Raw genomic sequence first — 112,359 nt, 5'->3', positions numbered from 1 at the left:
GCGCGTGAAGACCTGTTCACCGTGGTGCTGGAGCACTTCCGCACCGATACCGCCGACTACGCCGACATCCTGCTGCCGGCCACCACGCAGCTGGAGCACACCGACGTGCACAAGGCCTACGGCCACACCTATTTCCTGGCCAACAACGCGGCGATCGCGCCGATGGGCGAGGCGCTGCCGAACACCGAGATCTTCCGCCGCCTGGCGCTGCGCATGGGCTTTGCCGAGGCGTGCTTTGCCGACAGCGATGACGACATCGCCGCGCAGGCGATCCTTCCGGGCGACGCGCGTGCCGCCGGCATCAGCTGGGCATCGCTCAAGGAGCAGGGCTGGCAGAAGCTGGCGCTGGCGCCGGCACCGTTCGCCGAAGGCGGCTTTCCGACCGACTCGGGCAAGTGCCAGTTCTATTCCGAGCCGATGGCGCGCGACGGCTTCGACCCGCTGCCTGACTACGTGCCGCAGTACGAGTCCCCGGCGACCGCGCCGGAACTTGCGGCGCGCTACCCGCTGGCGATGATCTCGCCGCCGGCGCGCAACTTCCTGAACAGCTCCTTCGTCAATGTCGACAGCCTGCGCGCCACCGAGGGCGAGCCGCACCTGGACATCCACCCGGCCGACGCCGCCGAGCGCGGCATCGTGGACGGCGCCATGGTGCGCGCCTTCAACGACCGCGGCAGCATGCTGGCGCGCGCCCGCGTGACCGACCGCGCCCGGCGCGGGCTGGTGGTAGGCCTGTCGATCTGGTGGAAGAAGCTGGCTTCGGACGGCAAGAACGCCAACGAGCTGACCAGCCAGCGCCTGACCGACCTGGGGCGGGCGCCGGTATTCTATGACTGCCTGGTGCAGGTCGAGGCCTGCACGGAAGGGGCGGTCCAGCCGGCATGAACGCGCGGCACGGTCCGCGGCCCGGCCGCCGGCGCGGGGCGGCAATCCTGGCGGCGGCGGTCATGACGGCCCTGGCCCTGCTCACGGCCGGGTGCGAAACCGTCAGCTACTACGCGCAGTCGATCGGCGGCCACCTCGGCGTGATGGCGCAGGCGCAGCCGCTCGACGACGCCATTGCCGGCGCGCGCGACGCCAACGACGCGCGCCTGGCGCAACGGCTGGCGCTGGCCGGCCGCATCCGCGACTACGCGTCGCGCGAGCTGAAGTTGCCCGACAACGGCAGCTACCGCCGCTACGCCAACCTGCACCGGCCCTACGTGGTGTGGAGCGTGTTCGCCACGCCCGAGCTGTCGATGGAGCTGCGCAAGTGGTGCTTCCCGATCGTCGGCTGCATCAGCTACCGCGGCTACTACGCGCAGGCCGATGCCGAGCAGTACGCGCAGGGCCTGCGCCGCGACGGCCTGGAAGCGTACGTGGCAGGCATTCCCGCCTATTCGACGCTGGGCTATTTCGACGACCCGCTGCTCAACACCTTCGTCTACCTGCCGGAAGGCGAGCTGGCGCGGCTGATCTTCCACGAACTGGCGCACCAGGTGGTCTACGTGCGCAACGACACCGCCTTCAACGAGTCCTTTGCCACCGCCGTGGAAGCCGCCGGCGTGGAGCGCTGGCTGGCCGAGGATGCGTCGGAGGACGCGCGCGCCAGCTATCGCCAGTACGACGCGCGCCGCCAGCAGTTCCGCGCGCTGCTGCTCGGCACGCGCGACCGGCTGGCGGCGCTGTACGAGACGCCGCTGGACGACGAAGCCAAGCGCGAGGGCAAGGCCAGGATCTTCGCCGACATGCGCGAACAATACGCGCGGCTCAAGGTGGAGTGGGGCAACTACAGCGGCTATGACCGCTGGTTCGACCAGCCCCTGACCAATGCCCACCTGGCGGCGGTGGCGACCTACCAGCAGTGGGTGCCGGCCTTTACCGCGCTGCTGGCGCAGTGCGATGGCGATTGGCGCCGCTTCTATGCCGAAGCCGGCCGCATCGGCGCGCTGCCGTCCGCCGAGCGCGAGGCGGCGCTGCGCCGGCTGGCGCCGCCCGCTACCCGCGTCGATACGCTGACCGCGAGCGGCAAGGCGGCCGCGACCAACTGACGATCGGCGCATTCTGGTCCGTTCCCGCCCATGGCGCCATGCGAGAATTGCGATCATGTCGACCGTACCGAGCCCCAACCCACAAGACGTCGCGCCCGAGCCCGTGCCGGCGCGCGCGCAGATCGCCGAGCGCCAGGAAGCGCGCCGCCGCCAGATCCTGGATACCGCCGCGCAGCTCTTCTACACCAAGGGCTATCCCGGCATGACCATGAACGACCTGTGCCGCGCGCTGGGCGTGACCAAGCCGGCGGTCTACTACTACTTCACCGACAAGTACGAGATCTTCGACATCCTGTGCCGCGAGTCGGCGCAGACCTGCCTGCCCGTGATCCGCGAAACCGCCGACCCGGCGCTGCCGGTGCGCGAGCGCCTGCATGCCTGCCTGCTCGAAATGGCGCGCCGCTGCGTCGCCTGCCACGTGCCCGCGACGCTCAGCTTCCGCGACAACCAGTACCTGCGCCCCGAGACCGTGGCGTGGCTCGACAGCATGGCGCGCGGCTTCTACCGCGACCTGTATGCGTTGCTGGAAGAGGGCAAGCGCGAGGGCGTGTTTGCCTTTGGCGATGCGCGCGTGACGGCGCATGCGATCGGCAGCGTGGTCGGCTTCATGTACACGTGGCACCAGCCGGGCCGCATGGATGACGAGGCGCTTGCGCACGAACTCGCTACCAACATGATGAAGCTGGTGCTGCCCAGCGGCGGTTGAGCGCACCGTCCTAGGGGTTATCCCGCTGCCACCGCGGCACCGGTGGCGCATAATGCCCGTCAGGGGCGCGTTGCATCGTGCAATGTCCCCGAGGACTTCGTCTAAGTTGTTGCTAAGTTGTTGTTCTAACCGGGGCGCCCGTTTAGCATCTCGGAAAAATCGAACGACCATTCAGAAATTCAGGAGACGGTGCTATGGACAGGATTTGGCTGAAACACTACCCGGCCGGCGTACCCGCCGAGATTGATGCCAGCCAGTTTCGTACGCTTGCCCAGCTGCTCGAAGCGTCTTTTCGCACCTATGCCGACCGCAAGGCCTTCGTCTGCATGGACAAGGCCATCACCTACGGCGAACTCGACCAGATGTCCGCGCGCTTCGCCGCGTGGCTGCAGTCGCGCGGGCTGCGTCCCGGCGCGCGCGTGGCGATCATGATGCCGAACGTGCTGCAGTATCCGGTGGTGCTGGCCGCGGTGCTGCGCGCCGGCTTCGTCGTGGTCAACGTCAATCCGCTTTACACCCCGCGCGAGCTGGAGCACCAGCTCAAGGACAGCGGCGCCGAGGCCATTGTCATCCTGGAGAACTTTGCCGCCACGCTGCAGCAGGTGCTGGCCCGCACCCCGGTCAAGCATGTGGTGGTCGCCACCATGGGCGACATGCTCGGCGGACTGAAGGGCGCGATCGTCAATTTCGTGGTGCGCAATGTCAAGAAGATGGTGCCGGAGTGGGAGCTGCCCAACTGCGTGCGCTTCAACAGCGTGCTGGCCGAAGGCAGCAAGCTCACGCTGCAGCCGGCGACCACCGGACCTGACGACATCGCCTTCCTGCAATACACCGGCGGCACTACCGGCGTGAGCAAGGGCGCCGTGCTGCTGCACCGTAACGTGGTCGCCAACGTGCTGCAGTCCGAGGCCTGGATGCAGCCGGCGCTGGCCAAGGGCGGCCATATCGACCAGATCGTCACCATTACCGCGCTGCCGCTGTACCACATCTTTGCGCTGACGGTCTGCTGCCTGCTGGGGATGCGCAGCGGCGGCATGAGCGTGCTGATCCCGAACCCGCGCGATATCCCGGGCTTTATCAAGGAACTGCGGAAGTACAAGTTCCACATGTTCCCGGCGGTCAACACGCTGTACAACGCGCTGATCAACAACCCGGAGATCGCCAAGGTCGATTTCTCCGGCCTGCGCGTGGCCAACGGCGGTGGCATGGCGGTGCAGGAAGCGGTAGCCAAGAAGTGGCTGGACAAGACCGGCTGCCCGATCATCGAAGGCTACGGCCTGTCCGAGACCTCGCCGTCGGCCACCTGCAACCCGACCGACAGCAATGCGTTCTCCGGCACCATCGGCATGCCGCTGCCTTCGACCGAAGTGGTGATCCGCGACGACGACGGCAAGGACGTGCCGCTGGGCCAGCCGGGCGAGATCTGCATCCGCGGCCCGCAGGTGATGGCGGGCTACTGGAACCGCCCGGACGAGACCGCCAAGGTCATGACCCCTGACGGCTTCTTCAAGACCGGCGATATCGGCGTGATGGACGAGCGCGGCTACACCAAGATCGTTGACCGCAAAAAGGACATGATCCTGGTGTCGGGCTTCAACGTGTACCCGAACGAAGTCGAAGGCGTGGTGGCCGAGTGCCCGGGCGTGCTGGAAGTGGCCGCTGTGGGCGTGCCCGACACGCACTCGGGCGAGGTGGTCAAGCTGTTCGTGGTCAAGCAAGACCCGGCGCTGACCGAGGCGGACGTGATCGAGTTCTGCAAGGAGCGGCTGACCGGCTACAAGCGGCCGAAGTACGTGGAGTTCCGCACCGAGTTGCCCAAGACCAACGTCGGCAAGATCCTGCGCCGCGAACTGCGCGACAGCCGCAAGGCGGCCTGAGCGCCAGTTCCTGCGCAAACGAAAACGGCCTCCGCAACGGGGGCCGTTTGTCTTGCAGCCTTCAGCGGCTCAGCATTCGTTCGACGGCGCCAGCCTTGGGTCCGGGCTTCCGTCGAGGTAGATCACCCGCACGCACGCGCCAGGCTCCAGCCCCGCTATCGCCGGCGCATTGGCCGATACGAGCGCTCCTTCCGTGGTCCGCACCTTGTACTGGAACAGGTCGATCTGCTGCACCGGCCCCGGACGGCTGAACAGTCGGCTCAGGTCGAAGGCAAAGCCAACGCCCACCCCGCCGCCGCCGCCACCACCCGCCGCGCCCACGCCGACGCTGGTGCCGCTGCCGTAGTAGGGCACCTGCGCGACGTCCATCCGCGTCAGGAATGTCTTCTCGGTCACGCGGCCGAGCTTGATGGTGGCGTTCACCGGGGTCACCTGCGGCGGTTGCGGCGTGCTGCTGCACGCCGCCATGAGCGGCAGCAGGCCGCACAGCGTGAGGTAGGGTAGCGTCTTCATGGCGAGATCAGGCCATTCTTGAGCCTGCCGAGTAGTCGGAACAGCGCGCGCCGGTCGGTTTCGGCCAGACCCGAAAACAGTTGCCCGATCCAGTCCTCATGCGCGCGCGCCATGCGCGAGAATGCCGCGCGTCCGGCCGGCGTCAGGCGGATCAGGTAGGCGCGGCGGTCGGTGGGCAGCGCCTCGCGCGAGACAAGGCCTTCCTGCTGCAACTGGTCAGTGATGCCGGTGACGTTGCCGCCGGTGACCATCATGCGGCGCGACAGCTCGCCCATCTTCAGCCCTTCGGGGTGGCGGTCGAGCTGGGCCATCAGGTCGAAGCGCGGCAGCGTGCAGGCAAATTCCTGCCGCAGCCGCGAGCGGATGTCGCCTTCGATCAGGTTGGTGCAGGTCAGCAGCCGCAGCCACAGCCGCAGGTCTTCGTGCTCGGTCTGGTCGGCACGGGTTTCAAGGTCGACCGGCGCGTTCTCGGCGCCGGCGGCAGGAGACAGGTTTGGCATCTTCAGTGCAACGGTGCGCGGGTGTGCGGCGAACGCCGCCAGCGGCTGCCGGAGCGGGACCGGCAGCCAACATTTGATGCCTCAAGTATATGCGCGATGCGGACGGTCGCCCTGCCGGCGGTCAAACCGCCATCAATCCACCTTGGCGCCTGAATCCTTGACCACCTTGGCCCATTTGGCGGTTTCGGCGCGGATCAGCGCGGCGAACTGCTCCGGCGTGTTGCCGACCGGTTCGGCGCCCTGTGCCTGCAGGCGTTCGCGCACCGCGGGCGCGCCGAGCGCCTTGGCCACTTCCTGCTGGATGCGGTGGATGATGTCCGGCGGTGTCCCGGCGGGTGCCAGCATGCCGAACCAGGAACTGGCCTCGTACTGCGGCAGGCCGGCCGCCTGCGCGATGGTCGGCACGCCCGGCAGCGCCGGCGAGGGTTTGGCGCTGGTCACGGCCAGCGCCTTGAGCTTGCCGGCCTTGATCAGCGCCATCGACGAGGGCAGGTTGTCGAACATCACCTGCATGGTGCCGCCGGTCAGGTCGGTCAGCGCCGGCCCGCTGCCCTTGTACGGGAAATGGACCATGAAGGTCTTGGTCTGCGTCTTGAACAGCTCGCCTGCCAGGTGGATCGAGGTGCCGTTGCCGCTGGACGCCATGTTCAGCTTGCCCGGGTTGGCGCGCGCGTAGGCGATCAGGTCCTTGACGCTGTCGATCTTGTTCTGCTGCGCAAACGCCGGGTTGACCACCAGGACGTTCGGCACCGCCGCGACTTCGGCGATGGGGGCAAAGTCCTTGATGGGGTCGAACGGCAGCTTGCCGTACAGCGACTGGTTGATGCCGTGGGTGCCGACCGTGCCCATCAGCAGCGTATAGCCGTCCGGCGCCGCCTTGGCGACGATATCGGCGCCGATATTGCCGCCCGCGCCGGGTTTGTTGTCCACGACCACGTTCCAGCCGGGCAGCTTGGCCAGCTCCGCGGCGACAGCTCGGGCCAGGATATCGGTGGTGCCGCCGGCGGCGAATGGCACGACCAGGCGGATCGGCTTGGTCGGATACGGATCGGCGGCCAGTGCCGCGGGACTGGCGAGCGCGGCAAGGCTGGCGGACAGCAACAGCGCGACGGCGCGCCGGCGAAGGGGTTGCATGCGTGGTCTCCTGTTGTAGCCGCCTTGTGTTGCCGGGCGGTGGCATGGTCAGTGCATTCTAGTTGGCGGGAATCGGCGCGCCGATGGGGTGATGCCCTATGCGGCAGGCGCCACTCGCCCCCAATGAAAAAAAGGCACCCGTAGGTGCCTTTGATCGATCGGCCGGTGAGGCTGGCGATCAGAACTTGTGGCGGATGCCGATGGCGGCGCCAATCATCTTGTCTTCGCCGGTACCCAGGAAGTAACCATTGGCGAAGCTGATCGCCGAGGTGTCGAAGTTCAGGCCGGCGTTCTTCGAGAAGGCCGTGGTCAGGTACACGTCGGTGCGCTTGGACAGGTTGTAGTCGGCGATGAACGAGATCTGCCAGGGGTTCTTGATGTTGTTGGTGGCGCCGGTGGCGGCCGGGTTGAAGTTCTTGACGTCGTCGTAGTAGTACGCGAGCGTCAGGCCCAGTGCCGGGGTGACCTGGTAGTTGCCGCCGACCCAGTAGTAGTTGTCCTTCAGGATCGTATTGTCGTTCGGCGCCTTGCTCATGCCCCAGCGATAGCCGGCCATCAGCTTGGCCGGGCCAAAGGCATAGCTGGCAGCGACCGCGGCCTTCTTGAATTCCCCGGTGCCGCCGGCGGCGTTCAGGGTCGGGTTGTACTGGTCATACGCGCCGCTGATGCCGAACGGGCCGGCTGCCCACGACACGCCTGCACCGTAGCCGGTGTCGCGGCGGAACTGGCCCGGGACTTCGCCGCCGCCGGCGACGCCGTTGCCGAACGACCAGTGGGCGACCGCGGTCACCGGACCGAACTTGCCCGTGTACTTGGCGGTGTTGTCCGAGCGGAAGTTCAGGCCCAGCTGCGCCACCACCGGCTCATACTGGGTGGCATAGCCGGTCGGCGAGAAGTTGGCCATCATGTCGAACAGCGAGGTGTACTGGCGACCGAAGGTCACGCGGCCCGCCTGGGCGCTTTCCAGGCCGACATAAGCCTGACGGCCGAAGAGGCGGCCGCCTTGCTGCGAGCGGCCATCATCGAGGCCGAAACCGCTTTCGAGCACGAACAAGGCTTTCAGGCCGCTGCCCAGGTCTTCCACGCCGCGCAGGCCCCAACGCGAACCGGACAGGCCGCCGGACGACATGCGGAAGAGGTTCTCCGACGGGCCCGTTGCGAATCCGTTGGCCGCTGACGGCGTGACGCTCGACATATTGCTCACGTACTCGATGTTGGCATCCACCACACCGTAGAGCGTGACGCTCGATTGGGCCTGCGCCGCCCCGGTAAATGCGCCAAGCGCTGCCAGCGCCAGAAGCGATTTCTTCATGCTCGTTGATCTCCACTGTAAGAATTATTGGTGACGGCCCGGGGGAACCTCCTGTTGGTCTCCATCCCCCATGCGTCAAACTTCCTTAGAAGTTGCGAAGTACTGTAACAAACAACTTTTCGTTCACCATTCGGGCGCAACCCCCTTGTCTGGTTTTAACAACTCAGGGTTTCTGAGTAGCGGGCCGCATCAATGCAAGGCGTGGCGCGGGATGGCGCGAATTAGAGGCAAGCTACAATGCGGGTAATCCCGATGGCGGTCGTAGCGGGCCGCGCCGGCAGCGCGTACCCCACCATGGCGGGGCCTTGGGAGCCAGAAGATCAATCCGCATCCGCGACATGGACACCCTGATCAAAGAATTCGACGTGGCACTGCGCGCCGTTGCCGGGGCAACCCGCTCCGCGCGCGCCAACCCGGCCGACCGGCTGGCACCGGACACCGAACAGATGAGCGCCGAAGAGCGGCGCCACGTGGCCGGGCTGATGCGCATCAACCATGTCGGCGAGGTTTGCGCCCAGGCCCTGTACCAGGCGCAGAAGCTGACCGCGCGCAACGCGACGGTGCGCGCGCAGATGGATGCCGCCGCGCGCGAAGAAGAGGACCACCTGGCCTGGTGCGCCGAGCGGCTGCGCGAACTGGGTTCGCGGCCGAGCCTGCTCAACCCGCTGTGGTACGCCGGCGCGTTTGCGATCGGCTTTGTCGCCGGCCGCGCCGGCGACAAGGTCAGTCTCGGCTTCGTGGCCGAGACCGAGCGCCAGGTCGAGCACCATCTCGGCGGCCACCTGGACCGCCTGCCTGGAGCTGACGGCCGCTCGCGCGCCATCCTCGAGCAGATGCGCGACGACGAGATCCGCCATGGCGATGCCGCGCGCGAAGCCGGTGGCATCCCGTTGCCCGCGCCGGTGCGTGCGCTGATGCGTGGTGCCTCGCGCGTGATGACCACGGCGGCCTACCGCATCTGACGCGCTGGGTCCGTGCGCCCGGCCTTATGGCCGCGCGCTCGCGGTTGCCCGCCCGCCCTTGATTTTCAGGCGCTGGCGGGCGATTGTTGTATCCTTCCCTCGGGTTGCGGGACAGTCGTTCCCGCCGCCGCCGGCAGTCCTCCTCCCGCAGTTCTCAGGTGGTTTCTCTGCTTTCCTCCCTAAGATGTTCATTTCATTAAGGATTCACTTTCACGGTGCGTGAGGTGTGCGCGCTAAGTCATTGTTCTGATTCGAAAAATCTCGTTTGCTGCCCTGCAAGCAGCCTTGACCGCCCAAATTGCTTCCTCTAAAGTGGGAAATAGTGTGAGGAAGTGTATTTTTGTGTGAAATTGCGAACCGACCGTGGGATCATTTCGTCACAGTCGGAAACAGCCGAATTCACGCGATTGCCAGCCGCCAGGGGTCACCGGCAGCGGGCAGTAACCGGGGGCGAGCTTGTTTCAGGGAGCATCGGCGCTGTCGCTGGATGCCAAGGGGCGGATGTCCATTCCGTCCAGGCACCGCGAGGCGCTGCAACAGCAGGCCGAGGGCCGGGTGACGCTTACCAAGCACCCGGATGGCTGCCTGCTGCTGTTTCCCCGGCCCGAGTGGGAAACCTTCCGCACGCGCATTGCAGCGCTGCCGATGGATGCGCACTGGTGGAAGCGCATCTTCCTGGGCAACGCCGCCGACGTGGAAATGGACGGCGCAGGCCGGGTGCTGATCGCGCCGGAGCTGCGCAGTGCAGCCATGCTCGACAAGGAAGTCATGCTGCTCGGCATGGGCAGCCATTTCGAAGTGTGGGATGCCGCGACTTACGCCGCCAAGGAACAGCAGGCGATGGCGCAAGGCATGCCCGAAGCATTGAAAAATTTCTCTTTCTGAAGAGGTCATGAGTCCTACCGGAACGCCGGCAACCCCCGCCCTGCGCCATCGCACCGTGCTGCTGGACGAGGCCGTCGACGCCCTGGTCTGGCGCCCGGGCGGCGTCTACGTGGACGGCACCTTCGGCAGGGGAGGGCACAGCCGGGCGGTACTGGCCCGGCTGGGCCCAGACGGGGCCCTGGTCGCGTTCGACAAGGACCCAGCAGCAATCGCAGAAGCGGGCACCATCGGGGATGCCCGCTTCTCCATTGAGCACGCCAGCTTTGCGGACATGGCAGAGCGCCTGGCCGGGCGCGGCCACGTGGCCGGCGTGCTGCTCGACCTGGGGATCAGCTCGCCCCAGATCGATGAGGCGGCGAGGGGGTTTTCCTTTCGTTTCGAGGGCCCGCTGGACATGCGCATGGACACCACGCGCGGCATCACCGCCGCGCAGTGGCTGGCGCAGGCGGATGAGCAGGACATTGCCAGGGTGATACGAGACTATGGGGAAGAACGGTTTGCTGTACAGATTGCAAAGGCGATTGTTGCTCGCCGGCGCGAACCCGGCGATGGCGGACCCATCGCCACTACTGCCGACCTTGCCGCGCTCGTGGCGAAAGCCGTCAAAACACGCGAGAAGGGCCAGGACCCTGCGACCCGCACCTTTCAGGCTCTACGGATTCACGTCAATCAAGAGCTTGAGGACCTCGAAAGAGGGCTGAAGGCGGCTTATGACCTGCTGCAGGTAGGGGGACGCCTGGTGGTGATCAGCTTCCATTCGCTGGAGGACCGCATCGTCAAGCGGTTCATGGCGGCGCACGCCCGTCCCCAGCAGGATGCCGACCCGGCCCTGCGCCGCGCGCCGCTGCGCGCGGCCGACCTGCCGCAACCCACGCTGCGCCTGCTGGGCCGCTCCAAGCCCGGCGCCGAGGAAATCGCAGCCAACCCGCGCGCGCGCTCGGCCGTGATGCGTGTGGCCGAGAAACTGGCTCCGGCCGGCGGAGGTGCGCGCGCATGAACCGCCTGACCTTCTTCCTGCTGGCCGCGCTGATCCTGTGTGCGCTTTCGCTGGTGAGCGCGCAGCACCAGGCGCGCACGCTGTTCGTGGCGCTGGAGCGGGCGCAGGGGGAAGAACGCCAGCTCGACATCGACTGGGCGCGCCTGCAGTACCAGCAGAGCTCGCTTGGCAAGAGCGCGCGCATCGCCGACGCGGCGCGCGCGCAGCTGAAGATGGCGCCGGCCAACCCCGGCAAGACCCAATACCTGTCGGGCATCGTGCTGCCGCCGGCGCAGCCAGCGCCGGCCAGCGAGGCGGAGGCGCGCCAATGAGCATGGCCCGACCCAACCCGCCCGGCCGCAACGGCAGCGGCACCCCGTCGCGCCCGCGCAGCGGCCAGTTCTCGGCCAGCCCGGTGCTGGGGCTGCGCCTGCCGATGTGGCGCTCCAAGCTGGTGGTGTTCCTGATGTTCGCGGCCTTTGTCGCGCTGGCGCTGCGCGCCGCATGGATCCAGGGTCCGGGCAACCAGTTCTATGAGGCCGAGGGCAAGAAGCGCTTCCAGCGCACGCTGGAGCTGCCGGCCACGCGCGGCAAGATCCTCGACCGCAACGGCCTGGTGCTGGCCACCAGCCTGCCGGTCAAGGCGATCTGGGCGGTGCCCGAGGACGTGCCCAACCAGGTCGAGCTGGCCAAGATCCGCCAGCTGGCCAAGCTGCTCGGCATGTCCGAGAAAGACCTCGGCAAGAAGCTGTCCGAAGACAAGGGCTTTGTCTACCTGAAGCGCCAGGTGCTGCCCGACGTCGCCGACAAGATCGCCGCGCTCAAGATCGACGGCATCCACCAGACCCGCGAGTACAAGCGCTTCTACCCGGAAGGCGAGGCGATGGCGCATATCGTGGGCTTCACCAACGTCGAGGACCGCGGCCAGGAAGGCGTGGAGCTGGCGCGCGAGACCGGGCTGGCCGGCCGCGCCGGCGCGCGCCAGGTGATCAAGGACCGCCTCGGCCGCGTGGTCGAGGATATCGGCATCCTGAAGACTCCGCGCGACGGCGAGGACATCCAGCTGTCGATCGACGCCAAGATCCAGTACCTGGCCTACAACGAACTGAAGGCCGTGGTCGAGAAGCACAAGGCCAAGGCCGCCAGCGCGGTGGTGCTCGACGCCCAGACCGGCGAGGTGCTGGCGCTGGCCAACTGGCCCACCTACAACCCCAACGACCGCACCCGGCTGTCCGGCGAGCAGCTGCGCAACCGCGTGCTGACCGACACCTTCGAGCCCGGCTCGATGATGAAGCCGATCACCGTGGGGCTGGCGCTGCAGCTCAAGCGCGTGACGCCATCGACGGTGATCACTACCACCGGCAAGTACCAGTTCGAAGGCGCCACCATCACCGATACCCACAACTACGGCGCGCTCACCGTCACCGGCGTGATACAGAAGTCGTCCAATATCGGCACGACCAAGATCGCGATGCTGATGAAGCCGCAGGAGATGTGGGACATGTACACCAGCATCGGCCTGGGCCAGGCGCCCAAGATCGGCTTCCCCGGCGCGGTGGCGGGGCGCGTGCGCCCGTTCAAGAGCTGGCGTCCGATCGAGCAGGCCACCATGTCGTACGGCTACGGCCTGTCGGTGTCGCTGTTCCAGATGGCGCATGCCTACACCATCTTTGCGCACGACGGGGAGCTGATCCCGGTCACCATGTTCCGCACCAACGGCCCGGCCACCGGCGAGCGCATCCTGTCGCCGCAGGTGGCGCGCGACGTGCGCGCCATGATGGAAACCGTGACCGCGCCCGGCGGCACCGCGCCCGAGGCGCAGGTGATGGGCTACCGCGTCGGCGGCAAGACCGGCACCGCCTACAAGCACGAAGGCCGCGGCTACAACCGCAGCAAGTACCGCGCCTCGTTCATCGGCCTGGCGCCGATGTCCAACCCGCGCATCATCGTCGCCGTCAGCGTCGACGAGCCCACCGCCGGCAGCCACTATGGCGGCCTGGTAGCCGGCCCGGCGTTCGCCGCCATCACCGGCGGCACGCTGCGCGCACTGAATGTCCAGCCCGATTCGCCGATCCGCCAGCTGGTGGTCAGCGACAAGGTGCCGGAAAGCGAACCGTGGACTGCGACCCAATGACGGCCAAGCCCCTGCTCCCGCTCGAGGTGACCACCCAGGCCAGCAACGCGCTGGCCTGGCTGCGTACCAACGTGGCCGCTTCGGCGCAGCTGACCGGCGATAGCCGCCGGCTGGCGCACGGCGACGTGTTCTTCGCCTACGTGCTCGGCAACGAGCGCCTGACCACCGATGGGCGGCCGTATATCCAGCAGGCCATCGCGGCCGGCGCCGGCGCCATCGTCTATGAGGCCGACGGCTTCGACTGGCCGTTTGGCGATGTCGTGCCCCACCTGGCGCTCAGCAACCTGCATCAGCTTGCCGGCCCGATCGCCGCCGGCTGGCACGGCAATCCGGTGCGCGGCCTGGCCGTGACCGGCATCACCGGCACCAACGGCAAGACCTCGTGCAGCCAGTGGCTGGCGCGCGTGCTGCAGGCCGCGGGCACGCCATGCGCGACCGTCGGCACGCTCGGCACCGGTTTCCCCGGCGCCCTGCAGGCGACCGGCTTCACCACGCCCGACGCGGTGCAGCTGCAGGCCAGCCTGGCGGCGCTGCACGATGCCGGCGCGCGTGCCGTGGCGATGGAAGTGTCCTCGCACGGCCTCGAGCAGGAGCGCGTCGCCGGCACGCATTTCTCGGTGGCGGTGCTGACCAACCTGACGCAGGACCACCTCGACTACCACGGCTCGATGGCCGAGTACGAGGCTGCCAAGGAGCGCCTGTTCCGCTGGGACGGCCTGCGCACCGCGGTGGTCAACCGCGACGACGCCATGGGCCAGCGGCTGCTGGCCGCGGACGCGGCCGCGATCGCCGCGCCGCACGTGATCGAATACGGCATCGACGGGCCCGGCGCCGCCACGGTGCGCCGCCCGCGCGGCGAATGGCTGCGCGCCACCAACGTGCGCGCCACGCCCAACGGCACCGCTTTCCATATCGACGGCAACTTCGGCAGCGCCGAGATGTCCACGCCCATGATCGGCGCCTTCAACGTCAGCAACCTGCTGGCGGTGCTGGGCGCGGCGCTGGCCAACGGCGTGGCGTGGGATGCGGCCCTGGCCGCGCTGCGCGCGCTGACGCCGGTCGAGGGCCGCATGGAACTGTTCGGCGCCAACGGTGGCGATGCCGCGCTGGGCCCGCTCGCCGTGGTCGACTATGCCCACACCCCCGACGCGCTGGAACAGACGCTGGCCGCGCTGCGCCCGGTGGCGCAGGCGCGCCATGGCCGCCTGTGGTGCGTGTTCGGCTGCGGCGGCGACCGCGACCCGATCAAGCGCCCGCTGATGGGCGCAGTGGCCGAACGACTGGCCGACGACGTCATCCTGACCAGCGACAACCCGCGCAGCGAGGACCCGCAGGACATCCTTGACGCGATCTCCGACGGCATGGCGGACCGCGCGCGCGGCCGCCAGATCGAGGACCGCGCCGCGGCCATTCTCTACGCCATCAAGCATGCGGCCCCGGCCGACGTGGTGCTGGTGGCAGGCAAGGGCCACGAGGCCACCCAGGAGATCCAGGGGCGCAAGCGCCCGTTCTCCGACCGCGAGCATGTCCGCCTGGCGCTTGCCACCCGTGGAGTATCGGCATGAGCCAGACCACCATGACTACCTTGCAGGACGCCGCCGGCTGGATCGCCGGCGCGCGCGTTTGTGGCGACGGCGCCGTTGCGTTCTCGCGCGTGCAGACCGACAGCCGTACCGTCGAGCCCGGCGACCTGTTCGTCGCGCTGAAGGGCGAGCGCTTCGATGCGCATGATTTCATCGCCGACGTGGTGGCCAAGGGCGCCGCTGCGGTGCTGGTGAGCCGCGACGCGGCTACCAGCAACTATGCCGGCGTGCCGGCCATCGTCGCCCCCGACACCCGCATCGCGCTGGGCGAGCTGGGCGCCGGCTGGCGCCGCCGGTTCACGCTGCCCGCGGTGGCGGTGACCGGCAGCAACGGCAAGACCACGGTCAAGGAAATGATCGCGGCGATCTTCTCCGCGGCGGTGGGCGAGGACCAGCGCCTGGCCACCGGCGGCAACCTGAACAACGACATCGGCCTGCCGTTGACGGTGCTGCGCCTGCGCGCCACGCACAAGCTGGCGGTGCTGGAGCTCGGCATGAACCATCCGGGCGAGACCGTCTACCTGGCCGGCATCGCCCAGCCCACCGTGGCGGTCATCACCAACGCGCAGCGCGAGCACCAGGAATTCATGGTCAGCGTGGAAGCCGTGGCGCACGAACACGCGGCCGCGCTGGCGGCGCTGCCGGCGGACGGCGTGGCGGTGTTCCCGCTCGACGAGGAAAGCGGCGGTGCCTTTGCGCCGGTCTGGCGCGAGGCCGCCGGTGCGCGCCGCGCGCTGTCGTTCGGCACCTCGCAGCGCGCGGATGTGCACGCCACCATGGCACTGGTCGACGGCGCGCAGGTGATGCAGGTGCGCGCGCCGGGCCATGCGTTTGAAGTCAGGCTCGCGCTGCTGGGCGAGCACAACGTGCGCAACGCGCTGGCGGCTATCGCCTGCGCGCTGGCCGCGGGCGTGCACGTGCCGGCGATCCAGGCGGGGCTGGCCGGCTTCCAGGCGGTCAAGGGCCGTCTGCAGGTGAAGTACACACCGGGCGGCACGGTGGTCATCGACGACACCTACAACGCCAACCCCGATTCCATGCGCGCCGCCATCGACGTGCTGGCCGGCTTCGCCGCGCCGCGCGTGCTGGTGCTGGGCGACATGGGCGAGGTCGGCGACCAGGGGCCGGCGTTCCACGAAGAAATCGGCGCCTACGCGCAGGCGCGCGGCGTCGACACGCTGTGGGGCACCGGCGAGCTGGCCGTGCACGCGGTGCGTGCGTTCGGCGCCAATGGCCGCCATTTCGGCAGCGCGGAGGACCTGGCAAAGGCCCTGGAGGAAGACAGCGGGGGCATGGTGGCGCAAGCCGGCGCCGTGCTGGTGAAGGGATCGCGCTTCATGCGCATGGAACGGATGGTCGCTGCGCTGGTCGCAGACACTTCCGCACATTAACGAAGACAACACGATGTTATTGGCTCTGGCCCAGTGGCTGCAAAACGACTACAGCTTCCTCCGGGTCGTCAACTACCTGACTTTCCGCGCGGTGATGGCCAACCTCACCGCGCTGCTGATCGGCCTGACGTTCGGGCCGTGGGTGATCCGCAAGCTGACCGAGCTGAAGGTCGGCCAGGCGGTGCGCACCATCGGCCCGCAGACGCACCTGGTCAAGTCCGGCACGCCGACCATGGGCGGCGTGCTGGTGCTGGTGTCGATTGCCGTCTCGACGCTGCTTTGGTGCGACTGGGGCAACCGCTTTATCTGGGTGGTGATGCTGGTCACCTTCGGCTACGGCGCCATCGGCTGGGTCGACGACTACCGCAAGGTGGTCTATCGCGATCCGCGCGGCATGTCGAGCCGCGAAAAGTTTTTCTGGCAGACGCTGATCGGCCTGGTGGCCGCGGTCTACCTGGCGTTCTCGGTGTCCGAAAGCAGCAACGTGCGGGTCTGGGAGCTGTTCCTGAACTGGGTCGAGGGCGGGCTGTCGCTCGACATGCCGTACAAGTCCAACCTGATCGTGCCCTTCTTCAAGGAGATCAGCTACCCGCTGGGCGTGGCCGGCTTCATCGTGCTGACCTACCTGGTGATCGTGGGCTCGAGCAACGCCGTGAACCTGACCGACGGCCTGGACGGCCTGGTGATCATGCCGGTGGTGCTGGTGGGCGGCGGGCTGGGCGTGTTTGCCTACGTGATGGGCAACGCGGTCTACAGCAAGTACCTGCTGTTCCCGCATATCCCGGGCGCGGGGGAGCTGCTGATCTTCTGTTCCGCGCTGGGCGGGGCAGGGCTGGCTTTCCTCTGGTTCAACGCGCATCCGGCGCAGGTGTTCATGGGCGACGTGGGCGCGCTGGCGCTGGGCGGCGCGCTGGGCACGGTGGCGGTGATCGTGCGCCAGGAGATCGTGCTGTTCGTGATGGGCGGCATCTTCGTGGTCGAAACGCTGTCGGTGATGGCGCAGGTCACGTGGTTCAAGATCACCAAGCGCCGTTTTGGCGAGGGCAGGCGGCTGTTCCGGATGGCGCCGCTGCACCACCATTTCGAGCTGGGCGGCTGGAAGGAAACGCAGGTCACGGTGCGCTTCTGGATCATCACCATGCTGCTGGTGCTGATCGGATTGTCGACGCTGAAGCTGCGCTAGGGGTGTTGGTGGTTGCGCCGATGGTCAGAACCGCGGCGCTCTCTATATAGAAACAGGAAACCAAAGGCAGGAAATCGAAGTGTTTGGCGAGCTGCAGAAACCTCATGTGCTGGTACTAGGCCTCGGCGAATCGGGGCTGGCCATGGCGCGCTGGTGTGGCCTGAACGGCTGCGCGGTGCGCGTGGCCGACACGCGCGAGGCGCCCGCCAACCTTGTCTTCCTGCAGGCCGAGCTGACTTCGGCCGGGTTCGTGGGCGGGCCGTTCTCGGAAAGCTTGCTCGACGGTATCGGCCTGGTGGCGATCAGCCCCGGGCTGTCGCCGCTGGACGCCGGCACCGGAGCGCTTCTGGCCGCCGCGCAGGCGCGCGGCATCCCGGTGTGGGGCGAGATCGAGCTGTTCGTGCGCGCGCTCAGGCACCTGGAGGCCGAATCCGGCTACGCGCCGAAGCTGCTCGCGATCACCGGCACCAATGGCAAGACCACCACCACGGCACTGACCGGCCGGCTGGTCGAGCGCGCCGGCAAGACCGTGGCAGTGGCGGGCAATATCAGCCCGTCGGCGCTGGACAAGCTGTCGGCGTGCATCGCCTCGGCCACGCTGCCGGAGGTGTGGGTGCTGGAACTCTCCAGCTTCCAGCTGGAAACCACGCATACGCTGGCGCCGGATGCGGCCACCGTGCTCAACGTGAGCCAGGACCATCTTGACTGGCACGGCTCGATGGAAGCCTACGCTGCCTCCAAGGCGCGCATCTTCGGGCCCGCCGGCAGCGAGTGCGTGCAGGTGCTGAACCGCAATGACCGGCTCACGCTGGACATGGCGCGGGCGGGCCGCAAGCCGGTGACTTTCGGCATCGATCTGCCGGAAGTGCCGGGCAGCTTCGGCATCCTGCGCGAGGGCGGCATGCCCTGGCTGGTGCTGGCCGAACCCGATTCGGAAGCGCAAGGGGAGGGCAAGCCGCGCCGCCGCAAGGCCGCCGAAGCTACCGAGGAAGCCGTGCCGGTGCGCCACAAGCGCCTGATGCCGGCCGATGCGCTGCATATCCGTGGCATGCACAACGCCACCAACGCCATGGCGGCGCTGGCGCTGTGCCGTGCCATCGACCTGCCGATGAACGCGTTGCTGCATGGCCTGCGCGAGTATCGCGGCGAGCCGCACCGCGTGGAGTGGGTCGCCACCATCGATGACGTCGAGTATTTCGACGACAGCAAGGGCACCAATGTCGGCGCCACCGTGGCCGCGCTGTCCGGGCTGGACAAGCGCGTGGTGCTGATCGCGGGCGGCGAAGGCAAGGGCCAGGATTTCTCGCCGCTGGCCGCGCCGGTGGCGCAATACGCACGCGCCGTGGTGCTGATCGGCCGGGCCGCGGGAGAGTTGCGCGATGCCCTGCAGGGCAGCGGCTCGACCCTGGCCGATGCCGCCACGCTGGAAGAAGCCGTGACCAAGGCAACCGAACTGGCCGAGCGCGGCGACGTCGTGCTGCTTTCGCCGGCCTGCGCCAGCCTCGACATGTTCCGCAACTACGTGCACCGCGCCGAGGTATTCCGCGCCGCGGTGGAAGAACTGGCCCTGTCCCGGGGGATCCTGCCATGAGTGAGGCACAGGTCAAGCGCAGCGGTTTCATCGGCGCCACCATCGGCAACGCCTGGGGTGGCCTGCGTGACGCGGTTTCGGGCGTCAAGCCCACGCGTTCGCGCATGATGGAGTACGACCAGCCCCTGCTGTGGGTCGCGATCGTGCTGCTCGCGCTCGGCCTGGTGATGGTCTTTTCGGCCTCGATCGCGCTGCCGGATTCGCCGCGCTACGCCAACTACCGCGAAAGCCATTTCCTGGTGCGGCATGCGTTCGCGCTGTTTATCGGACTGTCGGTCGGGCTGGTGGCGTTCCAGGTGCCGGTGAAGGTGTGGGACCGGTATGCGCCCAAGCTCTTTATCGTCGCGCTGATCCTGCTGGTGATCGTGCTGGTGCCGTTCGTCGGCAAGGGCGTGAACGGCGCGCGCCGGTGGATCCCGCTGGGCGTGATGAATTTCCAGCCGTCGGAACTGATGAAGCTGGCAGTGGTGCTGTACGCCGCCAACTACACCGTGCGCAAGCAGGAGTGGATGCAGACCGTGTCCAAGGGCTTCCTGCCGATGGGCGTGGCGGTAGTGGTGGTCGGCATGCTGCTGCTGCTCGAGCCCGACATGGGCGCGTTCCTGGTGATCGCGGCGGTGGCGATGGGCATCCTGTTCCTGGGCGGCATCAACGGCAAGCTGTTCGCCGGGCTGGTCGGCGTGGCGGTGGGCGCGTTCGCGCTGCTGATCACGGCGTCCCCATGGCGGCGCGAGCGGATCTTTGCCTACCTGAGCCCGTGGGAAGAGAGCAACGCGCTGGGCAAGGCCTACCAGCTCACGCATTCGCTGATTGCCTTCGGCCGCGGCGAGTGGACCGGGGTCGGACTGGGCGGCAGCATCGAGAAGCTGCACTACCTGCCCGAGGCGCATACCGACTTCATCCTTGCGGTAATCGGCGAGGAGTTTGGCTTTGTCGGCGTGCTGGTGGTGATCGTGCTGTTCTACTGGCTGGTGCGCCGCGCCTTCAATATCGGCCGCACCGCGCTGCAGCTCGACCGCACCTTTGCCGGACTGGTGGCCAAGGGCATCGGCGTGTGGATCGGCTGGCAGACCTTTATCAACATGGGCGTGAACCTGGGGCTGCTGCCGACCAAGGGGCTGACGCTGCCGCTGGTGAGCTATGGCGGGTCGGGGATTCTGATGAACTGCGTGGCGTTGGCGATCCTGCTGCGCATTGACTATGAAAACCGTGTGTTGATGCGCGGAGGCAAGGTATGACCGCACCGCGCACCCTGCTCGTGATGGCCGGCGGCACCGGGGGGCATGTGTTCCCGGGGCTGGCGGTCGCGCATGCGTTGCGCGAGCAGGGCTGGAACATCGTCTGGCTGGGCAACCGCACCGGCATGGAAGCCACGCTGGTGCCCAAGCACGGCATCCCGATGGAATACATCCAGTTCGGCGGCCTGCGTGGCAAGGGGCTGGTGACCAAGTTCCTGCTGCCGCTGAACCTGCTGCGCGCGTTCTGGCAGAGCATCGGCGCGCTGCGCCGGGTAAAGCCGAACGTGGTGCTGGGCATGGGCGGGTACATCACCTTCCCGGCCGGCATGATGGCCTCGCTGCTGGGCCGCCCGCTGGTGCTGCACGAGCAGAACTCGATCGCCGGCCTGGCCAACAAGGTGCTGGCCAAGGTGGCCGACCGCGTGCTGTGCGCGTTCCCGGACACGCTGCCCGGCGGCGAATGGACCGGCAACCCGGTGCGCGAGGAACTGGCGCACCTGGATGCGCCCCAGGCGCGCTACGACCAGCGCACCGGTCCGCTGCGCATCCTGGTAGTGGGCGGCAGCCTGGGCGCCGCGGCGCTGAACGAGGTGGTGCCGAAGGCGATCGCGCTGCTGCCGGAAAGCGAGCGCCCGGTGGTGACGCACCAGGCGGGCGCGAAGCAGATCGACACGCTGCGCGCCAACTATGCGGCGGCACAGGTGCCGGCGCAGACCCTGCCGTTCATCGACGACATGGCGCGCGCCTATGCCGATGCGGATCTCGTGATCTGCCGCGCCGGCGCGATGACGGTGTCGGAAGTGGCCGCGGCGGGCGTGGCGGCGCTGTTCGTGCCGTTCCCGCACGCAGTGGACGATCACCAGACCACCAACGCAAAGTTTTTATCCAGCCAGGGCGCGGCCCTGCTGGTGCAGCAACAAGACCTGACGGCCGGGGGCCTGGCGCAGACCATCGCCAGCCTGACCCGGCCGCAGCTGAAAGACATGGCGCGCCTGGCGCGCGGACTAGCCAAGCCTGAGGCAACCCGGCGCGTCGCCGAGGTGTGCAGCCAGCTGGCCAGGGACTGAAGTGAGCGAAGCAGCAATCCAATGAAGCATATCGTCAAAAACATCCACTTCGTGGGGATCGGCGGGGCCGGCATGAGCGGCATCGCCGAGGTCCTGCTGAACCTGGGCTACAAGGTCTCGGGTTCCGACGTGGGCAGCAATGCCGCCACGCGGCGCCTGGCCTCGCTCGGCGCCACGGTCATGCACGGGCATGACGCGGCCAACGTGACCGGCGCCAACGCCGTGGTGGTGTCGACCGCGGTCAGCGGCGACAACCCCGAGGTGCTGGCCGCCCGCAGCAAGCGCATCCCGGTGGTGCCGCGCGCGGTGATGCTGGCCGAGCTGATGCGCCTGAAGCAGGGCGTGGCCATCGCCGGCACGCACGGCAAGACCACCACCACCAGCCTGGTGGCATCGGTGCTGGCCGAAGGCGGGCTGGATCCCACCTTCGTCATCGGCGGCCGGCTCAACTCCGCCGGCGCCAACGCGCGCCTGGGCACCGGCGACTTCATCGTGGCCGAGGCGGATGAATCCGACGCATCGTTCCTGAACCTGTTCCCGGTCATCGAGGTCATCACCAATATCGATGCCGACCACATGGACACCTACGGGCACGACTTTGCCCGGCTCAAGCAGGCGTTCATCGAATTCACGCAGCGCCTGCCGTTCTACGGCATTGCCGTGCTGTGCGTCGACGACCCCAACGTGCGCGAGATCCTGCCGTTCGTGTCCAAGCCGGTGGTGCGCTACGGGTTTGCCGAAGACGCGCAGATCCGCGCCGTGGACGCGCGCGCGGTCGACGGCCAGATGCACTTCACCGTGCTGCGCCAGCTCAACGGCCATACCGAGCCGCCGCTGGAAATCGTGCTGAACCTGCCCGGCATGCACAACGTGCAGAACGCGCTGGCGGCGATCGCCATCGCGACCGAGCTGGAAGTGCCCGACGCCGCCATCGTCAAGGCGCTGCGCGAGTTCCACGGCGTGGGCCGCCGCTTCCAGCGCTACGGCGAAGTGGCCACCACCGACGGTGCCGGCACCTTCACGCTGGTGGACGACTACGGCCACCACCCGGTGGAAATGGCCGCCACGCTTGCCGCGGCGCGCGGCGCGTTCCCGGGCCGCCGCCTGGTGCTGGCGTTCCAGCCGCACCGATTCACCCGTACGCGGGATTGCTTTGAAGACTTCGTCAAAGTGCTGGGCACTGTCGATGCCCTGCTGCTGTCCGAGGTCTATGCCGCCGGCGAGACCCCGATCGTGGCCGCCGACGGCCGTGCGCTGACCCGCGCGTTGCGCGTGGCCGGCAAGGTAGAACCTGTTTTCGTGGAGCAGATGGAAGAGATGCCGCAGGCCATCCTGAATGCTGTCCGGCCCGGCGATGTGGTCGTGACGATGGGCGCCGGCTCGATCGGCGGCGTGCCGGGGCAACTGGTGTCGCACCAGCAGACGCAACAGCCGGGAGGCCAGCAATGAGCTTCGTCGCCCATCCCAATATCGATCCCAAGTCGCTGGGCAAGGTCGGCGTGCTGTTCGGCGGCCGCTCGGCCGAGCGCGAGATCTCGCTGATGTCGGGCAGCGGCGTGCTGGCCGCGCTGCAGTCGCGCGGCGTCGACGCGCATGGCTTCGATCCCGGCCTGCAAGGCGTGGCCGAGCTGGCCGCGGCCAAGTTCGACCGCGTCTTTATCGCGCTGCACGGCCGCTATGGCGAAGACGGCACCATCCAGGGCCTGCTGGAACAACTGGGCGTGCCCTACACCGGCAGCGGCGTGCTGGCCTCGGCGCTGGCGATGGACAAGCAGGCCACCAAGCGCCTGTGGACCACGCATGACCTGCCCACGCCGCGTTTCGCGATGCTGCATGCCGATACGGATTTCGACGCGGTGGTCGCCGACCTGGGCCTGCCGCTGATCGTCAAGCCGGCGCGCGAAGGCTCGTCGATCGGCCTGACCAAGGTGACGGCGGCCGGGCAGATGCGCGAGGCGTTCGAGAAGGCCGAGGCGCTGGACAACGACGTCATCGCCGAGACTTTCATCGACGGCGCCGAGCTGACCTGCCCGATCGTGGGCGAGGGCGATACCGCCGAAGCGCTGCCGGTGATCCGCATCGTCGCGCCCGAAGCGAACTACGACTATCAAAATAAGTACTTTACTGACGATACCCAATACTTGTGTCCGTCAGGACTGGACCCCGAAGTCGAGAAGGAAGTCCAGGCGCTGGCGGTGCAGTCCTATCGCGTGCTGGGCTGCCGCGGCTGGGCGCGCGCCGACGTGATGCTGCGCGCCGACGGCAAGCCTTTCCTGCTCGAGATGAATACCTCGCCCGGCATGACCGGCCACTCGCTGGTGCCGATGGCGGCGCGCGCGGCCGGCATCAGCTACGAGGACTTCGTGCTGCAGGTGGTGGCCGCCGCGACGCTGGACCTGCACCCGAACGAGCACTGGAAGCCCGAATAACAGAGAACCCGCCTGGACCATGTGGCATAACACACGCCTGCTCAACCTGATCGCCACCACGCTCTATGCCGTGGTGGCGCTGATGGCGCTCGCGGCCGGCCTGCTGTGGCTGGCGCAGCGGCCGGTGTTTGCCATCACCCACGTGGAGATCGCGCCGATGGACGGCGGCGCGCTGCGCCACGTGAACGCCCCCAGCGTGCGTGCCAGCGCGCTGGGCAAGCTGTCGGGCAACTTCTTCACGCTTGACCTGAACGCGGCACGGCAGGCGTTCGAGTCGGTGCCCTGGGTGCGGCGCGCCAGCGTGCGGCGCGAGTGGCCAAACGGCCTGGCTGTGGAGGTCGAGGAACACGAGGCGCTGGGTACCTGGGGCTCGCCGGAGAGCGGGCGCCTGCTCAATACCTACGGCGAGATCTTCGTGGCCAACACCGCCGAGGCGGAAGAAGACGCACAGTTGCTGGCGCTGGACGGTCCTCCGGACAGCGAGGGCGACGTGATCGAGAAGCTCGAGGTCATGCGCCAGTGGTTCAAGCCGTTGCATACCGAGCCGCTGGCGGTGACGCTGTCGGGCCGCTATGCCTGGCGCGCCAGGCTGTCCAACGGCATGGTGGTCGAGCTTGGCCGCGAGCAGAACGATGAAGACCGCACTGCGATGGACCAGCGGGTCAGGCGTTTCGTCGCTGCATGGCCGCAGGTCACCGAGCAGTGGGGCAAGCAGATCGACTACGCCGACCTGCGTTATCCCAATGGTTTTGCCATCCGCGCCGCCAATGCCCGCTTCCTGACCGAGGCGCAGATCGCTGCGGCGGTGCGGGCCGAGAAGGCGGAGCGGGCGGCGAAGGCGGCCCGGGCTACGCAGGCAGCGGCAGCGGTTTCCGGTACTTCCAACAACAATCCGACGCGACTGAAGAGCAAGAACGCGGAGAAAACCCGATGAGCAAGGAATACAAGGACCTGTTGGTCGGTCTCGATATCGGCACCTCGAAGGTGGCGGCGGTGGTCGCAGAACTGCGCCCCGACGGCAGCTACGAGGTGATCGGGATGGGCCAGTCGGAGTCCAAGGGTCTGAAGAAAGGGGTCGTGGTCAATATCGAGGCCACCGTGCAGTCGATCCAGAAAGCACTGGAAGAGGCTGAGCTGATGGCCGACTGCAAGATCTCGGAGGTCTTTACCGGCATTGCCGGCAGCCATATCCGCAGCTTCAACTCCAGCGGCATGGTGGCAATCAAGGACAAGGAGGTCACGCAGACCGACGTGGCGCGCGTGATCGAGACCGCCAAGGCGGTCAATATCCCGACCGACCAGCAGATCCTGCACATCCTGACGCAGGAATTCATCATCGACGGGCAGGAAGACGTGCGCGAGCCCATCGGCATGAGCGGCATCCGCCTGGAAGTGAAGGTGCATATCGTCACCGGCGCCGTCAGCGCCGCGCAGAACATCGTCAAGTGCGTGCGCCGCTGCGGCCTGGAAGTGCATGACCTGATCCTGCAGCCGCTGGCCTCGAGCCTGGCGGTGCTGACCGAGGACGAGAAGGAACTGGGCGTGGTGCTGGTCGACATCGGCGGCGGCACCACCGACATCGCCATCTTCAGCGAAGGCGCGATCCGCCATACGGCCGTGATCCCCATCGCCGGCGACCAGATCACCAACGACATCGCCATGGCGCTGCGCACGCCCACGCCGGACGCCGAGGACATCAAGATCCAGTACGGCATCGCCAAGCAGGCGATCGCCGATCCGGAAGACATGATCGAGGTGCCGGGCGTGGGCGACCGCGGCACGCGCACGCTCAGCCGCCAGGCGCTGGCCGCGGTGATCGAGCCGCGCATCGAAGAGCTGTACTCGCTGGTGCACCAGGTGGTGCGCGAGTCGGGCTATGAAGAACTGTTGTCGTCCGGCGTGGTCATCACCGGTGGTACCGCGATGATGCCGGGCATGGTCGAGCTGGGCGAGGACATCTTCCTCAAGCCCGTGCGCGTGGGCGTGCCGGAGTACCGCGGCAACCTGCACGAGGTGGTGAAGAGCCCGCGCTATGCGACGGTGATGGGCCTGCTGCTGGAAGGCCGCGTGCAACGGATGCGCGGGCGCAAAGTGGCGGTGCAGAGCGGGTCGGTCAAGCAGGTCTGGACCCGCATGAAGGAATGGTTCGTCGGCAATTTCTGATCGATGCGGAAATTGCCGGGCTGAAGATGCGACGGCGCGCGCAAGGTCTTGTCTACCGGACAGCCGATGGCGCGTTGAGCAAAGGTTTCGTGGTTCTTTCTTTTAATGGTTTTTTTGTTCAGAAACCAGGGGTTGCGGCGGGGAGGCTGCATCGTCTGGGGACTGATTCTTCTCGGAGGCAGTGATGGACTTTGACATGATCGAAACGGAAGTGATGGACGGCACCATCATCAAGGTGGTCGGCGTGGGCGGCGCGGGCGGCAATGCCGTGCAGCACATGATCAGCCGCGGCGTGCAGGGCGTCGAATTCATCTGCATGAATACCGACGCCCAGGCGCTCAAGCGTTCCAGCGCTTCGCGCGTGCTGCAATTGGGCAGTACGGGACTGGGTGCCGGCGCCAAGCCGGAAGTCGGCCGCGGTTGCGCCGATCAGGCCCGCGAGCAGATCGCCGACGCGCTGCGCGGCGCGCACATGGTCTTCATCACTGCCGGCATGGGCGGCGGTACCGGTACCGGTGCCGCGCCGATCGTGGCGCAGGTTGCCAAGGAAATGGGCATCCTGACCGTGGGCGTGGTCAGCAAGCCGTTCGACTTCGAAGGCGCGCGCCGCGCCAAGGTGGCCGAGCATGGCTCCAGCGAGCTGGAATCGAGCGTCGACTCGCTGATCGTGGTGCTGAACGAAAAGCTGTTCGAAGTGATGGGCGACGACGCCGAGATGGACGCATGCTTCCAGTGCGCCGACGACGTGCTGCACAACGCGGTGGCCGGCATTGCCGAGATCATCAACGTTGACGGCCTGGTGAACGTCGACTTCGAAGACGTGAAGACGGTGATGGGCGAGCAGGGCAAGGCCATGATGGGGACGGCCACCGTGTCGGGCGTGGACCGCGCCCGCCTGGCGGCCGAGCAGGCCGTTGCCAGCCCGCTGCTGGAAGGCGTGGACCTGTCCGGCGCGCGCGGCGTGCTGGTCAACATCACCGCCAGCCGTTCGCTGAAGCTGTCGGAAACCAAGGAAGTCATGAACACCATCCGCAGCTACGCCGCGGAAGACGCGACCGTGATCTTCGGTACGGTGTACGACGATTCGATGAGCGATGCGCTGCGCGTGACCGTGGTCGCGACCGGCCTGGGCCGCTCGGCCAAGAAGCAGCAGCCGATGACGCTGCTGAAGACCGGCACGGACAACATGCCGGTGCAGATGATGGCCAACATGGCCGCCACCGCTGCGCAGCACAGCTCGCCGGACTACAGCAACCTGGACACGCCGGCGGTATGGCGCAGCTCGCGCGAATCGGCGTCGGCCCACGTGGCGGCGCTGCAGGAAAAGGGTGTGGACACGTACGATATTCCGGCCTTCCTGCGCAAGCAGGCAGACTGAGCGCCGGACGGCTCGGCATCGGTGCCTCCACCGGCCGCCTGACGGATCGCGTCGCCTTGTCGCGATGCACGCGCGCTCCCTATCCGCGCGTGCCTTGCATGGACTGACGTGACCCGGCAGGCAGCCGGCGGCGCCGCGCCGCCTGCCGCAACGGCGCATCGTCCGCCACAACCTGCATCCCGTCGCCGGGCAGGGCGTGCCGCTGGCCGCCTCCCCGGACTGGTTTCCCGCCTTCCCGGTCGGGATGTCTCGCCGTCCGCGCGGCGCACCCACAGGTGCGTCGCGCGGACGTCTTTGTAGCAAGGTGTATCGAATGCGACCGGATGTGATCCGGCTTTTGCATCGCCGGCGCGGCGCCTATGATCTTGGGGTTGCCCGCAGTACGGAACACTACCCGGAACGCTGTCCGGATCGCTGTCCGGATTGTTGAACCGGCACGCTGCCGCGCCGCTGCGGCGCAGCCGGCCGCCATCCGTCCTATCCTTCAGACAACCCAGAGACTTCGCCCCATGATTACCGTCGGTTCCCGCGTCCCGGACGCCACCCTGCAGGAATTCATCGAAACCGAGAGCGAGGGCTGCTCGCTCGGACCCAACGCCTTCCGCGTCGCCGACCTGGTGCGCGGGCGCAAGATCGTGGTGTTCGGGCTGCCCGGCGCGTTCACGCCGACCTGCTCGGCCAAGCATGTGCCGGGCTTCGTGACGCATGCCGCAGACCTGCGCGCCGCCGGCGTCGATGAAGTGTGGTGCGTGTCGGTCAACGACGCCTTCGTCATGGGCGCGTGGGGCCGCGAACAGCAGGTCGCCGGCGCGGTACGCATGATGGCCGACGGCAGCGCCGAATGGACGCGTGCGCTGGGCCTGGACCAGGACCTGGGCGCGCGCGGCATGGGCGTGCGCTCCAAGCGCTATGCCATGGTGATCGACGATGGTGTGGTGACCCGGCTCGACGTGGAGGCGCCCGGCGAATTCCGCGTCAGCAGCGCCGACGCCGTGCTGGCTGCGTTGCGCGGCTGACACAGTCATCCGGGTAAACGTGGATTATTCGCAACATCTTAATGCGGTGTTAACAGCCGGAAACAAAACCCGGCTGCACCACCTTCCAGGTGGTGGTAAAATCGCTTAATCAAAAAAAGCACCACGATAGATTTTTATAATAGTTGAGGCTGTCATGCTCAAACAGCGCACGATCAAATCCCTGGTGAAGACGGTTGGCATCGGCCTGCACTCCGGCCGCAAGGTCACGCTGACCCTGCGTCCCGCAGCCGCCGACACCGGCATCGTCTTTACCCGCGTCGACCTGCCCGAGGCCGTCGAGATTCCCGTGGCCGCTTCGGCCATCGGCGACACGCGCCTGGCGTCGGTGCTGCAGAAGGATGGCGCGCGCGTTTCGACCGTCGAGCACCTGATGTCGGCATGCGCCGGCCTGGGCATCGACAACCTCTATGTCGACGTCGACGCCGAGGAAATCCCGATCATGGACGGCAGCGCCGCGTCCTTCGTGTTCCTGCTGCAGTCGGCCGGCATTGAAGAACAGAACGCGCTGAAGACCTTTATCCGCGTCAAGAAGCCGGTGGAAGTTCGCGAAGGCGACAAGTTCGCGCGGCTCGAGCCGTTCTTCGGCTTCAAGCTGGCGTTCACCATCGACTTCCGTCATCCGGCGGTCGACAAGACCGGCCAGACCTTCTCGATCGACTTCGGCGACACCAGCTACGTGCGTGAGATCGCCAGGGCCCGCACCTTCGGCTTTGCCCATGAGGTGGAAGCGCTGCGCGAGATGGGCCTGGCGCGCGGCGGCAGCCTGGACAACGCCATCGTGCTGGACGAGCACCGCATGCTGAACAACGAGGAACTGCGCTATGGCGATGAATTCGTGCGCCACAAGATCCTCGATGCCATCGGCGACCTGTATGTGGTCGGCCATCCGCTGATCGGGTCCTATGTCGCGCACAAGTCGGGCCACGGCCTGAACAACCAGCTGCTGCGCGCGCTGCTGGCGGACCAGGAGGCCTATGAACTGGTCACCTTCGACCGTGTCGAGGAAGCGCCCGCTGCCTTCCTGCCGCAGGCGCAGCCGGCCTTTGCCTGAGCCGGGCCACCTGCCCGCCACGCAACGAGAAAGCCGACCCGGGGGTCGGCTTTCTTGTTTGTCCGGAAATCGCCGTCGGCCGCTCAGCGGTGATGCGAGAGCAGCGTCTTGAGCGCGTCGCGCAGCGGCGAATCGGGCAGCGTGCGCGCGAGCTGGTCCAGGCTGGCAAGGCCGGTCGGCGTCATCTGCCCGCTGGTGCGCTTGCGCTCGACCGGACCGGTGTCCCAGTCCGCGTGGCGCTGCACCTCGGGCTGCACCCGCACCCGGATCGCGGTGATCTGCGAGCCGCGCTGCTGCAGCCGTCCCAGCAGCGTCGGCACCACCTGCCGCACCCGCGCCGCGGCCGCGCCGTGTGCCGCCAGCAACAGCAGCACCTGGCCGTTTGCGTCGACGGCGTCGCGCTTGACCCCGGCCACGGCAATGCCGGCGCGCATGCCGGGGGGCAGCAGCGACAGCACTTCGGCCTCCAGCACGGACAGCTGGCGCGCGGTCTGCATCAGCCCGGAAACCGGGCCGGACTTGGCCAGCCAGTCATTGAGCGGCTTGGCGGCAGCGGTCTGCAGGGCGTGGTGGGTGAAGCGGCGCATGGCTGCATTCTAGCAAGGGGCGGCGGGGCTGCCCGGGGCGGAAAGGATTGAAGCACCCGCACCCGCCCCAAACTGCTGCAGGCAGGGGGCGGGGTCGGCCCGCGCTGGCCGGTGTCTGGCATTCGCAGCCTTGCACGGCAAGGCCCGGCGCGCGTTCCGGCCGTGACCCCGGCACATGATAAACTCGGCGTTTCGCGCCAATCTATCCATTCCTCGCCCGGCCGCCGGGGAGCCCGCTTACCAGGGGCGTCAATCCGGTCCCGCGCAGGTGAAAGCAATCGATGATCACGGGCCTTCTCAAGAAAGTCTTCGGCAGCCGCAATGAGCGGCTGATCAAACAATACCGCCGCACGGTGGCGCAGATCAATGCGCTGGAGCCGAAGTTCGAGCAACTCTCGGACGACGACCTGCGCGGCATGACCGAGACCTTCCGGCAGCGCCACGCCGGCGGCGAGTCGCTCGAAGCGCTGCTGCCCGAGGCTTTCGCCGTGTGCCGCGAGGCCAGCAAGCGCGTCATGAAGATGCGCCACTTCGACGTGCAGCTGATCGGCGGCATGGTGCTGAACGACAACAAGATCGCCGAAATGCGCACCGGCGAGGGCAAGACGCTGACCGCGACGCTGGCCGTGTACCTGAATGCCATCACCGGCAAGGGCGTGCACGTGGTGACGGTCAACGACTACCTGGCGCAGCGCGATGCCGAGTGGATGGGCCGCCTGTACAACTACCTGGGCCTGTCGGTGGGTGTGAACCTGTCGCAGATGGCGCATGACGAGAAGCAGGCTGCGTACAACGCCGACATCACCTACGGCACCAACAACGAGTTCGGCTTCGACTACCTGCGCGACAACATGGTCTACGACCCGTCGCAGCGGGTGCAGCGGCCGCTGAACTACGCCATCGTCGATGAAGTGGACTCGATCCTGATCGACGAGGCGCGCACCCCGCTGATCATCTCGGGCCAGGCCGAGAACCAGACCGACCTGTACCAGCGCATGAACGGCATCCCCAGGCTGCTCGAGCGCCAGATCGGCGAAGAGAAGGCCGACGGCACCGGCGTCGAGAAGCCGGGCGACTACTACGTCGACGAGAAGGGCCACCAGGTCTACCTGACCGAGGCCGGCCACGAGAAGGCCGAAGAAATCCTGGCGCAGCAGGGCCTGATCGGCGAGGGCGAGTCGCTGTACGCGCCGCAGAACATCACGCTGATGCACCACCTGTACGCCGCCCTGCGCGCGCACAGCCTGTTCCATCGCGACCAGCACTACGTGGTGCAGAACGACGAAGTCGTGATCGTCGACGAATTCACCGGCCGCCTGATGACCGGCCGGCGCTGGTCCGACGGCCTGCACCAGGCCGTCGAGGCCAAGGAAGGCGTGACCGTCCAGCAAGAGAACCAGACGCTGGCGACCATCACCTTCCAGAACTACTTCCGCATGTACACCAAGCTGGCCGGCATGACCGGCACGGCCGATACCGAGGCGTACGAGTTCCAGGAGATCTATGGCCTCGAAGTGGTGGTGATCCCGACCAACCGCCCGGCCCAGCGCAAGGATCAGCAGGACCAGATCTACAAGACCGGCAAGGAGCGCTACGACGCCGTGGTGCGCGATATCCGCGACTGCTACGAGCGCGGCCAGCCGGTGCTGGTGGGTACCACCTCGATCGAGACTTCTGAATACCTGTCGGGCCTGCTCGAGCGCGAACAGCTGCCGCACCAGGTGCTCAACGCCAAGCAGCACGCCCGCGAAGCCGAGATCGTGGCGCAGGCCGGCCGTCCCAAGATGATCACCATCGCCACCAACATGGCCGGTCGCGGTACCGACATCGTGCTGGGCGGCAACGTGGAAAAGCAGTCGGGCTTTATCGAAGCGGACCCGAACCTGTCCGACGCCGACAAGGCCGCGCGCATCCAGCAGCTCGAGGACGAATGGCAGTCGCTGCACGAGCAGGTCAAGGCCGCCGGCGGCCTGCATATCGTCGGCACCGAGCGCCATGAATCGCGCCGTATCGACAACCAGCTGCGCGGCCGCGCCGGCCGCCAGGGCGACCCGGGTTCGTCGCGCTTCTACCTGTCGCTGGACGACCAGCTGCTGCGCATCTTTGCCGGCGACCGCGTGCGCGCGATCATGGAGCGCCTGAAGATGCCCGAAGGCGAGCCGATCGAGGCCGGCATCGTCACGCGCTCGATCGAATCGGCGCAGCGCAAGGTGGAAGGCCGCAACTTCGATATCCGCAAGCAGCTGCTGCAGTACGACGACGTCGCCAACGACCAGCGCAAGGAAATCTACAAGCTGCGCAACGACGTGCTCGAAGCCAATGACGTCGGCGAGATGGTCGCCAACCTGCGCGAAAGCGTGCTGGTCGAGCTGTTCCGCGACCACGTGCCGGCCGACACCATGGAAGAGCAGTGGAACATCGCCGGCCTGGAAGCGCGCCTGCGCGAGGACTGGGGCCTGGAAGTGCCGCTGGCGCAGACCATCGAGGGCGCGCAGAGCATCGAGGACGAAGAGCTGCTCAACCTGATCATGAAGGCGGCGACCGAACGCTACGACGGCAAGGTCGCGATGGTCGGGCGCGAGTCGTTCGCCGGCTTCGAGCGCTCGGTCATGCTGCAGAGCATCGACACGCACTGGCGCGAACACCTGGCCGCGCTGGACCACCTGCGCCAGGGCATCCACCTGCGCGGCTATGCGCAGAAGGATCCCAAGCAGGAGTACAAGCGCGAGTCGTTCGAGCTGTTCGCGCGCCTGCTGGACGTGATCAAGAACGAAGTCACCCGCGTGACCTTCAACGTGCAGATCCAGTCGCCGGAGGAACTGGAACAGGCTTCCGAGGAGATCGAGGAAGGCCTGTCGCACCTGGAGAACGTGCAGTACAAGCACGACGAGTTCGCCGAAGGCCGCGAGCCGGTCGAGGAAGCGCCGTCGCAGCGCACCGGCACTGCCATGGCCGCCGCCGAACTGGCGCTGGCGGGCATGCCCAAGGTCGGCCGCAACGATCCGTGCCCGTGCGGCTCGGGCAAGAAGTTCAAGCAGTGCCACGGCAAGCTCAGCTGAACTGAGCCGCGCCGGGGGCCCGGTATGACGTCGGTCCCGCAGCGCGGGGCGTGACGCAACAGGAAACGAACATGCCCGCCCCTCGCGGGCATGTTCGTCTGATGACAAGCAAGTCGCGAGCAGGAACATCGAGGAGTCCTACATGCCCGTCAATCTTCCGCTGCCCCAGGCAGAGAACCTGAAATCCGTCGCCGGCGTGGAGCTCGGCTGGGCCGAGGCGGGCATCCGCAAGGCCAACCGCAAGGACGTGCTGGTGGTGCGCGTGGCCGAAGGCAGCACCGTGGCCGGCGTCTTCACCAGCAACCGCTTCTGCGCCGCGCCGGTGCAGGTGTGCCGGGAGCACCTCGCTGCCGCGGACAAGTCGGGCAAGGGCATCCGCGCCCTGGTGGTCAACACCGGCAATGCCAACGCCGGTACCGGCGAGCAGGGCCTGGCCAATGCCCGCGCCACCTGCGACGCGCTGGCGGCGCAGCTGGGCATCAGCGCCGACCAGGTGCTGCCGTTCTCGACCGGCGTGATCCTCGAGCAGTTGCCGATGGACCGCCTGCTGGCAGGGCTGCCCGCCGCCATCGCCAATGCCAGGGCCGACAACTGGCTGGCCGCGGCGGAAGCCATCATGACCACCGACACGCAGCCCAAGGTCGCGTCGCGCACGGTGCAGATCGACGGCAAGACCGTGACGCTGTCGGGCATCAGCAAGGGCGCCGGCATGATCCGCCCGAACATGGCGACCATGCTGGGCTTTATCGCCATGGACGCCGCCGTGGCGCAGCCGGTACTGCAGGGACTGGTGACGCACGCCGCCGATCACTCGTTCAACAGCATCACCATCGACGGCGATACCTCGACCAACGATTCGTTCGTGCTGATCGCCTCGGGCAAGTCCGGTGCCGTGGTCGACCGTGCCGAAGGCCCGGCCTTCGAAGCGCTGCGCGATGCCGTGACCGGCCTGGCGCAAGAGCTGGCGCAGATGATCGTGCGCGACGGCGAAGGCGCGACCAAGCTGATGACCATCCGGGTCGAAGGCGGCAAGGACGTGGCCGAGTGCCGCCAGATCGCCTATGCGGTCGCGCATTCGCCGCTGGTCAAGACTGCGTTCTACGCCTCGGACCCCAACCTGGGCCGCATCCTGGCCGCGGTGGGCTACGCCGGCGTGGACGACCTCGATGTCGGCCGCGTCAACCTGTGGCTGGACGATGTCTGGGTCGCCCGCGACGGCGGCCGCAATCCCGACTATCGCGAGGAAGACGGCCAGCGCGTGATGAAGCAGGCCGAGATCACGGTGCGCATCGCGCTGGGCCGCGGCAATGCCGAAGCCACGGTGTGGACCTGCGACCTGTCGCACGACTACGTGTCGATCAACGCCGACTACCGTTCCTGAGCCCGTTCCATCCTGCCCGCGCACGCGGGCAGGGCGCAAGAATTCATTCTCCGCCCCGCCATGTCCGACCTCGCCGCCCGCCTCGACAACTTCCTCTCACGCCTCGAACAATGGCTGCCGCCGCAACTGAACGACGCGGACTGGCAGGAGGCGGTAGCGTTCCGCTGGCGCAAGCGCCAGAGCCTGTTCGGTAATATCGGCTACCTGCAGCCGGTGCGCCAGCTGCCGCCAATCCACCTGGACGACCTGAAGAACATCGAGCGCCAGAAGGACGCCATCGTCGCCAACACGCGCCAGTTCGTGAACAGGCTGCCGGCCAACAACGTGCTGCTGACCGGCGCGCGCGGCACCGGCAAGTCGTCGCTGATCAAGGCCTGCCTGAATGCCTTCGTCAAGGACGGGCTGCGGCTGGTGGAGGTCGACAAGGATGACCTGGGCGACCTCGGCGATATCGTCGAGCTGGTCTCGACCCGGCCCGAGCGCTTTGTCATCTTCTGCGACGACCTGTCGTTCGAGGAAGGCGAGTCGGGCTACAAGTCGCTGAAGTCGGCGCTGGACGGCTCGGTCGCGGCGCAGTCGGACAACGTGCTGATCTACGCCACGTCCAACCGCCGGCACCTGCTGCCGGAGTACATGAAGGACAACGAAACCTACCGCCACACCGACGACGGCGAGATCCATCCTGGCGAAGTGGTCGAAGAGAAGATCTCGCTGTCCGAGCGCTTCGGGCTGTGGCTGTCGTTCTACCCGCCCAAGCAGGACGAGTACCTGGCGATCGTCGGCCACTGGCTCAGGCACTTCGGCTGCACCGACGAAGACATCGCCGCCGCGCGCGGCGACGCGCTGGTGTGGGCGCTGGAGCGCGGCTCGCGCTCGGGCCGCGTGGCGTGGCAGTTCGCGCGCGACTGGGGCGGCAAGCATGGCCAGCCGTACATCGCCGACGTGCCGGGGAACGACAAGGCATGAGCGCGGCCATGGACAAGCCCGCGGAGACCGCCGGCAACCCGCCGCGCAAGGTCACCGAAGTCGCCGTCGGCGTGATGGTGCAGCCGGATGGCCGCTTCCTGCTGGCGCAGCGCCCCGCGGGCAAGCCGTACGAGGGCTATTGGGAATTCCCCGGCGGCAAGCTCGAGCCAGGGGAGACCGTGGAAGCTGCGCTCGCCCGCGAGCTGCATGAGGAGCTGGGGCTGGACATTACCGCGTGCGAGCGCTGGCATGTGCTCGAGCACGACTACCCGCACGCCTATGTGCGGCTGCATTTCTGCAAGGTCACTGCCTGGCGCGGTGACCCGGTCGGCCGCGAAGGCCAGGCCTTTTCCTGGCAGACGGTGCCCGTGACGGTCGCGCCGCTGCTGCCGGCCACCATTCCGGTGGTCGAATGGCTGGGCGAAGAAGCCTAGGGCACAGACCCTGGGCCGGCTTGGCCTGACATACCCGCGGCCGCGGCGCCCGTGATTGCGCCGATCGACGGCGTGTGGCTGGGCCTGGCGGTCTTCGTGCTGGTGTGCGTGGGGTTCTACCGCCGCGTACTGGCGGCGGCGCACTGAGCGGACTGTGCGGCGAAGGCGATTACGTCAGTCGTCCTCGTCGTCAGGCAGGTCAGGCGAGGGCGTCTCGCCCGGCTTGCCGCCAATTACGTACTTTTCGGACGCCCAGGCGCCGAGGTCGATCTGCTTGCAGCGCTCGGAACAGAACGGGCGGAACTTGTTGTCGGGCACCCAGGCCACCTCGGTGCCGCAGGTGGGGCATTTGACTACAGCGGGCATGGCTTCAGACTCAGGCTTCAGAAATTGCAGAGTTTCAGCAGGAACGGGATATCGGCATCGACCGAGCGCGGCCGCAGGTCGCCGTCCTGCTGCGTGAAACGCACCCACAGCATGTACTTGTTCGCGCTCATTTCCGGGATGAAGGCCAGCAGCGAGTCATCCAGCCACACCTGCATCAACTGGTAGCTGCGCCCGGACAGCATCTGCTGGTAGCTGCCGCCGGTGGCGATGACCTTGCCGCTCTGGCCGGCTTCGCGCAGCAGGCGCAGCACGATGGTGGTGCCCATGCGCAGCGACACCAGCGGGCGCGCCCACTTCAGGATATCGGCGCGGCGATCCTCAGCGGGGCGATGCTGCCACGCGTAGTAGGCAGGCAGGTCGAACTCGCAGGTGCCGCCGGGAATGATGGCACGGCTGCGGATGCTGGTCAGCCACTCGTTGTCGGTCAGCAGCTGCCCGGCCTTGCCCACGGTCTGGTTGAGCATGGTGATGCCCTGCTCGATCTCGCCGATCACGCTGTCCAGGGCTTCCTGGTCGATCTGCGGGTTGGCGCGCAGCGGCGCCAGCGCCTGGCGCTGGCGTTCCAGTTCCTTGATCAGGTCGGTCTTGAGGTCGGCGCGGCCCGCTACGTCGATGATCTCGAACAGCGTGGTCAGCGCGACATGGTGCTGCTGGGGATGATCCTGGCCGAGGAAGTATTCCAGCCGATCGAACAGGTCCTCCAGGCGCAGGAGTGTCCTGATGCGTTCGTTGAAAGGGTATTCGTACAGAATCAAGTGCTATGTCCGTGCAGGGCGCCGGGCGGGCCCCGTGTGAGGAGCAGGCCCGGTGCGGAATGTGGCCCGGGGAACGCCGGAAGGGGCTGGGTGGACTGTGTCGGAGTGATCCGCGGTGTCCAATGCCCGCAGTATGCGGCGATTTCCCGGCATGTTCCAGCGCATTCTATGCGAGACCCGGGCCGAGGACAACGTCGGACGCGCGTTCGCCGCGTGCCGCCGGGCCGTGCCCGCGCATCATGCGCCAGCTTCGGGATGGACCTTTCCGGACGCCGACAGTTCGCGGTAATAGCGGTCGAGGCGGTCCACCTGTGCCACCAGCGCATCGACCGGCCCGTCGTTGTCGATGACGTCGTCGGCACATGCCAGCCGCGCGCGCCGCGTTGCCTGCCTGGCCATGATCGCCTGCACCTGTTCGCGGCTGAAGCCGTTGCGCGCCATCACGCGCGCCACCTGGGTGTCTTCCGTGCAGTCGACCACCAGCACCCGGCCCACGCGCTCGCGCCATGAGCCGGACTCGACCAGCAGCGGCACCACGTAGATCAGGTAAGGATGCTCGCCGGCGTCGCGGACCGCTTGCGCATGCTCGTTGGTCAGCGCGCGGATCAGCGGATGGGTGATGCCTTCGAGGCGCGCCTTGGCGGCCGGGTCGGCGAACACCAGCGCGCGCATCGCGTCGCGATCCATGGCGCCGTCAGGGCGCAGGCATTCGGTCCCGAAGGCCTCGACCAGCGCCGGGATGGCACGCCCGCCCGGGGCGGTGATCTGATGGGCGAGCAGGTCGGTATCGATGATCGCGGCGCCGCGCGCGGCGAACATGTCGGCCACGCGGGTCTTGCCGCTGCCGATGCCGCCGGTCAGTCCGATTTCCAGCATGTGGGGATGCCGTGAAGGCCAGTTGACGATGTTGCCGTCACAATACCAGCTTCACGGCAGTACGGTCAGCGGCAGCACACGGGAGCCGAACACCAGCACCACCAGGCCCGCCAGCGCGATAAAGGGGCCGAAGGGGAAGGGCGTGTCGCGATCCTGCCGGCGCAGCGCGATGCTGGCCAGCCCGAACACCACGCCGGCCACCGATGACAGCAGCACCAGCGCCGGCAGCGCCTGCCAGCCAAACCACGCGCCGAGTGCCGCCATCAGCTTGAAGTCGCCGAAACCCATGCCTTCCTTGCCACGCACCAGCCGGAACAGCCAGTACGCCGCCCACAGCACCAGGTAGCCGGCGGCGGCACCGATCACGGCATCGGCCAGCGGCACGAACAACCCGCCCAGGTTCAGCACCAGTCCCAGCCACAGCAGCGGCAGCGTGATCTGGTCCGGCAGCAGCTGGGTGTCGGCATCGATCAGGGTCAGCGCCAGCAGCGCCCAGACCAGCACCAGCGCCGCCAATGTCTGCACGCCAGGGCCGAAGCGCCACGCCACCAGCCCGCTCAGCACGCCGCAGGCCAGCTCCACCAGCGGATAGCGCGCGCTGATCCGGGTCTTGCAGGCCGAGCAGCGCCCGCGCAGCGCCAGCCAACTCAGCACCGGCACGTTTTCCCAGGGCGCGATCGCGTGGCCGCAGTGCGGACAGGCCGAGCGCGGCACCATCAGGTTGTAGCGGGCGGGGTAGGGCAGCGGATCGCCGCGCAGCTCGGCGATATAGTTGGCTTCCTCGCGCTCCATCATGCGCGGCAGCCGGTGGATCACCACGTTGAGGAAACTGCCCACCACCAGACCCAGCACGGCCGTCACCGCCACCATGAAGGCAGGCGGCAGCGCCGCCAGTGCCTGCAGCAACTGCCCGCTGCCGGCGGGAAACGGCGAAACGGAATACGCCAGCGCCATCGCTTACACCACCTGTCCCAGCTTGAAGATCGGCAGGTACATCGCCACCACCATGCCGCCGATCAGCACGCCCAGCACCACGATGATGATCGGTTCGATCAGGCTGGAGATGGCGGCCACCGCGTCGTCGACCTCGCGCTCGTAGAACTCGGCCACCTTCAGCAGCATGTTGTCGAGCGCGCCGGATTCTTCGCCGATCTGCGTCATCTGCAGCACCATGTTGTCGAACACGTGCGTGGCCTGCATGGCGTTGGTCAGGCTGGTACCGATGCGCACCGACTGTTCGATCTCGCGCGTGGCGTCGTAGTAGACCCAGTTGCCGGCGGCGCCCGCCACCGACTCCATCGACTCCACCAGCGGCGTGCCGGCGGCGAACATGGTCGCCAGCGTACGCGTCCAGCGCGCAATCACCGCCTTGCGGAACAGGCTGCCGAAGATCGGCAGCTTCAGCAGCGCGCGGTCGGACCAGCGCTGCACCTTCTCCGACTTCTTGCGCGCCCGCAGGTAGAACGTGATGCCGGCCACGGGCGCGCCGATGACCAGGTACCAGTACTGCACGAAAAAGTCCGAGATCGCGATCACCAGCAGCGTCGGCGCGGGCAGGTTGGCACCGAAGCTGGAGAACACGCCCTTGAACGCCGGGATCACGAACAGCATCAGGATCACGGTGACGGCAAAGGCCACCGTCAGCACCGCGATCGGATAGATCATCGCCGACTTGATCTGGCCCTTCAGCGCGATGGTCTTTTCCATGTAGAGCGACAGGCGCTCCAGCAACGCATCGAGGATACCGCCCTGTTCGCCGGCATCGATCAGGTTGCAGTAGAGCGTGTCGAAGTACTTCGGCTGTCGCCGGAATGCCGCCGCCATGCTGCTGCCCGATTCGATATCGAAGCGGATCTCGGACAGCAGCTGGGTAAAGTTGGGATTGGCGTGCCCGCGCGCGATGATGTCGATCGACTGCAGCAGCGGAATCCCCGCCTTGAGCATGGTCGACAGCTGCCGGGTGAAGTAGGCGATGTCCTTCTCGGTGATTTTGCGCCCGCGCGCGGCCTTGCGCTTCTTGAGCTTGACGATGGTCAGGCCCTGCTTGCGCAGCGTGGCGGTGACCTCGGCCTGGCTCTCCGCGCGCAGCTCGCCGGTGAAGGTCTTGCCCTTGCGGTCCTTGCCTTCCCATTCGAAGATGTACTGGGTGGGGGCCTTGCGCCCCTTGCCTGATTTTGCCCGCGACGGTGCTGCCGTCCGGGCGCCCGCCGCTGGTGCGCGCGTCGCCATGTTGTTGACCCCCGGTGTAAATGACGCTTCTGGTACGTCTTGTATTTACGTTGTGACTTGACTCAGTTGCTACGTATTCGTGGTCGCCAGCACCTCTTCGAGTGACGTGACGCCCGCCCTGACCTTCAGCAGCCCGGCTTCGCGCAACGATAGCACGCCATCCTTGCGCGCCTGCTCGGCGATCTGCAGGGCGGTGCCGTGCGACAGGATGATCTGCTGCATGGCCTCGGTGATCGGCATGACCTGGTAGATACCGCAGCGGCCCTTGTAGCCGCTGCCGTTGCAGCGCTCGCACCCGACCGGATGGTAGGGCTGCCAGCTGCCGTCCAGGTCGTGTTCGCGAAAGCCGGCATCCAGCAGCGTCTCGCGCGGCAGCTCGCCGGCGCGCTTGCATGTGCACAGCCGGCGCGCCAGCCGCTGCGCCGTGATCATCAGCACGCTGGAAGCGATGTTGAACGGCGCCACGCCCATGTTCATCAGCCGCGTCAGCGTGGTGGGGGCGTCATTGGTGTGCAGCGTCGACAGCACCAGGTGGCCGGTCTGCGCGGCCTTGATCGAGATATCGGCGGTTTCCAGGTCGCGGATTTCGCCGACCATGATGACGTCCGGATCCTGCCGCAGGAACGAACGCAGCGCCGCGGCAAAGGTCAGGCCGGCCTTGTCGTTGACGTTGACCTGGTTGATGCCGGGCAGCTGGATTTCGGCCGGGTCCTCTGCGGTCGAGATATTGATGTCGCCCTGGTTCAGCAGGTTCAGGAAGGTGTACAGCGACACCGTCTTGCCGCTGCCGGTGGGGCCGGTCACCAGCACCATGCCGTACGGACGCTTGATCACGTCCAGCAGCAGCGCCTTCTGTTGCGCCTCGTAGCCGAGCTGGTCGATGTCGAGCTTGTCGGTCGACGATTCCAGGATCCGCATCACGATCTTCTCGCCGAACAGCGTCGGCAGCGTCGAGACGCGGAAATCGACGGCTTTCTCGACCGTTTCCCTGGCGTCCTTGTCCTTGGGATCCTTCGCGTCCTTGCTGTCTTTGTTGTCCTTCGGATCCTTGGGCAGCGCGATCAGCAGCTTCATGCGGCCGTCCTGCGGCACGCGCTTTTCAGAAATATCCAGCCGGGACAGCACCTTGATGCGGGTGGCAATCTTGTCGCGGATATCCAGCGGTGGCCTTGCCACCTCCTGCAGCACGCCGTCCACGCGGAAGCGGATCCGGTAGAAGGTCTCGAACGGCTCGAAATGCAGGTCGGACGCGCCGCGGTGGAAGGCTTCGGTCAGCAGCTTCTGCAGGAAGCGCACCACGGGCGCGTCGTCGATGGCATCGGCGGCAGTGCGGTTGCGCTGCGCGCCGGCGGCCGCCACCGGGTCGTACTCGATCATCTTGCGCTCGGCCTGCACCGGCGAGATGTTCTTCAGCGTGCCCAGCGCCTCGCCGGCGGAGCGCACGTGCTTCATCAGCTTGTCGTGCTCGACCACCACCGCTTCGACCGGCACCTTGTACTTTTCCTTGATCGCGTCCAGGCCGGCCTGGTTGGACGGATCGGACAGCCCGAGCACCAGCCGGTTTTCGCGGCGGCCCAGCGGCAGCAGGCGGTGCGCATGGAATTCGCGGTTGCCCGCCAGCCCCGGCGGCACCTTGGTCAGGTTGTACTGGTTCAGGTCGAGCAGCGGCAGCTGGTACTTGTCCGCGGCAAACACCGCCAGGTCGTGCGCGCTCATGGTGCCGCTGCCGACGATCTCGTCGATCAGCTGCGACTGCTTTTCACGGGCGGCCTGCTCCAGCTGAGCAAGCAGGGCGGGCGCGATACGCCGGCTCTGGGCCAGGGCAAGTCCGAGTGTCATGACAGGTGCGCAGTGGTTGGACAGTGGCCGCCGGCCACGGACGGACGATACGGTTCACGTCCTGGGATCGGGGCAGTTTGCCGCTGGGGTCACTTTTTGTAAAGGCGATGGCGGGACGTGTTTGCGTTTGCGCGACACGGGCGCAACCCTACTTGCGCGGGGGCAGGGGTGGCCATGAGGATCGGGAGGGCAGAAAGACAAAAAGCCGAATCAACTTTCGTTGATTCGGCTTTTTCTTAAATCTGGTCGGGGTGAGAGGATTCGAACCTCCGGCCTCTACGTCCCGAACGTAGCGCTCTACCAGGCTAAGCTACACCCCGATTTGTTTTTGCTTGCCGTCGCTGGGCGTCAGCAGCAAAGAAGGTAACTATAACAGCGTTTTTCCTGAAATGGAAGAGGGGTGAAGCATCCCTTACGACTGCCGCTGCAGCGAGAACGCGCAGAGCTGGATCAGCGTTTCCTTCAGCGCGGAATCCGGGAATTGCTGCGCGGCCCGCTCGGCGGCTTCCGCTTCCTGGCGCGCGGCCTCGAAGGTGACCTCGAGCGCGCCGCTGGCGTGGATGGCCGCGAAGACCGCGTCGAAGTGCTCGGTGCCGCCCTGCACGATGGCGTCGCGCGCCAGCTGGCGCTGCTCCGCGGTACCGTGCTCCAGCAGATGCAGCAGCGGCAGCGTGGGCTTGCCTTCGCGCAGGTCGTCGCCGGCGTTCTTGCCCATCTGCTCGGCGCTGGCGGTGTAGTCCAGCATGTCGTCGATCAGCTGGAAGGCGGTGCCGATGCGGCGGCCGTATTCGGCGGCGGCTTCTTCCATCTGCGCGTCGGCGCCGGCCAGCACCGCGCCCAGCTGGGCGGCGGCCTCGAACAGCTTGGCGGTCTTGTAGCGGATCACCTGCAGGTAGCGCTCGATGGTGACATCCGGATCGTGCATGTTCAGCAGCTGCAGCACTTCGCCCTCGGCGATCACGTTGGTCGCGTTGGACAGGATCTCCATGATGCGCATGCTGCCGGCATCGACCATCATCTGGAACGCGCGCGAGTAGAGGAAGTCGCCAACCAGCACGCTGGCGGCATTGCCGAACACCGCGTTGGCGGTGTCGCGGCCGCGGCGCAGCTCGGATTCGTCGACGACGTCGTCGTGCAGCAGCGTGGCGGTGTGGATGAACTCGACGACGGCGGCCAGCTCGTGGTGCCGGTTGCCGTCATAACCCAGCGCGCGCGCCGTCAGCAGCAGGATCACCGGGCGCAGGCGCTTGCCGCCGGCACCGATGATGTATTCACCGATCTGTTCGATCAGGGGGACTTCGGAAGACAGCCGCTGGCGGATGACAGCATCAACCGCGCGCATGTCTGCAGCGACCGGGGCAAGCAAGGCAGTGGCGGAAGGCTGGGACAAGATGATCACCGTTACGCAAAACCGGACGATTATATGCGAAGCACGCGGCGTTCTACGCATGCCCCGCATTCTTGCCGCGGGTGGGCAGGTAGGCGGCTCAGGGTATGCGCGCAGCGGCGTCGGTGACCGGCGCAACTATAATGCGGACATGGACAAGCCCGTATCCCGTCGCCAGCTGCGCCGCACCGCGTGGTGGGTGGCGTTTGCCGCACTGGCGGGGTTCCTTCTCGCCGATCTGACCTGAGCTGGGCGGCCGCCGATTGTGCCGACCGCGCCGCTCACAGGCTATGTGCCTGTTTTCTTTGCAGTTTTCCCCGATCTCGTTTACAATTCCCGGTTTCCTCCGGTAGTCGCTCGCCTTGCGGGTCCTTGCCGGTGGGAGATAACCGGGCCGCATCGCGCGGTTTCGGCGTTTTATTCACATCCGAGAGGTTCGACAATGTACGCGGTCGTAAAAACCGGCGGCAAGCAATACAAGGTTGCTGCTGGCGAAAAACTGAAAGTAGAACAGATACCGGCAGACATTGGCGCAGAAATCACGCTCGACCAGGTGCTCGCAGTGGGCGCCGGCGACCAAATCAAGTTTGGTACGCCGCTGGTTAGCGGGGCTTCCGTCAAGGCTACCGTTATCTCCCAGGGTCGTCACGACAAGGTGAAGATCTTCAAGATGCGCCGTCGCAAGCACTACCAGAAGCGTCAGGGCCATCGTCAGAATTACACCGAACTGCGCATCGAAGCGATCGTTGCCTGATCGATCGAGCGTAATCCGGTAAAGCGACAGGAGTAAGACATGGCACAGAAAAAAGGCGGCGGTTCCACGCGGAACGGCCGTGATTCCGAATCGAAGCGTCTGGGCGTGAAGGTGTTTGGTGGCCAGGCCATCAACGCCGGCGGCATCATCATCCGCCAGCGCGGTACCCGCGTGCATGCCGGCGACAACGTCGGCGTGGGCAAGGACCACACGCTGTTCGCCCTGGTTGACGGCCACGTGCAGTTCGCCGTCAAGGGCCCTGCCAAGAAGCAGCAAGTCAGCGTCGTCCCGGCGGCCTGATAACAGCCTTTGCAGGATGAAAGGCCCCGCAACGCTTGCGGGGCTTTTTCTTTTCTGGCGAAGTAAACTACGCCGGCCCCCGATCTGCCGATCCCATCACGGAAAACCCATCATGAAGTTCATCGACGAAGCCCGAATCGAAGCCATCGCCGGCAACGGCGGCAATGGCAGCGCCTCGTTCCGGCGCGAGAAGTTTGTGCCCTTCGGCGGCCCGGATGGTGGCGACGGCGGCCGTGGCGGCAGCGTGTTCGCGCAGGCGGACCGCAATATCAATACCCTGATCGACTTCCGCTACGCCAAGAAGCACGTGGCCAGGAACGGCGAAAACGGCCGTGGCTCCGACTGCTATGGCGCCGCTGGCGACGACATCACGCTGCGCATGCCGGTCGGCACGCTGATCACGGATATGGATAGCGGCGAGGTCATCGCCGACCTGACCGAGCATGGCCAGCGCGTGTGCCTGGCCGAAGGCGGCATGGGCGGCTGGGGCAACCTGCATTTCAAGTCCAGTACCAACCGCGCGCCGCGCCAGCAGGTGGACGGCAAGCCGGGCGAGCGCCGCATGCTCAAGCTCGAGTTGAAGGTGCTGGCCGACGTCGGCCTGCTGGGCATGCCCAATGCCGGCAAGTCGACTTTCATTTCGCATATTTCCAACGCGCGCCCCAAGGTGGCGGACTATCCGTTCACCACGCTGCATCCCAACCTGGGCGTGGTGCGCGTTGACCATGAGCAGTCGTTCGTGGTCGCCGACATTCCGGGCCTGATCGAAGGCGCGGCCGAGGGCGCGGGCCTGGGCCACCAGTTCCTGCGCCACCTGCAGCGCACCGGCCTGCTGCTGCATATCGTCGACCTGGCGCCGTTCGACGAGGCGGTCGACCCGGTCGCCGAGGCCAAGGCCATCGTCAACGAGCTGAAGAAGTACGACGAGGACTTGCACGACAAGCCGCGCTGGCTGGTGCTGAACAAGCTCGACATGGTGCCCGAGGACGAGCGTGCCGCACGGGTCAAGGACTTCCTCAAGCGCTACAAGTGGAAGGGCCCGGTGTTCCAGATCTCGGCGCTGACCGGCGAAGGCTGCCGCGAGCTGATCTACGCGATCAAGGACCATCTGGCGGCGATCAAGGCCGAAGAGGCCGCGGCGCTGGCCGAACCGGACATCCGTCTGGACGATCGGCTGCACAACGTCGACCAGGACGAGCGCGAGGCATAATCAAAACCCAACGGTCTGAAACGAATTCCGGAGACAGGATTCCCGCCATGCAATCGGTCATCGCGCAGGCAAAGCGCATCGTCGTCAAAGTCGGCTCCAGCCTGGTCACCAACGATGGCAAGGGACTGGACCACGACGCCATCGCCCGCTGGGCATCGCAGATCGCCAGGCTGCGCGTGGCGGGCAAGGAAGTGGTGCTGGTCAGCTCCGGCGCCATCGCCGAAGGCATGCAGCGCCTGGGCTGGGTGCGCCGGCCGAAGGAAATCCACGAGCTGCAGGCCGCCGCCGCCGTCGGCCAGATGGGCCTGGCGCAGGTCTATGAAAGCCAGTTCACGCGCTACGGCATCCGCACCGCGCAGGTGCTGCTGACCCACGCCGACCTGGCCGACCGCGAGCGCTACCTGAACGCGCGTTCCACGCTGCTGACGCTGCTGTCGCTGGGCGTGGTGCCGATCATCAACGAGAACGACACCGTGGTTACCGACGAAATCAAGTTCGGCGACAACGACACGCTCGGCGCCCTGGTCACCAACCTGATCGAAGGCGACGCGCTGGTAATCCTGACCGACCAGCGCGGCCTGTACACCGCCGATCCGCGCAAGGACCCGGCGGCGCAGTTCGTCGACGAGGCCATGGCCGGCACGCCCGAACTGGAGGCGATGGCCGGTGGCGCCGGTACCTCGATCGGGCGCGGCGGCATGCTGACCAAGATCCTGGCGGCCAAGCGCGCCGCCAAGTCCGGCGCGCACACCACCATCGCCTCCGGGCGCGAGGCCAGCGTGCTCGAGCGGCTGGCCGCGGGCGAGGCCATCGGCACCCAGCTGCTGGCGCCGACCGGCCGGCTCACCGCGCGCAAGCAGTGGATGGCCGACCACCTGCAGCTGCGCGGGCGCGTGGTGATCGATAACGGCGCGGTCGAGAAGCTGACCGACGGCGGCAAGTCGCTGCTGCCGATCGGCGTGGTCGAGGTGCAGGGCGAATTTGCCCGCGGCGAGGTGATCGCCTGTGTCGATCCGCAGGGCAAGGAAGTGGCGCGCGGTATCACCAACTATTCGAGCGCCGAGGCGCGCCTGATCGCGCGCAAGCCTTCGTCGGAGATCGAGTCGGTGCTGGGCCACCTGAACGAGCCCGAGCTGATCCACCGCGACAACCTCGTGCTGGTCTGAGCGGCGACCGAAAACAGCCAAAGAAAAACGGCGGAACTGCCAGGCAGTCCCGCCGTTTTTTTATGCCGATGCCGCCCGCCTCAGCGGCGGCTGGGCGCGCGCGATTGCAGCTCGCGCACCATGTCCTCCGGCTTGCCGGCCACCGTGCGGCCCTGGCAGAAGAACTCGATGGCCAGCGTGGCAGCATAGGCGTTGCGCACGCCGGTTTCCATGCGATGCCAGGTCTCGCCGTAGCCGCTGGTGTTGGGCACCCATTCGGTGGCGCCCTTGGGCAGCGTGGCGTAGAGCTTGCGCTCGAAGGCGTCGCAGCGCATGCCTTCGAAGGTCACGTTGCGGGCGCCGCTCTGGCTGGTGGTGACCACGGTGTAGCGCACCACGTTGTCCTTGCCCACCGAAACCGACTTGCTGTCCACCGCAAACGACAGCGTGCCGGTGCCGGACACCGAGAACGGCACCAGGTTGGCATCCTGCGGCGGCGCCGGCAGCATCGCCTTGGCTTCCTCGAAGGTCTTGGGCGCGAAGGGGCTGAGCCAGGTGCTTTCTTCTTCCGCCATCTCCTTGCCGGTGGTCTTGCAGCCCGCCAGCGCCAGCGTGGCGGCGGCAAGCAGCAGGCCGGCAGCGGTCAGGCCGCCGCGGCAGCCCGGGCCGGTGCAACTAGTCATCAGTACTCCGTGAGTTGGTAACCGGCGCCGCCGGCGAAACAGTTTCTTGTGCTGCCGCGCCGCCGCAGTCGGCCGCGGCAGGCCTTGACGACTGGCCGGCGACCGGGGGCGGGATGCCGCGCTGGCCGCCTCCATGGCGGCCGTGCGCATGCGTGCCATAGGGGCTCAGCGGCACGCGCGGATGCCGGTTCAGGAAGCGCGACAGTTCCGTCAGCGCCATCTGGTAGACATCGCGCTTGAACTCGATCACCGCCTCCAGCGGCACCCAGTAGTGGCTCCAGCGCCAGGCATCGAACTCCGGATGGTCGGTGGCGCGCAGGTGGATATCGCAGTCCCTGCCCGCCATGCGGAGCAGGAACCAGATTTGCTTCTGGCCCCTGTAGTGGCCGCGGATCTCGCGGCGGATGAACTTGTCCGGCACCTCGTAACGCAGCCAGTCGCGTGTGCGACCTACGATCCTGACGTGCTCCGGAAGCAGGCCGGTTTCCTCATGCAGTTCGCGGTACATGGCCTGTTCCGGCGTCTCGCCGTACTTGATGCCGCCTTGCGGAAACTGCCAGGAGTGTTCGCCGATGCGCTTGCCCCAGAAAACCTCGTTGCGTGCGTTGAGGAGGATGATGCCGACGTTCGGGCGAAAGCCTTCACGATCGAGCATGACTGCACCTCGAATCCTTTAGAATTACGCTGATTATAAAGGAAGCGCGCAGCTGGGCTCTGGCGGGGGGATGCTGGTTTTCCCGAGCAGAAGGGCAGTTTCAGGCGCGTGCGCGACAATTCAGTGCCGCCGCTACCGGAATTCGCCGGGCAGGCGTTGCGGCCTCGAGAGAAAGCTACGGATGAAAGCCTCGCAATTCTTCATTTCCACCCTCAAGGAAGCGCCCGCCGACGCGGAAATCGTGTCGCACAAACTGATGATGCGTGCCGGCATGATCAAGAAGCTGGGCGCCGGCATCTACACCTACATGCCGATCGGGCTGCGCGTGATCCGCAAGGTGGAGAACATCGTGCGCGAGGAAATGAACCGCGCCGGCGCGGTGGAAATGTCCATGCCGGTGATCCAGCCGGCCGAGCTGTGGCAGGAGACCGGCCGCTGGGACAAGATGGGCCCCGAACTGCTGCGCCTGAAGGACCGCCATGAGCGCGACTTCGCCGTGCAGCCGACCTCGGAAGAGGTGGTGACCGACATCGCCCGCAGCGAGATCCGCAGCTACAAGCAGCTGCCGCTCAATTTCTACCAGATCCAGACCAAGTTCCGCGACGAGCGCCGGCCGCGCTTCGGCATCATGCGCGGGCGCGAGTTCACCATGAAGGACGCCTATTCCTTCGACCGCGACACCGACGGCCTGCGCAAGTCGTACGAGAACATGTACGACGCTTACGTGCGCATCTTCAGCCGCTTCGGGCTTGAGTTCCGCGCGGTGGCGGCCGACAACGGTGCCATTGGCGGTTCGGGTTCGCATGAATTCCATGTGATCGCCGATACCGGCGAAGACGCCATCGTCTACTGCCCGACCTCGGCCTACGCCGCCAACATGGAGGCCGCCGAGGCGCTGCCGCTGTTGGCGGAGCGCGCCGCGCCGAAGCAAGACCTGGTCAAGACCTTCACTCCGGAGAAGGTCAAGTGCGAGCAGGTTGCCGAATTCCTGAGCATCCCGCTGGAGACCAACGTCAAGTCGATCGTGCTGGCCACGGACAGCGAAGCCGGCGCCCAGATCTGGCTGCTGCTGATCCGCGCCGACCACGAGCTGAACGAGGTCAAGGCCTCCAAGGTGCCGGGGCTGGCCGACTTCCGCTTTGCCACCGAGAACGAGATCGTCGACGCCTTCGGCTCGCCCCCGGGCTATCTCGGCCCGATCGACATGAAGAAGCCGGTCAAGGTGGTGGCCGACCGCACCGTCGCCAACATGAGCGACTTTGTCTGCGGCGCCAACTACCGCGACTACCACTTCACCGGCGTCAACTGGGGCCGCGACCTGCCCGAGCCGATCGTCGCCGACCTGCGCAACGTGGTGGCGGGCGATGCCTCGCCGGACGGCCAGGGCACGCTGGAGATCTGCCGCGGCATCGAGGTGGGCCACGTGTTTATGCTGGGCACGCGTTACTCGGAATCGATGAACGCCACCTTCCTGGACGAGAACGGCAAGACCCAGCCGATGCAGATGGGCTGCTACGGCATCGGCGTCACCCGTATCCTGGGCGCCGCGATCGAGCAGAATTTCGACGAACGCGGCATCATCTGGCCGGCGGCGATCGCGCCGTTCGAGGTGGTGATCTGCCCGGTTGGCTATGACCGCTCCGAGGCCGTCAAGGCCGAGGCCGACCGCATCCATGCCGAGCTGCTGGCTGCCGGTGTCGACGTCATCATCGACGACCGCGGCGAGCGTCCGGGCGTGATGTTCGCCGACTGGGAACTGATCGGCGTGCCGCACCGCGTGGTGGTGGGCGACCGCGGCCTGAAGGAAGGCAAGGTCGAGTACCAGGGCCGGCGAGACGCGCAGGCCACCCCGGTCAGCGTGGCCGACGTGGTCAGCCACGTGCGCAACCAGCTGGCGAACTGAGCCCGATGCGCGCCGCACGCGCAATGCCCGCCGCCCGCCGCCTTGCCGGCGGGCTGCTGCTGGCGCTGGCCGCGGCGGCCGCGCATGCCGGCGCGCAGAAGGAAGAAGACCTGGCAGATTCCGTGCGCGGCGCGCTGGCCGCGGCGATTGCAGACGACCGGCCCACGCGGCCGGTCTTTGCATCCGGCGGCGAGCGCCTGGCTTACCTGAAGTGGCTGGGCGAAATGTCTTCGCGCCTGGCCACGCGCATCCCCGAGCCGCAGGTGCGCGTGGAACTGATCGAGGTCGCCTACTACGAGGCCAAGCGCGCCGGGCTGGAACCCGCGCTGGTGCTGGGCCTGGTCCAGGTCGAGAGCAATTTCCGCAAGTACGCGATCAGCTCGGCCGGCGCGCGCGGGCTGATGCAGGTGATGCCGTTCTGGGTCCGCGCCATCGGCGACAGCGACCCGCGCAAGCTGTTCCACCTGCAGAGCAACCTGCGCTACGGCTGCACCATCCTGCGCTACTACCTCGACCGCGAGCAGGGCGACCTGTACCTGGCGCTGGGCCGCTACAACGGCAGCCGCGGCCGCCCCGAGTATCCCAATGCCGTACTGGCGGCGTGGAAGCGCTGGCAGTATTCCGAAGCTTCGGTCACCGTTGCCGGCGAACCGGACAATGCGCCGGCGCGCGCCCCCCGTGCGCTGCCGTCGGATCCGCCGGAACGCAATCCTTTCTCGCCGCGCCGCGTCGCCAACCCGTCATGATCCGCGAAGCATCCGATGCCGGCGGCAGGGCCGGCTATACCGAATCCTCGCCCGAACTCGAGCAATGGCTGGCCCGGCATATCGCGCAGGGCTTTGCGGCCGATGCGCTGGTGCTGTCGATGCTGCGTTCGGGCTATGACGACGGCTTTGCGCGCCGGGCCGTGGCGGCAGCGTTCGGTGCGGACGTCGCCGCGGGCCGCCCGGCCAGGCCGGAGCCGGCGCGCACGGCGGCGCCTCCTCAGGCCAGGAGCACCGCGGCAGCCTTTGTGGCCGATGGCGGCGACCGCCAGGTGCCGATCCTGTTCCGGCTCGCCTCGCCGCAGATCCGGCTGTACCAGCAACTGCTGAGCGCCGACGAGTGCGACGCGCTGGTGGCGCTGTCGCGCGGCCGGCTGGCGCGCTCGCCGGTGGTCAACCCCGACACCGGCGACGAGAACCTGATCGACGCCCGCACCAGCATGGGCGCCATGTTCCAGGTGGGCGAGCATGCGCTGATCGAACGCATCGAGGCGCGTATCGCCGCGGTCACCGGCGTGCCGGCCGAGCACGGCGAAGGCTTGCAGATCCTCAACTACAAGCCCGGTGGCGAATACCAGCCGCATTTCGATTTCTTCAATCCGCAACGGCCGGGCGAGGCTCGCCAGCTGACCGTTGGCGGCCAGCGCATCGCCACGCTGGTGATCTACCTGAACACGCCCGCGGCCGGCGGCGCCACCGCGTTCCCGCGCCTGGGGCTGGAAGTGGCGCCGGTAAAGGGCAATGCGGTCTACTTCAGCTACCTGCTGCCCGACGGCATGCTGGACGAGCGCACGCTGCATGCGGGCCTGCCGGTCGCCGAGGGCGAGAAGTGGATTGCGACCAAGTGGCTGCGCGAGCGGCCGTATCGCAGCGAGGCCTGACCGCGCCGAGCAGGATTGCGCCGATCGATCCTGTATCGGCAATTTGCTGAAAAAGTGTACCGGTACTGTACCGTTGACTGACCGTAGACTGATTCCCTGAACGCATGGAGTCAGTCATGGAAGTATCCCAACTCGCAGCCGGCACCGGTGTCTTTGCCGCTTTTGCCGGTTTTGCGCTGGTGTCGTCGATCACCCCCGGTCCGAATAACACGATGCTGCTGGCCTCCGGCGTGAACTTCGGGTTCTTGCGCACGGTGCCGCACCTGCTCGGCGTCAGCATCGGCTTTGCGCTGATGGTGGCGCTGGTCGGGCTGGGGCTGGGGTCGCTGTTCCACGCCTTCCCATGGACCTGGCAGGTGCTGCGCGTGGTGGCGACCGTCTACCTGGTCTGGCTGGCATGGAAGCTCGCCACGGCCGGCGGCGTGCAGGACCAGCAGGTGGCGCGGCCGATGGGCTTCTGGGCCGCGGCGGCGTTCCAGTGGGTCAATCCCAAGGCGTGGGTGATGGCCGTGGGCGCGTGCAGCACCTATGTGCTGCACGGCAACCTGTGGCTCAACGTGCTGCTGCTGGCCGGGATCTTCGGGGTGGTGAACCTGCCCAGCGTGGCGATGTGGGCGTTATGCGGCTCGGCGCTGCGGCGCTGGCTGGCGCGGCCGAAGGTGCTGCGCGCGTTCAATATCGGGATGGCGGTGTTGCTGCTGGCTTCGCTGTGGCCGATTTTGGGGTCGCAGCAGGCGTGATGTATTTTCTCCCCACTCCCGCCTGCGGGGAGTGTAGGGGGGCCAAACCTCAGCCCGTCAAAATCAAACCAGCGCCCGGATCGCGCCCAGATTCCGCCAATACCCCTTGGCATCCATCCCGCACCCGAACACATAGCGATCCGGCACCGCAAAGCCGCAGAAGTCCGGGTGCATCGGCTTGAGCTTGGTCAGCGTCTTCTCGCACAGCACCGCCGCGTGGAATTCCCTGGCGCCCATTTCCATGATGCGCTCGCGGATCGCGGCCATGGTCTCGCCTTCATCCAGGATGTCGTCCAGCACCAGCACCACGCGGTCCTTGACCGACTCGCGCGGGGCCACGCGCCATTGCATCTCGCCGCCAACGGTCTTGTTGTTGTAGCGGGAGAGGTGGATGTAGTCGAACTCCAGCGGGAACGCCAGCTTGGGCAGCAGCATGCCGGTGAACACCACCGCGCCGCCCATCACGGACAGCACCAGCGGGAAGGCATCGCCCATCTTGGCGGTGATCTCGGCGGCCATGCGGTCCAGCGATGCCTGGACTTCCTCGGCCGAGACGATTTCTTCGGAGTTGGCCCACAGTTCGCGGGCCTGTACGGCGCTCATCATGATGTCTTTCCTGTCCTTTTGCGGGGGAGGCGGATAACGCTGCAGCGTGCGCTCAGCGGTTGAAGAGGCCCTTCATGCCGCCCTTCATCGCGCCCATCTGGCGCATCATCTTCATCATGCCGCCGCCCTTGAGCTTTTTCATCATGGATTGCATCTGGTCGAACTGGTTCAGCAAGCGGTTGACTTCCTGAACCGGCACGCCGGCGCCCGCGGCAATGCGGCGCTTGCGGCTGGCCTTGATCAGGTCGGGCTTGGCGCGCTCGGCCGGCGTCATGCTGTTGATGATGCCTTCCATGCGGGCCACCTGCTTCTCGGCCTGGTCCATGTTGGCGCCCTGCGCCTGCTGGGCGAACTGCGCCGGCAGCTTGTCGACCAGGCTGGCCATGCCGCCCATCTTCTTCATCTGGCCGATCTGCGCCTTGAAGTCTTCCAGGTCGAAATCGCCGGTCTTCTTGATCTTCTTGGCCAGCTTCTCGGCCGCTTCCATGTCGACACCGCGCTGGGCTTCCTCGACCAGCGCCATGATGTCGCCCATGCCCAGGATGCGCTGGGCCATGCGGTCCGGGAAGAACGGCTCCAGCCCGTCCAGCTTTTCGCCGACGCCGACGAACTTGATCGGCCGGCCGGTGATGTGGCGCACCGACAGCGCGGCACCGCCGCGCGCATCGCCGTCCAGCTTGGTCAGCACCACGCCGGTCAGCGGCAGGGTGTCGTTGAAGGCCTTGGCGGTGTTGACCGCGTCCTGGCCGAGCATGGCGTCGACCACGAACAGGGTCTCGGCGGGCTTCAGCTCGGCGTGCAGCGCGGCGATTTCCTGCATCATCAATTCGTCGATGCCCAGGCGGCCGGCCGTATCGACGATCAGCACGTCGTGGTAGTGCTTGCGCGCCCAGTCCACCGCCGCGCGGGCGATCTCGACCGGCTTCTGGTCCGGCTGCGACGGGAAGAAGTCGGCGCCGACTTGCTCGGAAACGGTCTTCAGCTGGGCGATAGCGGCGGGGCGGTAGACGTCGCAAGAGACCGTCAGGATTTTCTTCTTCTTGTTTTCCTTGAGCCACTTCGCCAGCTTGCCGACCGTTGTGGTCTTGCCGGCACCCTGCAGGCCGGCCATCAGGATGATGGCGGGCGGCTGCACGTTCAGGTTCAGCTCGGCTTCCTTGTTATTGCCGCCGGCGGCCTCGGCGCCGCCGATGACCGAAGTCAGCTCGCGCTGGACCACGCCGACCAGCGCCTGGCCCGGCGTGAGGCTGGTGATCACATCCTCGCCCAGCGCCTTTTCCTTGACGCGGGCGATGAATTCGCGCACGACCGGCAGCGCCACGTCGGCTTCGAGCATGGCAAGGCGCACTTCGCGCAGCATCTCGGCGGTGTTGGCCTCGGTCAGGCGCGCCTCGCCGCGCATGGTCTTGACCACGCGCGCCAGGCGTTGAGTGAGATTGTCCAGCATGGCAGGAATCGGGGGGAGATATCGGAGCAGGAGCTCGGTCTGGAATCGGGGCAGACCCGTGCCGGTTGCAGGGCCGGAGCACCGGTTCAACCGGCCGCCACCGTCCGTGGGCACTAAGGTAAACTGCGCAAATGGTCATTGTACTGTATGCCTTGACGGCACTTCTCTATTGCGGCCTGGCCTGGCACGGCTGGGCCACGCGCCATGCCGGCGTTGCCTCCACGGCCGCCAAGGCGGGACAGGCCGGCGGCGCGGCCTCGGCCGTGCTGGTCGCCGGCGGGCCCGGCAACACCCTGCCACCTGCGGGCGGCGCGCACGGCGAGGGCCGGCCCGCCTGGTGGCACGTGCTGATGCTGGCGGCACTGGCCAGCCACGGCATGCTGCTGCACGAAACCATCTTCCCGGCCGAGCGCATGATGTTCGGCTTTGCCTTCGCGCTTTCGGCCATGCTGTGGCTGGGCGTTGGCATCTACTGGATCGAGAGCTTCTTCTTCTCGCTGGCCGGGCTGGGGCTGATCGTGATCCCCGTCGCGCTGGTCGCCAGCCTGATGCCGCTGGCCTTTCCCGGCTCGCAGATCCTGGGCTATGCCGCGCAGCCGCTGTTCAAGCTGCACTTCATCATCGCCAACGTGGCGTACGGGCTGTTCACGCTGGCGGCGTTCCATGCCTTCCTGATGCTGCTGGCCGAGCGCCGGCTGCACGGTTTCCGCCACGCGCCGGCGCGCCCGGCCGATGGCAAGGCCGCGCAAACCGGCCAGTGGCTGGGCCGCTGGCTGGACCTGCTGCCGCCGCTGCTGACGCTGGAGAAGCTGCTGTTCCGCCTGATCGGCGCCGGCTTCGTTCTGCTGACACTGACGATCGGCTCGGGCCTGCTGTTTTCCGAAGAACTGTTCGGCCGCGCTTTCCGGATGGACCACAAGACTGTGTTCGCGCTGATCTCGTGGGCCATGTTCGGCGGCATCCTGGCAGGGCGCATCTTCCGCGGCTGGCGCGGCAAGGTGGCGCTGCGCTGGGTCATCGCCTCGTTCGGCATCCTGCTGCTGGCCTATGTCGGCAGCCGCTTTGTAATTGAAGTGGTCCTCCACCGTTTCTGAGACACCATGGCACGTATCCTGATCCTGCTGGCCGTGGTGCTGGGCGTCTTCTGGTGGCTGCGCGCCCGCGCCGAAGCGCGGCTGGCGCAGCAACGCGCCCGGCAGCAAGCCAGCGAAAGCGCCGCCCGGTCCAGCGCCAACGCCCGGCAAACCGAATCCGCCGAACCGATGGTCCAGTGCGCCCAGTGCGGCGTGCACCTGCCGCAAGGCGAGGCCATCGCCTGGCGCGGCCTGCACTACTGCCGCCGCAGCCACTTGCCTGACGAGGCCAGCCACACCGACGGCGGCGGCGCGCGCCCATGATCGAGCCGGCGCTGTCAGGCTGGCAGCGGCTCAATGCCTGGCGCGGCCTGGCGCAGCTGTGGCGCCAGCCTGAACCGCCCGAATTCCACTGGCGCCTGCTGCGCTATTTCTGCTGGACCCGCGTCGCCGTGGGCCTGCTGCTGCTCGGCTACGCGCTGATGCGGCGCGGCGAGCCTGCCCCAACGTCATTGCCGCCTTCGCTGCTGCCGGATTTGTCCTTCGGGATGGCCGGCGTCGAACATGCGGCGGCCATGACGGTCGCCGTGCCTTACCTTGGCATTGCGCTGGCGATGCTCGCCGGCACGCTGTGGCGCCGCCATTTCCACCTGCGCGTGCGCGTGCAGGTGCTGGCCGACCTGGCGCTGCTGGCGCTGGTCTTCCACGCCATCGGCCACCCGGCCAGCCAGGGCCAGGCCGACGGCCTCGCCATGATCTTCCTGCTGCCCGCGCTCGAAGCCGGTGCGCTCACCAGCCTGCCGTTCGCGCTCTTTGCCGCGTCGATCTCCGCGCTGGTGGTGATGGGCGGACCGTTCATGCACACAATCCTGCTGCGCCAGGCCGATGCCGGGCTGCTGGGCTCGGGCCTGTTCGGCCTGGTGTTCATGATCGCGGCGCTGCTGATGTATATGCTGGCCAACCGCCAGATCGCGCAGGAGCGGCTGGCGCTGGTGCGCGAGCAGGAATTGCGCATGCAGCAGCTGGTCAACCGGCTGATGGTCAACGACATGCAGGACGGCGTGATGCTGGTGCGCGCCAACGGCGCCGTGGTGGCGGCCAACCCGGCGGCGGTGGTGCTGCTGGGCGTGCAGGCGCATGAGCGCATCTATTCGCGCCGGCTGGGGGCATCGGCGGAGCAGGGCAGTGGCGGCGGCACCGATGCCGTGCTGTTCGACCTGCGCCGCATCCCGCGCCTGCAGCCGCTGATGGAAATGCTGCGCGACTGGCTGCGCAGCAAGGACGACGTGCCGCGCATCCTGCAGCTGCTGCCGATGGCGTCCGGCACCGCGCTGGCCGACGGTACCATGCAGCACACCCGGTTGCGGCTGCGCTTCGTGCTGCCGGGGCTGGCGGGGTTGCGCTCGACGCTGGCGCAGGGGCGCACGGTGCCGTCGCAACTCGACACCGCCGCGTGGAACGAGCTCTCGCCCGAGGCCGCCGCCCGCCTGCGCCTGGCCATTGCGCAGAACGAGGCCATGGCCTGGTCGCAGGAAGACGAAGCGCTGCTGCGCAGCGAGATGCGCGACACCGTGCTGGTTCATATCGAAAGCTGGGAGCGCATCGCCGAACAGGTGCAGCAGGAAAAGCTGGCCGCGATGGGCCGGCTGGTGGCCAGCATCGCGCACCAGATCCGCAACCCGCTGGCGGCGATCAGCCAGGCCAGCGAACTGCTGGCCGATTCCGCGCGGCAGGAGCCTGGCGCGGCGGACAGCGGCGCGGACGTCGACATCGACGCTCGCCTGCTGCGCATCATCAACGACAACGTGCGCCGGCTCGATCAGGTGGTGTCCGACGTGCTGCAGATGTCGCGCCGCCCGCGCACCGGCCGCAGCACCGTGCACCTGGCGCAGGCGCTGCCCGAGATCGTCGAGCGCTGGCGCCTGGAAATGCGCTCGCGCCGCCCGCACGCCGGCGAGACCCGCCCGGCCGGCCGCGCCGACGTCAACGCCAACGCCATCCGCCTGACCGTCGACGTGGCCCAGCCGGTGGTGTTCGACGCCGCGCAGTTGCAACAGGTGCTGGGCAACCTGCTCGACAACGCCTGGCGCTACTGCAGCCGGCTGCCCGGCTCGATCCGGCTGCTGGCGCACGCGCTGGACCAGCATCACGCCGAGCTGATCGTCTGGAACGACGGCGCCGAGGTCTCGCGCGAGCACCAGCGCAGCCTGTTCGAACCCTTCTTTACCAGCAACGCCCAGGGCACCGGCCTGGGCCTGTTCATGGCACGCGAGCTGTGCGGCGCCAACGATGCGCAAGTACGCTACGGCGCGGTCTCGGTGCCGGCGCTGCTCGAGCGCACCGGCGTGCTGGCCGCCGCTGCGCGCGATACACTGCCGGCCAAAGCCTTTGTCCTGACGCTGCGCATCGAGACCGCCGACGCGGCCGTCGCATGAACGGCGTCCGCCCATCCACACCCGCCACCATGCCATCCCGTACGCCCGATCCCATCCTCGTCATCGACGACGAGGCCGACCTGCGCGAGCTGCTCGACATCTCCATCCGGCGCATGGGCCATGACGTGGTGCTGGCCGGCTCGCTGGCCGAGGCGCGGCAGAAGCTGGCGCAGGGCCGCTACAGCCTGGTGCTGACCGACATGCGGCTGGGCGACGGCCTGGGCATCGAGATCGTGCGGCAGCTGTCGGCCGCGCCCGAGCGCATCCCGGTGGCGGTCATCACCGCCTACGGCAGCGCCGACAACGCTGTCGAGGCGCTCAAGGCCGGCGCCTTCGACTACATCGCCAAGCCGGTCTCGCTGGAGCAGCTGCGCAGCCTGGTGCTCAACGCGCTCGGCCGCCAGCAGCGCGACAGCAGCGAAGCCGATGCCGGCGGCAGCGCCGGCGCGGACGCTGCCGCCGACCGCGCCGCGGCGTTGCTGCCCGGCCATTCCGCCGCCATGCACGAGGTGCGCCGCTCGCTGTCGCGGCTGGCGCGCAGCATGGCCCCGGTGGTCATCAGCGGCGAATCGGGCAGCGGCAAGGAGCGCGCCGCGCGCGCCATCCACGCGATCAGCGCGCGCGCTTCGCACCCGTTTATCGCGGTCAACTGCGGCGCCATCCCCGAGACGCTGATGGAGTCGGAGTTCTTCGGCCACGTCAAAGGCGCCTTCACTGGCGCCGATGGCGAGCGGGGCGGCTTTTTCCATGCCGCCAACGGCGGCACGCTGCTGCTCGACGAGGTGGCCGACCTGCCGCTGGCCATGCAGGTCAAGCTGCTGCGCGCGCTGCAGGAGCGCCGCGTGCGCAAGATCGGCGCCAGCCGCGAAGATGCCGTGGACGTGCGCGTGATGTGCGCCAGCCACAAGGACCTGGCCGCGATGGTCGCCGCCGGCCAGTTCCGCCAGGACCTGTATTACCGCCTGAACGTGCTGGCGCTGCGCATGCCCACGCTGCGCGAGCGTGGCGAAGACATCCCGGTGCTGGCGCGCGCCATCCTGGACCACCTGGCGGTGCGCTATGGCGACCCGCATCCCAAGCGCCTGGCGCCGGCCGCGCTGGAGCAGCTGGCCGCCTACCGCTTCCCGGGCAACGTCCGCGAACTGGAAAACCTGCTCGAGCGTGCCTACGCCTTTGCCGAGAGCGAGCAGATCGAGGTGGCCGACCTCGGCCCGCTGGATGCCGGCGCGCCCGGCGCCGGGCTGATGGCCCCCGCGCCCACGATGGCGTCACCGGTCCCTGCGACCCAGTACGCCCCCTGGGGCGCGCCGGGCATGTGGGCGCCGATGCCGCCCGCGGCGACACCCACGCCCGCAGCCGTGGCCGAACCTGCTGCCGCGCCACAGGTTGCCGCACCGCCCGCCACCCAGCCCGAACCCGAGGGCGACGCCACCGAGCGCGCCTGCCGCGGCATCGTCTTCCCAATCGACCTGCCGGCCCGGCTCGAAGCCGTGGAGCGCGAACTGATTTTGCAGGCACTGGCGCAGACCAACTTCAACCGCACCGCTGCCGCGCCGCTGCTCGGCCTGAACCTGCGCCAGCTGCGCTACCGCATCCAGCAGCTTGGCATCCGCGAAGCCATGGACGCCGCTGACCGCGGCGTGGCCGAGAACAACGGCGACGGCGCGGGCGAGGGCACGCCATGACGAGGCCCAGCCAGCCCAATCTGCCTGCACAGGTGCGTGCCTTCCTCCCAGACGCAGACGGCTGGGTACCCGCCGCCCGCCGCGTGCCGTCGCCCAATTTCGACGAACGGCCCACCGGCATGCCCGTGGACCTGGTGGTGCTGCACAACATCAGCCTGCCGCCCGGCCAGTTCGGCAGCGGCGACATCGAAGCGTTCTTCCAGAACCGGCTCGACCCGGACAAGCACCCGTTCTTCGCCACCATCCACCAGGTCCAGGTGTCCGCGCACTTCCTGGTGACGCGGCAGGGCGAGCTGGTGCAGTTCGTGCCGTGCACGCAGCGGGCCTGGCATGCCGGCCAGTCCGACTTCTTCGGCCGCACGCGCTGCAACGACTTCTCGATCGGCATCGAGATCGAGGGTTGCGACGACCTGCCGTTCACCCCCGCCCAGTACGACACCGTGGCCGCCCTGGTCCCGGCCCTGATGGCGGCCTACCCGGTGCGCGCGATTGCCGGCCACAGCGACATCGCCCCGGGGCGCAAGACCGATCCCGGCCCGCATTTCGACTGGGACCGCTTCGCCGCCGGTGCAGCAGTGCCGCCAGGCATGTTGCCCTATCGGCATACCACGGGGTGATGAATTCGTAACGTCATTCCCCATGGTCGTGCGCCCCTTTTTGGCACACATGCCCCAGGCAGGTTAGGGGCTATCGCATGCTCGCAACAATCAAAAAAATTTTTGTGAAATGTGCAGTTGCGAACGGTTTCGCTGAAACCCTTGTGTGTACTAGGCTCCCGGGCATGTGGCGCTGCCGCACGCGGCGGCCCGACCGCGAAACGACCCCGAAATAACGGTTGTCAAGACTGGTCATTCGGATTCGTTTCACTATACTTAGCCAAGTTTTCAGCAGTACCCACTATATCTAGTAGTCAAACCGGGGAGCTGGCCCAAGTGTGAGGTGCCGGTTGCACAGCGAGTGCAACCCGTCCGGAAACCTCCGCAAAGCTAGCGAATCACAAAGAGTCCCTGGCGAAATGTTCACGCAAAGGCAGTTTGTCCGTGCGCGGTCACACCGAAACGGATCCTTCTTTCCGCCGCATTTCGCCAGGGACTCTTTTGTCTCTTAAATCCAGGGTAAAAACAGGACTTCACATGCAAACGGCCCAGAACGAACTCACCACGGGTGGCGCCGCCGCCGGCGTTGCCAGCCAGGCACCCAACGCACAGACCTCCAGCGCCGCTTCCACCAGCTACCCGGATCACAAGATCATCCGTCGCAACGGCGCCGTGGTGGCGTTCGAGCCGTCCAAGATCAACGTCGCCATGACCAAGGCCTTCCTCGCCGTCAACGGCGGGCAGGGCGCAGCTTCCGCGCGCGTGCGCGAGATCGTCGAGCAACTGACCGACAGCGTGGTGCGCGCGCTGGTGCGTAGCCGCCCGAGCGGTGGCGCCATCCATATCGAAGACGTGCAGGACCACGTCGAGCTGGCCCTGATGCGCTCGGGCGAGCATGAAGTGGCCCGCGCCTACGTGCTGTACCGCGAGAAGCGCGCCCAGGAGCGCGCCAGCGCCAGCGCCCAGGCCGTGGCCCGCGTGCAGCAGTCCGGCATCCAGATCAATGTGACAGACGCCGGCGTGGCCAAGCCGCTGGACATCGTCGCGCTGCACGCCCTGATCGACAACGCCTGCTCCGGTTTGGGCGATGCGGTCAGCGCCGAGCCGATCCTGAAGGAAACCCTGAAGAACCTGTACGAAGGCGTGCCGATGACGCAGGTGTACGACTCCGCCATCCTGGCTGCGCGTACCCTGATCGAAAAGGACCCCAACTACAGCCAGGTCACCGCCCGTATCCTGCTGCACACCATCCGCAAGGAAATCCTGGGCGCCGAAGTGACCCAGACGGAGATGTCGGCCCGCTACGTCGAGTACTTCCCCAAGTTCATCGCCCGCGGCATCGAAGCCGAGCTGCTGGACGAAAAGCTGGCCACCTATGACCTGGCCCGCCTGGGCGCCGCGCTCGACGCCGGCCGCGACTTCCAGTTCAACTACCTGGGCCTGCAGACCCTGTACGACCGCTACTTCCTGCATATCGATGAAACCCGCATCGAAATGCCGCAGGCCTTCTTCATGCGCGTGGCCATGGGCCTGGCGCTGAACGAGAAGGACCGCGAAGCGCGCGCCATCGAGTTCTACCAGCTGCTGTCGTCGTTCGACTTCATGTCGTCCACGCCGACCCTGTTCAACTCCGGCACCCGCCGCTCGCAGCTGTCGTCGTGCTACCTGACCACCGTGTCGGACGACCTGGAAGGCATCTACGAAGCGCTGAAGGAAAACGCGCTGCTGTCCAAGTTCGCCGGCGGCCTGGGCAATGACTGGACCAACGTGCGCGCACTGGGCTCGCACATCAAGGGCACCAACGGCAAGTCGCAGGGCGTGGTCCCGTTCCTGAAGGTGGTGAACGACACCGCCGTGGCCGTGAACCAGGGCGGCAAGCGCAAGGGCGCCGTCTGCGCTTACCTGGAAACGTGGCACCTGGACATCGAAGAATTCCTGGAGCTGCGCAAGAACACCGGCGACGACCGCCGCCGCACCCACGACATGAACACGGCCAACTGGATCCCGGACCTGTTCATGAAGCGCGTGATGGAAGGCGGCGAGTGGACCCTGTTCTCGCCCGCCACCTGCCCGGACCTGCACGACAAGGTCGGAAAGGAATTCGAAAAGGCCTACCTGGGCTATGAAGCCAAGGCCGCCAGCGGCGAACTGAAGCTGTTCAAGAAGCTGCCCGCGCTGCAACTGTGGCGCAAGATGCTGGGCATGCTGTTCGAGACCGGCCACCCGTGGATCACCTTCAAGGATCCTTGCAACATCCGCAGCCCGCAGCAGCACGTCGGCGTCGTCCACAGCTCCAACCTGTGCACGGAAATCACGCTGAACACCAACGACAGCGAAATCGCCGTCTGCAACCTGGGCTCGGTCAACCTGGTGGCCCACCTGGCCAGGCAGGCCGACGGCTCGTACGCGCTCGACCACGCCAAGCTGCAGAAGACCATCCGCACCGCCATGCGGATGCTGGATAACGTCATCGACATCAACTACTACGCTGTCGACAAGGCGCGCAATTCCAACCTGCGCCATCGTCCGGTCGGCATGGGCATCATGGGCTTCCAGGACTGCCTGCACGTGCTGCGCACGCCGTACGCAAGCAAGGCCGCGGTGCAGTTCGCCGACACCTCGATGGAAGCGGTGTGCTACTACGCCTACCAGGCTTCGACCGAGCTGGCCGAAGAGCGCGGCCGCTACAGCACCTACGAAGGCTCGCTGTGGGACCGTGGCATCCTGCCGCAAGATTCGCTCAAGCTGCTGGCCGAAGAGCGCGGCGGCTACCTGGAAGTGGACCTGTCCAGCACCATGGACTGGGACAGCCTGCGCGCCCGCATCAAGCAGCACGGCATGCGCAACTCGAACTGCATCGCGATCGCCCCGACCGCGACCATTTCGAACATCATCGGCGTGTCCGCTTGCATCGAGCCGACCTTCCAGAACCTGTACGTCAAGTCCAACCTGTCGGGCGAGTTCACCGTGGTCAATGACTACCTGGTGCGCGACCTGAAGGAACGCGGCCTGTGGGACGAGGTGATGGTTGCCGACCTGAAGTACTTCGACGGCTCGCTGTCGCGCATCGACCGCATTCCGCAAGACCTGCGCGACATCTACGCCACCGCGTTTGAAGTCGAGCCGACCTGGCTGGTGGAAGCCGCCAGCCGCCGCCAGAAGTGGATCGACCAGGCCCAGTCGCTGAACATCTACATGGCCGGCGCGTCGGGCAAGAAGCTGGACGACACCTACAAGCTGGCATGGGTGCGCGGCCTGAAGACCACGTACTACCTGCGCACCATGGCTGCCACGCACGTGGAGAAGTCCACCGTGTCGCGCGGCTCGCTGAACGCGGTGTCGTCGGGCAGCGACAGCGGCTCGGCCCTGGACGCAGCGGCCGCCTCGGCCCCGGCCATGCCGGAAGCCGAAGGCGCGGTCTGCACGATGCGCCCGGGCGACCCCGGCTTCGAAGAGTGCGAAGCCTGCCAGTAAGTCTTACCTAGCCCTCGGTTCCTCCCCTCTCCCGCAAGCGGGAGAGGGGCCGGGGGAGAGGGCCGGCGCCACCACGAAGTGCAAAGTCAAAAACACTGAAACCGCCGCCCCCAAACCGAATCACGGAGAACCACATCATGCTGAGCTGGGACGACGACGTTCAAGCCACCCCGCAGGCCGCACCGCAGCCTGCCCTGCAACCCGCTGCATCGGCTGCCACCGCTGACCAGCAAGGCGTCCTGCCGTCGAGCGCCACGCAAGCCGGCATCCTGGGCAACAACCCCAACGCCGCCGCCGCGCAAAGCAACCGCCGCGTCAACGCCGCCGACAAGCGCGTGATCAACGGCTCGACCGACGTCAACCAGCTCGTCCCGTTCAAGTACAAGTGGGCGTGGGAAAAGTACCTGGCCGGCTGCGCCAACCACTGGATGCCGCAGGAAATCAACATGTCCCGCGACATCGCCACGTGGAAAGACCCCAACGGCCTGACCGAGGACGAGCGCCGCATCATCAAGCGCAACCTCGGCTTCTTCGTCACTGCCGACTCGCTGGCCGCCAACAACATCGTGCTGGGCACCTACCGCCAGATCACCGCGCCGGAATGCCGCCAGTACCTGCTGCGCCAGGCCTTTGAAGAGGCCATCCACACGCACGCCTACCAGTACATCGTTGAATCGCTGGGCCTGAACGAAGCCGAGATCTTCAACGCGTACCACGAAGTGCAGTCGATCCGCGACAAGGACGAGTTCCTGATCCCGTTCATCGACACGCTGACCGACCCGTCGTTCAAGACCGGCACGCCGGAAAACGACCAGAAGCTGCTGAAGTCGCTGATCGTGTTCGCCTGCATCATGGAAGGGCTGTTCTTTTATGTGGGCTTCACGCAGATCCTGGCGATGGGGCGGCAGAACAAGATGACTGGGGCGGCGGAGCAGTATCAGTACATCCTGCGGGATGAGTCGCTGCACTGCAATTTTGGTATCGACCTGATTAATCAGATCAAGCTGGAGAATCCGCATCTTTGGACGGCGGAGTTCAAGGCCGAGATCACCGAACTGTTCAAGAAGGCGGTGGATCTGGAGTATCGCTATGCGGAAGACACGATGCCGCGTGGGGTGCTTGGTTTGAATGCGCCGATGTTCAAGTCGTATCTGCGGTTTATCTGCAATCGTCGTTGCCAGCAAATTGGTCTTGATCAGCTGTTCCCGAACGAGGAGAACCCGTTCCCGTGGATGAGCGAGATGATTGATCTGAAGAAGGAACGCAACTTCTTCGAGACGCGCGTCATTGAGTATCAGACGGGTGGGGCGTTGAGCTGGGATTGAGTTTTTTTGCTTTGATGATGAGAAATGGGAGCTGATGGCTCCCATTTTTTATGGACCTACCAAGACAAAAGGTGGCTGCAATCGGCCAGTTTGAGACATATCCCTACGCTCTTCGAATGTCCCATCTTGGCCAAAGCTGCCATTATGGGGCCTGAGTGGATACATTCTCAAAGCCCACGTTGTGTCGTAGGCCTTATAGGAAAAGAGTCCCGGCAAAGCCGGGACCCCCTCACTATCGATCAGTCTGCAAAGTCGGTAGCCTCGGACGAGCCCCTCCAGGTGTCGAGATCCTTTGCAACAGCGTTAGCTTTCGCAGCCGCAAGTTCATTGGCGATCTTGCCGGCGAACAGATGCAACGGCGCCGATTCGACCGCAGCGGCCTGCATGATCAGCAGGGCGAGCTTGTCAGGATCGCCGGCCTGATGGCCATGTAGAGTGTCGAGATGCAGGTCCAGCGAAGCCTTGGCCTCCGAGTAGTCGTCGATCTGTCGCTTGGCCACTGCGAGCGCACCGTTCGACAGAAAGTCCGTGCGCACAGGCCCCGGATAGACCACAGTGGCTCGGATACCCAGTTCCGCGACTTCCGCCGCCAGGGATTCCGTCAAGCCTGACAGTGCGAACTTGCTCGCGACGTAGCTGCCCCAGCCCGCATACCCGCCCTGGTAGCCCACGATGGAGGAGATGTTGATGATGTGCCCGCTGCGCTGGCGACGAAGCTGCGGCAGCGCATGGCGCAGTACAGCCATCGGTGCGAAGAAGTTGACCTCGAAATTGCCGCGCAGTTCGTCGTCGGACAGTGCCTCGACCGTGCCTTGCTGGGCATAGCCGGCATTGTTGACGACCACGTCGATCACGCCGAACCATTGCACTGTCTTCTCGACGGCCGCCTGGACACTGCGGTCGCTGGTCAGGTCAACTTCCAAAGGTAGAAAGCGGTCGGATGCGCCACCAAATGTCTCCGTCAGCGATGCGGCTATGCGGGACGTTGCCGCTACCCGGTGGCCTTGCTCCAGCAGGTGGGCAACGAGTTTCTGACCGACGCCCTTCGACGCGCCTGTGATGAACCATGTACGGGATGCTTGTTTCATGATGCAAATTCCTTCAGATAAATATGCGGTCAAGACGTTGATCAAGGCAGGGCCACGCTCATGCCACCGTCGGCCATGACCACGGCGCCGACGATAAAGCTGGCCTTTTCCGATGCGAGGAAGGCGATTACCTCGGCGATTTCCTTGGGCTGTGCCGCGCGGCGGATCGGTGCCTTCTTGCCATGCTCTGCGAGGAACGCCTGGCCGTCGGCATGGATGTGGTTGGTAATGTTGGTAATGACATCGCCGGAGCCCACCGCATTGACGCGAATGCCGTGTTCGATGGCTTCCAGCGAAAGGGCCCGCGTCAACTGCGCCAGCGCGCCCTTCGACGCCGCATAGGCCGCAATCAACGGAAAAGCCTGATAGCAGGCGTAGGACCCCACGTTGACGATGGCGCCTGTCTTTGCCGGCAGCATGGCGCGCATGGCTTCCCGCGAGAATAGGAAAGCGCCCGTGGCATTGACGGCCTGAATGCCATTCCAGTCTTCCAGCGACATGTCCACCAGTGGCTTGTTGATGATGACCGCCGCGTTGTTGACGAGGATGTCGAGCTTGCCAAACCGGTCGATTGCCGTGGCAACGGCCTGTACGGCACTTTCCTCGCGCGCCACGTCGGCGACGATGGGAACGATGCCAGGTCGCGCCAGTGCTTCCACGTTGCTGCTGCGGCCAACGGCAATCACATTCGCGCCTTCGGCGTGAAGCAGTTCGGTCGTGGCCAGGCCGATGCCACTGGCTGCACCGGTAACGATGGCGACCTTGCCTGCAAAGGCGCCGCCTGCCGTGTTTCGTGATGTCATGATGTTCTCCTGATTGATTTGGGTTCCGCGTGCTGCCTGGATCAGAACGGGCTGGCGGTGGGCCGTACGACGATCTCGCTGACGTCGACTTCGGCGGGCTGCTCCACCGCGTATGCAATGGCGCGAGCGATGGCGTCGGGCGTAATGGCGATGCGACGGAACTCCTGCATCGCGCTACGCGCGGTGTCGTCAGAGATCGAATCGGCCAGCTCGGACTCCACGACGCCGGGGCAGATCACCGTCACGCGGATCTTGTCGGTCTCCTGGCGCAGCCCGTCGGAGATGGCACGCACGGCGAACTTGGTCGCGCAGTAGACCGCGGCAGTGGGCGACACGGAGAGTCCACCAATCGAGGAAATATTGATGATCTGGCCGAGCCCTTGCGCCTCCATCGTCGGCAGCACGGCGGCAATGCCATGCAGCACCCCACGAATGTTCACGTCGATCATCCGGTTCCATTCGCTGACCTTCAGGGCGTTGAGGGGCGAAAGCGGCATCACGCCCGCGTTATTGATGAGGACGTCGATGCGGCCGAAGGCATCGAGCGCGAAGCGGGCGAATGCCGCCACGTCATCGGCCGACGTCACGTCGAGCTCGCGGTAACGAACCACGCCGCCGGAGGCTTCGATCGATGCCGCCAACTCGGCGAGCCGGTCGGTCCGGCGTGCACCGATCACGAGCCGGTGTCCTTGCGCGGCGAGCAGGCGAGCGGCGCCCTCGCCGATGCCGCTGCTGGCGCCGGTGATCAGAATAACTTTCGATTCGTTGGTGGCGATTGCCATGTTGCATACTCCTATTGTTGGTTCGGATCTGACCGCAGGGTTCAGCGCTTGATGCGGCGCGCTCTGCAGTCACGTTTCGGCCTTCAATGAAGCGGTATGGTTCGTCGGCCGGTGAATGAATGATAGGGATGACCTGCCTGCAGGCGAATACACGGACCGATGCCGTTATTGCCTATTCCTATTGATCCGGCTGGTACGGTGTGCAAGACGCGGCTAGAATGGCGCTGCAGGCAAACAACAGGAGGCTTTGTGTCCAAGGTCCGCTCCCCCGCTTCCGTCAAGATGATTCGTTTGATCGAGAAACTGGCGCCCAACGAGGGCTACACGCAGTCGACGCTCGACAGCGTGCGGCTGATGCGTTCGGATCGGCCCCTTGGGCGCACACCGGTGCTGTACGAGCCAAGCATCGTGATCGTGTGCCAGGGCCGCAAGCTTGGCTTTCTGGGCAATGAGGTCTATGTCTACGACGCGCAGCACTATCTTGTACTGTCGGTACCGCTGCCGTTTTCCACGGAAACCCAGGCTTCGCCAGAGGAACCCATGCTGGCGGTGTCCATCCGTCTGGACCTCCTCGAACTCAGCGAACTGATCACGCAGATCGGTGCAGCAGGAGATCTGCCTGAAGAGCCGCCCAACGGCATGGTGTCTACGGAGCTGGACGAGAATCTGGCCGGTACAACCGTCAGGTTGCTGGAGGCATTGACCGTGCCGATGGATGCCCGGATCCTGGGTCCGGGCCTGGTGCGGGAAATCTGCTACCGCGTGTTGACGGGGGCACAGGGAGGCGCGATGCGTGCCGCTCTCGCTCACCACGGGCGCTTCGGCCGCGTCGCGAGAGCGCTGAAGCGTATCCATGCGGATTATGCGGCGCCCCTGAATGTCTCATGCCTGGCTGAAGAGGCCGGCATGAGCGTGCCAGCGTTTCACGCCAACTTCCGCACGGTGACCCAGACGTCGCCAATCCAGTACATCAAGTCCACCCGCCTTCATCAAGCGCGCCTGATGATGATTCGCGACGGCGTCACGGCTGCGGCAGCATCGGGACGCGTCGGCTACGAGAGTACTTCGCAGTTCAGCAGGGAGTTCAAGCGGCTTTTCGGGCGAACGCCGGTTGAGGAGGCACGCGACATGCGCGAGTCTTTCACCCTGTCACCGGCGGTTCGCTTTGGCGCCTAGGCGCACTCTACTGGGCCACGGCCACAACGACCTTGCCTTTCACGTGGCCGCCCTTGCTGTGGTCGAGCGCCTGGCTAACGTCTGAGAGCACAAAGACCGAATCGATCTGGGTACGCAGATCGCCCGATGCATGGAGCGTAGCCAGTTTCTCGAGCTGGGGCGCGTCGCTACGCGTAGCGAAATGTCTGCCGGTCGCCTGCGTTCCTTTGGCTCGAGCTGCGTCGGGCCTTGCCACCGTCGACACCAGGGTGCCGCCCGGCTTCAGCACCGACCATGAACGCTCCTGAGTTTCACCGCCAATCAGGTCGAGGACGAGGTCCAATCCCGAGACCCGCGCGGCGAAATCCTCGGTGCGGTAGTCAATAAAGGCATCGGCGCCGAGGCTTGCTACATATTCGCGGCTCTGGGCTGAACCGGTGCCGATGACGTGGGCGCCGGCCAACTTGGCAAGCTGCACGGCCGCAGTGCCTACGCCGCCTGCGGCCCCGTGGATTAGGACCGACTGCCCGGCATGCAAGCCCCCATGCTCGTGGAGCGCCTGCCATGCCGTCAGCGTTGCAGCGGGAATCGCCGCGGCTTCCGCGAAAGCCAAGGACGCAGGCTTGCGCGCCAGGCGGGTGGCCTCCACGACGGCGCGCGTGGCGAAAGCCCCGACAATCCCGATGAATCCCATCACTTCATCGCCCGGCTTCAGTCTTGTGACGTTGCGCCCCACGGCGATGACGGTCCCTGCAGCATCAACCCCAGGGGTGAAAGGCAACGGCAGTGGAATAAACGCCCGCATGGCGCCACTGACGATCTTCCAGTCAATCGGATTCACCGATGCCGCGGCAATGTCGATCAAGACTTCGTTGTCGCCCGGTACGGGGTCGTCCGCCTCGACCAGCGTCATGCCGCTGGGGCTGCCGTAGCCAGTTACTTGGATGGCTTTCATCAGATGCTCCTGGAGGCGACGCCCACTACAGGCGCGTCAAGGGCAAGGGCTGCCTGAACCGGGTCGAAATACTCGCGCAGATGCACGATGCGACCGTCGCGGGCTGTCAGAAACACGACATACTCCTGGCGGTAGGTACGGCCGGTCGCCGCGATCAGGCCCTCCCCACGCACCCGAGCAATCGCCTGCTGCGGATCGTCCGTCGCAGTCACGATGGCATCGGAGAAGCGAAAGTTCCTGACCGCCCCCACGAACCAGCTCGCATGCCGCAGCACAGATTCACGTCCTTCGAGTTTCAGCGGATGACCCAGGCTGGGTGCGTACGGCAGATCCCAGACGATGCTGTCGGCGATTAGTTCCTGCCATTGCTCCGGCTTGTCGACTAGGAACTGGAGATGTTGCTCCAGAAGCGTTGTGGCAATGCTCATGATGTCTTCTCCTGCGATGTGTCAGGCGGCAACGCGCTTGGCCGGCGCGCGACGGTTGTCCAGACTGAAGGCGCCGGGGCCGAACGCCACTACCTGCAGGAGACCACCGGCCATCGCCAGGTTTTTCAGGAAATGGAACATCTGATTCTGGTCAGCGAGCGCGTGGTGAAAGATCAGCGCGGTCACGACAGCGTAGGCAGCAAGCAGGAGAGCCACCACGCGCGTCTTGTAGCCAATGACCAGGAGTGCGGCGCTCGCCAGTTCCAGCACCAGTGCGCCAATCAGTCCGAGCGCTGGCGCGGGCAGACCCAGCGATCCGATATAGGCCATCGTTGCGCCAGGTGCCATCAGCTTGCCGAAGCCGCTGATGAAAAAGATGACCGCGATGAGGGTGCGGCCAACGGCGGGGATGGCGGAGTTTTCGTTCAGCGAGGTGTTCAGGTTCGAGTTCATAGTGTTCATCCTTTCAAAGAGTGGATGAACGAAGATTAGAGACTTGACAACCATCAAGGTAGCCTATATTTCTAGATGCAATCCATCTACTCTATAGATATATGCTCGATGCCGTCTCGCTGGACCAGCTTCGCACCTTCATCGCTGCCGCCGACGAAGGCAGTTTCTCCGCCGCAGGCCGCAAACTCCGGCGAGCGCAATCCGTGGTCAGCCATACGCTGGCCAACTTAGAGAGTCAGATCGGCGTGCAGCTCTTCGATCGGGCGGGCCGTTATCCAAAGCTGACGGACGAAGGATCGGCCTTACTTGCGCAGGCGCGGCTGGTGGTGGGTGGCATGGACGGGTTTAAGGCGAAGGCGCGGACAATTTCCGACGGACTCGAGCCCGAGCTCTCTGTCGTGGTGGACGTCATGTATCCAATGACATCACTGACAGACGCCGTCGGTGCATTTCGAAGCGAGTTTCCGCACACACCATTACGCCTTTACGTCGAAGCGCTGGGTGCTGTCATGCAGCCGGTACTCGCCCAGACATGCCGGCTCGGAATCAGCGGCTCGATGCCATCGGTCCCAGAAATTCTCGATGCCGAGAAATTGCTGGATGTGCCAATGATTACGGTCTCTGCCTCGTCCCATCCCCTGGCATCAACGAATCGGATCCTAGGGCCGGTGGATCTCAAGGAGCACGTCCAACTCGTGCTGACGGACCGCACGACCCTCACAGAGGGCACCACTTTCGGCGTTTTCTCTCCACAGATATGGCGCCTTGCCGATCTAGGAGCCAAGCACGCATTCTTGCGCGCTGGCTTTGGATGGGGCCATATGCCGGTGGCAATGGTTCAGGATGACCTGGACAGCGGCAAGCTAGTGCCCCTGCGACTCGAAGCGTTCCAGCCACATACGCCGCCCATCGCCATGTTTGCAGTCTTTAGGAAGGACACACCGCCCGGGCCTGCTGGAAGGTGGTTTCTCAAGCGCCTCAGAGACGCAGGCGACACCCACTAACGAGCATCACTGCGGGGAGGCTATGTCTCCTAGTCATCCGTTGCCAGCCAGACGCAGTAACGACATGACGGACCAAGATGGGTCGGTAGGTGCCGTCGCCGGCGCCCACCGGATTGACTGTCTACGTTACTCCACCCAAATAACTATCCGCTTATGCTGAACTCTAACCTTCAGGGATTGGCCGACGCTGAATCCAGCCCGCTCCAACCAAAGACCTCGCAAGCGAATCCAAGGGATCGTCCGCAGACCAGTGAAGTTATTGCTGTTACTTGGAACAGCCGGGAATTGAGTCCGACTAATCTTGATAGTCCGTACGTGCGTGCCAGTGGATTTGATTTTCATGGCGGCTCCTGAGAGGATGACCGCAAGCTGTCCGGGTGCGGTAAGGCCGCTGCGAGAGTGTGTTCATCACTTGACGATGAAATAGGCTACGCATGACCGTTGCCGCTGGCAATCTCCTATAAGGGCACGTCAGGCACCACGATGGCCCGGCGATCGGCTAGGAGGCCAAGACGTCAAAGATCCCTCGGAAGAATTACGCGAAGGAGGCTGGGCACATGCTCCCCACGCGCGTGGGCCTGTTCATCGGGATAGCCGCTGCGGCCGCCGCGATTGCGCACGGGGCACCCAACTCGTTTGATGACGTAGTCTCGCTTCCGTCATGCGACATCGGCACCGCCATCGAAGCGCACCTCATCCGACAAGGGCCAAAACGCCCCAGCGAGCCTTTCACGCGGAAACGACGCAATCGCAGCTGTACTCAAGCCCTCACTGTCGACAGAAATGATCTGCTTAGCCACCGTCCGATATCCAGCACGGAAGTGGTTGGCCCCCTTGATCGCAACGAGCTTGTACCCAGTGACATCCAGCCCATGCAGCACAAACGGCTCGACATCAAAGATCTGCTCGGCACGCGAAGCCACGATGACATCGACACCGTTGATGATGAGGCGACACATCACCCCCAGGTCGAAGCGAACACCTTCGAACATCGATCCAGGGCGATTCACGAAGCGCCCGTCCGTGATGCATTTCACATAGGCATCGGCCTCAATGGGCGCGCCCTGGAAGCGGCCTTGCTTGCCACCCAGTGAGACCCTGATCGTGACGCCGACACCCGCGCGCTGTGCTTGTGCAACCACGGCAGCATCATTGATCGACGCGAAACAGCACGCGCCGGCGGGCGGATTGGCGTCCAGTAACGCGCGAAGCAGATGCGTGCCGTCTCCGGGTGTGCCGCCGCCCGGGTTGTCTGCGTACTCGTTGACAACGACAGGCCCCTCTGCCGCCGACAGGGCAAGGGCGACGCCCTGTGCGGGGGCCGGAAATGTCGGACGGAACGCCTCGCGATGCGACCAGGTCCATTGCGCGACTTCGTCGACGCAACGCTGCGCAAGCGCGGCGTCTCCGCTTGTGGTGCACACGACCGCCGGGCAGGGGGCCGCGATATCCGCGTAGGGGAAACCATGGAACCACGAGCAGTCGATGACGCCGGGCTGTGCGGCCAGCTTCCGGCAAACGTCGTTGACTTCCGCTGGGATGAACCCGTCTTGTGTCGTCACGATGTACGGCAGCATCGGCAGGCGTCGCATTGCGGTGACCGGTGTGAGCCCGCCCCGAATCATCTCAAGCAGCAGCTCGACGGCTTCGACGGCCCGGTCATGGAAGTCGGTATGCGGATACAGCTTGCACGGCAACGTCAGGTCGCAAGCGTCGCGCATCGCGTCCGTCATGTTGCCGTGCAAATCGTAGACCGCGGCAATCGGGACACCCGGCCCGACCAGCGCACGAACGGCAAGCGCCAGGTCGCCTTCGACGTCTTCAGTGCCGTCGGCGACACCGGCGCCATGCAGGGCCAGCAGCACGCCGTCAACCGGCAGCGCAGCGCGAATGCCTTCGAGGATGTCTTGCTTCATGGCGGCATACGCGCCGGCTTCGATCGTGCCCGAGGGCGTCGCCTGCCCGACATAGGTGGGAATGAGCGTGGCGCCGGTCCTGCGCGCGCCTTCGATAAAGCCGCCCACCTGATGATTCGATTTGTCGAACGCCGCCAGGATTTCGTTGCCCCGATACTGCTCGAACGCGCGCAGCGGCGTCATGCCCGCGAACTCGGCGGCGTACGTGTTGGTCTCGTGGAGGAGTCCGGCAACGGCCAGGCGGACGGGCAATTGGTCTGAAGTCACGGGAATGCCTCCGGGAGGTATGTGTTGCGCGCGATCAGCGATTGACCTTCTTTGGATCAAAGCTTAGGGCGATCAGGGCGCTGGAGACAAGCGCGGCGGCGATGATGAAGATGGCAGGCGCGGTGCTGTGGTACGTGTCGCGGATCCAGCCGATCAGGTGCGGGCTGACGAAGCCGCCAAGGTTCGCCAGGCTGTTGATCGGAATGCGCGTCAAACCTCGTCCTTCAGGGCGAGGAAGGATAGCGCGGACGCCACAGGCGTCCATTTCAGCGGTTAGTGTGGCGTCTTCTAGATCAAATGCACGCGCATCAGAAAGACGCAATGCCTGCCGTGCCGAATGCGATTTCTCTCTCATTGGCCAACTTTATAATGGGCCGATGCAACGACTTCAAGCCTTCAAATACGAACTGAAGCCGACCGGCGAACAGCAGCGCGACATGCGCCGCTTTTCCGGATCGTGCCGATTCGTCTACAACAAGGCGCTGGCGTTGCAGAAGGGAAACTACGAGGCCGGCGGCAACTTCATCGGCTATGTCGCCATGGCAAAGCACCTGACGGGATGGCGCAACGGGCCGGAGACACCGTGGCTCAAGGACTCTCCCGTTCATCCGCTGCATGCGCTCAAGGACTGGAGCGAGCCTACAAGAACTTCTTCGCCAAACGGGCCGCGTTCCCGCGCTTCAAGAAGAAGGGGCAACGCGACAGCTTCCGCTACCCGGACCCGAAACAGATCAAGCTGGATCAGGCCAACAGTCGTATCTTCCTGCCCAAACTTGGATGGCTGCACTACCGCAACAGCCGGAATGTGCAGGGCGAGGTGCGCAACGCTACAGTATCCATGAGCGCGGGCAAGTGGTTCGTCTCGATCCAGACGCAACGTGAGGTCGAGCAGCCCGTGCCTCAGGGCACCAGCGCCGTCGGCATCGATGTTGGCGTGACACGCTTTGCGACACTCAGCGACGGCAGCTACCTTGCACCGCTCAATAGTTTCAAGCGGCACGAAGCTCGGCTGGGCCGAGCGCAGCGGACGATGAGCCGCAAACAGAAATTCAGCAGCAACTGGAAGAAGGCGAAAGCCCGCGTCCAGCGCATTCTCGCCCGCATCGGCAATGCCCGCCGCGATTACCTGCACAAAGCCACGACCACGATCAGCCAAAACCACGCGATGGTGTGTATCGAGGACTTGCAGGTGAGGAGCATGTCCAGGTCGGCAGCGGGCAGTGCCGAGAAGCCGGGCAAGAACATTCGGGCCAAGTCCGGCCTGAACAAAGCGATTCTGGATCAGGGCTGGTTCGAATTCCGCCGCCAGTTGGAATACAAGCTGGTATGGAACGGCGGCTGGCTTGTCGCAGTGCCGCCCGAGAACACGAGCCGGACGTGTCCGGCGTGCGGTTGCGTAAGCGCGGACAACAGGCTTACGCAAGCTCGGTTCGCCTGCATCGAATGCGGTTTCGAGGAAAACGCCGACGTGGTCGGCGCGATCAACGTTTTGGCGCGGGGACACCGCGTTGCAGCTCTGTGGAGAGCCGGTGCAGTTAGGCCGCTCTGCGAAACAGGAACCCACCGAAGTGGCTGCGCAGCTCACCGCGTAGCGCCGTAGGAATCCCCTTCCATTCCGCCGACAAGCGGCGACCGAAGGTCGAGGGAGAGGAGGATGTCAACGTCGGGGACGGTGAACACGCCGGCGAGTTGGGAACCCATCAACGGGCTGACCAGATGCGATGCCTGGCCGACGGCGAGGCCATCGGCGTCGGTCCGGTTATTCCAGGCCGATGTGGTAGACGGATACGGGAGCTTGCGCACCTGAGGCCAACTGCACCAGTACGCACGGCGAGGCCACGGGCTCGGCGAAGAAGCAGTGCACATGTTCGCCGAACAGTGCCTTGAGACCGTAAGTGATACCACCCGGTGCGCCGCCGACACCGCAGGGCAGATAGACGAAGAGCGGATGCGCGGCATCCACGACGCGGCCGGCTTCGGACGCGGAAGACATTGACGTGGCAGTTCGCTACGACCCCGTCCGCTACAGACAGTTGCACGCTGACGTTTTGCTGGATGAGTACCTGATTCCTGTGGCCACGCCCGAGTACCTCGCCCGGCATTCTGGGTTATCTGATGGCGCTTCGCTCGACGGCGTCGTGTTGCTGCATGACGCATCTCCATGGGTCGGCGCAGCCGAGTTCGTGGAATGGCGGACGTAGCTTGAGGCCTTTCATCCGGCATGGATTGCGCAGCTGGAGGGGCCGCAATTCAATCTGTCGAGCCTTGCCATCAGCGCGGCGCTGAACCACCAAGGGGGTGGCGATGGGGCGCACGGCCCTGGTCTATGACGAGATCAGGAGCGGACGGCTGGTGAATGTCTTCGGCAAGCACGTACGCGCGCCGGCGCGCTACATGCTGCATTCTCGTAATCCTGAGGATCGGCGCACGACCATTTTCTCTACGTGGCTTAAGGCCGAGTGTGCGCGCTTTGATGCTGCGCGAATGGAGTTGTTTTCGCTGGATGCCGTACCGCGAAGAGCCGGGTTGGGGGCGTTGATTCGATAGCCCCTTGGAGGAGAGCCCTTCCAAGCCAGGCTTGACGAGATTGCGGAGAAGCGGATAGATTGACGCAACCATGAGCCGCCGCCCCGCCTCCCTCTCTCTTGATCTCACTGCGAACCAGCCGCAGTGGGGCGCGCGCGCCAAATTCAAAAAACAGTCGCTCATCTGACCGGAGCGCGCTGTTCCGTCAGTTGAGCGACGGAACAGCATCAATCTAAAAGACGGTCTGCCAATCCCCCTTACTGTCTTGAGCGCATCTTGCTCCGTCGCTTGCCTGTGCGGTTTCCGAATCGGTCGATCCGGAGCATGCAATGCAAGAAGTGGAATATCTCTATCGTGGTATCTGGCTACCCCTGGTCACCCCTTTTCGCAACCATGAGGTTGATCACGTCGCGCTGCGGCGGCTAGTGGCCTATTACCGCTGCAGCGGCCTGGCGGGATTGGTGGTGTGCGGCAGCACCGGCGAAGCCGCCGCGCTCGATGAGGCGGAACAGTTGGCGGTGCTGGATACCGTGCTGGCCGAGGTCGGGGAGTTGCCGGTCATGATGGGCCTGGCTGGCAACAATCTCCGGCATGTGCTTGGCCGTCTGGACAGGATTGGCGAACGTCCGCTGGCGGGGGTGCTGGCGCCTGCACCGTACTACATAAGACCGTCGCAGGAAGGATTGAAGGGGTATTTTCGCGAGCTGGCCGACAGATCTCGGGCACCCTTGGTGCTTTATGACATCCCCTACCGAACCGGTGTGACGCTGAGCGCCGAAACGCTGCTCTCGTTGGCAAGCCACGGCAATATTCGAGGAATCAAGGACTGCGGCGGCAATGCTGAAACCACGCAAGCGTTAATCGCCGATGGCCGCCTGGCAGTTCTCGCGGGAGAGGATCACCAACTGCTTGCCACGCTATGCATGGGCGGGCAGGGCGCGATCGTTGCGTCAGCGCACATTCGGCCTGATCTCTTTTCGGAGCTGTGGCGCGCTGTGGATGACCAGCGCCTGAGCGTTGCCCGCGAGCTTTTCCATGCCCTGATGCCGCTGATTCGGCTGATGTTTGCAGAACCTAACCCTGGACCGGTCAAGGCATTACTGGCCAGGCAAGGCTTGCTGTCTGAGGAACTGCGTTTGCCAATGATGCCGGCTTCAACAGCGCTCGCCGAGCAATTGGCAATTGTTTGTGATGCCTTGGACGCGGTACACGCGAATGCGTTGTAACTGAGCAGGTTAGATGTGGGCGTACGGTCGCCCGTATGCCTTCATAAGCGCAGCCCGGAGATATTCGGCGCAACACTGGACTATGGCCGCCGTGCTCAATCGACGGCGCTTCCTTAGCCATTGACTCCCGCCATCTTGCGACATCGGCACCGCCATCGACCCGCACCTCATCCGACGAAGGCCAGAATTCTCCAACGAGCCTTTCACGCGGAAACGACGCAATTGCAGCCGTACTCAAGGCATCTGCTTCGATCGAAGCAACAGGAAGCGGCCTTGCTTGCCGCCAAGTGACACCCTGATGGTGGCACCGACACCTGCGCGCTGTGCTTGTGCAACCTAAATTCTGATACGAATTCATTTCATTCAGATTCGGAACCGTCCTATGGCGGGGCGGGCGCCCCTAGTGGAAGCATGGCTGTGTCGAATTGGGTCGTTGAATGTTGGTCCGATTCGCTCATCCTTTTCCCTCTAAGGAATGCTAAACCTTGCGTAGCGCTGTCCACAGCGGCCCACCCTTGCGGACACATCCCCACACTACGCCGGACCTATGTATTTTGGTCCGCTACCAACCCAAAAAAGACGACGTCTTTTACGCCAACACCGCCATAAGGAGTTGTAATGCCTGATATTCGCTATGCTCTGCTAGATGGGGACAAGACCAACGCAAACGGTGTACTCATCGCCACCGGCGAGAGCATGTTCCATCACGGTGTGAAGGTGGGTGTCGAAGGCGACTATGCAACCTGTCTGGCCTGCAAGGCTGGCGGGCCTGTGATGAACGACTGTTACCCTGCCTTTGATCTGCGTGGGAAACAAATATTGGTGAGCGGCGCGCGCGTCTATTGCAAGTGCCCGACCAACCCGATAGTCATCCACTCCCAGACCAATTTCACCATAGAAGTAAACCGGATGGGGCACTATGCGCCGCCACTCTCATCGGGGCCAAGCTCCAGCGTAGTATCGGCAAGTCACGATACGCAAATCATTGAGCAATACTACGAGCTTGTTGATGCCGAGACCGGCGCGGGGGAGGAAGGTTATCGCTATGACCTATTTGTTGAGGGGCAGCGGATTAGCCAGGATACCCCGTTTGGCAGCGGAGCAACCCCGACGGTGCGCGGTGGCGTGTCCATGGAAATCGTCATGTGGCTGGACAAGGCAAAGGAAACACGAGCATGACAGAAGTATCAAGATCGGCGTCGGCAAGTTCAGCTCTGTCTTCTGAGGAGCGTCTGTTGGCAGCTATCGCCTATGGCGAGTCGTCAACAAGGGACCTGTACGAAGAAATGGCCGCACTGGCAAGTGTGATGGTCCGTCAGATGAAAGCCAGGGGCTATTCCACCATCGATGCCTTTACATCGAAGGACAAGAATTTTTCATTTGTGAGAGCAGACGGCAACGCGCGCTACGCTAAGTTAATGAAGGCCACGGAGAAAGACATTGAAAAGAGCCCGCCTATGTCCGATGCAGTCAAGGCCGCACGAAATGCTTTCTCAGGAGGCGTAGACTTCTCGAATGGCGCGTATTTTTGGGATGGAGCAGACATAAAGTCTAACTACAAGCATCACGCGAAAGTAAAGTCCGGAATCCATATCACGGATCCTGTTCACAATATTTACGGAATCAGCGACTCAGGGAAGACGAAAATTCTGTACAAAACAGTCAAGAAGAAGGTAGGCGGACAGGTGAAGACTGTGCGGGAGGAGGTTGGACGCTACACCTGGGTCTATGAATCCACCGCAGGCGTAGGCGGCACCATCTTCTGGCGTTATGGCCGGGATTGGGTGACAGTCACCCGTGCGAAGGAGTACAGATGATACGGCCCACCATTCTGGCTTTGCTTGTCGCACTTTCAGTTTCTGCACATGCCGAACTGGTGCCGGAGGCGGTCATCGATAGTTGCCTGCTATTTGACAAATCGACTGACGCTTCGGTTTCTATTGTCCCAATTGAAGGGGAGGCGCATCTGATTGATGATGTAACGGTACCCGGCCATCGGCTATTTATACCTGCCAGCGACAGAAACAGGCTTCGGATTGGCTATGCGACCAGCAAGCGCGGACTCAAGGATTATATCTTCGTAGGTACACATCGTGGCTACATCATGCGAGCGGTTGCGGTCGGCAAATTCCGGCCAGCAAGAGTTGAGGAACCGGGCCTTGCAGCTTTTGCATTGTTGCGCCAGCGTGGACTTCAATATGTGTGCCTGATGGAAAGCAACGGCAACGGCAGTGCGGCTTTTGTGAGATCGGCCTTTGTAGGCCGAATTCCACCCTCGAAAGGCTCCGCACTGAAACTGTTCTACAAGGTGGCAGACGTGAAGAAGTTCAATGCATTCGATGGCGCAGAGCGCTTTTGATGCGGACTTAGCTTCCATCGCTTCAGACAACAAGCTTAGATGTAAGGAGGATGGCGGGACGACACAACGATTACAGTCCGGCCTAGCCGCGAAGCGCATCAATCATCAGCGGCTGCCCCGGTCCCGCCCAAATACTCGTTCGAGGGTTGCATGGGAATCTGCAATTGCCGAGATCGCTTGAGCGGTGGAAAATCGGGCCGCCACGGCTCTTTTTTCGAAGGGCCCAACCCCAGCCCGGCAGCCTTTCTTCCGCAACGACGCAGCAGATGCGACCATCGTGACGTCCTCCGCCTCCTCTCGCCTTCCTCGGCTGCATTTCGACCTGACCACTGTCCAGCTCTTCATTGCCGTCGCCGACCTGGGCAGCATCACCCGCGGCGCCGAACGCCTCCATCTGGCTCCCGCCGCCGCCTCCCGCCGCATCCTCGAACTGGAAGCCCAACTAGGCGTCTCGCTGTTCGAGCGCCTTCCCCATGGGATGGCTTGCACTGAAGCCGGCCGCGCACTGTTAGCCCACGCCCGCGGCATCACCCACACCGTCCAGCGCATGCAGGACGACGCCGCCTCCTTCGTCGGCGGCGACCTGGGCGTGGTACGCGTTGCCGCCCCAAAGTCAGCAGTCATCCAGTTCCTCCCCTTCGACATCCAGCGCTGCGCCACCGACTGCCCCGGCGTCCGCATCGACCTCCAGGAAATGAACAGCCTGGAAGTCCAGCAATCCCTGCGCCGCGGCACCGTGGACATTGGCATCTACGAAGGCAGCCTGGGCGTCGTGGACCTGCCGACCGCGCTCTACCGGACCGACAAGCTGGTGCTGGTGGTGGCGCGCGGCCACGCGCTGGCCAAGCGCAAGCAGGTCACCTCGGAAGACGTGCTCGACTGCGACCTGATCGTCCTCGGCGAAAGCTCGGCCATCTCCATCGGCCTTGAACGTCTGGCCGAGGAAGCCGGCCGCGTGCTCCATATGCGGATGCGCGTCGGCGGCTTCGACAGCATCGCCGCACTGGTGGCCCAGAACCTGGGCGGCGGCGTGATGCCGGAGGCGATTGCGCGCGAGGTGGCAGGCGGTAGCCGCTTCGTGCGTTTGCCGATCGCGGAAGATTGGGCGCGACGCCAGTTCGTGCTCTGCCACCGGCCCCATGGCGCACTTTCCTCCGCCGCGCTCAGCGTCCTGGAAGTGCTTGCGCAAAACGCGAAACCAGAATCCCCAAAATAGCGATAGCCCTTGGCGCGCGCATTGCGGAAGATGGCTCCATAACGATTAGTACTACGGAGACACGCAATGCAGCGCAGACAATTCATCCTGGCCGCAGCGGCCGGACTGGCGATGCCCGGCCTGGCGCGCGCCGCCGCTGACGTACAAGGGCCGGTGCGCATCGTAGTGGGGTTTGCCCCCGGTGGCGGCACGGATGTGCTGGCGCGCGTGATCGGGCAGAAGCTCGGGGTCATGTGGAATACCAGCGTGCTGGTGGAGAACAAGCCCGGCGCGACCGGCGCGATCGCCGCCGCCTATGTGGCCAAGCAGCCGCCGGATGGCACCACGCTGCTGATGGCCCACGTCAACAGCCATGCGATCGCCCCGGCGCTGCTGGACGTCAAGTACGACCCCCGCGCTGATTTCACCCCGATTTCGATGGTGGGCGTCACGCCCAATATGCTGACCTGCCGTCCGGAACAGAAGGTGCGCACCGTTTCGGACATCGTGGCGCTGTGCCGGCAGAAGCCCGGAAAGATCTCCTTCGGTTCGTCCGGCATCGGTTCGGCGCAGCATCTGGCGCTGGAGATGTTCCGGATGCAGGCCAGGATCGACGTGGTGCACGTCCCGTACAAGGGCTCGGGCCCGCTGGTGGCGGACCTGATGGGCGGCCAGATCGACTATGCGTTCGACACGATGACCGCCGCCACGCCCTTTATCCAGCAAGGCAAGGTGATCGCGATCGCGCAGACCCGGCTCAAGCGCGCGGCCAGCCATCCCAATGTGCCGACGCTGGCGGAGTCGGGCTTCCCCGGCCTGGACGCTGCGTCGTGGTACGGCCTGGTGGGGCCGAAGGGCATGCCGCCGGCGCTGGTGCAGCGCATGAACGCGGACGTCAACCGCGTGCTGGCGATGCCCGATGTGGCCGAGCGCCTCAAGAGCTTTGGCGCCGAGGACTCCGGCGGCACGAACCAGCAGTTCAGCGCCTTCATCGCGTCCGAGTCTACCAAGTGGGCCAAGGTCGTGAAGGACGCCGGCGTGAAGGCCGAGAGCTGATGGCGCGGAGCCGCCGCGCCCACATCCGCCGACTTGTCGAATTTCCCAGGAAGCACCCGATGACTGATTTCACCGATTCCGGCGCGCAAGCGCCTGCCACCAAACTGCCGCTGTCCGGCGTGCGCGTGCTCGACGTCAGCCAGGTCATGGCCGGGCCCTACGCGTGCATGCTGCTGGCCGACCTCGGCGCCGACGTCATCAAGGTCGAACCGCCAGAAGGCGGTGACCAGACGCGCGGGGCGATGGGGTTCAAGATGAAGGGCCCGGACAGCATGGGCTTCCTCAACATGAACCGCAACAAGCGCAGTGTCACGCTGGACCTGAAGACCGAGTCGGGCCGGGAGGTGCTCTATCGCATGGCGGAATCGGCCGACATCCTGGTGGAGAACTACCGCCCCGGCGTGATGAAGCGCCTGGGGATCGACTACGAGACGCTCAGCAAGATCAATCCGAAGCTGGTCTACTGCAGCATCTCGGGCTTCGGCCAGAGCGGGCCGTGGGCCGGCCGGCCGGGCTTCGACCTGATGGCGCAGGCGATGTCGGGCGTGATGAGCGTCACCGGCTACCCGGGCGGCGCGCCGGTGAAGGCGGGCGTGCCGGTGGCCGATATCGGCTGCGCGCTGTTCGCGACCTACGGCATGCTGTCGGCCTATATCGGCGCCAAGGAGACGGGGAAGGGGCAGTATGTCGACGCGTCGCTGTTCGACTCGGCGCTGGCGTTCTCGGTGTGGGACACCTGCGAGTACTGGGGCACGGGCCGCGAGCCCGAGCCGCTTGGCACGGCCAACCGCATGAGCGCGCCCTACCAGGCGATGAAGGCCGCCGACGGCTACTTTGTGATGGGGGCTACCAACCAGAAGCTGTGGCAGCTTCTGTGCAACACGCTCGAGCGGCAGGACCTGCTGGCGGATGAGCGCTTTGCCACCGTGGCGCTGCGGCTGGCCAACCGGCAGGCACTGATCACGGCACTGGAAGAGAGCTTCGCCAGGCAGGGCGCCGACTACTGGATCGAACAGCTGCTGGAAGTCGGCATCCCTGCCGGGCCGATCCTGACCTACCCGCAAGCTTTCGACAGCGAGCATGGCCGTCACCGCCAGATGCGTATCGAGATCGATCACCCGATCGAGGGCAAGGTGCCCAATATCGGCTTCGCGGTGAAGATGGGCGGCACGCCGCAGCAGGTACGCCGGCCGCCGCCGCTGCTGGGCCAGCATACGGAAGAAATCCTGGCCGAGCTGGGGCTGTCGAAGGACGAACAGCAGTCGTTGGCCGCGGCCGGCGCGTTCGGCGCATGAACGCCGCGCAGCCGCCGGGAGGCGGTCAATCCGGGGCGAGCCAGCGTGAAGGCGGTGCTGGCAGCGACGGGCAAGTCCGGCTCACGGTGCAGGGGCAGGTCGCGACGCTGACCTTCGACCGCCCGGCCGCGCGCAACGCGATGACGTGGGCGATGTACGAGCAACTCGCCACGCACTGCCGCGCGCTCGCGGCGGATGGCAGCGAGGGCGTGCGCGTGGTGGTGCTGCGCGGGGAGGGCGGGGAGGCCTTTGTCGCGGGCACTGATATCGCGCAGTTCCGGCAATTCTCGAATGGCGATGACGGGGTGGCCTACGAAGCGCGCATCGACGAGGGCATCCGCCTGGTCGAACAGCTGCCGATGCCGACCGTTGCCGTGATCGAGGGCTGGGCGGTGGGCGGCGGGCTTGCCATCGCGACCGCCTGTGATTTCCGCGTGGCGACGCCCAAGGCCCGCTTCGGCGTGCCGATCGCCAAGACCCTCGGCAACACACTGTCGGCGATGAATCTTGCCAAGCTGCGTGCGGCGTGGGGCTTGCAGCCGGTGCGGCGCATGCTGCTGCTGGCGCAGATCCTGGATGCCGATGCGGCGTTGGCGTGCGGATTCCTGGAAGGCGTCTATGCTGCCGAGTCGCTGGAGAGCGAGGTCGCTGCGCTATGCAGCCGGCTTGCCGCGCTGGCGCCTGTTACGCAGACGGTCGTCAAGGAGGCCTTGCGGCGGCAGACCGTGGAGGCGGTGGCCGATACCGATGATCTCGTGCGCCTGTGCTACGGAAGCGAAGACTTCCGCGAAGGGGTGGAGGCGTTTGTAGGCCGGCGGCCGCCGGAGTGGAAGGGGCGTTAAACGTGCAGGCTGGCCCGGCGCGAATGATGGTTCGCGCCGGGCCATTATCGTTTACCGTCAAGCGGCCTTCCTCGCCTCGGAAGCATCCGGCTGTGTGCGCGCATCACCGCGCTGGCACTTCATAAATCAGCCGCACATATTTCGGCGCAGGCTGGCTGTCCACTACCACGCCGCCCATCGCCTCCGGAATCCGCCGGCTTGCCCAATTCTCTTCCGCCACCGGATAGATGAACCGCGGCGGCTGCAAGGCAGCCATCGCCCAGTCTTTCACCGCCAGCACGGCCTCCATTCCATAGCCGTGGCCGTGGGCGTCTTCCCGGATCCAGATGCCGAATTCCGGCGCGGGCGTATCGGCATGATGCAGCCCGGCCAGTCCCAGGAATTGGCCGTCACTCGTGCGGCGGATGGTAAAGATAAAATCCGATCCGTCGTCCATGGCCGGCAGCCAGGCTTGCCAGACGTCACGGAATGCCGCCAGGGATGGGGCAGGTTCCCATTCCATGTAGCGTGCCAGGGTTGGCGTGATGCAAGGCCATACTTCGTCGGCATCGGCGCCGGAGAAGGGGATCAGGGCGAGGCGTGCCGAATGGATCGTTGGTGCGGACATGGCGTTCTCGATGGGAGATCAGGCACCTTCATTATTGCGCACAAGAATCCATTCGACCGGTACTACGCATTGCTTTGGGGGAATCAAGCGGCTGTCATTCGTTGACCGTACGCATGGGTGTACCTGGGCGTTACCCTGCCCGATCCAGCACTCCTTCCCGCGCCTGCATCGTCCGCTTTGCAATATTCAACTGGTGAATCTGCGTGGTCCCCTCATACAACCGGAACAACCGCACATCGCGATAAAACCGCTCCGCCACCGTACGCGCCATATACCCGCTGCCGCCAAAGATCTGCACCGCACGATCCGCCACGCGTCCGCACATTTCAGAGGCGAACAGCTTGCACATCGATGCCTCCATAGTCACGTCCTCGCCGTTGTCGCGGCGGCGGGCGGTTTCCAGTACCAGCGCGCGCGCGGCGTGGATGTCGGTGTTGCTGTCGGCAACCATTTGCTGCACCAGCTGGTAATCGGCGATCGGCTTGCCGAACTGGCGCCGCTGGCTCGCGTAGCGCACCATCTCGTCCACCAGGCGGATGGCAGGGCCGATGCACAGGCCGGCCAGGTTGATGCGCTGCTTGTTGAGCGCCTTCATCGCCGTCTTGAAGCCGACGCCAGGCTGGCCGCCGACGATGGCGGTGGCGGGCACGCGACAGTCCCGCAGGTAGACGTCGCCCACCGGGGAGCCGTGCTGGCCCATCTTGCGTTCCGGTTCGCCGGTGCTGATGCCGGGCGTGCCGCGTTCGACCAGGAAGGCGCTGATGCCGTGCGCGCCAGGGGTATCGGAGTCGGTGCGCGCGAAGACGGTGAACAGGTCGGCGATCGGTGCGTTGGTGATGAAGCATTTGCTGCCGTTCAGCACGTAATGGTCGCCCTCGCGCCGGGCCGATGTCAGCAGCGAGGTGGCGTCGGATCCGGCTTCGGGCTCGGTCAGCGCGAAGCAGCCGGTCAGCTCGCCCGATGCAAGCCGCGGCAGGTAGCGCGTCTTCTGCGCTTCGGTGCCGTCGACGACCAGCGACTCGGAGGCGATGCCGGTGTTGCCGCCGAAGCGCGCGCGGAAGACGGTCGCGGCCTGCGAAACTTCGATGTTGACGAGCGTCAGTTCTTCGGACGTCAGCCCCGCGCCGCCATAGGCCTCGGGGATGCTGTGTCCGAACAATCCGAGTTGTCGCATGGCGTCGACCACTGGTTCAGGGATGACGTCGTCGCGGTCGATGTCGGCTTCTAGCGGAATGCAGGTATTGAGGACGAACTGGCGGAGGTCGGCAAGCAAGGCTTGCATGCGGGCGGCGTCACGGATCATGGGAGTGTCAGCTGGGTAGGTGTCTGGGAAGGAGCGGGATGTGTCTTGCCGTGTGGACGACAGGCGCTACTGGGCGCTGATGCCGGCGGTCTTCAGCACGCGGGTCCACTTCTTCGACTCGCTGTCCAGGTAGCGGTCAAAGGCCGGTGCGGATTGCGGGGCCACGTCCATGCCGATGTCGGCCAGACGCTTGACCACGGCAGGATCGCTGACGGCCTGCGCCGCGGCGTCGGCGAGCTTGCGCACGACGGCGTCGGGGGTGGCGTGCGGCGCGACCAGTCCGAACCACGCGCCCACTTCATAGCCGGGCAGGCGCGCAACTTCGGCGACGGTGGGAATGTCCGGCAACGCCGCGGACCGCTTGGCGGAAGTCACCGCGAGTGCGCGCAGCTTGCCGCTCTGGACCTGCTGGCGGGCGATCGCCGCGGTCAGCGCCATCATCGACACGCGCGCGCCCAGCACGTCCGTCAGCGCCTCGGGCTGGCCCTTGTACGGCACATGCATCAGCTTGACCTCGGTCATTTGCGCGAGCAATTCGCCGGAGAGGTGGTTGGAGGTACCCACGCCGGCGCTGGCGTAGGTCAGCGCACCGGGCTGGCTGCGCGCGGCGTCAAGCAGTTCAGGCAGGGTGCGCAGGCGCGACGATGCGGGGACCACGATCACGTTGGGCACCACGCCAAAGCCGGCAACCGCGCGGAAGTCGCGGGTGCCTTTCCAGTTGATCGCGCTGTTGAGCAGCGGCCCGACCACGTAGCTGGGACTGACGGCAAGCAGGGTATAGCCGTCAGGCGTGGCCTTGGCAGCGATGTCGGTGCCGATGGAGCCGCCCGCGCCGGTGCGGTTCTCGACGATGACAGGCTGGCGCAGCAGCAGGGCCATGCGCTCGGCGGTGACGCGGGTGACGGTGTCGACCACGCCGCCGGCCGAGAACGGCGCGATGATGCGAATGGGGTGGGCGGGGAACCTGTCGGCACTGTCGGCGGCGCCAAGGGCCACGGCAGGCGCGAGCGCGGCGCAGCCGCACATGGCGGCCAGCAGGCGCCGGCGTGCTGTTTGAGAGGATTGCATCTTGTCTCCTGGTCTGGGATGTTCCCGTGGTTTCCCGATAAGGCCGCAATCTCGCCGGATCGCTTGGCGCCTCCTTGCTACAACCTCCGCGGCGTCGTCACCGCTTGTCGTCACTGCCTGGCATCACATCAACGCGCGCACGCCAGCTCGATCTGCCTGACGCCTTCGCGCAACTTCTGCGCGACCGTGCGCGCCAGCATGTCGTCACGGTCGCGCGCGGCGGCGATGGTGCAGTTCAGCGCGAACGGGTCTTCATGCAGCGATTGCCGGATCGGCACGGCTATCGCGTGGATGTCCGTTCGCCATTCGCCGCGGCTAAGGCAAAAGCCATGCGCCGCGTAGTGCGCCTGTTCCGCAATCCACATCGGCTGCTCCCGTTCGAAGCGCCCGGCATCTTCCACGCGCAGCCGGTTCAGCACCGCGGCGCGCTCTTCCGCCCCGCACGCCAGCAGCACGGCGCGGCCGATCGAGGTGGACAGCAAGGGCCGCGTACTCCCGATGTCGGGCTGGTACACGTTGCCCGGCTCGACGCGGCAGCTGTCCACGTACACCACCGTCAGCCGCTCGCGCATCCCCAGGTTCACCGTGCACCCGGTTTCGCGGGCGATGGCTTCCATATATGGCCGCGCGATCTGGCGGATAGCCAGCCCGGCAAGCATCGGATACGCCAGCGCCAGCACGCCAGCGCCGAGCCGGTACTTCTGGTTGCCCGGCACCCGGCTCAGGAAGCCAAGCAGGCTGAGCGTGTACGTCAGGCGCGACACCGTTGCCTTGGGCAGTCCGGTCCGCGCCACGATGTCCTGGTTGCCCAGCACCGGGCTGCCCGGCGTGAACGCCCGCAGCACGTCCAGCCCGCGAGCCAGGTTGCTGGCGAACTGGCGATCGGTTGAGAGTTCGTCGGCGCTGGCAAGGCCGGGCAGTGGAGTGCGTTCCATGTCTGGCGGCGGTCTGTTGGCATTCATGCTCGGATCCGTGAGGGGGGCTCGTCAATGTTGTAGCACGACGGTTCCGCACAGCGAAACCGTGCTTGCGCCCGGCGAGCGGGGCTGTCAGTTTGGATCGCAGCAACCTGCGCCCAACCCCAAAACGAAGAGACAGATCCCAATGCCGAACGCGTCACCCGACCACGCCGCCACGGCGGCAACGCCTTGCAACACCCACACCGACGCCGGCACCGGCCCGCTGGCGGGCGTGCGCATCCTGGACATGGCCACCGTGGTGGCGGCACCGTTCTCGGCCACGCTGTGCGGCGACATGGGCGCCGAAGTCGTCAAGCTGGAGCTGCCGGATGGCAGCGATCCGCTGCGCTCGCTCGAGCCCGTTACCGACGCGCACGCGCTGTACTGGAAAGTGACCAACCGAGGCAAGCGCGGCATCTCGCTGGACGTGCGCACACCGCGCGGCAAGGAGATCTTCCTGAAGCTGCTGCCGCAGTTCGATGTCCTGGTCGAGAACTTCCGCACCGGCACGCTGGCGCGCTGGGGGCTGGATATCGAGACCCTGCGCGCGGCCAATCCCGGCCTGGTGGTATTGCGGCTGACCGGCTTCGGCCAGACCGGACCGTATGCGCAGCGGCCCGGGTTTGCGCGGATCTTTGAAGCGATGAGCGGGTTCACCAACCTGGCAGGCTCGCCGGAGAGCGGGCCGATGCACATGAACTACCCGGTCGGCGACATGGTCGCTGGCTTGTTCGGCGCCTTTGCCATCGCCACCGCCGTGGCGGAGCGGCGCGCGCGGCCGGACCTGCCTGGCCGCGAGATCGACCTGGCCGCCACGGAAGCACTGTTCCGGCTGCTGGAGCCGCTGGCGGTGGAGTACGAGCAACTGGGCCGCGTGCGCCAGCGCGCGGGCAATCGGACTACCTATGCGGCACCGTCGAATATGTACCGGACCTCGGACGATGTCTGGGTCTCGGTGGTGGCGTCGTCCGATGCCACCTTCCGCCGCCTGGCAGAAGCGATGGCGGCGCCGCAGCTCGCGTGCGCGGCCGACTACGCCACCAACGCCGGCCGCGTGCGTAATCTCGATGCGCTCGACGCGCAGATCGCGGCCTGGTTTGCTGCGCGGTCCTACGCGGACGCGGCGTCGGCGCTCGAGGCGTGCCAGGTGCCGTTCAGCAAGGTGTTCAGCATCGCCGACATTGTCGAAGATCCGCAGATGCGCGCGCGCGAGGCGATCGTGCGCCTGCCGGATGCCGAGCTTGGGTCAGTGCCGGCGCCATGCGTGGTGCCGAGATTCTCCGGCTACGCACCGGCCGCGCCGTGCTGCGGCCCGGCCGTGGGCGAGCACAATGCGCTGGTCTATGGCGCGTTGGGCCTGGGGGCGAGTGAGTTGCGCGCACTGAGGGAAGCGGGCGTGATCTGAATCGTTTCAGTTCTTGCCGACTGGTGCCGCCGAAAGAACTTAGCGTGCGCGAAGGACACACCGATTGCAGTGTCCTCTCAGTGCCGCTTTAAGTCCCTATTTCACACTCCTTCGATTCATAGGCTTTCGTCTGCGTTAGTTGTCAACTGACAACTAACGCAGACGCACTTAATCTTGGAGACAGGACCACGGTTCAATCTGCAGAAGGCGAGGTAGCTATGGAATATTCTTTCACCCTCAGATATCAACTATCACCGGACGATAACAATCCCGATGCCCTGGTCGAACGCCTGTAGGAGGCGGGATGTGACGACGCAATCGTCGGGACGGGCGTGGCGGGCCGGATTGCAGTCGCCTTTGACCGTGATGCGGAGTCCGCCATGGACGCCATCATGAGCGCGCTCGCCGACATAAAGCGTGCCATACCATCCGCAATGCTGATCGAAGCCGCGCCGGATCTGGTCGGCCTGACGGATATTGCCGATGCGATCGGAATGTCCCGCCAGAACATGCGCAAACTGATGATCGGCCATCCCGAGTCATTTCCGCCGCCGGTGCATGAAGGCGCCAGTTCGCTATGGCACCTGCGCGAGGTCTTGTTGTGGATGAGCAAAAACAGCTACGAGATAGAGCGGACACTGATTGAAACGGCATCCACGACCATGCAAGTCAATCTGGCAATGCGCGTCAGGGACGTGAGCCCTGCAATGGAGCGCCGGTTCCGGCCGTTGGTGGCCTGATCAGCGCTTCCGGTTGCCCCTGTCAGCGCACCACACCCCGCTGCGGCATGCCGTAGCCAGTTGGTGCGCTGGTTCCGCAATTACGGCGTCTGACGCATGCCAGCTCAATCCAGCCGGATGTTGTACTCCTTGATCACATTCCCCCAATAAGCCTGGTCGGCCTTCGCCACCGCCGCGAACGCCGCCGGGCGCGAAGTCTTGACGATCAGCCCCAGGTCGGCCATGCGTTGCCGGATATCGGCCGCGGCCATCACGGTCTCCACATCCGCGGAAATCTTCTCGACGATAGCCTGCGGCGTCCCGGCCGTGGTGAACAGGCCGAGCCAGGCCGGGCCGTCCAGCCCCTTGTAGCCGAGTTCCTGGAAGGTGGGCACGTCGGGCAGCATCGGCGCGCGCGTGTTGCCGGTCACGGCCAGCGGCTGCAGCTTGCCGCTGCGCGCATGCTGGCGCACGGTCATCGGCGACAGCGTACCCAGCGAGATCTGGCCCCCGATCAGGTCGGTGGCGATCGGCGCCTCGCCCTTGTACGGGACGTGCAGCAGCTCGACGCCGGCACCGGTCGTGAACACCTGCATATAGAGATGGGCGCCGGTGCCGATGCCATAAGTGCCGTAAGAAAGCTTGTTCGGCTGCGACTTGGCCAGGCTCACCACCTCGGGCAGCGTGCGTGGCATGGCGCTGTTGGCGGTCAGCACCAGGCTGGAGGTGCACAGCTGGCCGATGGCGGTCAGGTCGCGCAGCGGATCGAAGGGGGGCTTGGCCACCATGTAGGGCGTCTGCACCAGGCTGGGCAGCGCCAGCAGCAGCGTGTAGCCATCGGGCGCCGCCTTGGCCACCACGTCGGCGCCGATCATGCCGCCGACGCCGGGGCGGTTCTCGACGATGACCGGGCGCTGCCACAGCTTGCCGAGCGGTTCGCCAAGCGCGCGTGCCAGCACGTCAGTGGCGCCGCCCGGCGGGTAGGGCACGACCAGCCGCACCGGCCTCGACGGATAGTTCAATACGGCGGACTGGGCTGACTGGGCCCGGGCATGGCCAAGGCCAAGCGCCGAGGCCGTGGCGGCGAGGGAACCTGCACCCAGCCACTGCAGGGCTTTGCGTCGGTCAGCTTGCATGGTGTTTCCTCCTGGTTGTGACGTCCTGGTTGTCTTGTAGCGCCTTGCGCGCATGGCAAACGGCAGCGTACGGGCCGCTGCCGGCGCGGCACATCGGCGCTATGGACGAGACAGTGGGACGGTATTTACCCCGAGGAGCAAACGGCGATGACAGCGCCGCCGTGAAATCTTTCAACACACTCGGCAAGAAATCTAAATTCCTTTTCAGTAACCGTTCTGTGACGATACCCGCAGGTGCGCTATTGCACCTTTTTGTCTTTTGGCGGAGGACGTCCTATGGCAACCGGCAAGCGCAACGGGCTTCATTCGCAGGCCCCGGCGCACGGCGCAGCGCAAGCGCCGCCTGCCTCTGCTGCGGCGCCGCATCGACGCCGCACGTTCCTGATTGCCGTGCTGGCCTGTGCCTGCATGGCGGCAGGCGCGGGCGGCAGCTGGTGGTACGCGCAGTCGCTCTCCGGCAAGGCGCCCGGGGTGGTGGAAGGCGACGGCAAGAGCGGTCCGCTCGGCATGGTCCGCATACCCGGCGGCGAATTCCTGATGGGCAGCGACAGCAAGATGGCGCAGGCCAACGAGAAGCCGGCGCACAAGGTGCGCGTGCATGCGTTCTGGATGGACAAGCACCACGTCACCAACGGCGAGTTCCGCAAGTTCGTCGAGGCCACGGGGTACGTCACCACGGCGGAGCGGGTGCCGGACTGGGAGACCCTGAAGGTACAGCTGCCCCCTGGCACGCCGCGTCCGCCCGACAGCGCGATGGTGGCCGGCGGCATGGTCTTTGTCGGCACGCCGCGTCCGGTGCCGCTGCGGGACTATTCGCGCTGGTGGCGCTATGTGCCCGGCGCCGACTGGCGTCATCCGGGAGGTCCCGGTACCTCGATCGAAGGCAAGGACGACCATCCGGTGGTGCAGGTGTCGTACGAAGACGCCCAGGCCTATGCCAAATGGGTCGGCAAGCGCCTGCCTACCGAGGCCGAGTGGGAATTTGCCGCGCGTGGCGGGCTGGAGCAGGCCACCTACGCATGGGGCGACCAGTTCGCGCCCGCCGGCAAGCAGATGGCCAACGTCTGGCAGGGCCAGCAGAACCAGCCGTTCCCGGTTGTTAGCCCGGCAGTCAGCCCGGCAGTCAGCCCGGCAGTGAGCCAGGTAGTCAGCCCGAAGGCCGGTGGCGCGCTGGGCACCAGCCCGGTCGGCACGTTCCCGCCCAACGGCTACGGACTGTCCGACATGACCGGCAATGCCTGGCAATGGGTCGCCGACTGGTACCGCGCCGACCAGTTCCGGCGCGAAGCCGGCAAGGCGCAGCCGATCGAGAACCCGGCCGGCCCCCTGGCCTCATGGGATCCCAGCGAGCCTGGCGTACCGGTCAACGCGCCCAAGCGCGTGACGCGCGGCGGCTCGTTCCTGTGCAACGAAGACTACTGCCTGAGCTACCGCCCCAGCGCTCGGCGCGGGACGGATCCTTTCAACAGCATGTCGCACCTTGGCTTCCGGCTCGTGATGGACGACAGCCGCTGGGCCGAAATGCGCCGCAACGCGCCCCATCTGCCGCTGGCGATGGGCGGACAGCCGCAGCCGGCGTCACGCTGATGCCGGAGCGGTGCGACACGACACAGGAGCAAGTGCCATGAGCATGCCTGCCAACAGCGCCTTGCGCGCAAGCGCATCGCGCAAGACGATCGCGGCACTGTGCGCCGCGCTGGCGCTTGCGGGCCTGCAGCTTTCCGGCTGTACCGCGCCCGCCGGACCCGCGGCCCCCGCGGCACAGGCCACTGCCGCCCAGGCCCAGCCCGCCGAACAAGCCCTGCCATCGTGGCGCGATGGCGCCGCGCGTCAGGCGCTGCTCAAGTTCGTGGCCGACGTGACGCGCCCGGGCTCGCCCACCTTCGTGCCACCCGAGGCGCGCGTGGCGGTGTTCGACAACGACGGCACGCTGTGGAGCGAGCAGCCGCTGTATTTCCAGTTCTTCTTCCTGCTCGACCAGGTCAGGGCCGCCGCGCCGCAGCATCCTGAGTGGCGCAACAATGCCGCGTTCAAGGCGCTGATGGCCAACGACATGAACGCGCTGATGGCAAACCAGAAGCAGCTGCTCGGCTTGATCGCCACTGCCAACAGCGGCATGAACGTGGACGAGTACGACCGCACCATCCGCGACTGGCTGTCCAGGGCGCGCCATCCCAGGTTCAAGCGGCCCTATACCGAGCTGGTCTACCAGCCGCAGCTGGAACTGCTGTCCTACCTGCGCACCAACGGCTTCAAGACCTACATCGTCTCCGGCGGCACCATCGATTTCATGCGGCCGTGGAGCCAGCAGGTCTATGGCATCCCGCCCGAGCAGGTGATCGGCTCGTCGCAGGCGGTGCGCTACATGGTGCGCGACGGCAAGCCGGTGCTGGTGCGCGATCCCAAGCTCGACTTTATCGATGACGGCCCCGGCAAGCCGGTCGGCATCTACCGCCATATCGGCCGCCGGCCCATCCTCGCCGTCGGCAATTCCGACGGCGACCTGCAAATGCTCGAGTACACCGCCGGCGGCGACGGTCCGCGCATGGCGGTGCTGGTGCATCACGACGACGCCGAGCGGGAGTTCGCCTACGACCGCCAGTCCAAGGTGGGCAAGCTGGACAAGGCGCTGGATGCGGCGCGCTCGCGAGGCTGGACCGTGGTCAGCATGAAACAGGACTGGCAGCAGATTTATCCGGCCGGCAAGCCATGAGCACGATGCGAGCAGCAGTGAACCGACCGTAACGGGTCAATGAACGGAGGCGGAACATGCACCGAGATGAAGAAGGCATAGGGAAAGGGCGGGGCTCCAGGCTGGTGATGCTGGCCATGGCCGCCGCCGTGTTTGCGATTGCGGGCTGCGGCAAGAAGGAGACGCCGCCCAAGGAACAGCAGCCGGCGGCGCCAGTAGCGGCCGAGCCAGCGCCGGCCAAGGAGAATCCGCCGGTGGCGGCCAACGCGCCGGTTGCCGCAGCTTCGGCGCCCGCGCTGGCGGCCACCGCGCCGTCCGGCAAGAAGCCGAACATCCTCGTCATCTTCGGCGATGACGTCGGGCAGACCAACATCAGCGCCTACAGCCACGGTGTGGTGGGCTATCGCACGCCCAATATCGACCGGATCGCGAACGAAGGCATGATGCTCACCGACTACTACGGCGAGAACAGTTGCACGGCGGGCCGCTCCACCTTCATCACCGGCGAGGTCGGGCTGCGCACGGGCCTGCTGAAGGTGGGTATTCCGGGCGCGCCGGTCGGCCTGCAAGCGCAGAACGTGACAATTGCCCAGGCGCTCAAACCGCTTGGCTATGCGACCGGGCAGTTCGGCAAGAACCACCTGGGCGACCGCAACGAGTACCTGCCGACCGCGCACGGCTTCGACGAGTTCTTCGGCAACCTGTACCACCTCAATGCGGAAGAGGAGCCTGAGCGTCCGTACTACCCGAAGAACGACACGGCCTGGGTCAAGGCGAATGGGCCGCGCGGCGTCCTCCACTCCTACGCCGACGGCAAGGTGGAAGATACCGGTCCGCTGAACCGCAAGCGCATGGAGACCATCGACGACGAAACCACGGCGGCGGCGATCGGCTTCATGGAGAAGCAGGTGAAGGCGGACAAGCCGTTCTTCGTGTGGATGAACACCACGCGCATGCACGCGTTCACGCACGTGCGCGAGTCGATGCGCGGACAGAGCGGCATGCCTGGCAATGAGTACGCGGACGGCATGCTCGAACACGACGGCGACATCGGCAAGCTGCTCAAGTCGCTCGACGACCTGAAGGTTGCCGACAACACCATCGTTGTCTACACGACCGACAACGGACCCAACCAGTGGTCCTGGCCGGACGCGGCAACCACGCCGTTCCGCAGCGAGAAGGACACCAACTGGGAAGGGGCATTCCGCGTGCCGGCACTGGTACGCTGGCCGGGCAAGATCAAGCCTGGCACGGTGTCCACGACCATGATGTCCGGTCTCGACTGGTTCCCGACGCTGCTTGCGGCCGCCGGCGATGCCGACATCAAGGACCGGCTGCTCAAGGGCGCCAACATTGGCGGAAAGTCCTTCAAGGTCCACCTGGATGGCTATAACTTCCTGCCGTACCTGACCGGCCAGACCAATGCCGGGCCCCGCCAGGACTTCTTCTACTTCAACGATGACGGCGTACTGGTGGCAATGCGCCACAACGACTGGAAGTTCGTGTTCTGCGAGCAGCGTCACCCGGGCGGCTTCGAAGTCTGGGCCAACCCTTTTACCTGCCTGCGCGTGCCAAAGGTGTTCAACCTGCGCATGGATCCGTATGAACGGGCGGATATCGTCTCCGATCAGTACTATGACTGGACGGCGAAGAATGCCTATATGGTCAGCTATGCATCGTCACGGGTGGCGCCGTTCCTCCAGACGTTCAAGGACTACCCGCCCAGCCAGCGCCCGGCGAGCTTCACCATCGACCAGATGACCGAGGCGGTGATGAAGTCCCTCGACAAGGGGGCAGCCGGGAAGTAATTCCAGTGGCAATGGTTGGCCGGGTCATCCCGGCCAACCTCTTCACCAGGATCGCACCATGAGAGAAGCGCATGCCGGCGCCAACGCCGGCAAGCAGCAAGCGCGGCACAGTTCTGACAAGCCGCGGCGCGCGGAAGGCGCCGCCTTGCAGGCAGGGCAGGGTCAACTGGCGCATCACGGCGCCATGCTGACACCTGCCCTGCTGCTTTTCGTGTCCGGTGCGGCCGGACTGATCTACCAGATTCTCTGGATAAAGCAGCTCGCGCTCGTGGTCGGCGTGGATGTGCACGCCGTCACCACCGCCGTGGGCGCATTCTTTGCCGGGCTCGCACTCGGCGGCTGGTTGTTCGGGCGTGTCGCGGACCGCCATGCGCGGCCGCTGCGGCTGTATGCGTGGCTCGAAATCGCCGTGCTGGTGCTGGCCATTGGCGCCACGCTGGCGCTGGCGCGCTCCGCCGCGCCGTTCGCATGGCTGGAGAGCCGCGCCGGGCTGCTGGCCTGGGCGTTGCCGTTCGTGCTGGTGATCGTGCCGGCGGCAGCCATGGGCGGCACGCTGCCGGTGCTGATGCGTGTGCTGGCGTCGCGCCCCGGCTACATCGGCACACATGGCGGACGCCTGTATGCCGCCAACACCACGGGCGCCATTGCCGGCACGCTGCTGGCGGGCTTCGTGCTGATCCCGTGGCTCGGCATCACCGGCAGCGCGCTGGCCGCGGCCACGCTCAACGGTCTCGCCGCGGTCGCCGCGCTGGTCCTGGCTTCGCGCACCGTGCCTGCGCAGGAACCGGCCGCCACCGCTGCCGCGCCAGCATCCGCAGAGCGCGTGCGCGATGCGGACGACGGGCGGCTGGCGCTGGTGCTTTATGCCGCCGCGGGCGGCATCGCGCTCGGCTATGAAGTGGTGTGGTCGCAGGCCATCGTGCAGTTCATCAGCACGCGCACCTTTGCCTTCACGGTGGTGCTGGCGACTTATCTTGCTGGCCTTGCCATCGGCAGCGCGCTGGCCGCGCGGCGGGCCGATCGGGCGCGCGACCCGTGGGGCGCATTCGCGATGCTGATCGCCGCCGCAGGGCTGGTGGCGCTGCTCGAAATCGTGGTGCTTGGCGAATGGCTGCTGCAGGCGCAGGCTGGGGTGTCGGCCTGGGTGCAATCGGCCACGTCGAGCGGCCTGGCGGCCGCCTGCGCGAGTTTCGCGGTTGCGGCGCTGTGCGTGGTGTTCGTGCCTACGCTGCTGCTGGGCGCGGCGTTCCCGTTCGTGCTGCGAGTGGGCGTGGACAACCACCGGCTCGGCGCCGGCGTGGGCGCGGTGGTCGCGCTCAACACGCTGGGCGGCATCGTCGGCACGGCGGTGGCGGGGTTTGTCCTGGTGCCGCGCATCGGCCTAGTCCATACGCTGTCGCTGCTGGCCGTGGGCGCCGGCATGGTCGGCATCGTTGCGGTCGCGCTCGGCTCGGGTGTGCGCAAGCTGGCGCGCTGGTCGGTGCCGATGGTGGCGGTGCTTGCGGTGATTGCCGCGGCGCTCGCGCCCGCGGACCGGCTCGCCACGCTGCTGGCGCGCGCACGTGGCGGCGAGATCGTGTTTTACGAGGAAGGCCGCGGCGCCACCGTGGCGGTGGTGAAGCAGTCGTCGCCGAGCCACACATTCAACCGCCTCTATATCCAGGGCGTGTCCAATTCCGGCGACACCATGACGTCGCTGCGCTACATGCGATTGCAGGCGCTGCTGCCGCTGATCGTGCATGGCGGCACGCCGCGCTCGGCGCTGGTGATCGGCCTCGGCACCGGCATCACGGCCGCTGCCACGCTGCCATATCCGGGCCTGGAACAGCGCGTGGTGGCCGAACTGCTGCCGCCGGTGCTGCGCGCCGTGCCGCAGTTCCAGGGCAACTTCGGCGTGGCCGGGGACAAGCGCGTCGAGATCCGCCTGCGTGACGGCCGGCGCGAACTGTTGCAGAGCGAGCAACGCTACGACCTGATCACGCTGGAACCGCCGCCGCCTTCGGCCGCGGGCGTGGTCAACCTGTACTCGACCGATTTCTATCGCCTCGCCGCGGCACGGCTGCAACCGGGCGGACTGGTCGCGCAATGGCTGCCGTTGCCCACGCAGAACGATGAAGACACGCGCTCGCTGGTGCGTAGCTTCCTCGACGTGTTCCCGCACGCGACGCTGTGGACCACGGAGCTGCACGAGATGATGCTGGTCGGTTCGCCGTCGCCGATCACACTCGATGCGGTGCGCATCCGCCAGCGTTTTGCGGAGCCCGAAGTCGCGTCGGCGCTGCGCGCGGTGGGCGTGGCGTCGCCGGCAGCGCTGCTGGCGACCTGGGTGACGGACCGCGCGGGCCTGGAGCGCTATGCCGGCGATGCGCCCGCCGTGACCGACGACCGCCCGCGCATCGAATACGCTACCTGGGTGCGGCGCGCCGAGTTCCCGCAGGTCCTGCAGCGCCTGCTGACGCTGCAGACCGAGCCGACGGTGACGGGTGCCGATGCCGGGCTGATCGCCGACATCGGGCGCGAACGCGAAACGCTGCACACTTTCTACACTGCCGGCCTCGACGCCTATTACGGCGACCGCGACGCGTGGGCGCTGCATATGCAGCAAGTCATGCGTGCCGATCCCGACAACCCTTACTACGCCTGGTTCGGAGGTGGCCGCCGAACGCCCGGGCCGGCGCCATCGAGGAAGCCCCATGAGCACCCGTGACGACGTGCTGGCACTGCAGCAGCGGATGGGCGAAGCCATCGTCGGCCAGCAGCACATGATCGAGCGCATGTTGCTGGGCCTGCTCGCTGACGGCCACCTGCTGGTTGAGGGGCTGCCGGGGCTGGCCAAGACGCGCGCGATCAAGGTGCTGGCGCGGAACCTGGAGGCGAAGCTGTCGCGCATCCAGTTCACACCCGACCTGCTGCCGGCCGATATCACGGGCTCCGAGGTGTACTACGCCGAGGGCGGCAAGGGCGAGTTCCGTTTCCAGCCCGGGCCGATCTTCGCCAACCTGGTGCTCGCCGACGAGGTCAACCGCTCGCCGGCCAAGGTGCAGGCGGCGCTGCTCGAAGCCATGGAAGAGCGCCAGGTCACCGTCGGCGGCGTCACCCACAAGCTTGATCCGCTGTTCCTGGTCATGGCTACGCAGAACCCGATCGAGCAGGAAGGCACCTACCCGCTGCCCGAAGCGCAGATGGACCGCTTCCTGATGCACGTGAACGTGACCTATCCCGAGGCCGACGCCGAGGCGCAGATCGTGGCGCTGGCGCGCGCCGAGGAGTCCGGGGCCGCCCCGGGCGCGCAGTCGGCCGCCGCGCAGAAGCTGGCGCCTGAAGTCATCTTCGCCGCGCGGGCCGAGATCCACGGCATCCACGTGAGCGAAGCGGTCGCGCGCTACATGGTGGCGCTCGTGCATGCCACGCGCGAACCCAAGGCCGTCGACGACGAGCTGGACCGCTGGATCCAGGTCGGCGCGAGCCCGCGCGGTTCGATCGGGCTGGACAAGGTGGCGCGCGCCCATGCCTGGCTGCGCGGTCACGACTTCGTCTCGCCCGAGGATGTGCAGGCCGTGGTGCACGAGGTCTTCCGCCACCGCCTGATCCTGTCGTACGAGGCGCACGCGGCCGGTGTCAGCGCCGATGCCGTGATCGACCGCCTGGTGCGGCAGGTGGCCGTGGCCTGACGCGGCGGGCGGCGCCATGCGTTCCCACCTTGCCTCGCTCGGCCGCTCGCCGGTGCCCGCCGGGGAGGGGCCTGATTCGCGCGCGCAGCCTGGTGTCAGCGTCGATGCCGCGGCGCTGGCGGCGCTCGAAGTTGCCGCGCGCGATTTCCATTTCCTGCCGCGGCAGCCCGTGCACAGCGTGCTGGCCGGCCGGCATGCCTCCAGGGTGCGCGGGCGCGGCCTGACCTTCGAGGAGGTGCGCGGCTACCTGCCCGGCGACGATATCCGCAGCATGGACTGGCGCGTCACGGCGCGTACCGGCAAGCCGCACGTACGCGTGTACAGCGAGGAAAAGGACCGGCCGGTGCTGCTGCTGGTGGACCAGCGCATCAACATGTTCTTCGGCAGCCGCCGCGCGATGAAGTCCGTGGTCGCGGCCGAGGCCGCAGCGCTGGCCGCGTGGCGCGTGCTGTCCGAGGGCGACCGTGTCGGCGGCCTCGTGTTCGGCGACGGTGAATGCACCGAGCTCGCGCCGCGCCGCAGCCGCCAGGCGGTGGAGCACATGCTCGGCGAGATCGCGCGCCATAACCAGGCGCTGCGCGCCGATGCCCCCGCGCGGCGCGGCGCCGGCCAGCTCAATGCCGCGCTCGAGCGCGCGGCGCGGCTCGCGCGGCATGACCACCTCGTCATCGTCATCAGCGACTTCGACGGGCATGACGCGGCCACGCGCGACCTGATGCTGTCGATGAGCGCCCGCAACGACCTGCTGACGATGCTGGTCTATGACCCGTTCCTGCTCGAACTGCCGGCCTCCGGCCACCTTGTCGTCAGCGACGGCGAGCTGCAGGTCGAGCTGGGATTCGGCCACGCGTCGACACGCAAGGGCATTGCCGAATTCGTCGATGCGCAGAGCCGCGACCTGCTGGGCTGGCACCGCGCCATCGGCGTGCCGCTGCTGCCGCTGTCGGCTGCGGAGGAAACGCCGCTGCAACTGCGCCGCCTGCTCGGGCAGGCGCTGCCGCAAGGCCAGGGAACGCTGCGCGCCCGGCAGGGAGGGCGGCCATGAGCGACCTGGTGCACAGCACGGCCGCGCCCGACAGCGCCACGATTGCCGGCGATCTCCTGCATATGGCCGAGGTGGTCGTGCCGCCGCCGCCGTCATGGCGGCCGCAGACCATCGGCTGGCCGGTGGCCGGCGCGATCGTGCTGGCGCTGCTGGCCTTCGCGGCCTGGCGCTGGTGGCGCCACTTCCGCGCCAACCGCTACCGCCGCGAAGCACTGACCGAGCTGGCACGGTTGCGCGCGGGCATGTCCGCGTCGCCGCAGGCTCGCGCGCACGCGCTGGTTGCCATGGCGGAGCTGCTCAAGCGCACCGCGCTGGCGGCGTGGCCGCGCACAGAGGTGGCGAGCTTGGCCGGCGCCGAGTGGGCGCGGTTCCTGCAAGCCTATGCGGGCAAGGCCGGCGCGGCGGCACCGGTGCTCGCGACGCTGGTCAATGACGCGCAGTACCGCGATGCGGCCGCGCTGGCGCAATGGCCCGACAGCCAGGTGACGGCAACCGCCGCGGCCTGCCAGCAATGGATCGCCGGCCACCATGTACCAGTTTGAATACCCGTGGCTCTTCGTGCTGCTGCCGCTGCCCTTGCTGCTGTGGTGGCTGTTGCCGCCGTATCGCGAGGAAAGCCCGTCGGTGCGGCTGCCGTTCTTCGGCGAGGTGGCCAGCGCCGTGGGGCTGAAGCCGGCGCCGGGCGCGGTCGTGCCGCGCAGCAACTGGCTGCAGCGCATCCTGGCGCCGCTCGCATGGGCGCTGCTGGTGACCGCGCTGGCGCGCCCGCAGTTCCTGGAGGCGCCGATCGAGAAGGTGCAGCCGGCGCGCGACCTGCTGCTCGCACTGGACCTGTCGCAGTCAATGGATACGCAGGACTTCCGCGATCCGGCCGGCGCGCTGATTCCGCGCGTGCAGGCGGTGCGCGAGGTAGTCAGCAGCTTCGTGGCGCGCCGGCCCGGCGACCGCGTCGGCCTGATCGTCTTCGGCGACGCGCCGTACCCGCTGGCGCCGTTCACGCTGGACCACGCGCTGGTGCAGGCCATGATCCATGACCTGCTGCCGGGCATGGCCGGGCCCAGCACGGCGTTCGGCGATGCCATCGGCCTTGGCATCAAGATGTTCGACCAGAGCCAGGCGCCCGAGAAGGTGCTGATCGTGCTGACCGACGGCAACGACACCGCCAGCAAGATGCCGCCCGAACGCGCCGCGGAGATCGCCAGGCAGCGGCACGTGATCGTGCATACGATCGGCATCGGCGATCCTTCCGCCGAGGGCGAGCAGCGCGTCGATCTGGGCGTGCTGCAGCGCATCGCCGCGCAGACGGGTGGACGCTATTTCTTCGGTGCCGACCAAAAGGGACTCGAAAGCATCTACGCAACGCTCGACCGCATTACGCCGCACAACCACAAGACGCTGTCGTGGCGGCCGCGGCGCGAGCTGTTCATGTGGCCGCTCGGCGCGGCGGTTGGCATGGTGCTGGCGTACCAGCTCATCATGGCGGCGTGGTCGGCATGGCTTGCGCGTCCGCGCCGGCGTGGCGCGCCGCAACCGGCGGCGCAGGAGTCGTGATGCAGGCGCTCGCGGATTTCCATTTCCTGCGCCCGTGGTGGCTGCTGGCGCTGGTCCCGGCGGTGCTGCTGGTGTGGGCCGTGCGCCGCCGTGGCGATGTGCGGCGTCGCTGGCGCGATGCGATCGCTCCGCACCTGCTGGACGCGTTGATGGTCGGCGAGCGGCGCCGGCTGGCCATCCGTCCCGTGCACCTGACTGCGCTGCTGCTTGCGCTCGGCGCCATTGCGCTGGCCGGTCCCGCGTGGGAGCGCGAGCGCCCGCCGTTTCTCGACGACAAGGCGCCGCTGGCGATCGCCATCGACCTGTCGCCGACCATGGATGCCATCGACGTGACGCCCACGCGGCTCGAGCGCGCGAAGCTCAAGGTCAAGGCGCTGCTGGCGCGCCGCGACGGCGGACGCACCGCTATCTGGGCCTACGCCGGCTCCACGCACCTGGTGCTGCCGCTGACCGACGACGCCATGCTGCTGCAGACTTTCGTCGATGCGCTGCAGACCCGTATCATGCCGGCGCCCGGCAGGGACACCGCACTTGCGCTGCGCACCATCGACGCGGCGCTCGCGCAAGAGGAGGTGCCCGGCACCATCCTGTTCCTGACCGACGGCGTGGAAACCGCCGCCGTGCGCGCGTTCAAGACCCGGGCAGGCAGCGGGCGCAGCCAGCCGGTGGTGCTGGCGATCGGCACCGAACGCGGCGGCCCGCTGCGCAGCGGCACCGACGGCTTTGTCGAGAAGGACGGCGTGCGCGTGTTCGCGCGCATGGACACGGCCGCGCTCAAGCGCTTTGGCGAGGACACCGGCGTGCCGGTCGCCACGTTCACGCCCGACAGCGACGACGACGTCGCCTGGGTGCAGCGCCATGTGCAGTCGCACCTCGCGCAGAAGCAGTCGGCGGACAACACGCGCTGGAAGGACGAGGGCTGGTGGCTGACGGTTCCCATCGCACTGCTCGGCGTGCTGTGGTTCCGCAAGGGCTGGACCGTGCGCTGGATCACCGGCGTGCTGCTTGCCGTGGCGCTGGCGGCGCCGCAGCAGGCGCTGCGCGCGCAGGCGCCGGCGCCCGATGCCGAAGCGCCGCGCGCGTCGCGCTTTGTCGACCTGTGGCTCACGCATGACCAGCAGGGCCGCCGGGCCTTCGAGCGCGGCGATTTTGCCGCCGCCGCCGCGCTGTTCGACGACCCCATGTGGCGCGGCGTGGCGCAGTACCGCGCCGGGCAGTACGCGCAGGCGGTGCAGAGCTTCGCGCTGATCGATTCGCCCGAGAGCGACTTCAACCAGGGCGATGCGCTGGCGCGGATGGGCAAGTACAAGGACGCGGCCGCGCGCTACCGGGAGGCCCTGAAGCGCCGCCCGCAATGGCCCGCGGCAACGGCAAACCTGGCGCTCATGGAGAAGCTGGCCGCGAAGGCGGAAAAGCCGAAGGAAGGCGAGGAGCCGCCCGACATCAAGCCCGACGAAGTGAAGTACGACAGCGAGTCCAGGCCGCCCGAAGGCGAGGGCAAGAAGCTGGAGATGGGCGCGGTCGAAAGCGCGGAGACCTGGATGCGCGCGATCCAGACCACGCCGACCGAACTGCTGCAACGCAAGTTCGCGCTGCAGCAGGGCCAGGCGCAGCCGGGCGCCGGAGCCAAACCATGACGCGCGCGGGTCGGGGCTTCGGCATCTGGCTCGCCGGCCTTGCGCTATGGCTGGCGAGCGCGCTCGCGCTGGCGGCCGATCCCCTCGTGCGCGTCGACGTGGCGGCGCGGCAGCCCGTGCTGCCGGGCCAGCAGATCCGCGTCGACGTGACGATACTGGCGCCCAACTTTTTCCTGTCGGCGCCCGTCTTCCCGACACTGCAGGTGCCCGGCGCGATCGTCACCATGCCGGACGACCGCGGCCAGAACACGGTCGAGACCATCGGCGGCGTGAGCTATGCCGGCATCCGGAAGACCTACCTGTTTGCCGCGGAGCAGGGCGGAGATTTCCGGTTGCCGCAGGTCTCCATCGCCTTCACTTATTCCGGCGACGACGGCAAGCCGCGCCAGGGCAGCGTGACGCTGCCGGCCACCACGATCCGTGCCGCGGGCGCAGCCGGCGCGCCGGCCGTTGCCACGCTGCCGGTGGCGCGCCTGAACGTCACGCAGCGCTTCGACCGCCCGGTCAGCGGCCCGCAGGCGCAATTCCATGCCGGCGACGCGCTGGTGCGCACTATCATCACGTTCGCGCCGCAGACGCAGGCCATGATGATCCGGCCGTCCAAGGTGGAAGCGCCGGCCGGCGTGCGCGTGTTCGCGGGCGATCCGCAACTCAGCGATGCCGCGCACGACAGCGCGGGCAACACGGGCGGCAGCCGCACGGACCGTCTCACCTATGTGTTCGAGCACGCCGGGACCTATACGCTGCCGGCGATCAAGGTGGAGTGGTTCGACCCGGTCACGCGCAAGCCCGGCGAATCGGAGGCGCCCGAGGTGAAGGTAGACGTGGCCGGCGCGCCGCACCTTGCAGGATTGTCCCCGACCGGCCCCCACGCCGCGCCGTTGCCCGGGGAGGGCGGGACCGCGTGGCGCCTGTGGCTGTGGGCGGCCGGCGGCGCCCCGGTTTTGCTGCTGGGATGGCTGCTGCTGCATTGGGCACGGCCGCGCGTGGCACGCCTGCGCCGGGCGCTCGCGGCACGGCGCAGCGCCAGGGCGGCCGGCAGCGAGGCGCGGCTCGCGGCGCTGCTGCAGGCCTGCCGCGCGAACGACGCGCCGGCAGCCTATCGCGCCCTTGGCGTGTGGTCGCGCAGCGCGTGGGGCAAGGCACCATCGGAGTGGGCGGCAGGCACCGACGCGGCGCTGGCTTCCGCCGTCGATGGACTCGAACGGCGCCTGTTCGGTGCCGGCACCGGCACGGGGCAATGGAACGGCAGCGAACTGGCGGGCCTGTTGCCGAAGTACGGCCCAGCACACCGGCCTGTCCGGGCGCATCGGGCCACGCCGGCAGCCCTGCCGCCGCTCAATCCCTGAGCCCCGCTGGCGAACCGGCCGGATCGACTATGATGGGCGCCTCGCCGCCAGCCTGCCCGGAATCGGATGGTCCTTATGCGTGCCTGGCGGCGGCTTCTTGTCCACTTTGCCCGATGCCGCCATGGCCCGCCTTCAACTCGATCTTCCCGACGACCAGTTCTGCTATTCGACCCACCTGACCGTGCGCGTCACCGACATCAACTCGGCCAACCACCTGGCCAACGATTCGATGATCTCGATGATCTCCGAGGCGCGCGCCCGCTTCCTCTATGAGTTCGGCAGCGAGGGAGACAAGGTGGAGGGTCTCGGCATCATCGTCACGGACCTGGCCACCATGTACCGCAACGAAGCGCACGCGCGCGACCAGCTGCTGTTCGAAGTCGGCGTGATGGACTTCAACAAGTACGGCGGCGACATCATCTTCCGCATCACGCGCCCGGCTGACGGCACCCTGATCGCCATGGCCAAGTCCGGCTTCGTGTTCTTCGACTACGTCGGCAAGACCGTGATGCCGATGCCGGCCGGATTTGCCGACCGCTTCCCCAAGGTGAACTGGGTAGCGTAACCGGCGTATCGGTGCGCCGGCGCGCGGCAGCGCGCGCCGCCAGCATCAGCTCTTGCGCTCGCCGCCCAGCGCTTCGGTCAGGTCGCCCAGCAGGCCCGACAGCTCGCCGGCCATCATGGCAAAGTCGGCGTCGAAGCGCTCGTCTTCGTCATACGTGGTGCCGTCGGCCTGTTCCTTGATCACGTCCAGCGGCGCCACCTTCTTCACCACCAGCCCGTCGGTCAGCACGAACGAGACCCGGTCGTTCCAGGTCATCGCCAGGCGCGTGCAGCGCTTGCCGGCGGCAATGTGCCGGCGCAGGTCTTCAGGATCGAGGGGGTGGCGCACGTAGCGCACCGTGGCCTTGCTTTCGCTGCCGGACTGCAGCTCGATTTCCTGGTCGACGGTGAAGCCGCCCGGCGCGGCGTCGCCGGCCAGCCATTCGGTCATCGCCGCCACCGGCGACTGGTTGACATGCAGGTTGACCAGGGGCAGCGGATCCAGCGCCTTGAATAGCATGCCGCGCACTTCATCGGCCTTGGCCGCGGCAGCGGCGTCGATCGCCAGCCAGCCGTTGTCCGGGTCGATCCACACGCGGGTGTCGCGGCGGATGCTGAAGGCGCGCGGCAGCAGTTCCTCGGTGACCTGCTCCTTCAGTTCCTTCAGCTGCTTGCGGCCCGGCTTGTAGCCTTGCTGCTCCTCGATCTCCGCGGCGCGTGCGCGTGTGACCTGGTTGACCACGGTGGTCGGCAGCAGCTTCTTCTCGGTGCGCAGCGTCAGCAGCATCTGGCGGCCGACGGCGTGGACCAGCTGGCCGTTGTCACGGGGCGAGGCCCAGCCCTGCGTCTGCATTTCGAGGCTGGTGCCGGGGTAGAAGGCGTGCTTCGCCAGGCTGGCTTCGACCTCGTCGGCGCCGGGCGTCCACGGGGCGGAGAAACGATGGACCTGCAGGTTCTTGAACCACATGAGAATTCGGCCAAAGGGACGAATTCTATCCCCTCGCGGCGGATGGCCGCGAAAAACCGCCGCCGCACGACCGTCGGACCGTGCGGCGCAAGCCGGCGCCAGGCGCTTACAGGTCGAGCCGGGTGACCTTGCTGCCTTCGAGGCTCAGGCCTGCCATCAGCCCGGCATTGGTCATCACGAAACCGACGATCGGCTGCTGCGCGGTATTGGTGTCGAGCACGCCGCTGGCGCCGACCGTCGCCAGCGCGACGGTAGCGTCGACACCAGCGGTCCAGCCTGAACTGCGCACGAATTTGTCGTACGCGTCCTGCGTCAGGAACATCAGGATCACCGACTTGGACTGCGCGCCGATCTGCCAGCCGACCGAGCCGGAGACCAGGCGGTAATAGCCGCGCGTCGCGCCGCCCGAGCGCAGCGCGCCGTCCCCATATTCGCCGCCGACGATAAAGCCCGCCGACAAGGTCTTGGGGAACACCAGGATGCCGCGCGCGCGATTGCCGAGTTCACGCGAGCCGTTGACCGAGCCATACAGGCGCGACAACGTGGCATCGACGCCCGAGTCCAGCTCGCGGCGCCGTGCCGCCTTGTCGGTCGGTGCGTCGGGCTTTGTGGTGGTGCAGGCACCCAGTGCCAGGCTGCCCAGGGCAAGGCCCGCGCTGGCGGTCAGGAAGTTTCGACGTTTCATCTTGTCTCCTTGGGTGTTGTTGTCGTCTCTGAAGCATAGGCGGCAAAAGCACTCGGACAAAAGATCACGTGGTGACGAGTCGTTTCCATTTGTGACGAAGGTAGCCTCGCCCGGGCATTCATGGCAGTTTGTCGGCTCCAGAAATGACTACGCATCCATGCGGCACCGCCGCATCGCATCATCAAGGCATGAAGAAATTACTTACCGCCCTGCCACTGGCCTTGCTCGCCGCGTGCGCTTCCCAGCCCTCGACCGGACCCGCCAGTGAAACTACCAACGCTGCCGCCAGCGCCGCCACCGCCGACAGCAGCGGCTGGCAGGCGCTGCGCGCCAAATACATGGACTGCGTCAAGGAGAAGGCCGACGACAACCTGTCGTCCAAGGGCCAGTCGAAAGACGTGGCGAATGCGGCGCTAGCCGCATGCCAGTCCGACCTGAACGCCATGCACGACTCTTTCCGCAGTTACCTGGACGGCCAGATGTCGTCGGCGCACGGCAAGAACAGCGCCCGCCAGGCGGCGGCGCGCGTCACTGCCGATACCCGCGACAAGGCGCGCAACTACCTGGTGCGCTATGTCGAGAACCAACGCTACGCGTCGCGCGTGAACTGACGCCGCGCCGCGGGCGCGCTCACAGCATCTCCAGCGCCCCCGGCCCGTCCGGAGGCGGGAAGATGCGGTCGAGTTCGGCCAGCTGGGCCGCCGACAACGGGTGCGACAGCGCGCCGATATTCTCCTGCAGGCGCTCGCGCCGGCCGGTCTTGGGGATGGCGATGACGCCGTCCTGCGCCAGCAGCCAGGCCAGCGCCGCCTGCGCCGCGGTCATGCCGTGGTCGCGCGCGAAGCGCTTCAGCCCCGGGTTGCCCAGCAGCCGCGATTGCTCGATCGGCGAGTAGGCCATCACCGGGATGCCGCGCTGGCGCAGCCACGGCAACAGGTCCCATTCGATGCCGCGCCGGCCGAGGTTGTACAGCAGCTGGTTGGTTGCCATGCCGTCGCCGCCGGGCGCGTCCCATAGCTCCTGCAGGTCTGCCAGGTCCAGGTTGCTGACGCCCCAGTGGCGGATCTTGCCGTCGCGCTGCAGCGCCTGCATGGCGGCGACGGTCTCTTCCAGCGGCACGCCGCCGCGCCAGTGCAGCAGGTAGAGGTCGATGCGGTCGGTGCGCAGCCGCTGCAGGCTGCGCTCGCACGCCTGCACGGTGCCGCGGCGGCTGGCGTTGAACGGATAGACCTTGCTGACCAGGAAGGCTTCGTCGCGCCGTCCGGCCACGGCCTCGCCGATCATCTCCTCGGACTGGCCCTCGCCATACATCTCGGCGGTATCGATCAGCCGCAGGCCCAGGTCCAGGCCCAGCCTCAGCGTGGCGATCTCTTCGGCGCGCGCGGCGGGCGACTCGCCCATGTTCCACGTTCCCATGCCGAGCGCGGGGATGCGCTCGCCGTCGGGCAGGGTGATCTGTTTCATGCGTCGGATTCCAGGATGGCCGGGTTGGATGCCGGCGGCACCCAACTCACACTAGTTAACAACGCACTAAATGTACAAGCGGCGGGGCCCCCGATTGCTTCAGACCAGTCCGGTCACAAAATACAGCCCAGCGCGATAACGCCGCCCTGCAGGCGACGCGCGCTTCATCCGTGCTGGTGCCGATACTCCTGCGTGCGGCCGCCGTAGCCATACGCCGCCGCGCGGGCATCGATCACATGCACATAAGAGACGGGATGCAGGTTGCCGAGCAGGCCCGCCATGGTCTCGAACACAGCCTGGATGAACTGCGCCTTCTCGGCTTTGGTATTGGTCTCATCGGTGACGCTGATATCGAGATGGAAGGCGTTGCGGCCCTGCTCGGACAGCGGCACGCCGCCGATGATCCAGCTGTCGTGCGGCACGTAGTGGACGGTGATGGCAATCACGTCGCGTTTCTTGCCGAGCACGCTTGCGGTCAGGTCGGCGATGGCGGCGGCGCTGCGGCGGGTGAGGGCGGCATCGGGCTGGCCGGACAGTTGCAGGACGATGTGGGGCATGGCTGGCTCCTGGTTTCGTGGGTGGGTGATGCCATGTTAGGAGCCGGTGTAGTATCGGAAAAGCGGGAATGTCCGATACCATCCATCGGATTTGCCGAAGTAACTGCGGCCGCCTTTGCCACCCTCTGCCAGCCCATGCCGGAGCGTCCCATCATGCGTGGATTCGACACAGACCAGTTGCGCACCTTCGTCACCGTTGCCGACTGCGGCAGCCTGTCCGCCGCCGCGCCCCGGCTGTTCCTGTCGCAATCGTCGGTCAGCGAACAGCTGCGCAAGCTGGAAGAGCGCGCCGGCGTGCCGCTGCTGTCGCGCGGGCGGCACGGCGCGGTGCCGACGCCGGCCGGCGCGCGGCTGCTGGAGCACGCGCGGCGCATCCTCGCGCTGAACGAACTGGCGCTGCAGGAACTGCGCGGACACGCGCTGGAAGGCGACCTGCGGCTTGCCGTCACCGACTACTTCCGCCCGGGCGAAATCGCCGGCATGCTGCGGCGCCTGCGCGAACGCTATCCCTACCTGCGGCTGCACGTGACGGTGATGAAGAGTGCGGCAATCGATGCCGCCGCCGACATGGATGCCTTCGATATCGGCCTGAGCATGCGCCTGCCGCGCGGCCGCCACACCCCGGGCAAGAGCACGCGGGGCACGGTGCTGCGGCGCGAACCGCTGGCCTGGGTGGCGGCCTCCGGCGATGCCGATGCCTTGCCCGCCACGCTGCCGCTGGTGCTGCTGCCCGACACCTGCTCGCTGCACCAGTTCGTGGTGCAGCTGCTGCTGCGCAAGCGCTTGCCGTTCGAGGTCGCGCACTCGGCCTCGGGCGTGGCGGGCCTGCATCTCGCGCTCGCGGCCGGGCTCGGGCTGTCCTGCCTGAATGCAGCGGCGATCGGGCCGGGCGTCGCGCCGCTGGACGGCGGCACGGTTGCGCGGCTCGGCTTGCCGCGCCTGCCCGAAGCGGAGTTCTTCCTGCTACCTGCCCGCCGCAACGAATCGCCGTTCATTGCCGAGGCTCGCAACGTGCTGGCCGAGCAGTTGGCCTGAGTCGGCCCACCTGAGTCGGCTCACAAGTCAAACACCAGCGTACTGCCCCGGTCAACGCCGATCTGAAAACAACGCTCGCGCGGCAATAAATGGGAATAATTCGCAATCTCATTGACCCCTTCATTCTCATAATTGATAATGCATCGCTTTCTTAAAAAGAATTACAGTCAATTACAGGGAAATGAGAATAAAACTTCACCCGATCTGCGCCGCGGTGGCAGGGACTCTTGTTTTTCAACCGATGGCAGCCTGGTCGCAGGCGACACCGACTGCAGCGGCGCAGCTGCCCGAGGTCACCGTCAAGGCCGACGTCAGCCGAGAACTGGGCGCCGGCTACAACCCGCCCAACGCGCTCAGCGCGACCAAGACCGAAGCGCCGCTGCGCGACGTCCCGCAGACCGTCAACGTGGTCACCGCCGAGGTAATGCGCGACCAGCACGCCACGTCGATGCAGGACGCGCTGAAGAACGTGCCCGGCGTGTCGTTCTCGCATGGCGACGGCCAGCGCGACCAGGTCTCGATCCGCGGCTTCACCGCGATCGCCGACCAGTTCGTCGATGGCATTCGTGACGATGCGCTGTACTTCCGCGACCTGTCCAACGTGGATCGCGTCGAAGTGGTCAAGGGCCCGGCGGCGGTGCTCTACGGGCGCGGTTCGGCAGGCGGTCTGATCAACCGCGTCACCAAGAAGCCTGGCATCGACGTCACCGATTTCGCGCTGAGCTATGGCATGTGGGCCGACCGCCGCGCCGAGGCCGACGTCGGCCGCGTGTTCGCCGACGGCGCCGCCGCGTTCCGCATCACCGGCGCCGTGGAGAAGGCCAACAGCTATCGCTCGCAGCAGTTCCTGGACCGCAAGGCGATCGCGCCGTCGCTGGAGCTGCGCGTCGCACCCGAGACCACCGTGCTGTTCCAGGCCGACTACCTGGAAGACCGCCGCGTCACCGACTTCGGCATCCCGGCCTACCAGGGCCGCCCGGTCGACGTGCCGGCCTCGCGCTACTACGGCGCGGCCAATGCGCGCGATGCCGACTACTCGCAGTCGCGCGTGTTCTCCGGCACCGCCACGATCAACCACCGCTTCAACCAGAACTGGTCGATCCGCAACGCCACGCGCTACTACCACTACTCGCTGGACCGCAACAACACGCTGACCGCTGCGGTCAACGAAGCGGCGCGCACGCTGACCATGAACCACGGCAATGTCCGCCGCGAGGAACATGGCTGGTTCAACCAGACCGACCTGACCCAGAAGGCCACCTTCCTGGGCATGGAGCACGAGATCCTGTACGGCATGGAGATCGGGCAGCAGAACAAGGACCAGGTCAACAACACCAAGCCGGTGCTCGGCGCCAACGGCCGCCCGGCAGTGTTCGACCTGTTCAACCCGGTGCTGATGACGCTGCCGCTGAAGGCGCCGGGCAACCCGACCACCTCGAACCTGGGCGTGTTCGACACCCTGGCGTTCTACACCCAGGACATGATCAAGTTCAGCGAGCAGTGGAAGGCGCTGGTGGGGGTGCGCTACGACAACTTCCAGCAAGAGACCAGGAACCGGATCGCCGGCCAGCGCGACCTGTCGCGCACCGACACCGCCTGGAGCCCGCGCGCCGGCCTGGTGTGGCAGCCGTCGAAGGCGCAGTCGTACTACGTGTCGTGGAGCAAGTCGTTCCAGCCGTCGGGTGAGGCCTTTGCGCTGGCGGCCAACAACGCCGACCTGGCGCCCGAGACCACCAACAACACCGAAGTCGGCGCCAAGTATGACTGGCTGAACGGCAAGGCCAGCACCACGATCTCGGTGTTCCGCCTGGAGCGCAGCAACATCAAGGTGGCCAACGCCACCAACACGGCACTGCTGCCGATCGGCGAGCAGCGCACCGACGGCATCGAGATCTCCGGCGCGGCCGAGCTGGGCGGCGGCTGGCGCATGCTGGCGGGCTACGCGTACCTGGATGCCACCATCACCAAGTCCACCGCCGCGCTGCAGGGCAAGCGCGCCACCATCACGCCGCGCCACTCGGGCAACGCGTGGGTGACCAAGGACCTGGGCCACGGCTTCGGCGTGGGCGCCGGCCTCAACCTGGTGGGCGCG

General features: G+C 66.4%; 102 protein-coding genes, 1 tRNA gene and 3 pseudogenes (2 of these 106 running past the window's edge). 70 read left to right on the top strand and 36 right to left on the bottom strand.

Going from position 1 to position 112,359, the window contains the following annotated elements; translation table 11 throughout:
* The 4 genes from E0W60_RS25515 to E0W60_RS25500 form a co-directional block, all read left to right on the top strand.
* Positions 1-885, top strand: the end of a protein-coding gene (locus tag E0W60_RS25515; protein ID WP_135705984.1) for a molybdopterin-containing oxidoreductase family protein. Its footprint begins 1,224 nt before the window's first position; 885 of the gene's 2,109 nt are visible here — the last part of the coding sequence; its start codon lies off the left edge, out of view; it ends in the stop codon at positions 883-885.
* A gap of 62 nt (positions 886-947) precedes the next feature.
* Positions 948-2,030: an aminopeptidase gene (locus tag E0W60_RS25510; protein ID WP_240745901.1), complete on the top strand. Its 1,083-nt coding sequence runs from the start codon at positions 948-950 to the stop codon at positions 2,028-2,030.
* A gap of 55 nt (positions 2,031-2,085) precedes the next feature.
* Positions 2,086-2,736, top strand: coding sequence for a TetR/AcrR family transcriptional regulator (locus tag E0W60_RS25505; RefSeq protein ID WP_205751639.1), 651 nt, complete (start codon positions 2,086-2,088; stop codon positions 2,734-2,736).
* Between the two features lie 194 nt (positions 2,737-2,930).
* A complete protein-coding gene (locus E0W60_RS25500) occupies positions 2,931-4,613 on the top strand; it encodes a long-chain fatty acid--CoA ligase (protein ID WP_135705982.1) in 1,683 nt (560 codons plus the stop codon).
* A 69-nt stretch (positions 4,614-4,682) separates the two neighbouring features.
* Here the strand turns inward: E0W60_RS25500 and E0W60_RS25495 are convergent, their stop codons facing one another.
* The 4 genes from E0W60_RS25495 to E0W60_RS25480 all read right to left on the bottom strand — a co-directional run bounded on the left by E0W60_RS25495 (position 4,683) and on the right by E0W60_RS25480 (position 8,072).
* Complete coding sequence (locus E0W60_RS25495; RefSeq protein ID WP_135705981.1) at positions 4,683-5,126, bottom strand: hypothetical protein; 444 nt, start codon at positions 5,124-5,126, stop codon at positions 4,683-4,685.
* Positions 5,123-5,626 (bottom strand): MarR family winged helix-turn-helix transcriptional regulator, encoded by a 504-nt coding sequence (locus E0W60_RS25490; RefSeq protein WP_133097983.1) that lies wholly within the window; start codon positions 5,624-5,626, stop codon positions 5,123-5,125. The genes E0W60_RS25495 and E0W60_RS25490 overlap by 4 nt, the downstream gene beginning before the upstream one ends.
* 132 nt (positions 5,627-5,758) lie before the next feature.
* Entirely contained in the window at positions 5,759-6,760 is a 1,002-nt protein-coding gene (locus tag E0W60_RS25485) for a tripartite tricarboxylate transporter substrate binding protein (RefSeq protein ID WP_133097984.1), read from the bottom strand.
* 178 nt (positions 6,761-6,938) lie between these two features.
* Positions 6,939-8,072, bottom strand: a complete 1,134-nt coding sequence (locus tag E0W60_RS25480) for a porin (protein ID WP_133097985.1) — start codon at positions 8,070-8,072, stop codon at positions 6,939-6,941.
* A 338-nt stretch (positions 8,073-8,410) separates the two neighbouring features.
* On the opposite strand from E0W60_RS25480, the gene coq7 reads away from it, so the two are divergent.
* The 18 genes from coq7 to lpxC all read left to right on the top strand — a co-directional run bounded on the left by coq7 (position 8,411) and on the right by lpxC (position 29,140).
* Entirely contained in the window at positions 8,411-9,034 is a 624-nt protein-coding gene (coq7, locus tag E0W60_RS25475; RefSeq protein WP_135705980.1) for a 2-polyprenyl-3-methyl-6-methoxy-1,4-benzoquinone monooxygenase, read from the top strand.
* Positions 9,035-9,490: 456 nt separating this feature from the next.
* Entirely contained in the window at positions 9,491-9,919 is a 429-nt protein-coding gene (mraZ, locus tag E0W60_RS25470; RefSeq protein ID WP_010814778.1) for a division/cell wall cluster transcriptional repressor MraZ, read from the top strand.
* 7 nt (positions 9,920-9,926) lie between these two features.
* Entirely contained in the window at positions 9,927-10,916 is a 990-nt protein-coding gene (gene rsmH, locus E0W60_RS25465) for a 16S rRNA (cytosine(1402)-N(4))-methyltransferase RsmH (protein WP_133097987.1), read from the top strand.
* Positions 10,913-11,227: a cell division protein FtsL gene (gene ftsL, locus E0W60_RS25460; protein WP_133097988.1), complete on the top strand. Its 315-nt coding sequence runs from the start codon at positions 10,913-10,915 to the stop codon at positions 11,225-11,227. Before rsmH ends, ftsL begins: the two co-directional genes overlap by 4 nt.
* On the top strand, positions 11,224-13,029 hold the full coding sequence (locus tag E0W60_RS25455; RefSeq protein ID WP_133097989.1) for a peptidoglycan D,D-transpeptidase FtsI family protein: 1,806 nt from the start codon (positions 11,224-11,226) through the stop codon (positions 13,027-13,029). The genes ftsL and E0W60_RS25455 overlap by 4 nt, the downstream gene beginning before the upstream one ends.
* Entirely contained in the window at positions 13,026-14,594 is a 1,569-nt protein-coding gene (locus tag E0W60_RS25450) for a UDP-N-acetylmuramoyl-L-alanyl-D-glutamate--2,6-diaminopimelate ligase (RefSeq protein ID WP_135705979.1), read from the top strand. The genes E0W60_RS25455 and E0W60_RS25450 overlap by 4 nt, the downstream gene beginning before the upstream one ends.
* Positions 14,591-16,003: a UDP-N-acetylmuramoyl-tripeptide--D-alanyl-D-alanine ligase gene (locus E0W60_RS25445; protein WP_135705978.1), complete on the top strand. Its 1,413-nt coding sequence runs from the start codon at positions 14,591-14,593 to the stop codon at positions 16,001-16,003. Before E0W60_RS25450 ends, E0W60_RS25445 begins: the two co-directional genes overlap by 4 nt.
* A 13-nt stretch (positions 16,004-16,016) precedes the next feature.
* A complete protein-coding gene (mraY, locus tag E0W60_RS25440; RefSeq protein ID WP_133097992.1) occupies positions 16,017-17,186 on the top strand; it encodes a phospho-N-acetylmuramoyl-pentapeptide-transferase in 1,170 nt (389 codons plus the stop codon).
* Positions 17,187-17,265: 79 nt separating this feature from the next.
* Positions 17,266-18,777, top strand: coding sequence for a UDP-N-acetylmuramoyl-L-alanine--D-glutamate ligase (murD, locus tag E0W60_RS25435; protein ID WP_135705977.1), 1,512 nt, complete (start codon positions 17,266-17,268; stop codon positions 18,775-18,777).
* The gene (ftsW, locus tag E0W60_RS25430) at positions 18,774-20,015 is read left to right on the top strand and encodes a putative lipid II flippase FtsW (RefSeq protein WP_133097994.1); all 1,242 of its coding nucleotides are present in this window, start codon (positions 18,774-18,776) and stop codon (positions 20,013-20,015) included. Before murD ends, ftsW begins: the two co-directional genes overlap by 4 nt.
* Positions 20,012-21,082, top strand: a complete 1,071-nt coding sequence (gene murG / locus E0W60_RS25425) for an undecaprenyldiphospho-muramoylpentapeptide beta-N-acetylglucosaminyltransferase (RefSeq protein WP_135705976.1) — start codon at positions 20,012-20,014, stop codon at positions 21,080-21,082. Before ftsW ends, murG begins: the two co-directional genes overlap by 4 nt.
* A 21-nt stretch (positions 21,083-21,103) precedes the next feature.
* A complete protein-coding gene (murC, locus tag E0W60_RS25420) occupies positions 21,104-22,531 on the top strand; it encodes a UDP-N-acetylmuramate--L-alanine ligase (RefSeq protein WP_135705975.1) in 1,428 nt (475 codons plus the stop codon).
* Positions 22,528-23,511: a D-alanine--D-alanine ligase gene (locus E0W60_RS25415; protein WP_133097997.1), complete on the top strand. Its 984-nt coding sequence runs from the start codon at positions 22,528-22,530 to the stop codon at positions 23,509-23,511. Before murC ends, E0W60_RS25415 begins: the two co-directional genes overlap by 4 nt.
* Before the next feature lie 19 nt (positions 23,512-23,530).
* Complete coding sequence (locus E0W60_RS25410) at positions 23,531-24,445, top strand: cell division protein FtsQ/DivIB (RefSeq protein WP_135705974.1); 915 nt, start codon at positions 23,531-23,533, stop codon at positions 24,443-24,445.
* Positions 24,442-25,674, top strand: a complete 1,233-nt coding sequence (gene ftsA / locus E0W60_RS25405; RefSeq protein WP_012353950.1) for a cell division protein FtsA — start codon at positions 24,442-24,444, stop codon at positions 25,672-25,674. Before E0W60_RS25410 ends, ftsA begins: the two co-directional genes overlap by 4 nt.
* A gap of 184 nt (positions 25,675-25,858) precedes the next feature.
* Entirely contained in the window at positions 25,859-27,052 is a 1,194-nt protein-coding gene (gene ftsZ, locus E0W60_RS25400; protein ID WP_063241547.1) for a cell division protein FtsZ, read from the top strand.
* A gap of 509 nt (positions 27,053-27,561) precedes the next feature.
* Complete coding sequence (locus E0W60_RS25395; RefSeq protein ID WP_133097999.1) at positions 27,562-28,068, top strand: peroxiredoxin; 507 nt, start codon at positions 27,562-27,564, stop codon at positions 28,066-28,068.
* A gap of 154 nt (positions 28,069-28,222) precedes the next feature.
* Entirely contained in the window at positions 28,223-29,140 is a 918-nt protein-coding gene (gene lpxC, locus E0W60_RS25390) for a UDP-3-O-acyl-N-acetylglucosamine deacetylase (protein ID WP_029048080.1), read from the top strand.
* An 83-nt stretch (positions 29,141-29,223) separates the two neighbouring features.
* Here the strand turns inward: lpxC and E0W60_RS25385 are convergent, their stop codons facing one another.
* Positions 29,224-29,727, bottom strand: coding sequence for a DciA family protein (locus E0W60_RS25385; RefSeq protein ID WP_133098000.1), 504 nt, complete (start codon positions 29,725-29,727; stop codon positions 29,224-29,226).
* Positions 29,728-30,008: 281 nt separating this feature from the next.
* Here E0W60_RS25385 and secA point away from each other — a divergent pair, with 281 nt between their 5' ends.
* The 4 genes from secA to E0W60_RS25365 all read left to right on the top strand — a co-directional run bounded on the left by secA (position 30,009) and on the right by E0W60_RS25365 (position 35,567).
* Entirely contained in the window at positions 30,009-32,786 is a 2,778-nt protein-coding gene (secA, locus tag E0W60_RS25380) for a preprotein translocase subunit SecA (protein WP_135705973.1), read from the top strand.
* A 142-nt stretch (positions 32,787-32,928) separates the two neighbouring features.
* Positions 32,929-34,167 (top strand): bifunctional glutamate N-acetyltransferase/amino-acid acetyltransferase ArgJ, encoded by a 1,239-nt coding sequence (gene argJ / locus E0W60_RS25375; protein WP_135705972.1) that lies wholly within the window; start codon positions 32,929-32,931, stop codon positions 34,165-34,167.
* 60 nt (positions 34,168-34,227) lie between these two features.
* Positions 34,228-35,133 (top strand): ATP-binding protein, encoded by a 906-nt coding sequence (locus E0W60_RS25370; protein WP_133098003.1) that lies wholly within the window; start codon positions 34,228-34,230, stop codon positions 35,131-35,133.
* Complete coding sequence (locus tag E0W60_RS25365; protein ID WP_133098004.1) at positions 35,130-35,567, top strand: NUDIX domain-containing protein; 438 nt, start codon at positions 35,130-35,132, stop codon at positions 35,565-35,567. The genes E0W60_RS25370 and E0W60_RS25365 overlap by 4 nt, the downstream gene beginning before the upstream one ends.
* Before the next feature lie 174 nt (positions 35,568-35,741).
* On the opposite strand, the gene E0W60_RS25360 is transcribed toward E0W60_RS25365, so the two are convergent.
* The 8 genes from E0W60_RS25360 to ispB all read right to left on the bottom strand — a co-directional run bounded on the left by E0W60_RS25360 (position 35,742) and on the right by ispB (position 42,995).
* Positions 35,742-35,933 carry a DNA gyrase inhibitor YacG gene (locus tag E0W60_RS25360; RefSeq protein ID WP_135705971.1) on the bottom strand — a complete coding sequence of 64 codons (192 nt, stop codon included), beginning with the start codon at positions 35,931-35,933 and terminating at the stop codon, positions 35,742-35,744.
* A gap of 17 nt (positions 35,934-35,950) precedes the next feature.
* Positions 35,951-36,709, bottom strand: a complete 759-nt coding sequence (gene zapD / locus E0W60_RS25355) for a cell division protein ZapD (protein ID WP_133098005.1) — start codon at positions 36,707-36,709, stop codon at positions 35,951-35,953.
* Between the two features lie 237 nt (positions 36,710-36,946).
* Positions 36,947-37,585, bottom strand: a complete 639-nt coding sequence (gene coaE / locus E0W60_RS25350) for a dephospho-CoA kinase (protein WP_133098006.1) — start codon at positions 37,583-37,585, stop codon at positions 36,947-36,949.
* Between the two features lie 51 nt (positions 37,586-37,636).
* Positions 37,637-38,539: a prepilin peptidase gene (locus E0W60_RS25345; RefSeq protein WP_135705970.1), complete on the bottom strand. Its 903-nt coding sequence runs from the start codon at positions 38,537-38,539 to the stop codon at positions 37,637-37,639.
* A 3-nt stretch (positions 38,540-38,542) separates the two neighbouring features.
* The gene (locus E0W60_RS25340; protein ID WP_133098008.1) at positions 38,543-39,814 is read right to left on the bottom strand and encodes a type II secretion system F family protein; all 1,272 of its coding nucleotides are present in this window, start codon (positions 39,812-39,814) and stop codon (positions 38,543-38,545) included.
* A 69-nt stretch (positions 39,815-39,883) separates the two neighbouring features.
* Complete coding sequence (locus tag E0W60_RS25335) at positions 39,884-41,653, bottom strand: ATPase, T2SS/T4P/T4SS family (protein WP_133098009.1); 1,770 nt, start codon at positions 41,651-41,653, stop codon at positions 39,884-39,886.
* Positions 41,654-41,896: 243 nt separating this feature from the next.
* A tRNA-Pro gene (locus tag E0W60_RS25330) sits at positions 41,897-41,973 on the bottom strand.
* 92 nt (positions 41,974-42,065) lie between these two features.
* On the bottom strand, positions 42,066-42,995 hold the full coding sequence (gene ispB, locus E0W60_RS25325) for an octaprenyl diphosphate synthase (protein WP_133098448.1): 930 nt from the start codon (positions 42,993-42,995) through the stop codon (positions 42,066-42,068).
* On the opposite strand from ispB, the gene E0W60_RS25320 reads away from it, so the two are divergent.
* The 5 genes from E0W60_RS25320 to proB all read left to right on the top strand — a co-directional run bounded on the left by E0W60_RS25320 (position 42,994) and on the right by proB (position 46,470).
* Positions 42,994-43,287 carry a hypothetical protein gene (locus tag E0W60_RS25320; RefSeq protein ID WP_135705969.1) on the top strand — a complete coding sequence of 98 codons (294 nt, stop codon included), beginning with the start codon at positions 42,994-42,996 and terminating at the stop codon, positions 43,285-43,287. The genes ispB and E0W60_RS25320 overlap by 2 nt on opposite strands.
* Before the next feature lie 195 nt (positions 43,288-43,482).
* On the top strand, positions 43,483-43,794 hold the full coding sequence (rplU, locus tag E0W60_RS25315; RefSeq protein ID WP_006576525.1) for a 50S ribosomal protein L21: 312 nt from the start codon (positions 43,483-43,485) through the stop codon (positions 43,792-43,794).
* A gap of 39 nt (positions 43,795-43,833) precedes the next feature.
* Positions 43,834-44,094 (top strand): 50S ribosomal protein L27, encoded by a 261-nt coding sequence (gene rpmA / locus E0W60_RS25310; protein ID WP_010814747.1) that lies wholly within the window; start codon positions 43,834-43,836, stop codon positions 44,092-44,094.
* 112 nt (positions 44,095-44,206) lie between these two features.
* Positions 44,207-45,304 (top strand): GTPase ObgE, encoded by a 1,098-nt coding sequence (gene obgE, locus E0W60_RS25305; RefSeq protein WP_133098446.1) that lies wholly within the window; start codon positions 44,207-44,209, stop codon positions 45,302-45,304.
* Between the two features lie 47 nt (positions 45,305-45,351).
* The gene (gene proB, locus E0W60_RS25300; protein ID WP_135705968.1) at positions 45,352-46,470 is read left to right on the top strand and encodes a glutamate 5-kinase; all 1,119 of its coding nucleotides are present in this window, start codon (positions 45,352-45,354) and stop codon (positions 46,468-46,470) included.
* Between the two features lie 80 nt (positions 46,471-46,550).
* Here proB and E0W60_RS25295 read toward each other — a convergent pair whose 3' ends face one another.
* Both E0W60_RS25295 and E0W60_RS25290 read right to left on the bottom strand, forming a co-directional pair.
* Positions 46,551-47,132 carry a CNP1-like family protein gene (locus tag E0W60_RS25295; protein ID WP_133098444.1) on the bottom strand — a complete coding sequence of 194 codons (582 nt, stop codon included), beginning with the start codon at positions 47,130-47,132 and terminating at the stop codon, positions 46,551-46,553.
* Positions 47,125-47,787: an RNA pyrophosphohydrolase gene (locus tag E0W60_RS25290; RefSeq protein WP_135705967.1), complete on the bottom strand. Its 663-nt coding sequence runs from the start codon at positions 47,785-47,787 to the stop codon at positions 47,125-47,127. Before E0W60_RS25290 ends, E0W60_RS25295 begins: the two co-directional genes overlap by 8 nt.
* A gap of 181 nt (positions 47,788-47,968) precedes the next feature.
* Here E0W60_RS25290 and E0W60_RS25285 point away from each other — a divergent pair, with 181 nt between their 5' ends.
* The 4 genes from E0W60_RS25285 to E0W60_RS25270 all read left to right on the top strand — a co-directional run bounded on the left by E0W60_RS25285 (position 47,969) and on the right by E0W60_RS25270 (position 52,075).
* On the top strand, positions 47,969-49,690 hold the full coding sequence (locus E0W60_RS25285; RefSeq protein WP_133098442.1) for a proline--tRNA ligase: 1,722 nt from the start codon (positions 47,969-47,971) through the stop codon (positions 49,688-49,690).
* A 5-nt stretch (positions 49,691-49,695) separates the two neighbouring features.
* A complete protein-coding gene (locus E0W60_RS25280; RefSeq protein WP_133098441.1) occupies positions 49,696-50,436 on the top strand; it encodes a lytic transglycosylase domain-containing protein in 741 nt (246 codons plus the stop codon).
* The gene (locus E0W60_RS25275) at positions 50,433-51,335 is read left to right on the top strand and encodes a 2OG-Fe(II) oxygenase (protein WP_133098440.1); all 903 of its coding nucleotides are present in this window, start codon (positions 50,433-50,435) and stop codon (positions 51,333-51,335) included. The genes E0W60_RS25280 and E0W60_RS25275 overlap by 4 nt, the downstream gene beginning before the upstream one ends.
* Before the next feature lie 116 nt (positions 51,336-51,451).
* The gene (locus E0W60_RS25270) at positions 51,452-52,075 is read left to right on the top strand and encodes a LysE family translocator (protein ID WP_135705966.1); all 624 of its coding nucleotides are present in this window, start codon (positions 51,452-51,454) and stop codon (positions 52,073-52,075) included.
* 63 nt (positions 52,076-52,138) lie between these two features.
* Here E0W60_RS25270 and E0W60_RS25265 read toward each other — a convergent pair whose 3' ends face one another.
* Together E0W60_RS25265 and ffh are read right to left on the bottom strand one after the other, a co-directional pair.
* Entirely contained in the window at positions 52,139-52,681 is a 543-nt protein-coding gene (locus tag E0W60_RS25265) for a hypoxanthine-guanine phosphoribosyltransferase (RefSeq protein ID WP_133098438.1), read from the bottom strand.
* Positions 52,682-52,733: 52 nt separating this feature from the next.
* Entirely contained in the window at positions 52,734-54,128 is a 1,395-nt protein-coding gene (gene ffh / locus E0W60_RS25260) for a signal recognition particle protein (RefSeq protein WP_135705965.1), read from the bottom strand.
* 131 nt (positions 54,129-54,259) lie between these two features.
* Here ffh and E0W60_RS25255 point away from each other — a divergent pair, with 131 nt between their 5' ends.
* From E0W60_RS25255 to E0W60_RS25225, 7 genes are all read left to right on the top strand, one after another.
* Positions 54,260-55,222, top strand: coding sequence for a cytochrome C assembly family protein (locus tag E0W60_RS25255; protein WP_133098436.1), 963 nt, complete (start codon positions 54,260-54,262; stop codon positions 55,220-55,222).
* A 6-nt stretch (positions 55,223-55,228) separates the two neighbouring features.
* Positions 55,229-55,525, top strand: coding sequence for a PP0621 family protein (locus tag E0W60_RS25250; protein WP_133098435.1), 297 nt, complete (start codon positions 55,229-55,231; stop codon positions 55,523-55,525).
* Positions 55,522-57,636, top strand: coding sequence for a sensor histidine kinase (locus tag E0W60_RS25245; RefSeq protein WP_135705964.1), 2,115 nt, complete (start codon positions 55,522-55,524; stop codon positions 57,634-57,636). Before E0W60_RS25250 ends, E0W60_RS25245 begins: the two co-directional genes overlap by 4 nt.
* Positions 57,637-57,665: 29 nt before the next feature.
* The gene (locus tag E0W60_RS25240; RefSeq protein ID WP_135706314.1) at positions 57,666-59,321 is read left to right on the top strand and encodes a sigma-54-dependent transcriptional regulator; all 1,656 of its coding nucleotides are present in this window, start codon (positions 57,666-57,668) and stop codon (positions 59,319-59,321) included.
* Positions 59,318-59,938 (top strand): 1,6-anhydro-N-acetylmuramyl-L-alanine amidase AmpD, encoded by a 621-nt coding sequence (gene ampD / locus E0W60_RS25235; RefSeq protein WP_135705963.1) that lies wholly within the window; start codon positions 59,318-59,320, stop codon positions 59,936-59,938. Before E0W60_RS25240 ends, ampD begins: the two co-directional genes overlap by 4 nt.
* A gap of 516 nt (positions 59,939-60,454) precedes the next feature.
* Positions 60,455-63,391: a ribonucleoside-diphosphate reductase subunit alpha gene (locus tag E0W60_RS25230; protein ID WP_135705962.1), complete on the top strand. Its 2,937-nt coding sequence runs from the start codon at positions 60,455-60,457 to the stop codon at positions 63,389-63,391.
* 137 nt (positions 63,392-63,528) lie between these two features.
* A complete protein-coding gene (locus E0W60_RS25225) occupies positions 63,529-64,716 on the top strand; it encodes a ribonucleotide-diphosphate reductase subunit beta (protein ID WP_116318196.1) in 1,188 nt (395 codons plus the stop codon).
* Positions 64,717-64,955: 239 nt separating this feature from the next.
* Here the strand turns inward: E0W60_RS25225 and E0W60_RS25220 are convergent, their stop codons facing one another.
* From E0W60_RS25220 to E0W60_RS25210, 3 genes are read right to left on the bottom strand one after another with little or no spacing between them, the layout of a single operon-like run.
* Positions 64,956-65,804, bottom strand: coding sequence for an SDR family oxidoreductase (locus tag E0W60_RS25220; protein WP_135705961.1), 849 nt, complete (start codon positions 65,802-65,804; stop codon positions 64,956-64,958).
* A 41-nt stretch (positions 65,805-65,845) separates the two neighbouring features.
* Entirely contained in the window at positions 65,846-66,607 is a 762-nt protein-coding gene (locus E0W60_RS25215) for an SDR family NAD(P)-dependent oxidoreductase (protein WP_135705960.1), read from the bottom strand.
* 41 nt (positions 66,608-66,648) lie between these two features.
* On the bottom strand, positions 66,649-67,389 hold the full coding sequence (locus E0W60_RS25210; protein WP_167884598.1) for an SDR family oxidoreductase: 741 nt from the start codon (positions 67,387-67,389) through the stop codon (positions 66,649-66,651).
* A gap of 282 nt (positions 67,390-67,671) precedes the next feature.
* Between E0W60_RS25210 and E0W60_RS25205 the strand changes: the two genes are divergently transcribed.
* A complete protein-coding gene (locus E0W60_RS25205; RefSeq protein WP_135706312.1) occupies positions 67,672-68,565 on the top strand; it encodes an AraC family transcriptional regulator in 894 nt (297 codons plus the stop codon).
* Positions 68,566-68,572: 7 nt separating this feature from the next.
* On the opposite strand, the gene E0W60_RS25200 is transcribed toward E0W60_RS25205, so the two are convergent.
* Genes E0W60_RS25200 through E0W60_RS25190 form a run of 3 tightly spaced genes read right to left on the bottom strand, consistent with a single transcriptional unit; the run spans position 68,573 to position 70,380 of the window.
* The gene (locus E0W60_RS25200) at positions 68,573-69,499 is read right to left on the bottom strand and encodes an NADP-dependent oxidoreductase (protein ID WP_135705959.1); all 927 of its coding nucleotides are present in this window, start codon (positions 69,497-69,499) and stop codon (positions 68,573-68,575) included.
* Entirely contained in the window at positions 69,499-69,927 is a 429-nt protein-coding gene (locus tag E0W60_RS25195) for a nuclear transport factor 2 family protein (RefSeq protein ID WP_135705958.1), read from the bottom strand. Before E0W60_RS25195 ends, E0W60_RS25200 begins: the two co-directional genes overlap by 1 nt.
* Before the next feature lie 21 nt (positions 69,928-69,948).
* On the bottom strand, positions 69,949-70,380 hold the full coding sequence (locus E0W60_RS25190; protein WP_135705957.1) for a DoxX family protein: 432 nt from the start codon (positions 70,378-70,380) through the stop codon (positions 69,949-69,951).
* A gap of 101 nt (positions 70,381-70,481) precedes the next feature.
* Here E0W60_RS25190 and E0W60_RS25185 point away from each other — a divergent pair, with 101 nt between their 5' ends.
* Complete coding sequence (locus E0W60_RS25185; protein ID WP_135705956.1) at positions 70,482-71,384, top strand: LysR family transcriptional regulator; 903 nt, start codon at positions 70,482-70,484, stop codon at positions 71,382-71,384.
* A 126-nt stretch (positions 71,385-71,510) separates the two neighbouring features.
* Here E0W60_RS25185 and E0W60_RS38360 read toward each other — a convergent pair whose 3' ends face one another.
* The 3 genes from E0W60_RS38360 to E0W60_RS37375 form a co-directional block, all read right to left on the bottom strand.
* The gene (locus E0W60_RS38360; RefSeq protein ID WP_135705955.1) at positions 71,511-71,726 is read right to left on the bottom strand and encodes a SymE family type I addiction module toxin; all 216 of its coding nucleotides are present in this window, start codon (positions 71,724-71,726) and stop codon (positions 71,511-71,513) included.
* Between the two features lie 317 nt (positions 71,727-72,043).
* Positions 72,044-73,567: a M81 family metallopeptidase gene (locus E0W60_RS25175; protein ID WP_135705954.1), complete on the bottom strand. Its 1,524-nt coding sequence runs from the start codon at positions 73,565-73,567 to the stop codon at positions 72,044-72,046.
* 34 nt (positions 73,568-73,601) lie between these two features.
* The gene (locus tag E0W60_RS37375) at positions 73,602-73,922 is read right to left on the bottom strand and encodes a hypothetical protein (protein WP_205751638.1); all 321 of its coding nucleotides are present in this window, start codon (positions 73,920-73,922) and stop codon (positions 73,602-73,604) included.
* A 22-nt stretch (positions 73,923-73,944) separates the two neighbouring features.
* Here E0W60_RS37375 and E0W60_RS25165 point away from each other — a divergent pair.
* Positions 73,945-75,159, top strand: a pseudogene (locus E0W60_RS25165) (RNA-guided endonuclease InsQ/TnpB family protein).
* A gap of 49 nt (positions 75,160-75,208) precedes the next feature.
* On the opposite strand, the pseudogene E0W60_RS25160 reads toward E0W60_RS25165, so the two are convergent.
* Positions 75,209-75,548, bottom strand: a pseudogene (locus E0W60_RS25160) (D-serine ammonia-lyase); the annotation flags it as partial.
* A 16-nt stretch (positions 75,549-75,564) separates the two neighbouring features.
* Here E0W60_RS25160 and E0W60_RS37605 point away from each other — a divergent pair.
* The 9 genes from E0W60_RS37605 (at position 75,565) to E0W60_RS25115 (ending at position 84,066) form a co-directional block, all read left to right on the top strand.
* Entirely contained in the window at positions 75,565-75,768 is a 204-nt protein-coding gene (locus tag E0W60_RS37605; protein ID WP_240745900.1) for a hypothetical protein, read from the top strand.
* 654 nt (positions 75,769-76,422) lie between these two features.
* Positions 76,423-77,319 carry a 4-hydroxy-tetrahydrodipicolinate synthase gene (gene dapA, locus E0W60_RS25150; RefSeq protein WP_135705953.1) on the top strand — a complete coding sequence of 299 codons (897 nt, stop codon included), beginning with the start codon at positions 76,423-76,425 and terminating at the stop codon, positions 77,317-77,319.
* Positions 77,320-77,937: 618 nt separating this feature from the next.
* Positions 77,938-78,498 carry a PAAR domain-containing protein gene (locus E0W60_RS25145; RefSeq protein ID WP_135705952.1) on the top strand — a complete coding sequence of 187 codons (561 nt, stop codon included), beginning with the start codon at positions 77,938-77,940 and terminating at the stop codon, positions 78,496-78,498.
* Complete coding sequence (locus E0W60_RS25140; protein ID WP_135705951.1) at positions 78,495-79,136, top strand: hypothetical protein; 642 nt, start codon at positions 78,495-78,497, stop codon at positions 79,134-79,136. Before E0W60_RS25145 ends, E0W60_RS25140 begins: the two co-directional genes overlap by 4 nt.
* Positions 79,133-79,678 carry a hypothetical protein gene (locus tag E0W60_RS25135; protein ID WP_240745899.1) on the top strand — a complete coding sequence of 182 codons (546 nt, stop codon included), beginning with the start codon at positions 79,133-79,135 and terminating at the stop codon, positions 79,676-79,678. Before E0W60_RS25140 ends, E0W60_RS25135 begins: the two co-directional genes overlap by 4 nt.
* Positions 79,679-79,955: 277 nt before the next feature.
* Positions 79,956-80,894: a LysR family transcriptional regulator gene (locus tag E0W60_RS25130; RefSeq protein WP_135705950.1), complete on the top strand. Its 939-nt coding sequence runs from the start codon at positions 79,956-79,958 to the stop codon at positions 80,892-80,894.
* Positions 80,895-80,960: 66 nt separating this feature from the next.
* A complete protein-coding gene (locus E0W60_RS25125; protein WP_135705949.1) occupies positions 80,961-81,929 on the top strand; it encodes a Bug family tripartite tricarboxylate transporter substrate binding protein in 969 nt (322 codons plus the stop codon).
* A 59-nt stretch (positions 81,930-81,988) separates the two neighbouring features.
* Positions 81,989-83,224 (top strand): CaiB/BaiF CoA transferase family protein, encoded by a 1,236-nt coding sequence (locus tag E0W60_RS25120; protein ID WP_135705948.1) that lies wholly within the window; start codon positions 81,989-81,991, stop codon positions 83,222-83,224.
* On the top strand, positions 83,221-84,066 hold the full coding sequence (locus tag E0W60_RS25115) for an enoyl-CoA hydratase/isomerase family protein (RefSeq protein ID WP_135705947.1): 846 nt from the start codon (positions 83,221-83,223) through the stop codon (positions 84,064-84,066). Before E0W60_RS25120 ends, E0W60_RS25115 begins: the two co-directional genes overlap by 4 nt.
* A 103-nt stretch (positions 84,067-84,169) precedes the next feature.
* On the opposite strand, the gene E0W60_RS25110 is transcribed toward E0W60_RS25115, so the two are convergent.
* The 4 genes from E0W60_RS25110 to E0W60_RS25095 form a co-directional block, all read right to left on the bottom strand.
* Entirely contained in the window at positions 84,170-84,673 is a 504-nt protein-coding gene (locus tag E0W60_RS25110) for a GNAT family N-acetyltransferase (protein ID WP_133092365.1), read from the bottom strand.
* Positions 84,674-84,803: 130 nt separating this feature from the next.
* Positions 84,804-85,976 carry an acyl-CoA dehydrogenase family protein gene (locus tag E0W60_RS25105; protein WP_135705946.1) on the bottom strand — a complete coding sequence of 391 codons (1,173 nt, stop codon included), beginning with the start codon at positions 85,974-85,976 and terminating at the stop codon, positions 84,804-84,806.
* Between the two features lie 66 nt (positions 85,977-86,042).
* On the bottom strand, positions 86,043-87,044 hold the full coding sequence (locus tag E0W60_RS25100) for a Bug family tripartite tricarboxylate transporter substrate binding protein (RefSeq protein ID WP_135705945.1): 1,002 nt from the start codon (positions 87,042-87,044) through the stop codon (positions 86,043-86,045).
* A 128-nt stretch (positions 87,045-87,172) separates the two neighbouring features.
* Complete coding sequence (locus tag E0W60_RS25095; RefSeq protein WP_135705944.1) at positions 87,173-87,979, bottom strand: IclR family transcriptional regulator; 807 nt, start codon at positions 87,977-87,979, stop codon at positions 87,173-87,175.
* A 271-nt stretch (positions 87,980-88,250) separates the two neighbouring features.
* Here E0W60_RS25095 and E0W60_RS25090 point away from each other — a divergent pair, with 271 nt between their 5' ends.
* Together E0W60_RS25090 and E0W60_RS25085 are read left to right on the top strand one after the other, a co-directional pair.
* Complete coding sequence (locus E0W60_RS25090) at positions 88,251-89,408, top strand: CaiB/BaiF CoA transferase family protein (protein WP_240746004.1); 1,158 nt, start codon at positions 88,251-88,253, stop codon at positions 89,406-89,408.
* A gap of 218 nt (positions 89,409-89,626) precedes the next feature.
* Positions 89,627-90,148, top strand: a pseudogene (locus E0W60_RS25085) (DNA-binding protein).
* Between the two features lie 104 nt (positions 90,149-90,252).
* On the opposite strand, the gene E0W60_RS25080 reads toward E0W60_RS25085, so the two are convergent.
* The gene (locus E0W60_RS25080) at positions 90,253-91,263 is read right to left on the bottom strand and encodes a Bug family tripartite tricarboxylate transporter substrate binding protein (RefSeq protein ID WP_135705942.1); all 1,011 of its coding nucleotides are present in this window, start codon (positions 91,261-91,263) and stop codon (positions 90,253-90,255) included.
* Between the two features lie 276 nt (positions 91,264-91,539).
* Here E0W60_RS25080 and E0W60_RS25075 point away from each other — a divergent pair, with 276 nt between their 5' ends.
* The 11 genes from E0W60_RS25075 to E0W60_RS25025 all read left to right on the top strand — a co-directional run bounded on the left by E0W60_RS25075 (position 91,540) and on the right by E0W60_RS25025 (position 105,581).
* The gene (locus E0W60_RS25075) at positions 91,540-92,850 is read left to right on the top strand and encodes a formylglycine-generating enzyme family protein (protein ID WP_431189888.1); all 1,311 of its coding nucleotides are present in this window, start codon (positions 91,540-91,542) and stop codon (positions 92,848-92,850) included.
* 43 nt (positions 92,851-92,893) lie between these two features.
* Positions 92,894-93,976 carry an HAD family hydrolase gene (locus E0W60_RS25070; RefSeq protein ID WP_431189915.1) on the top strand — a complete coding sequence of 361 codons (1,083 nt, stop codon included), beginning with the start codon at positions 92,894-92,896 and terminating at the stop codon, positions 93,974-93,976.
* A 56-nt stretch (positions 93,977-94,032) separates the two neighbouring features.
* Entirely contained in the window at positions 94,033-95,763 is a 1,731-nt protein-coding gene (locus E0W60_RS25065; RefSeq protein ID WP_431189887.1) for an arylsulfatase, read from the top strand.
* 58 nt (positions 95,764-95,821) lie between these two features.
* Entirely contained in the window at positions 95,822-98,470 is a 2,649-nt protein-coding gene (locus tag E0W60_RS25060; RefSeq protein WP_135705940.1) for a fused MFS/spermidine synthase, read from the top strand.
* Positions 98,457-99,434 (top strand): AAA family ATPase, encoded by a 978-nt coding sequence (locus E0W60_RS25055; RefSeq protein ID WP_135705939.1) that lies wholly within the window; start codon positions 98,457-98,459, stop codon positions 99,432-99,434. The genes E0W60_RS25060 and E0W60_RS25055 overlap by 14 nt, the downstream gene beginning before the upstream one ends.
* A gap of 16 nt (positions 99,435-99,450) precedes the next feature.
* The gene (locus E0W60_RS25050; RefSeq protein ID WP_135705938.1) at positions 99,451-100,479 is read left to right on the top strand and encodes a DUF58 domain-containing protein; all 1,029 of its coding nucleotides are present in this window, start codon (positions 99,451-99,453) and stop codon (positions 100,477-100,479) included.
* Complete coding sequence (locus tag E0W60_RS25045; RefSeq protein WP_135705937.1) at positions 100,476-101,021, top strand: DUF4381 domain-containing protein; 546 nt, start codon at positions 100,476-100,478, stop codon at positions 101,019-101,021. Before E0W60_RS25050 ends, E0W60_RS25045 begins: the two co-directional genes overlap by 4 nt.
* Complete coding sequence (locus tag E0W60_RS25040; RefSeq protein ID WP_135705936.1) at positions 101,008-102,030, top strand: vWA domain-containing protein; 1,023 nt, start codon at positions 101,008-101,010, stop codon at positions 102,028-102,030. Before E0W60_RS25045 ends, E0W60_RS25040 begins: the two co-directional genes overlap by 14 nt.
* Positions 102,030-103,667 carry a VWA domain-containing protein gene (locus tag E0W60_RS25035; protein WP_135705935.1) on the top strand — a complete coding sequence of 546 codons (1,638 nt, stop codon included), beginning with the start codon at positions 102,030-102,032 and terminating at the stop codon, positions 103,665-103,667. Before E0W60_RS25040 ends, E0W60_RS25035 begins: the two co-directional genes overlap by 1 nt.
* The gene (locus tag E0W60_RS25030) at positions 103,664-105,016 is read left to right on the top strand and encodes a BatD family protein (protein WP_135705934.1); all 1,353 of its coding nucleotides are present in this window, start codon (positions 103,664-103,666) and stop codon (positions 105,014-105,016) included. The genes E0W60_RS25035 and E0W60_RS25030 overlap by 4 nt, the downstream gene beginning before the upstream one ends.
* Before the next feature lie 121 nt (positions 105,017-105,137).
* Positions 105,138-105,581 carry a thioesterase family protein gene (locus E0W60_RS25025; protein WP_133092349.1) on the top strand — a complete coding sequence of 148 codons (444 nt, stop codon included), beginning with the start codon at positions 105,138-105,140 and terminating at the stop codon, positions 105,579-105,581.
* Between the two features lie 45 nt (positions 105,582-105,626).
* Here E0W60_RS25025 and E0W60_RS25020 read toward each other — a convergent pair whose 3' ends face one another.
* Together E0W60_RS25020 and E0W60_RS25015 are read right to left on the bottom strand one after the other, a co-directional pair.
* Positions 105,627-106,526: a recombination-associated protein RdgC gene (locus E0W60_RS25020; RefSeq protein ID WP_135705933.1), complete on the bottom strand. Its 900-nt coding sequence runs from the start codon at positions 106,524-106,526 to the stop codon at positions 105,627-105,629.
* A 106-nt stretch (positions 106,527-106,632) separates the two neighbouring features.
* On the bottom strand, positions 106,633-107,211 hold the full coding sequence (locus tag E0W60_RS25015) for a BPSL1445 family SYLF domain-containing lipoprotein (protein ID WP_133092347.1): 579 nt from the start codon (positions 107,209-107,211) through the stop codon (positions 106,633-106,635).
* Between the two features lie 188 nt (positions 107,212-107,399).
* Between E0W60_RS25015 and E0W60_RS25010 the strand changes: the two genes are divergently transcribed.
* Entirely contained in the window at positions 107,400-107,822 is a 423-nt protein-coding gene (locus tag E0W60_RS25010; protein ID WP_135705932.1) for a hypothetical protein, read from the top strand.
* Positions 107,823-107,841: 19 nt separating this feature from the next.
* Here E0W60_RS25010 and E0W60_RS25005 read toward each other — a convergent pair whose 3' ends face one another.
* Positions 107,842-108,675, bottom strand: a complete 834-nt coding sequence (locus E0W60_RS25005) for an aldo/keto reductase (protein WP_135705931.1) — start codon at positions 108,673-108,675, stop codon at positions 107,842-107,844.
* A gap of 164 nt (positions 108,676-108,839) precedes the next feature.
* Complete coding sequence (locus tag E0W60_RS25000) at positions 108,840-109,232, bottom strand: tautomerase family protein (RefSeq protein ID WP_135705930.1); 393 nt, start codon at positions 109,230-109,232, stop codon at positions 108,840-108,842.
* Positions 109,233-109,385: 153 nt separating this feature from the next.
* Here E0W60_RS25000 and E0W60_RS24995 point away from each other — a divergent pair, with 153 nt between their 5' ends.
* Together E0W60_RS24995 and E0W60_RS24990 are read left to right on the top strand one after the other, a co-directional pair.
* Positions 109,386-110,267, top strand: coding sequence for a LysR family transcriptional regulator (locus E0W60_RS24995; RefSeq protein WP_135705929.1), 882 nt, complete (start codon positions 109,386-109,388; stop codon positions 110,265-110,267).
* Between the two features lie 181 nt (positions 110,268-110,448).
* Positions 110,449-112,359: the 5' portion of a TonB-dependent receptor gene (locus tag E0W60_RS24990; RefSeq protein WP_135705928.1), read on the top strand. 213 nt of this gene lie beyond the right edge of the window; the window shows 1,911 of its 2,124 coding nt (coding positions 1-1,911); its start codon is at positions 110,449-110,451; the stop codon falls past the right edge of the window.

The sequence above is a fragment of the Cupriavidus oxalaticus genome (genome assembly GCF_004768545.1).
GTDB classification, from domain to species: Bacteria; Pseudomonadota; Gammaproteobacteria; order Burkholderiales; family Burkholderiaceae; genus Cupriavidus; species Cupriavidus oxalaticus_A.
Note: the sequence above shows the minus strand (reverse complement) of the source record. Positions and strands in the feature narration are given on the sequence as shown.

What these genes read in the sequence shown, in the direction of transcription:
- E0W60_RS25510 (WP_240745901.1), top strand. Translation starts at nt 948, where the DNA reads ATGACGGCCCTGGCCCTGCTCACGGCCGGGTGCGAAACCGTCAGCTAC.
- E0W60_RS25505 (WP_205751639.1), top strand. Translation starts at nt 2,086, where the DNA reads ATGTCGACCGTACCGAGCCCCAACCCACAAGACGTCGCGCCCGAGCCC.
- E0W60_RS25500 (WP_135705982.1), top strand. Translation starts at nt 2,931, where the DNA reads ATGGACAGGATTTGGCTGAAACACTACCCGGCCGGCGTACCCGCCGAG.
- E0W60_RS25495 (WP_135705981.1), bottom strand. Translation starts at nt 5,126, where the DNA reads ATGAAGACGCTACCCTACCTCACGCTGTGCGGCCTGCTGCCGCTCATG.
- E0W60_RS25490 (WP_133097983.1), bottom strand. Translation starts at nt 5,626, where the DNA reads ATGCCAAACCTGTCTCCTGCCGCCGGCGCCGAGAACGCGCCGGTCGAC.
- E0W60_RS25485 (WP_133097984.1), bottom strand. Translation starts at nt 6,760, where the DNA reads ATGCAACCCCTTCGCCGGCGCGCCGTCGCGCTGTTGCTGTCCGCCAGC.
- E0W60_RS25480 (WP_133097985.1), bottom strand. Translation starts at nt 8,072, where the DNA reads ATGAAGAAATCGCTTCTGGCGCTGGCAGCGCTTGGCGCATTTACCGGG.
- coq7 (WP_135705980.1), top strand. Translation starts at nt 8,411, where the DNA reads ATGGACACCCTGATCAAAGAATTCGACGTGGCACTGCGCGCCGTTGCC.
- rsmH (WP_133097987.1), top strand. Translation starts at nt 9,927, where the DNA reads ATGAGTCCTACCGGAACGCCGGCAACCCCCGCCCTGCGCCATCGCACC.
- ftsL (WP_133097988.1), top strand. Translation starts at nt 10,913, where the DNA reads ATGAACCGCCTGACCTTCTTCCTGCTGGCCGCGCTGATCCTGTGTGCG.
- E0W60_RS25455 (WP_133097989.1), top strand. Translation starts at nt 11,224, where the DNA reads ATGAGCATGGCCCGACCCAACCCGCCCGGCCGCAACGGCAGCGGCACC.
- E0W60_RS25450 (WP_135705979.1), top strand. Translation starts at nt 13,026, where the DNA reads ATGACGGCCAAGCCCCTGCTCCCGCTCGAGGTGACCACCCAGGCCAGC.
- E0W60_RS25445 (WP_135705978.1), top strand. Translation starts at nt 14,591, where the DNA reads ATGAGCCAGACCACCATGACTACCTTGCAGGACGCCGCCGGCTGGATC.
- mraY (WP_133097992.1), top strand. Translation starts at nt 16,017, where the DNA reads ATGTTATTGGCTCTGGCCCAGTGGCTGCAAAACGACTACAGCTTCCTC.
- ftsW (WP_133097994.1), top strand. Translation starts at nt 18,774, where the DNA reads ATGAGTGAGGCACAGGTCAAGCGCAGCGGTTTCATCGGCGCCACCATC.
- murG (WP_135705976.1), top strand. Translation starts at nt 20,012, where the DNA reads ATGACCGCACCGCGCACCCTGCTCGTGATGGCCGGCGGCACCGGGGGG.
- murC (WP_135705975.1), top strand. Translation starts at nt 21,104, where the DNA reads ATGAAGCATATCGTCAAAAACATCCACTTCGTGGGGATCGGCGGGGCC.
- E0W60_RS25415 (WP_133097997.1), top strand. Translation starts at nt 22,528, where the DNA reads ATGAGCTTCGTCGCCCATCCCAATATCGATCCCAAGTCGCTGGGCAAG.
- E0W60_RS25410 (WP_135705974.1), top strand. Translation starts at nt 23,531, where the DNA reads ATGTGGCATAACACACGCCTGCTCAACCTGATCGCCACCACGCTCTAT.
- ftsA (WP_012353950.1), top strand. Translation starts at nt 24,442, where the DNA reads ATGAGCAAGGAATACAAGGACCTGTTGGTCGGTCTCGATATCGGCACC.
- ftsZ (WP_063241547.1), top strand. Translation starts at nt 25,859, where the DNA reads ATGGACTTTGACATGATCGAAACGGAAGTGATGGACGGCACCATCATC.
- E0W60_RS25395 (WP_133097999.1), top strand. Translation starts at nt 27,562, where the DNA reads ATGATTACCGTCGGTTCCCGCGTCCCGGACGCCACCCTGCAGGAATTC.
- lpxC (WP_029048080.1), top strand. Translation starts at nt 28,223, where the DNA reads ATGCTCAAACAGCGCACGATCAAATCCCTGGTGAAGACGGTTGGCATC.
- E0W60_RS25385 (WP_133098000.1), bottom strand. Translation starts at nt 29,727, where the DNA reads ATGCGCCGCTTCACCCACCACGCCCTGCAGACCGCTGCCGCCAAGCCG.
- secA (WP_135705973.1), top strand. Translation starts at nt 30,009, where the DNA reads ATGATCACGGGCCTTCTCAAGAAAGTCTTCGGCAGCCGCAATGAGCGG.
- argJ (WP_135705972.1), top strand. Translation starts at nt 32,929, where the DNA reads ATGCCCGTCAATCTTCCGCTGCCCCAGGCAGAGAACCTGAAATCCGTC.
- E0W60_RS25370 (WP_133098003.1), top strand. Translation starts at nt 34,228, where the DNA reads ATGTCCGACCTCGCCGCCCGCCTCGACAACTTCCTCTCACGCCTCGAA.
- E0W60_RS25365 (WP_133098004.1), top strand. Translation starts at nt 35,130, where the DNA reads ATGAGCGCGGCCATGGACAAGCCCGCGGAGACCGCCGGCAACCCGCCG.
- E0W60_RS25360 (WP_135705971.1), bottom strand. Translation starts at nt 35,933, where the DNA reads ATGCCCGCTGTAGTCAAATGCCCCACCTGCGGCACCGAGGTGGCCTGG.
- coaE (WP_133098006.1), bottom strand. Translation starts at nt 37,585, where the DNA reads ATGCTGGAAATCGGACTGACCGGCGGCATCGGCAGCGGCAAGACCCGC.
- E0W60_RS25345 (WP_135705970.1), bottom strand. Translation starts at nt 38,539, where the DNA reads ATGGCGCTGGCGTATTCCGTTTCGCCGTTTCCCGCCGGCAGCGGGCAG.
- E0W60_RS25340 (WP_133098008.1), bottom strand. Translation starts at nt 39,814, where the DNA reads ATGGCGACGCGCGCACCAGCGGCGGGCGCCCGGACGGCAGCACCGTCG.
- E0W60_RS25335 (WP_133098009.1), bottom strand. Translation starts at nt 41,653, where the DNA reads ATGACACTCGGACTTGCCCTGGCCCAGAGCCGGCGTATCGCGCCCGCC.
- E0W60_RS25320 (WP_135705969.1), top strand. Translation starts at nt 42,994, where the DNA reads ATGTCTGCAGCGACCGGGGCAAGCAAGGCAGTGGCGGAAGGCTGGGAC.
- ispB (WP_133098448.1), bottom strand. Translation starts at nt 42,995, where the DNA reads ATGCGCGCGGTTGATGCTGTCATCCGCCAGCGGCTGTCTTCCGAAGTC.
- rplU (WP_006576525.1), top strand. Translation starts at nt 43,483, where the DNA reads ATGTACGCGGTCGTAAAAACCGGCGGCAAGCAATACAAGGTTGCTGCT.
- rpmA (WP_010814747.1), top strand. Translation starts at nt 43,834, where the DNA reads ATGGCACAGAAAAAAGGCGGCGGTTCCACGCGGAACGGCCGTGATTCC.
- obgE (WP_133098446.1), top strand. Translation starts at nt 44,207, where the DNA reads ATGAAGTTCATCGACGAAGCCCGAATCGAAGCCATCGCCGGCAACGGC.
- proB (WP_135705968.1), top strand. Translation starts at nt 45,352, where the DNA reads ATGCAATCGGTCATCGCGCAGGCAAAGCGCATCGTCGTCAAAGTCGGC.
- E0W60_RS25295 (WP_133098444.1), bottom strand. Translation starts at nt 47,132, where the DNA reads ATGACTAGTTGCACCGGCCCGGGCTGCCGCGGCGGCCTGACCGCTGCC.
- E0W60_RS25290 (WP_135705967.1), bottom strand. Translation starts at nt 47,787, where the DNA reads ATGCTCGATCGTGAAGGCTTTCGCCCGAACGTCGGCATCATCCTCCTC.
- E0W60_RS25285 (WP_133098442.1), top strand. Translation starts at nt 47,969, where the DNA reads ATGAAAGCCTCGCAATTCTTCATTTCCACCCTCAAGGAAGCGCCCGCC.
- E0W60_RS25280 (WP_133098441.1), top strand. Translation starts at nt 49,696, where the DNA reads ATGCGCGCCGCACGCGCAATGCCCGCCGCCCGCCGCCTTGCCGGCGGG.
- E0W60_RS25275 (WP_133098440.1), top strand. Translation starts at nt 50,433, where the DNA reads ATGATCCGCGAAGCATCCGATGCCGGCGGCAGGGCCGGCTATACCGAA.
- E0W60_RS25270 (WP_135705966.1), top strand. Translation starts at nt 51,452, where the DNA reads ATGGAAGTATCCCAACTCGCAGCCGGCACCGGTGTCTTTGCCGCTTTT.
- E0W60_RS25265 (WP_133098438.1), bottom strand. Translation starts at nt 52,681, where the DNA reads ATGATGAGCGCCGTACAGGCCCGCGAACTGTGGGCCAACTCCGAAGAA.
- ffh (WP_135705965.1), bottom strand. Translation starts at nt 54,128, where the DNA reads ATGCTGGACAATCTCACTCAACGCCTGGCGCGCGTGGTCAAGACCATG.
- E0W60_RS25255 (WP_133098436.1), top strand. Translation starts at nt 54,260, where the DNA reads ATGGTCATTGTACTGTATGCCTTGACGGCACTTCTCTATTGCGGCCTG.
- E0W60_RS25250 (WP_133098435.1), top strand. Translation starts at nt 55,229, where the DNA reads ATGGCACGTATCCTGATCCTGCTGGCCGTGGTGCTGGGCGTCTTCTGG.
- E0W60_RS25245 (WP_135705964.1), top strand. Translation starts at nt 55,522, where the DNA reads ATGATCGAGCCGGCGCTGTCAGGCTGGCAGCGGCTCAATGCCTGGCGC.
- E0W60_RS25240 (WP_135706314.1), top strand. Translation starts at nt 57,666, where the DNA reads ATGCCATCCCGTACGCCCGATCCCATCCTCGTCATCGACGACGAGGCC.
- ampD (WP_135705963.1), top strand. Translation starts at nt 59,318, where the DNA reads ATGACGAGGCCCAGCCAGCCCAATCTGCCTGCACAGGTGCGTGCCTTC.
- E0W60_RS25230 (WP_135705962.1), top strand. Translation starts at nt 60,455, where the DNA reads ATGCAAACGGCCCAGAACGAACTCACCACGGGTGGCGCCGCCGCCGGC.
- E0W60_RS25225 (WP_116318196.1), top strand. Translation starts at nt 63,529, where the DNA reads ATGCTGAGCTGGGACGACGACGTTCAAGCCACCCCGCAGGCCGCACCG.
- E0W60_RS25220 (WP_135705961.1), bottom strand. Translation starts at nt 65,804, where the DNA reads ATGAAACAAGCATCCCGTACATGGTTCATCACAGGCGCGTCGAAGGGC.
- E0W60_RS25215 (WP_135705960.1), bottom strand. Translation starts at nt 66,607, where the DNA reads ATGACATCACGAAACACGGCAGGCGGCGCCTTTGCAGGCAAGGTCGCC.
- E0W60_RS25210 (WP_167884598.1), bottom strand. Translation starts at nt 67,389, where the DNA reads ATGGCAATCGCCACCAACGAATCGAAAGTTATTCTGATCACCGGCGCC.
- E0W60_RS25205 (WP_135706312.1), top strand. Translation starts at nt 67,672, where the DNA reads ATGATTCGTTTGATCGAGAAACTGGCGCCCAACGAGGGCTACACGCAG.
- E0W60_RS25200 (WP_135705959.1), bottom strand. Translation starts at nt 69,499, where the DNA reads ATGAAAGCCATCCAAGTAACTGGCTACGGCAGCCCCAGCGGCATGACG.
- E0W60_RS25195 (WP_135705958.1), bottom strand. Translation starts at nt 69,927, where the DNA reads ATGAGCATTGCCACAACGCTTCTGGAGCAACATCTCCAGTTCCTAGTC.
- E0W60_RS25190 (WP_135705957.1), bottom strand. Translation starts at nt 70,380, where the DNA reads ATGAACTCGAACCTGAACACCTCGCTGAACGAAAACTCCGCCATCCCC.
- E0W60_RS25185 (WP_135705956.1), top strand. Translation starts at nt 70,482, where the DNA reads ATGCTCGATGCCGTCTCGCTGGACCAGCTTCGCACCTTCATCGCTGCC.
- E0W60_RS38360 (WP_135705955.1), bottom strand. Translation starts at nt 71,726, where the DNA reads ATGAAAATCAAATCCACTGGCACGCACGTACGGACTATCAAGATTAGT.
- E0W60_RS37375 (WP_205751638.1), bottom strand. Translation starts at nt 73,922, where the DNA reads ATGAGAGAGAAATCGCATTCGGCACGGCAGGCATTGCGTCTTTCTGAT.
- dapA (WP_135705953.1), top strand. Translation starts at nt 76,423, where the DNA reads ATGCAAGAAGTGGAATATCTCTATCGTGGTATCTGGCTACCCCTGGTC.
- E0W60_RS25145 (WP_135705952.1), top strand. Translation starts at nt 77,938, where the DNA reads ATGCCTGATATTCGCTATGCTCTGCTAGATGGGGACAAGACCAACGCA.
- E0W60_RS25140 (WP_135705951.1), top strand. Translation starts at nt 78,495, where the DNA reads ATGACAGAAGTATCAAGATCGGCGTCGGCAAGTTCAGCTCTGTCTTCT.
- E0W60_RS25135 (WP_240745899.1), top strand. Translation starts at nt 79,133, where the DNA reads ATGATACGGCCCACCATTCTGGCTTTGCTTGTCGCACTTTCAGTTTCT.
- E0W60_RS25125 (WP_135705949.1), top strand. Translation starts at nt 80,961, where the DNA reads ATGCAGCGCAGACAATTCATCCTGGCCGCAGCGGCCGGACTGGCGATG.
- E0W60_RS25120 (WP_135705948.1), top strand. Translation starts at nt 81,989, where the DNA reads ATGACTGATTTCACCGATTCCGGCGCGCAAGCGCCTGCCACCAAACTG.
- E0W60_RS25115 (WP_135705947.1), top strand. Translation starts at nt 83,221, where the DNA reads ATGAACGCCGCGCAGCCGCCGGGAGGCGGTCAATCCGGGGCGAGCCAG.
- E0W60_RS25110 (WP_133092365.1), bottom strand. Translation starts at nt 84,673, where the DNA reads ATGTCCGCACCAACGATCCATTCGGCACGCCTCGCCCTGATCCCCTTC.
- E0W60_RS25105 (WP_135705946.1), bottom strand. Translation starts at nt 85,976, where the DNA reads ATGATCCGTGACGCCGCCCGCATGCAAGCCTTGCTTGCCGACCTCCGC.
- E0W60_RS25100 (WP_135705945.1), bottom strand. Translation starts at nt 87,044, where the DNA reads ATGCAATCCTCTCAAACAGCACGCCGGCGCCTGCTGGCCGCCATGTGC.
- E0W60_RS25095 (WP_135705944.1), bottom strand. Translation starts at nt 87,979, where the DNA reads ATGGAACGCACTCCACTGCCCGGCCTTGCCAGCGCCGACGAACTCTCA.
- E0W60_RS25090 (WP_240746004.1), top strand. Translation starts at nt 88,251, where the DNA reads ATGGCCACCGTGGTGGCGGCACCGTTCTCGGCCACGCTGTGCGGCGAC.
- E0W60_RS25080 (WP_135705942.1), bottom strand. Translation starts at nt 91,263, where the DNA reads ATGCAAGCTGACCGACGCAAAGCCCTGCAGTGGCTGGGTGCAGGTTCC.
- E0W60_RS25075 (WP_431189888.1), top strand. Translation starts at nt 91,540, where the DNA reads ATGGCAACCGGCAAGCGCAACGGGCTTCATTCGCAGGCCCCGGCGCAC.
- E0W60_RS25070 (WP_431189915.1), top strand. Translation starts at nt 92,894, where the DNA reads ATGCCTGCCAACAGCGCCTTGCGCGCAAGCGCATCGCGCAAGACGATC.
- E0W60_RS25065 (WP_431189887.1), top strand. Translation starts at nt 94,033, where the DNA reads ATGCACCGAGATGAAGAAGGCATAGGGAAAGGGCGGGGCTCCAGGCTG.
- E0W60_RS25060 (WP_135705940.1), top strand. Translation starts at nt 95,822, where the DNA reads ATGAGAGAAGCGCATGCCGGCGCCAACGCCGGCAAGCAGCAAGCGCGG.
- E0W60_RS25055 (WP_135705939.1), top strand. Translation starts at nt 98,457, where the DNA reads ATGAGCACCCGTGACGACGTGCTGGCACTGCAGCAGCGGATGGGCGAA.
- E0W60_RS25050 (WP_135705938.1), top strand. Translation starts at nt 99,451, where the DNA reads ATGCGTTCCCACCTTGCCTCGCTCGGCCGCTCGCCGGTGCCCGCCGGG.
- E0W60_RS25045 (WP_135705937.1), top strand. Translation starts at nt 100,476, where the DNA reads ATGAGCGACCTGGTGCACAGCACGGCCGCGCCCGACAGCGCCACGATT.
- E0W60_RS25040 (WP_135705936.1), top strand. Translation starts at nt 101,008, where the DNA reads ATGTACCAGTTTGAATACCCGTGGCTCTTCGTGCTGCTGCCGCTGCCC.
- E0W60_RS25035 (WP_135705935.1), top strand. Translation starts at nt 102,030, where the DNA reads ATGCAGGCGCTCGCGGATTTCCATTTCCTGCGCCCGTGGTGGCTGCTG.
- E0W60_RS25030 (WP_135705934.1), top strand. Translation starts at nt 103,664, where the DNA reads ATGACGCGCGCGGGTCGGGGCTTCGGCATCTGGCTCGCCGGCCTTGCG.
- E0W60_RS25025 (WP_133092349.1), top strand. Translation starts at nt 105,138, where the DNA reads ATGGCCCGCCTTCAACTCGATCTTCCCGACGACCAGTTCTGCTATTCG.
- E0W60_RS25020 (WP_135705933.1), bottom strand. Translation starts at nt 106,526, where the DNA reads ATGTGGTTCAAGAACCTGCAGGTCCATCGTTTCTCCGCCCCGTGGACG.
- E0W60_RS25015 (WP_133092347.1), bottom strand. Translation starts at nt 107,211, where the DNA reads ATGAAACGTCGAAACTTCCTGACCGCCAGCGCGGGCCTTGCCCTGGGC.
- E0W60_RS25010 (WP_135705932.1), top strand. Translation starts at nt 107,400, where the DNA reads ATGAAGAAATTACTTACCGCCCTGCCACTGGCCTTGCTCGCCGCGTGC.
- E0W60_RS25005 (WP_135705931.1), bottom strand. Translation starts at nt 108,675, where the DNA reads ATGAAACAGATCACCCTGCCCGACGGCGAGCGCATCCCCGCGCTCGGC.
- E0W60_RS25000 (WP_135705930.1), bottom strand. Translation starts at nt 109,232, where the DNA reads ATGCCCCACATCGTCCTGCAACTGTCCGGCCAGCCCGATGCCGCCCTC.
- E0W60_RS24995 (WP_135705929.1), top strand. Translation starts at nt 109,386, where the DNA reads ATGCGTGGATTCGACACAGACCAGTTGCGCACCTTCGTCACCGTTGCC.